Origin of the sequence: Halomonas sp. Mc5H-6, from assembly GCF_024124705.1 — a bacterium.
Taxonomy (GTDB): Bacteria; Pseudomonadota; Gammaproteobacteria; order Pseudomonadales; family Halomonadaceae; genus Vreelandella; species Vreelandella subterranea.
The window spans coordinates 114,597-229,939 of record NZ_JAMXSI010000001.1 but is presented as its reverse complement, the minus strand read 5'-3'; the positions used below and the strand labels follow the sequence as shown (position 1 = coordinate 229,939).

Below are 115,343 nucleotides of genomic sequence, written 5' to 3'. Positions count from 1 at the left end.
GCAAGGCGGCCGTCATGTCTTTCACCGTGGTTTTGCCACTGTTGCCGGTCACCGCGACCAGCGGGCCCTGCCAGTCTTCGCGCACGGCGGCAGACATCAACCCCAATCCCAGACGGGTATCAGGACATACCAACTGTGGCAGCGAGCTATTCACAGGCGCCTCCACCAGCGCCGCCACCGCGCCCGCCTGCTGCGCCTCGGCCAATAGATCATGACCGTCAAACCGCGGCCCCTTGAGGGCGACAAACAGGCCTCCCGCCACCATCTTGCGCGTGTCGGTGACGACAGTGCTGATGGGCATGTCCGCCAAGGATGGCGGCGCTTCAACGGCGAGCGCCGCCGCTACGCCACCGAGCGTCCAGTTCATCTAGAGCGCCTCCCGAGCGGCCAGCGCGGACTGCACGGCCTCACCATCATGGTAGGGATAGCGCACCCCCTTGATTTCCTGATAGGGCTCATGACCTTTACCCGCCACCAGAATGACATCGTCAGGGTTGGCGTGACGGACCGCATACGCAATCGCCTCGCCTCGCTCGGCTATTTCCAGCGGCTTAGCCTTCTGACTGAAGCCTGCCAGAATATCAGCGCGTATGCTTTCGGCAGACTCCCCCCGGGGATTATCATCCGTCACGATCACGCCATCCGCATGCGCTTCTGCTACACGCGCCATTTCGGCGCGCTTGCCGGTATCACGTTCACCGCCACAGCCGAACACGCACCATAATTTGCCCGCATGCCCATCAAGGGCGCGCAGTGCGTTATCGAGCGCATCCGGCGTGTGGGCATAATCGATCACTACGCTGGGGGCGCCCGCCTGACGGTAGCATTCCATGCGCCCCGGCACCGGGTGAAGCGATTCTGCCGCTTTGAACAGTGAATCCAATGGTTCGCCCAAGCCATATAGCGTTGCCATGGCCAGCAAGACGTTATCCAGGTTAAAGCGCCCCATCAGCGACAGCGACAGCGTTTTTTCACCATCGGGCGTAGCGATCAGTGCCTGCTGGCCTTCACTATGAGGGTTCCAGCCCACCACGCGTAGCGTGACGGCCTCTTCGGTGCCTGTCGCCAGGACGCGCACATGGCTATCGCAGCCCGCCAACATCAGACGCACGAGCGGGTCATCACCGTTCATCACGGCAAGGGCAAGCTCAGTACGCCGGAATAACTTGGCCTTGGCAGCCGCATAGGCAGCCATGCTGCCATGATAATCCAGATGATCACGGCTCAAATTGGTAAACACAGCGGTCGTGATATCAACGCTATCCAGCCGGGATTGATCAAGGGCATGGGATGACACTTCCAGCGCCACACGCTTGACACCCTGACGAGCCAGCCCGCCCAGCGCCGCATGCATGGCAAGGGCGCCCGGCGTCGTAAGCCCGTTATCGCTCAGCGCGCCCAAGCGGCCTACGCCCAGGGTACCGATGACACCAGCCGGTGTCCCGAGTGCATCGCTCAACGCGGCAATGTAGTGCGTCACGGAGCTTTTGCCATTGGTTCCCGTGACACCGATGACCTCAGGCCCTTCAGGCAGTTGAAACAGCGCGCGCCCAAGCTCCCCGAGCCGCCGTGTCAAATAAGGTAACTGCAGGACACGGCCATCGAGGGTAATATCACCATGGCTGGCATGGGCAAGCACCAGGCCCGCACCTGCCTCAAGGGCGCTATCAATAAAATCGCGACCGTCTAGCTGGCCGCCTGGAACGGCCACAAAAATATCGCCAGGGGCGATCTGGCGAGAATCGTTGGTGATGTTGATATTGTCGGACAACGATGGCAGCGATGCGGGCAACCCACCGGCTGGCCACACCTTGGCGAGCGCTTGTATCACCTCATTCGGGCTAAGCGTCATGCAATCTCCTTCCCACTATTCCGCCTCTCGATCAGGAGGCACGTCCAATAACCTTAGCGCATTACCTGTCACACTTGAGAATACCGGCGCCGCCACGGCGCCTCCGTAGAATTCGCCTGCCTTGGGATGGTCGATCATGACCACCGTCACGATGCGCGGGTCCGAGATCGGGGCAATCCCGGCAAAGACGCTGCGGTAGGCGTCTTTTGCATATCCCCCCTGGCTGGATTTACGGACCGTCCCGGTCTTGCCGCCTACACGATAACCTTCAACCCGCGCTCGCCGACCTCCCGTATAAGCGGCTACCGAGCTTTCCAGAATATCCAGCAAGTCGTTCGCAACCCCGGGCTCTATTGCGGGAATGCCTTGGGGCGACTCGGAAAGACGCAGCAACGAGGGCGGCAAACGCTTGCCGTCATTGGCAAGCGCCGTATAAGCACTCGCCAGCTGAACGGCTGAAACCGAGAGGCCGTAGCCATAAGAGAGCGCCGCCCTTTCACTGCGCGACCAGTTAACATGGGTCGGCAGACTGCCAGTCGCCTCACCAGGGAAACCGGTACCGGGCGCTTGCCCCAGGCCCAGTTGGTTATATTTCTCCCAGATGGCCGTATCACTCAACTGCAGCGCCAACCGCGACATACCAATGTTGGAGGATTTCTCAAGGATACCGGCCAGGTCCAGCTCACCGTAATTGCGAAAGTCACGTATCGTGTATTCGTCTACCCGCATCCAGCCAGGCGAGGTATCCACAACGGTGTCACGATTAAAATCTTCATTCTCCAGCACCGCCGACATCGCCAGCGGTTTCATCACCGAGCCAGGCTCGAAAACATCGACCAGCGCCTGGTTACGCAGCCCGCGAGGGTCTAGCCCTGCCCGGTTGTTCGGGTTATAGGAAGGCAGATTGGCCATGGCCAGCACTTCGCCGCTGCGGGCATCCATCATGACCAGGACACCGCCATCCGCCTTGTTTTCAACGACCGCTGAGCGGAGCTCACGGTAGGCCATGTACTGCAAACGCTGATCAATTGAGAGGGTCAAGTCGCCGCCCGGCTGAGCTTCACGGATAACATCCAGCTCCCTGACCAATCGACCACGTCGATCCTTGATAATGCGCCGCTGCCCCGGACGACCGGCCAGATGAGACTGGTAGGCAAGCTCGAGCCCTTCCTGCCCGACATCATCAACGTTGGTCACGCCAAGCAGTTGTGCCGCGACTTCCCCCGCAGGGTAATAGCGCTTGTATTCACGCTGGGGGTAGACCCCAGGCGTGCGCAAATCGAGGATACGCTGGGCGGCTTCAGGCGTCATTTGGCGCCGCAGATACATGAACTCATGGTCGCTGTAGCGCGCCACTCGGGCTTCAAACGACTCCAGCGACATACCCAATGCCTGCGCCAGGACGATACGCTGAATCGCATCCTCGGGGAGTTCCTGGGGGTTCGCCCAAAGCGTTACTACTGGCGTAGAGATCGCCAGCGGCTCGCCATTTCGGTCAGTAATCATTCCCCGGTGGGCGGGGATGACCTCATTGCGCAACGTACGCGCATCCCCCTGGCTTTGCAGAAAAGGACGGTCGATCACCTGCAGCAAGGTGATCCGCCCTATCAGGATCGCGGACGCCAGGACAATAAGCAGCATGACAAAGAAAAACCGCCCCCCCGGTAGCGGAGGGGCGACAGGCGCTTGGCGTGAACTGACGCCCCGGCGCTGAGTGCTCATGGGCGAATTACCTCAACGTCGTCAACATCGGGAATGCGCATCCCCAGACGCTGTGTGGCAATCTGCTCTATACGCGCAGGCGTTGACCACGCGCCTTCTTCCAACAGCAGTTGCCCCCATTCGGTGTTCAGCTGGCTCTGCTGTTGCTCTAGTTGCTGTAGCTCGGCGTACTGCCCCCGCGTCGCATGGGTTGTCGCGACGACGCCAAAAGCCGTTGCCAGGCAGGCTAAAAAAAGCAGGCTCAGTGCCACCGGCCAGGGCCGCAGGCGCAAAGGAAACGGCCATCCAGCCTGTAAAGAAGACCACCACCGATCAAGTTGCTCCAAGCTCATGCTGACATCCGTGATCACTGTCGTTTACGTGCGGCACGCATGACCGCACTACGGGCTCGCGGGTTATCGGCCACCTCGTCATCGCTTGGCCGTTTTCCTTTCCCCAGCGCCTCGAGACGACGATTCAACTGGTCATCACGAATCGGTACGCCCTTGGGTAGATGCGTATCGCCCCGCACATGGTGACGAATAAACCGCTTGACCCGGCGGTCCTCGAGCGAATGGAAGCTGATGACCACCAGATGGCCACCCGGCGCCAAGGCCTCGAGGGCAGCCTCAAGCGCCGCATCCAGCTGTTCCAACTCGCCGTTTAAGTAAATCCGCAACCCCTGAAAAGCTTTCGTGGCGGGATGACGGCCTTTTTCCCAGGCAGGATGGGCGGCTTTCAGCACGTCGGCCAAGTCCACCGTATGCGTAAAGGGCGCCTCGACACGCCGATTGACGACCGCTCGCGCGAGTCGTTTTCCAAAGCGTTCCTCACCATAGGTTTTGAATACGTGCGCGATGGTTGCTTCACTGGCGTGGGCAAGAAATGTCGCGGCACTTTCACCCTGGCTGGGATCCATGCGCATATCCAGCGGGCCATTGCGCATAAAGCTGAACCCCCGCTCAGGGTCATCAAGCTGTGGTGATGATACGCCAACATCAAGCAGAATCCCTGCAAGCTTGCCATGCACGCCCTGCTCGCGGGCAACGTCGGCAAGCCGGGCAAAGTCGCGCTGCACCATGGTAAATCGTGCGTCGGCAATATCCGACGCCGCCGTCACGGCCTGAGGATCCCGGTCGAGGGCAATCAAGCGCCCTGCCTCATTCAAGCGCGACAGGATGACCCGGGAATGGCCGCCACGGCCAAAGGTGCCGTCAAGGTATACGCCATCAGGTTGATGCACGAGGATATCGACGGCGCCGTCCAGTAGCACACTGGTGTGTTCGAATTGAGCGCTAGCCTGGTCAGATGACGGCATGGTAAAGCTCGCAGATAGTACAGCTCACAGACAGTACACTCACAGGGTAATGGGGGGCATGCCTTGGCATGCCCCGATGAATGGGGAGTCGGCCGATAAGCCGGGTTCTGTCGTGGACAGTCATTCCTCTAGGCGCTGTGTTACCACAGCGCTCAAGCAACCTACCCGGACCCAGCGCGGGCCACGCCATCGGGTCCCTATTTGGTCTTGCTCCGAGTGGGGTTTACCTTGCCACGCACTGTTGCCAGGCGCGCGGTGCGCTCTTACCGCACCCTTTCACCCTTACCGGCCCCGAAGGGCTTAGGCGGTCTACTCTCTGCTGCACTTTCCATCGGCTCACGCCGCCCAGGCGTTACCTGGCACTCTGCCCTATGGAGCCCGGACTTTCCTCCCCCAACACCTTTTTAGGGGTATCAGCGGCGACTGTCTGGCCAACTCCGGCGGCAAGCATACCAGCGCCCAACGTTCGCCTCAATGCTCGCCTTTCATGCCTTGCAAGCGGGCATACCAGGTTTGCTTACGACCGCCGAACAGCCGGGCGGCAACGCTTGCCGCCTGCTTGACACCAACCCCTTCTCCAAGCAACGCCTCAAGCAGGGTGTCGGCGTCAATCGCCTGCTGCTCACTTTGCGCTACCGGCGGCGCACCCGCGACGATCACCACAAACTCACCACGCGCCTGATTGGGGTCGTTGGACAACTGCGCCAGTAACGCCGCCGGCGTACCGTGAAGAAATGTCTCGAAGGTTTTGGTCAACTCGCGAGCCAAGACAACCTCGCGGCCTTTCAACTGTTCATGCAAGGCTTCCAGGGTATGCACGATACGGTGCGGGGATTCGTAAAATACCAGCGTCTCCTCGCGCACCTTCCAGGCCTCCAGTGCTTGCCGTCTCGCGCCGGGCTTGGCCGGTAGAAACCCACCAAACACAAATCGATCGGTAGGCAAGCCAGCCGCAGACAACGCGGTAATCAGTGCGCAGGGGCCAGGTATCGGCACGACATGGCGGTTGCGAGCGCGAAGCTCGCGCACCAACACGAACCCCGGGTCGCTGATCAGTGGCGTCCCGGCGTCGCTGATCAAGGCAATATCCTCCCCCGCTTCAAGATAGCGATCCAGGCTCTCGACCCGCCGCTCCTCGTTGTGTTCGTGCAACGATATCATCGGCTTATTCAAGCCCAGATGCGACAACAAGCGGGCGCTGTGACGGGTATCCTCAGCGGCAACGCGTGTCACTTCACCCAGCAGTCGCACAGCGCGGGCAGAAAGATCATCCAAATTCCCAATCGGCGTGGCGACCACGTACAATGTACCCGGTGGTGTGTGTGTCATCATGACTCCCAATTCGTCAATGGCTTGCCCCTCGGTACGCTATGCTTGTGCAATAGTCGCCAAATCGTTGACAAGCAGCGACGGCGCAAATGGAAACTAAGGAAGGATACATGAAACAGTCATTACGTGGCTTTCTTGCCGCTACGCTCATGGCGCTTTTCGTTGCGGGTTGTGCGATGCAACCCCCAAGCGTCGTTGACCGAGTACCCGACGAGGATCCCGGCCGCCTGCTTAGCCAAGCGCAAGAACAGGCCCCGGGAGAAGCCGCCAGAACTCGCCTCGAGGCGGCCAATATTTTTGCCCGCCAGGGCCAACGCGAAGACGCCTTTGAGGCGGCTGGCGCCATTGACGAGCAAGCGCTCTCCGAAGCCAACCGGGTTCGCTGGGCTCTACTCTTTTCCGAGCTGGCCCGCGCACTTAATGAACCTGACAGTGTTTTGCGCGCCACCCAAGTGCTTGATGACGAGCTGCCGATGCAGGCCGAGCAGCAGCGTACGCTTGAAGACCGTCAGCGCTGGGCACGCGAAGCGCTCGACAAACCCGACCCCGAACGCTTTGCACTACCAGAACTGGAAGGTGAAACGATCAATCGCATCCTCGTGGCACTTCCCGAATCCGGCGCGCTCAGCAGTGTCGCCGAGACCATTGCCTCCGCTATGCGTCGCCATCACGACATCCAGGGCGACGACGTACAGCTGAGCTTTCTGGATGCTTCTCAGTACTCGCTCAACGAGCTTTATGACCGCGCCCAACAGATGAACACCCAGGTGATGATTGGACCGCTGGACAAGGAGCAGGTCACTCAGCTTGAACAGCGCGACAGCGTTCCCGTGCCGACATTGGCGCTCAACTACGGTAGCGGCGAGCGAAATCAAGCCAAGCGGCTTTTCCAATACGGTCTCTCGGCTGAAGACGAAGCGCGTCAAGCCGCACGCCGCGCCTGGCAGGATGGCCACCGCCAAATGGCACTTATGGTACCCGATAACAACTGGGGGCAGCGTGTCGGTGAAGCTTTCTGGAACGAGTGGCATCGTCAGGGAGGCGAGATCAGCAACGCCGTGCGCTATAACCCAGACAACCCGGTATCTGATGCGGTAAAGACGGCTTTGAACGTTCGCGGTGAGCGCGCCCAGTTGAATGAGATTGATGCCCTTTTCCTGCTCGCGCTACCTGACTATGCTCGCCAGGTGCCGCCCACCATGGATTACTATTACGCGCCCGACCTTCCCATCTATGCGACGTCCCACCTTCACGAAGGACGGGGTCAGACGCGCCTTGATCAGGACCTCAATGACGTCATGTTCATGGACATCCCCTGGCAAATTCCCGATGCCGCCGTGGGTGGTGAAGAAGTGCTGCCCTTCTACGACAGCTACCAGCGGCTAAGAGAAGAGCCCGACGCCTCGATGTTCCGCTTAATGGCCATGGGTGTCGATGCCTATGAGATTGCCACTCGCCTTTCTGATTTTTCTGCACTGGAAGGCTTCGATGGCAGCACCGGCAAGCTGTTTCTCACCGCCGACGGCAGGATTTATCGCGAGCTACCCTGGGCCAAGTTCCAGAACGGCACACCTGCACCGATTTTAATCCCCGGCTTGATGAGCAGTGAAGAAGACAACGACGAACGCGATGACGACTAGCTCAAAGACGGCGCGAGCGCGCGGGCAGGCCATTGAGCAGCTGGCAGCTCAATGGCTGGAGCAGCAAGGGTTACGTTTAATTGCCAGTAATCACCATGTTAAAGGCGGTGAGCTTGACCTGATCATGCAAGATGCGGATATTCTGGTCTTCGTAGAGGTCAAACATCGCAAATCGAGCCGCTACGGGCATCCTCTCGAGTCCGTAACCGCTCAAAAACGGCAGCGGCTTATCCGGGCCGCACGCCTTTATCTGGCCTCGAAACGATACCCGTCAGCGTGTCGTTTTGACGTTATCGCCATGACCGGCACACCCCCTCAGATGGAAGTCGAGTGGGTAAAAGCCGCTTTTGACGCCTTTTGAATTGACAACCAGGAAGCCCTAATGGACTTTCAACCACGCATACTGGACCACTTCAACGCCAGCATTGATACCAAAACCTACGCCAGCGAGGTGCTGCCGCCTTTTATCGAGGTCGCCAGTCAGATGATGGTGCAATGCCTGGTAAGCGAAGGCAAAATTCTCGCCTGTGGAAACGGCGGCAGCGCGGGGGATAGCCAACATTTTTCGTCGGAGCTGCTTAACCGCTTTGAGCGCGAGCGGCCGAGCTTACCAGCGCTGGCGTTAACCACGGATACCTCCACGCTAACCTCGATCGCCAATGACTACACGTACAACGAAGTGTTCTCTAAACAAATCAGGGCGCTAGGTCAGCCAGGCGACATACTTCTGGCCATTTCAACCAGCGGCAACTCGGCTAATATTGTGCAGGCCATACAAGCCGCTCACGACCGGGACATGACGGTCGTGGCGTTAACCGGTCGAGATGGCGGTGACATGGCATCGCTACTGGGTCAGGATGACTGCGAAATTCGTGTGCCCGCCACCTCCACGGCACGCATCCAGGAAGTGCACTTGTTGGTCATCCACTGCCTTTGTGACTTGATCGATGAGCAACTCTTCGGCGGCTAAGCAGCCCTGCCGATAATGAAAAGGAACCTATCAATGACTTCAAAACTCTCAGCCTCGCGTTTTTCCCGTTTGCTAATGGCGGCCACCCTGGGGGCCAGTATTCTGCTCGCAGGTTGCGCGACCAATACCGCTGTCGATGCTTCAAACTACGGTCAACGCGGCGAAGACGTGGCTGCCATTGATCAAACGATTGAACGAGAAGTCGGGCGTGCGCTGGATCGAGCTGACGGGCGGCTGGGTGACGCTCGCATTCGCCCCCACAGCTTTAATGGCGTCGTTCTGTTGGTGGGCCAAGTGCCCAGCGAAGAACTGCGCGAGATGGCTGAAAACGTCACCGCTGACATACGTGGCGTCAATGACGTACACAACGAGCTGACGGTATCGGCCCGCTTACCCAGCACTCAGCGCTTGACCGATACCTGGTTAACCAGCAACGTCATCGCTCAGTTGGCGACCAATGACCGAATTGACTCTTCAAAACTCAAGGTCACGACCGAAAATGCCAGCGTTTACATCATGGGCATGGTGTCGCGTGAAGAAGCGGATCGCATTGTCAACACGGCTTCCAACGTGGCAGGCATCCAGCGGATTGTAAAAGTCTTCGAGTACATCGACTAAATCGACCCCCAAGGCAACCAAAAAAAAAGCCTCGCTGTTCAAAACAGCGAGGCTTTTTTGTTTAGGAACGCTTCAGAAGGAAACTGTCGTGTTACTTCACCACCCGCAGCGATGGTTTTTTCTTGCTGGGCTTATCCTTTGATTCACTGCCTGATTCCGACGTTTTCGTTGACGTTTCCTCAGATGCGGAATCCGCTTCAACGGTTGATTCCGTCGCAGCCAGCGTTGGCTTACTTGGCGAAGACGCTTCATCAGCCGCTTCTTCTTCGCCCTCGAGCGGGGTTAATTCCGGCTCGTGGCCGAACACCATACCAGCGCCGTTTTCCCGGGCATAAATCGCGATGAGTGCTGGCGTTGGAATCATCACCTGCATGGGCTGCCCGCCAAAGCGCGCGTTAAAACCGATGGCCTGGTTTTCCATAAACAGGTCGCGAACCGCTGTAGGCGCAACATTGAGTACGATTTGGCCGTTTTGCACGAATTGACGCGGCACTTCAACACCGGGCTGCGTGGCATCCACGACCAGGTGCGGCGTGAGCTCGTTGTCCAGCAACCACTCGTAAAGCGCTCGGGCAATATAAGGACGGCTCGATTTCATCTCCTATCGCTCCTACCAGAGAGAAGGCCCCGCCAGGCGAGGCCTGAGTGGGTTCAGGCACGCATCTCTTTTTCGCGCTCGTTCAACGCGGCTTTAAATGCGTCTCGCTCAAACACCCGCGACATATAGCTCATCAGCGGCTTTACCTGTTTTTCCGGCAGCTCGATGTTCAGTGCCGGCAAACGCCATAGGATCGGCGCCAGGCAACAGTCCACCAAGGTGAACTCGTCGCTCATGAAGTACGGCATGTCTTCAAAAATAGGCGAAATACCGACAAGACTTTCGCGCAGCTCTTTACGTGCTTTCTCTGCTTCTTTTTTCCCACCGCTGGTGATTTGCTCGACCAACGGGCACCACTCGCGTTCGATACGATGCATCCAGAGACGGCTCTGCGCACGCGCCACAGGATAGACAGGCAATAGTGGCGGATGCGGAAAACGCTCATCCAGATATTCCATCATGACCTTCGACTCGTAAAGCACCAGATCACGATCCAGCAGCGTAGGCACACTGTTGTACGGATTCAAGTCGGCGAGCTCGTCAGGGACATTCTCGTCGGAGACATCGACGACGTCGACAGCCACCCCCTTCTCAGCCAGTACAATGCGGACACGATGACTGAAATGATCATCATTACCTGAATAAAAAATCATCGACGACCGTTTGGCCACAACTCCCATGAAACCATCCTCGCAACGAATCAATCTTGAATAATAACACGTCCACCCCACCCTTGGGGAAGGCAACGCCATGCTTTACGTTAAAGGCTAACACGCAAAGGGCGCGCGACTCAGCCGCACGCCCTGAAATGCCCTGCATCAGCGCCTTCAGTGAATATCGCGCCAATACTCACGCTTGAGAAGATAGGCAATCACGCCAAAGACAAACAAAAAGATGAGCACCTTCGGCGCTAACGCCTGGGCCTGAAGCTTTGAAGGCTCGCCCACATAGGCAAGAAAGTTTGTGAGGTCATAAACCGCCTCTTCAAACTCCTCTGGCGAGAGTTCACCCTGGCGAGTAACTTCCAATGTATCACAGTCAGCCTCGCCGTCGGAGGCACTCTCTGATGCATCTGCCTCAGGACATACCTTTTCCTGTACCCCCTGAAGCGGTTCCAGCACATTGGGCATGGCGACCAGCTCGAACACTGCATTATTGACCCCGGTGGGACGGCTCGGGTCTTGATAAAAACTGAGCAGGTAGGAATACAGCCAATCAGTGCCATGCAGCCTGGCTGACAGCGTCAGGTCAGGAGGCGGCGCACCAAACCAGGTCTCACCGTCGTCTTCGTTCATTGACGTTTGCATTTGATCGTTGAACGCCATTTCGGAGGAAAAGATGACATTGTCCTCAATAATGTCCCGCGGAATATCCAAATCCTCGGCAGCGCGGGAAAAACGCTGATACTCAAGCGAGTGGCAGCCCATACAATAGTTAACGTAGAGCTTCATGCCATTTTGCAACGACGCCTGATCCCGGAGATCCGGCTCCATGGAATGCGCAACACCTGCGCCACCGGCAGCCATTGTGGTCATTGGCACCAGCATAGCGATGAGCGCGATCAGTTGTTTTTTCATTAGCCAGTCACCCTTTCCGGAACGGGTTTTGTTCTTTCCAACCGTGTATAGATCGGCATCAACAGGAAATAAGCGAAATAGATCGCCGTGCAGACTTGGGCCAACAGTGTCCGCCCTCCTGTTGAAGGCATCACACCCAGTACCCCAAGCGTTACAAAGCTTGCCGCAAACAGCGCTAACATCAGCTTGGATATCCAGCCTTTATAGCGGATCGAGCGCACAGGGCTACGATCCAGCCATGGCAGGACGAACATGACGGCAATCGCGCCCCCCATGCACATCACTCCCAGGAACTTCGCCTCCAAACCGAAAATCGAGAAGGTAATGGCACGCAAAATCGCGTAAAACGGCGTGAAATACCATACGGGCGCAATATGGTCGGGGGTCTGTAACGGATTGGCCGGTTCAAAGTTGGGCGTTTCGATAAAATACCCGCCCCCTTCCGGGAAATAGAACACCACAATGCAGAACACAAACAGGAAAACAGCAACCCCCACCAGATCCTTAACCGTGTAATAAGGATGAAAAGGGATGCCATCCCGCGGATTACCGGCTTCATCTTTTTTCTGCTTGATATCGATACCGTCGGGATTGTTGGAGCCCACCTCGTGGAGCGCCACAATATGCAGCACTACCAACGCGAGAATCACAATCGGCAAGGCCACCACATGCAAGGCAAAAAAGCGATTCAGCGTGATGCCTGAAATCAGATAATCGCCGCGCACCCACTGCGCCAGATCCGGCCCAATAAAGGGAATGGCAGAGAACAGTGAAATAATCACCTGCGCACCCCAGTAAGACATTTGCCCCCAAGGCAGCAGATACCCCATGAACGCCTCGGCCATCAGGGTTAAATAAATGGCCATGCCGAAAATCCACACCAGTTCTCGGGGTGCTTTGTAAGAGCCATACAGCAATCCCCGAAACATATGCAGATAGATGACCACAAAGAAAGCTGACGCTCCTGTGGTGTGCATATAGCGGATCAGCCAGCCCCATTCCACATCGCGCATGATGTATTCGATGGAGTCAAAGGCGCCTTCAGCACTGGGATTGAAGCTCATGGTGAGCCAGATGCCGGTCAGAATCTGGTTGACGAGAACCAACAGCGCGAGGGAGCCGAAAAAATACCAGAAATTAAAATTCTTCGGCGCGTAGTAGTGCGACAGATGATCCTGAAAGAGCTGCGTTGCCGGAAAGCGGGCATCAATCCAGCGCATCAGGCCCCGGGGAGCCCTGGTTTTATTTGAATTACCCATCAGGCCGTCTCCTCATCTTCACCGACAACAATGATGTTATCGCCCTCGAAACGATAGGGGGGCACTTCCAGATTGGTAGGCGCCGGTACATTGCTGAACACACGTCCTGCCAAATCAAACCGTGAGCCATGACAGGGACAGAAGAAGCCGCCGGGCCAGTCGTCGACACCAACGCCCGTTGCATCCGGTTCGGGACGGTAAACTGGCGAACACCCAAGGTGTGTGCAGATACCGATCAGGACACCGATTTCCGGCCGTATGGAGCGCATTTGACCGGCGCTATAGGAAGGCTGAAGAGACGCCTGGGAATCCGGGTCGGCGAGACGGCCAGCGGCCAAGGATTCCGTGCGCTCGATCATCTCGGGCGTTCGGTTGATAATCCAGACGGGGCGCCCTCTCCACTCGACCGTCATACGCTGTCCAGGCGCCAGCTTCGAAACATCGGCCTTAACAGGCGCCCCCGCTGCCCGGGCTCTGGCACTCGGCTGCCAAGCCGACACGAACGGGACTGCAACCCCAACCACTCCGACTGCGCCGACAACCGTCGTCGCGCCTACAAGGAAACGCCGCCGCCCCTTGTTAACGCCGTTATTTGCCATATCCGGCCCCCACTCTTCCCTCACGCAGCGCGTTCACCTGGCAAGGATGACTGTTGTTATTTAATGTCTATGTATAAAGTAGTTTAACCAGCGCACAGTTCGCCAGGCTCGCGTAATCAACGCGGGTATTTGTTACAGCAAAAAAAAAGCCCAGACCAATGGCCTGGGCTTTTTCCACAGTGTTTGAGCGTCGATTAACGCTTGGAGAACTGCGGACGACGACGTGCTTTACGCAGGCCGACTTTCTTACGCTCTACCTGACGTGCATCGCGCGTTACATAACCCGCGGCGCGCAGCGCAGGGCGCAGGTCTTCGTTATAGTTCATCAGCGCACGGGTAATACCGTGGCGAATGGCACCGGCTTGCGCTGAACCACCGCCGCCTTCAACCGTGACGTAGACGTCGAACTGGTTGAGGGTTTCGGTCAGCTCCAGCGGCTGGCGAACAACCATACGACCGGTTACACGACCGAAGTAGTTGTCGAGCTCACGGTTGTTGACGGTAATTTTGCCGGAACCCGGCTTCATAAAGACGCGGGCGGTGGAAGTCTTGCGGCGCCCGGTACCGTAATACTGCTGTGTCATGGCGGAGATTTCCTCAGATGTTCAGTTCAAGCGGCTGTTGGGCAGCATGCGGATGCTCGGCACCAGCGTACACTTTAAGCTTGGTGTACATGGCACGGCCAAGCGGGCCTTTGGGCAGCATGCCCTTCACGGCAGACTCAATAACACGCTCGGGCGCATGGTCGATCATTTTATCGAACGTCATAGAGCGTAGACCGCCCGGGTAACCGGTATGGCGGTAATAGGTCTTGGCCTTTGCCTTGTTGCCGGTCACTTGGACTTTTTCAGCGTTGATCACCACGATGTAATCGCCGGTATCAACGTGAGGGGTAAATTCGGGCTTATGCTTACCGCGCAAGCGGCGAGCAATTTCGGTAGCCAGACGGCCTAGCGTCTTGTCCGTTGCGTCGACAACGTACCAATCGCGCTGGACGGACTGCGGCTTAGCACTGAACGTCTTCATGGATGAAATCACCAGTTAAAATGTGTTGGGTACGACACACCGCTATGCGGCGTTGCACCATCCCTATTTTTTTTGGTTGCAGGTTTTAAACCCACAACATGTAGCGAGGCGGCATTCTACAGCAAGCCATCCGCCAAGTTAAGCCTTTCTGAGTAATCACCGGCACTTTTCCGGATTTCTCTTTTTTATGCGGTCGGGGTTTATACACCAGGCGGTATACGACCAAGTTTTATGCGGCTAGGGCTTGTGCGGCAGTGCCAAATAATCATGGGACTGCATTTCCTGTAGCCGAGAGAGCGTTCGCTGGTATTCAAACGTCAGCTTGCCATCGCGATAGAGCGATTCCACCGGCACTTCTGCCGACATCAACACCTTGACGCCCCGGTCATAGAACTCATCCACCATGTTGATGAAGCGCCTTGCCTGATCGTCGTCAGCACCCCGCATGGCCGGGACATTAGAAACGATAATCGTGTGAAATTCCCGCGCCAGTTCAATATAGTCGTTTTGACTGCGCGGGCCATCGCAAAGCTCAGCAAATTCAAACCAGGCGATGTCGTCGTGAAGTCGGCGTGTCGTCAACACACGCTGATTAATCTCAAGCGGGGCACCTTCCTCTCCAGCATGCCCGGCGATTTCCCGGAAACTGCGCGCCAGCTCTCTTTCAGCGGCATCGTCCAGCGGCGAGTGAAAGATTTCTGCCCGCTCCAGGGCGCGCAGACGATAATCGACACCCGAGTCGACATTCACCACCTGGCAGTGGCGATTGAGCAAATCGATAGCGGGCAGGAACCGCGCGCGCTGAAGACCATCTTTATACAGATCGTCAGGCAAGATATTCGACGTTGCCACGAGGACGACACCTCTCTCGAAGAGGGCCTCGAGCAGATTCGCCAGTATCATGGCGTCGGTAATGTCCTTGACGAAGAACTCATCAAAGCAAATCACCCGCGCTTCACTGGCAAACTTGCTCGCCACCAATGTCAGCGGGTTCTTTTCCCCTTTGTAATGAGTAAGTTCGTTATGCACACGCTGCATGAAGCGATGGAAGTGGGTGCGCATTTTATCGGCAAACGGCAGCGATTCGTAGAAAGTATCTACCAGATACGTCTTGCCGCGACCCACACCCCCCCAGAAATAAAGCCCCTGGACGCTCGGCGTTACAGGTTCTTGTTGTGTAGACGATTTTTTGCCTATCAACCCCGCCATCCTGGCTTTCAGGCCTTTATTGGCCAGGACCGCTTTCGGCACCGTCGTCGGGGTTGACAGCAATGCATCGTACAAACGCTGCAGATGTGCCACTGCCGCTTCCTGGGCCGGGTCGTACTCAAAACCCTCTCGCTTAAGATCTGCACGATAACGCCCCATCGGCGTCGCCGCATTCGGCGTTGGCCCACCACCGTCCGACGTTGCCCTCATCGTTTAACTCTCCCGTTATTTCCGCCAAGCGTTACTGGAAACCACCACACAACATGAATAAAGGCAATAAGTATACGTGGTTAGGCTTACCAACGCATGAGCATTGACCCAACCATCATCAAGGCGCCTATAATAGCAACCGACTGTTTCATGCGCTGTATCCCCAGCAGCGACAGGTATCAAGGGAGATAAATGTGGAAAGCGAGCCATTAACCTATGCAGCCATAGGCCTTGTGATCGGCTTGATAATCGGCGCAGGATGCTACCGGTTACTGAGCAAAAGCCAGCGTCAGCTTGCTTCACTTCGCCAAACACTATTGGAGCGCGAACATCAGGTTGCGTCACTCAAGAATGGCGTCAGCCATCAACTGTCCAGTGTACATGAGTCGCTAGCAACGATCCGGCAGGAAGCCGACGAACTGGAAAAGAAGCTGCAAGACGACGCTGGCCATTGGCAGCTAGACCAGCTAACACATCGCCCTGCCGAGCTGACTGACCTTCGCCCGGTGACCGAGCCAACGGATACTCTGAGCGCACCCGCAACGCCTCGGGACTACGCCGATGGCCAGAACGGCACGCTCTCCGAACATTTCGGCCTCAAAGAGAAAGACGCTCGCGACGACGCAGCAACACCGCCACGTTACTGAGCCTTCTTATCCGTCAGGGAATCGACCCTCGGCAGTATTGCCGAGGGTGAAAGAGATCAAGCGGGATTATCAATATCGACGAAACGGTGCGCCACACCGTATTCATCAGCCAACCACTCCCCTAATGCCTGAACGCCGTACCGTTCGGTAGCATGATGACCTGCCGCCAGATAATGAATCCCCATTTCTCTGGCAAGATGCGTCGTTCGCTCTGAAATTTCCCCGGAAACAAACGCCTGCGCCCCGCCTTCACAAGCAGCGCTAATCATGTCCTGCGCGCCCCCCGTGCACCAGGCGATACGCTCTATATCCCCCACACCCGGCGCTTCAATCAGCAGCGGCTCTCGCCGCAGGGTCTGGCTTATTTGCTCGGCAAGCGCGGTCGCGCTCAATGGCCTGGCAACGCGTCCTGACCAAAGCAGCCCCTCACCCAGCTCGCCATCCAGACAACCTTCGACTTTCCAGCCCAGTTGCCTGGCCAGCTCAGCGTTGTTGCCCATCTCGCTGTGCGCATCCAGAGGCAAGTGATAGGCCAGCAGGTTTATCCCGTGATCCAACAAGGTTTTGATTCGTCTCTGTTTCATGCCCGTAATGGCGACCGGTTCGTTCTTCCAGAAATAGCCATGGTGAACAATCAGCATATCGGCCTGCCAGTTTACTGCTTCGTCAAGCAGGGACTGGCAGGCGGTTACCCCAGTCATAACACGCGCCACTCGATCACGACCTGCCACCTGAAGGCCGTTAATCGTAAAGTCCTTAAACTGTGAAGCGCGAAGCTGATGGTCGCAGGCTGCTACTAATATATCGCGTTGAATCACCGTTGCTCCTAAGTATCTGCTGGCATCCATGAGATACAAGCCAATAAAATGTTACCCTATGCTCGATAGTGCCCAGTGTAAGACTGACGACGCGTCAGCGCTAATATCCACTCCTCGACGATCGCCAAAGGACCCCTCAATGAAACGCTTTGTGCTGCCTTACATATGGCCCATCATCACAGGCTTCTTGCTGGCAGCTGTCATCATGTTTGCGTTTCCTGAGCGCTTCCCGCTGCCCTTTCAGGCGTCGCCTTCCCAGGCCGAGGACCCACCTTCTCTGGTCACCACGGCAGATCAGGAGGCCGACCCGGACCGACCGGCACCTGAAGTCCGACAAGCGACGCCACTGAACCGCAACCAGGGCCCTGCCAGCTACGCCGATGCAGTCAATCAGGCGGCGCCTGCTGTGGTCAACATCTACTCGTCACGCATTGTCGAACGCGACGAGCACCCGCTGATGTCAGATCCCTTCTTTCAGCAATTTTTTAACGGCGATGACGCCACTACCCATCAACGCATGCTGTCGAGCCTGGGCTCGGGCGTCATCGTCAGTGACGAAGGCTATGTGCTTACCAATCATCATGTCATCAACGGTGCCGACGAAATTCAGGTAGCGCTGCGCGATGGACGCGAAGTGCTCGCCGAAGTGATTGGGACTGACCCGGAAAGCGACCTTGCGGTGCTTAAGATTGATCTGGAAAACCTGCCCGTTATTGAGCTGAGTAATTCAACAGATGTTGCGGTAGGCGATGTCGCCCTGGCTATCGGCAACCCCTTTGGCGTCGGCCAGACGGTGACGATGGGGATTATCAGCGCCACAGGGCGAAGCCATCTGGGCCTGAACGCCTACGAAGATTTCATTCAGACCGATGCAGCCATTAACCCGGGGAATTCGGGAGGGGCGCTGGTCAACCCCGAAGGCGCACTGGTGGGCATTAATACGGCCATCTTTTCACGCTCGGGGGGCTCTCAGGGTATCGGGTTTGCCATTCCTGCCAACCTTGCCCATAGCATTCTGGACGAGCTGGTGACCCAGGGCCGGGTCATCCGTGGCTGGCTGGGCATTGAGGCGCAGGCGCTATCCCGAGAGCTTGCCGCCTCTTTCGGCCTGCGTACGCCTCAGGGAGTGATCGTCGCAGGGGTCGTGGACGGTGGGCCTGCGGAGAAGGCCGGCCTGTTGCCAGGCGATGTCCTGCTATCCGTCGATGGTCAGCCTATCCTGGATGCGCGCGCCACTATGAGCGATATCGCCTCGATCAAGCCGGGTACTGAGCTGCCACTGACGATTGTCCGCAACGGCGAACGCATGGAAATGACGCTGAATGTGGGTGAGCGACCCATTCCCTCGACACTTCCAAGACCCGATGGAACCCGCCGAAGTGGCAATAATGAAGGCGACTCAAGCCAGCCCTGACGGGCTGAGTGGTCGCCTTCGTCGTCCCATCAAGACGGTTTAATACGATACTCAGCAGAACGAGCGTGGGCGGTCAACGATTCGCCCCGCGCCAGCACAGAGGCAACCTGACCCAGCGCTGACGCGCCCTCGGCTGAGCAGTGAATCAGCGACGAACGTTTTTGGAAATCGTAGACACCCAGCGGTGATGAGAAGCGTGCAGTGCCGGAGGTGGGAAGCACGTGGTTAGGCCCTGCACAATAATCACCCAGCGCCTCTGCGGTATAACGCCCCATGAAGATGGCGCCCGCATGACGAACGCCCGCCAGCCAGGTATCGGGCGTTGCCACTGAAAGTTCAAGGTGCTCGGGGGCTACCCGGTTGATCAGCGTGACGGCTTCCTCGGCATCGCGGCAGTGAATCAGCGCGCCGCGTCGACGCAATGACTCACGGACGATCTCGGCCCGCTCCAGGGTCGGAAGCAGGCGCTCTATCGCGGCTTCCACATCCGCCAGATGCTGAGCATCCCAGCTCACCAGGATAGCTTGAGCATCTTCATCGTGCTCCGCCTGGGAAAACAGATCCATCGCCAGCCAATCAGGATCGGTCAATCCATCCGACACCACCATGATTTCAGAGGGGCCGGCAATCATGTCGATACCGACCTGACCAAACACGGCCCGCTTGGCCGTGGCCACATAGATGTTGCCCGGTCCAACGATCTTATCCACCCTGGGGACGCTTTCCGTTCCATAGGCCAGGGCACCAATGGCCTGGGCACCGCCGATGGTAAACACCTGGTTCACACCGGCCACGTGCGCTGCCGCCAGCACCAGATCGTTGAGCACGCCATCGGGAGTGGGGACCACCATGATGATCTCTTGCACCCCCGCCACATGGGCAGGAATCGCATTCATCAGGACCGATGAGGGATAGGCGGCCTTGCCACCAGGCACGTAAATGCCCGCGCGGTCGATGGCCGTCACCTGCTGGCCAAGCACCGTGCCATCGGGTTCTTCATATTGCCAGGAGGTCGGTTTCTGATGCTCGTGATAACGCCGGATTCGCTCGGCAGCACTCGCCAGGGCATCGCGCTGCTCAGCAGGTAACGACTCAAAGGCCTGGCGTAATTGCTCGGCCGTCAGGCGAAGCTCATCCATATGGGTGACCGAGACACGATCAAAGCGATTGGTGGCTTCGATGACCGCTGCATCACCATGACGCTTGACGTTGGTGAGAATCTCACTGACGCGCGCCTGAACGGCATCATCAGACACGCCCTCCCAGTCCAGCAACGTATCCAGTTGTCCGGCAAACGCCTGATCGGCAGTATTGAGTCGTGCTATCGTCGCTGTAGCGTTCTCGTTCATAGCAACCTCACTTAGTCGGCAGTCGATATCGTCTTGCGGTCGGCAATGGCACGTTCCAGGCGCGCCAGCAATGGCTTGATACGTGCGTGCTTCATTGTCATGGCCGCCTTGTTGGCCACCAGGCGGGTGCTGATCGGCGCAATCAGCTCCCGCGGCTCCATGCCATTGGCGCGCAGGGTATTGCCGGTGTCGACGATGTCGACAATTTCGTCGGCCAGGTTCATCAACGGCGCCAGTTCCATGGCGCCATAAAGCTTGATCACCTCGGCCTGGATACCTTGCTCGGCGTAGTAGCGCCGGGCGATATTGACGAATTTCGTTGCCACCCGGCGACGCGCCAGCTTCGGCGACTCACCGGTAACGCCAGCGGTCATCAGCTTGCAACGTGCAATATCGAGATCAAGCGGCTCATAGAGCCCTTCGGCACCGTGCTCTAAAAGAACATCCTTACCGGCGACCCCCAGGTCGGCGGCCCCAAGCTGAACGTAAGTCGGCACGTCCGTTGCTCTGATCACAACGAATTTGACGTCGGGCAGATTGGTATCGAACAGCAGCTTGCGGCTTTTATTCAAATCCTCAGTAGGCGTAATGCCCGCATCGGCTAGCAGCGGCAGCGTCTCTTCCAGAATACGGCCCTTCGAGAGGGCTAAAATCAGTTGCTTACTCATTTTGGATGCCAATGGTTGGAGGCCAGGCTCAGCCTGGGATACGGCGGATACGCGCACCCAGCAGCTGCAGTTTTTCCTCGATGCATTCATAGCCACGGTCGATATGATAAATGCGATCGACCAGGGTTTCGCCTTCCGCCATCATGGCGGCAATCACCAAAGAAGCAGACGCGCGCAGATCCGTCGCCATCACTGGCGCCCCCGAGAGTTTGTCAACACCGTTAATCAAGGCGGCATTGCCCTCCAGAACGATATCAGCGCCCATGCGGTTCAGTTCCTGAACGTGCATGAAACGGTTTTCAAAAATCGTTTCAACCACTCTCGACGACCCTTCAGCCACGGCATTCATGGCCACGAACTGGGCTTGCATATCGGTGGGGAAGGCCGGGTACGGCGCGGTGCGGATATTGACCGCACGCGGGCGTTTACCATGCATGTCCAGGGCAATCCAGTTGTCGCCGGTAGAAATCTCGGCGCCCGCTTCTTCGAGCTTGGCAAGCACTGCTTCAAGGATGTCTGCCCGGGTGCGTTTGACTTTCACGCGACCGCCGGTCATGGCGGCCGCCACCAGAAAGGTACCGGTCTCGATGCGGTCGGGCATGACATCGTGATGGCAGCCGCTGAGTGTCTCCACTCCTTCGATCGTAATGGTATCAGTGCCGTGACCGCTGATCCGTGCGCCCATCTTGATCAGGCATTCAGCCAGGTCGACGACTTCAGGCTCACGGGCGGCGTTTTCAAGCACGGTGACGCCTTCCGCAAGCGTAGCGGCCATCAACAGGTTCTCGGTACCGGTAACCGTCACGGTGTCAAAGTAAATCGTCGCCCCTTTCAGGCGACCATCCACGCGGGCACGAATATAACCCGCTTCGACGCGAATCTCGGCGCCCATGGCTTCGAGCCCGCGAATGTGCAGGTCCACCGGGCGCGAACCGATTGCGCAGCCGCCGGGCAAGGACACATCAGCCTGGCCGAAATGTGCCAGCAAAGGCCCCAGCACCAGAATGGAGGCGCGCATCTTCTTTACCAGCTCATAGGGCGCATGGCAGTGAGTGACCTGAGAGCCGTCCAGCTGGATGGTGAGGTTATCCCCCATTACCGGCTCGACGCCCATACGGCCAAGCAGCTCCAAAGTGGTGGTGATGTCCTGCAGGTGTGGCAAATTACCGATCACCACGGGCCCTTTGGATAACAGGCTTGCGCAGAGGATGGGCAATGCCGCGTTTTTGGCACCGCTGACCCAAACTTCTCCGTCGACCGACCCGTTACCGGTAATAATGAGTTTATCCATGAAATAACCGTTACTGCGCGTTTTCAGCGGCGGTTTGCCACTGTGCCGGGGTATAGGTTTTGATGCTGATCGCGTGCAGGGCCCCCGAAGCAATCTCGTCGCTCAAGGCGGAGTACACCAGTTGCTGACGCTTCACGGGCGACAATCCTTCAAAGGCATCGCCCACTGCAATCACCTGAAAATTGCAGCCTTCTCCCTGGATATGGAACTCACATCCATCGACACGCGATTCGAGCAGGGCTTTCACCTCTTGGGGTTGCATAGGTCAGAGACTCCTTAAAGGACATTGGTAAAGGGCTGGATGGACATCAAGAGGATGACATCATAAAGAAAAGCCGACGCTTTGGCGACGCCCAAGGATCAGTCGACAGGCTGTTCGTCAGGCGCCTGGATCAGCGCGTCCAACTCGGCAAGTTCGGCAAGCCGCTGGAGCGGCGCTGACAGGACAATGGACGTCACCCTGATACGATACTGATGGCAGGTGCGCAGCCACTGGAGCAAGACGCTCAAGGCAACGTTGCGCGGTGTTAACACCTTGCTGAAATCAAACGCGACCGTCTCGGGCTGCTGACTGGACAGCCAGCGCGAGCCCTCTGCGGCAAGCGCTGCCGCAGAGGCAATATCCACGTCCCCCTGTACGCTCAAACCATCAGGCTGCTGGCGCAGCGATACATCGCGATCGGTAAATATCACCGTCACGCATCGCCCCCTTCTTCGAGCTCTTCGACGCCTACCTCCGGTGCCCAGCTATCGATCACCGCATCGTAATCCCGGTTATTGTCACGCATTGCCTGGTCAAACTGGTTACGGAAGGTAAGCCCCAGATTGATACCGTTCACAATGACGTTGACAACGCGCCACTCGCCGTCAGATAGCCGCAGACTATAGTTGACGGGATATACATCGCCATTAGTGGCGACGACTTCCATCGCCACACTCGCCCGGTCTTCTTCACGCCGGGGACGCTGATCATCCAGAACGCGAATCTCTTCGTAGTCGAAGGTCACCAGTCCGCGTGTATACGTATCGATAAGCGTTTGACGGAACACGTCAACAAAACGGCTGCGCTGCTCCGGCGACGCATTGCGGAAATAACTTCCCATCACGCTGGCCCCGATGTAGCGAAAATCAGCCACTTGTTCCAGGCTGTCATCGACTTCCTGCTTCAGCTCATCGATATTTTCTTCGTAGTACGCTTCCCGGCCTTCAAGCTGGGCCATGAATTCGTTGATGTTGTTGCGGATCATCTCTTCGGGCGGCTCGGGTTGCGCGCTTGCCGAGAGCGGCACCATCGCGGCAAGCAGTGCAACGGCGAAGGTGGACACCAACATTAGCGACCATTTCTTTACAGACATCCTTTTATCCTCCTATTGACGGCGAACACGTCTCCGTCACCTGTTTCAACGCAAGCGCTCAACGCCAGCGGGTCAAATAAAAACGGCAAACCGTACCGCATCACAATAATCAGTTGGTTGCCATATTGGATATAAATTGCTGAATAAGTTCTTCGAGCACCAGCGCCGACTGGGTATCGCGTATCGTATCGCCTTCCTCGAGCATCTCAGGATCTCCCCCCATACTCAGGCCAACGTACTGTTCGCCTAGCAGCCCCGAGGTCAAGATCGCGGCCGTGGCATCCCGGGAAATCTGGCCCTTCAACTCATTGGTCAGGCTCAGCGTTACCCGGGCGTCATACCATTCGGTATCCAGCTCGATGGACTCGACGTGCCCCACCGTGACACCCGCCATGGACACCCGCGCGCGGGGCTTCAGGCCGCCAATATTGGAAAAGTTAGCCTCCAGTTGGTACGTATTCGACGCGCCCGAGAAGGTCAAACCACTTACCCGCAGCCCCAGAAACACCAACCCCAGAATGCCCACCAGGATAAACAGGCCGACGCCAAACTCCATGGTCCTACTTCGCTTCATGAAACTGCTCCAGCTAATCAGAGGCCGCCAAACATAACGGCGGTTAATATGAAATCAAGCCCCAGTACCGCAAGCGACGAATAGACAACGGTACGCGTTGTCGCACGGGAAATACCTTCGGAGGTTGGCAACAGATCATAGCCCTGGAAAACCGCAATCCAGGTGACCACCACGGCGAACACGATGCTTTTGATCATGCCGTTGCCGATGTCGTTGATGAACGCCACGCTGGCCTGCATGTTGCTCCAGTAGGAACCTTCGAAAACACCCAGCCACTCGACGCCAACCAGATAGCCGCCCCAAATACCGACAACACTGAACCCCACGGTGAGAATTGGCAGCGCCACGACACCTGCCCAGAAACGCGGTGCAACCACCCTTCTCAGCGGATCCACGCCAATCATTTCCATGCTGGTAAGCTGCTCGGTGGCTTTCATCAAACCGATCTCGGCGGTCAGCGCCGAACCGGCACGGCCGGCAAATAACAGTGCAGCAACCACCGGGGCCAATTCACGTAACAGCGAAAGCGCCACCATCTGACCCAGGGCGTCCTCGGCGCCAAAATCAATCAGGATCGTATAGCCCTGAAGCGCCAGCACCATGCCGATAAATAGGCCGGATACCAGCACGATGGCCAGCGACAAGACGCCGACAAAATGCAGCTGGCGAACCCACAGGCGAAAGCCTTCGGCTGATGGGACCCCCACTGCCGACTGGGCAAGAAACACCCCGGCACGGCCCAGCGCTTCCACTACATCGCAGCTGCGCCGCCCTAACCGGGTAATCCGCGTGGCAACCTGCCCTCCCTTCATCGACATCAGGCTCCTCCTCGGGTCGCCGTATCGCCCAGCATATCCGGGTAAAACTGAGCGGCTGGATAATGGAAAGGTACCGGGCCATCAGGCTCACCATGGATAAACTGCTTCACCCGCGCGTCCTGGTTGACGTCGAGATCCGCTGGCGTTCCATGGGCGACCACATGCCCCTCGGAAATAAAGTAAAGATAATCGGCAATCGTCAGGGTCTCCTTGATATCGTGGGAAACCACCACGGAGGTCAGGTTCAGCGCCTGATTCAGCCGTTTGATCAGTTGCACGAGCACGCCCATGGAAATCGGATCCTGCCCCACAAACGGCTCGTCGTAGAGGATCAGTTCCGGATCCAGCGCCACGGCCCGCGCCAGCGCAACGCGCCGGGCCATCCCCCCGGAGAGCTCGGCTGGCGTAAGGTGCCGCGCGCCGCGCAGCCCCACTGCCTGAAGCTTGAGCAACACAAGATCACGTATCATGGCATCGGGCAGGTCCGTATGAACCCGCAACGGAAATGCCACGTTTTCATATACATCCAGATCAGAAAACAGCGCCCCACTTTGAAACAGCATGCCCATGCGCTTGCGTAGCGCAAATAGCGCCTTGCGCGACAGCCGATGCACGTCGTCCCCGTCGATCAGCACGCGGCCCTTATCGGGGGTCAGCTGCCCGCCGATAAGCTTTAACAGGGTCGTTTTGCCTGTCCCGCTGGGCCCCATGATTGCCGTCACTTTACCGCGCGGGATGGTCATGTTCACCCCGCGGAAAATCTCGGTATCGCCCCGCGAAAAATACAGGTTATCGACTTCAATAAAAGGCACATCGCTCATGGAACCATCAACTCTCGCGTTTACTTGCAGATTCGCTCGTTTCACGCAGCAAGCAATAAGTAAACAGTGATTAAAAACCCGTATTTTAAAAACTGTATTTAAAAAACCACGTTTAAAAAACCATTATCGAACAACGTATTCTAACCCTACCTGACGACGACAAGCGAGCACCGCTTGTTCTCACGACAAAACGATGGGGCAAAGTCCACTCGGTCAATGTTACTCTTACGCCAGATTGTCATTTTTAACGAGCCACCGATTGCCCATGCCAGCAACAACTGAAACCACTCCCTTTCGCCAAAGCGCATTGCGCACGCTAGACATTGAGCAAGCTGCCATCGCAGGCTTGGCCAGCAAACTGGATGCGCACTTCGATCATGCCTGCGAGCTGATTCTGGCCTGCCAGGGACGCGTGGTGGTTACCGGCATGGGCAAGTCAGGCCATATTGCCGGTAAAATCGCGGCGACACTGGCCAGCACCGGCTCGCCGGCGTTTTTTGTCCACCCTGGCGAAGCCAGCCATGGTGATCTGGGCATGATTACCCGCAACGATGTCGTGGTCGCGCTCTCGAACTCCGGGGAAACCGCTGAAGTGACGGCCTTGCTGCCGCTGCTGAAGCGCCTGGGCACACCGCTGATCAGCATGACCGGACGCCCGGCCTCTACGCTTGCCCAGCATGCGGATGCGCACCTGAACAGCAGTGTCGACCGAGAGGCCTGCCCGCTGGATCTTGCGCCGACAAGCTCCACGACAGCGGCATTAGCCCTGGGCGATGCTCTCGCGGTTGCCCTGCTTGAAGCACGCGGCTTTACCGCCGAGGATTTTGCCCTGTCGCATCCCGGCGGCAGCCTGGGCCGACGCCTGCTGCTGCGCGTTCGCGATCTGATGCACCAGGGCGAACGCCTTCCCCAGGTTGCCCTGGGCAGCCCCCTGCGCGATGCGTTACTGGAGATCACCCAGCAGGGACTGGGGTTCACCTGCGTGGTGGACCCCGACGGCCTGCTGGTCGGCGTATACACGGATGGCGACCTGCGCCGCACCCTGGATAATTTCCACGACCTGCGTGACGTACGGGTAGATGACGTCATGACCCGACCCGGCAAACGCATATCTCCCGACCTTCTCGCGGCGGAAGCCGTTCGCATCATGGAAGACAATCGCATTACCGCGCTGGCAGTGGTGGACGAATACCAGCGCCCGATAGGCGCGTTGCATATGCATGACCTGCTTGCCAGCGGCGTTATTTAACTTCAATCGACCGGAGACCCAATGTCCCTTTCTGCTGACCTACTCGACCGACTACGTCGCATTCGCTTATTTGCCCTTGATGTCGATGGTGTTCTCACCGACGGTCGGCTTTACTTTCAAGCCGACGGTGTCGAAATCAAAGCGTTTCATACCCAGGACGGCCATGGGCTCAAGCTGTTGAAACGCGCAGGCATCTCGGTCGCCCTGATCACCGGCCGCGACTCCCCCATGGTGAGCCAGCGCGCCGCCGCACTGGGCATTCCCCACGTTTATCAGGGCTGCGAGGACAAACTGGCCGCCCTTCGTGGCCTTTGCCAGCGCCTGGATCTTGATTTGTCTCAGGTTGCCTATTGTGGTGACGACCTGCCTGACCTGGCCAGCATCAAGCGCTCAGGCGTTGGCATCACGGTACCCAACGCCCCTGACTACATGCACACCCACGCTGACTGGGTCACCGAACGCCTGGGGGGACACGGCGCTGTCCGCGAAATATGTGATACGTTGCTTGATGCTCAGGGTCACTGGGGCGCGGTTGTCGATACTTACCTACACGGCTGAGGCACTATCTATCTATGCTAAAGACATGGCCTACGCGTCTGGGACTGGCACTCATCGTGCTGGCTCTGGGCGGCTTGCTGGTATGGCTGGACCCGGGCGGCCTTCAAACCGTTCCGACAGACCCGGACGCCCGTGCCGAGGAGCCAGGCCACGTCCTCCACAACGCCGAGCTGACGCTGTTTGATGAGCAGGGGAATATTCAGCAGGGATTAACCACGCCTCGCCTGGTGCATACTCCCCAATCCGCCTCGACACTCGCCGAGACGCCGCATGCCACGCTTTATGACAGCGAGCGGCGCGTCTGGAACGCCACGTCAGAGATAGGTACGCTTAATACCCGTTCTCAGGAGCTGACGCTTTCGGGCGACGCAAGATTGATCGCCCCTGAAGAAGGCTGGCAGCTTGACACGGACGTTCTGCACTATGAGGGGAAAACCGCCCATGCGTGGAGTGACACTCATGTGCTGCTCCAGCAACCACCCCAGCGCATGACAGCACGGCGTATGGATGCATGGCTCAACGAGGAGGAAGTGCGGCTTGAAGGTGACGTTCAAGGCCACCACCCTCCGGAGACGCAACCCGGACAGGAATGAAACATGAAAGCGTTTATCTACACGGCGATGGCGGCTGCCTGCCTAGTGCCCTTTTACGCGACGGCGGATAACCACCAGCAGCCAGTTGAAGTCGTCGCCGACCAGCTTGACCTGGATCAGCGCGCAGGTACAGCGGTCTACACCGGCGACGTCGAAATTCGCCAAGGCAACATGCTGATACGAGGCGACGAAGTGGAAATCCAGCGTAACGAAGAAGGCGAGCTCTCCCGGGCCACAGCGCTGGGCGAACGAGCGTATTTGCGGCGCCAGCCCGAGGACCAGGATGGCCCGATGGAAGGCTGGGGTCGGCGGGTGATCTACCATGTCGCCGAGCGCCGGGTCGAGTTGATTGATCGGGCGGAAATCATCCAGCAAGGCGACCGCTTCACCGGGGGACGCCTGGAATATTTCATCGACCAAGAGGTCGTCAAGGCGCGTTCCGATGTCGACAATCAAGAGTCGCAGCGCATTCGCATGACGCTGCAACCCGAAGGTTAAGGAGAGCCAGATGGCCGTTGCCGACAACAGCGCAACACGAACGCTATACGCCCGTCATTTGGCAAAAAGCTACAAACGCCGGCGCGTGGTGAAAGACATCAACCTGGATATCTCACAGGGCAGCATCGTCGGCCTGCTCGGCCCCAATGGCGCTGGCAAGACCACGTCATTCTACATGATTGTCGGCCTGGTCAAGGCAGATGCGGGCAGCGTTGGTATTGATCAACTCGACCTTTCCCGAGCGCCCATGCACGAGCGCGCCAAGGCAGGCATTGGCTATTTGCCCCAGGAGGCGTCGATCTTCCGCAAGCTTTCCGTCGCCGACAACATCATGGCCATTTTGCAAACCCGAAACGACCTGGACCGCGCCGGACGCGAAGCGCGCCTGGAAACACTCCTGGAAGAGTTTCATATCACCCATATCCGCGACAATATGGGCATGAGCCTTTCCGGGGGCGAACGGCGCCGCGTCGAGATCGCAAGGTCCCTCGCCACCGAACCTGCGTTCATTCTGCTGGATGAACCTTTCGCGGGTGTAGACCCCATCTCCGTAGGCGACATCAAGTCGATCATCCGCGCCTTGAAGGACCGTGGCATTGGCGTCTTGATTACCGACCACAATGTGCGCGAAACACTGGATATCTGCGACGTGGCCTACATCGTCGGCGACGGGCATATCATCGCCAGCGGTTCCCCGGACGCTATTCTTGACAACCAGGAGGTACGTGACGTTTACCTAGGTGCTGATTTTCGTCTCTAAAGCCCTTAATGGCATATTTATTGCCAATGGCATACTTATTGCACTTGCACCCGATCACAACTCGCACTAGGGTGGATGCTTTCCGATAAACGAGTGGTTCTCAGATGGTCATGAAAGCTTCTCTTCAACTGCGGATCGGCACCCAGCTCACCATGACACCTCAGCTGCAGCAGGCGATTGCCCTGCTACAGCTATCAACGCTCGATTTACGCCAGGAAATTCAGCAAGCGCTCGATGCCAACCCCATGCTCGAGCAGGAAGACGAGTTCAGCGAAAGCGAACAAGCCGCCAGCGAGCCGGAAGAAGGCGAGTGGGCAGATAGCATTCCCAAGGAGCTGTCCGTCGACAGCGACTGGTCAGATACCTATCAGGATTCGGCTGGCAGCGGCAGCACAAGCAGCGACGGGCCTGACTTCGAGCGCCAGGCAGCCGGGCAAAGCCTTCATGGTCACCTCCTCTGGCAACTCGCCATGACCGATTTGAGCCAACGCGAACAGTTAGTGGCCGAGAGCCTGATTGATGCGCTGGATGCTAACGGCTATCTCACCCAACCCCTTAACGACATCCGCGAAGGACTGCGAGATCAGGGCGTGGAAGGCCTCAGCCAGCGCGAGGTCGAAACCATTCTGCTGCGACTGCAACAGTTCGAGCCCACCGGCATCTTCGCCCGCGATCTTCGCGAATGCCTGATGCTTCAGCTCGCCGCCCTGCCCGACGACACCCCGCTGCTGATGCCTGCCCGGCGGCTGGTCCGCCAGTTCCTGGAAGCCCTGGGCAAGAACGATCAGCGTCTCCTCAAGCGGCGACTCGGTCTGGACGACGCGCAACTCGATGACGTCATCCAACTGATCAGAAGCCTGGACCCGCGCCCCGGCAGCGTTTACAGCGCCACTGACGATAGCTACGTGATTCCCGACCTGGTGGTTCACCACGATAACGAAGGCTGGCACCTCGAACTCAACCCCGAGGCCTTGCCCAAACTCAGGATCCAACCCGATTACGCCAGCCTGATCAAGCGCGCCGACAAAAGCCAGGATAACCAATTTCTCAAGGACCACTTGCAGGAAGCCCGCTGGCTGATCAAAAGCCTCTCCAGCCGCAACGACACCCTGCTACGCGTTGGGCGGGAAATCATTACCCGCCAGATCGGCTTTCTCGAACACGGCGAAGAAGCCATGAAGCCGCTTATCCTGGCCGATATTGCCGATGCGGTGGAGATGCACGAATCGACCATCTCTCGTGTCACCACCCAGAAGTTCATCCATACACCGCGGGGCATTTTCGAGCTTAAATACTTCTTTTCCAGCCAGATCAGTAGCCAGGACGGCGACAGCCACTCCAGTACGGCCATTCGTGCGCGCCTCAAAAAACTGATCCAGGAAGAACCCCCCGGCAAACCCTTGTCGGATAGCCGTCTGGTCACCCTGCTGGAGGAAGCCGGCATCCACGTGGCCCGACGCACGGTCGCCAAATATCGCGAAGGCATGGGGATCCCGTCTTCAAGCGAACGACGCCGTTTGCGGTAGAAAAACGGAAACTCACTACAAGGGCTTTGCTTAACGCCAAAAAGGGTTACAATCGAAGAACAGTCCGACGGATAAGGAGTACGTCAATGCAAGTCAATATCACCGGTCATCATGTAGAACTGACTGACGCCTTGCGTGACTATGTCAACGAAAAGTTGGAACGCGTTGAGCGCCATTACGACAACATCACCACCGTACAGGTAACGCTCTCGGTCGAAAAAGAGCGTCAACAGGCCGCCTGTACGCTGCACGCTGCAGGCGCTGACTTGCATGCCGAGGCCCTCGATAATGACATGTACGCCGCCATCGACGCCCTGGCGGACAAGATCGATCGACAACTCGTTAAGCATAAGGAAAAAGCACAAGCCCGCGCCCAGGGCGCAGGTGTGCGTTAATTCAATGACGTTGGCCACAATCCTCCCCCCGGAACGCGTTCTCTACGATGTGCCCGGGGGCAGCAAAAAACGGGTGCTGGAATTTTTCAGCACCTTTATCGCACAAAACATTCCCAGCCTCGACAGCCAGGAAGTGTTCAGCCGTCTGATCGGCCGTGAACGCCTCGGCAGTACGGGGATTGGTAACGGCGTGGCGATTCCCCATGCGCGAAGTCCGCATTGTGATTCGCCCATCGCCGGCTTTCTCAAACTCAATGAAGCGGTCGACTTCGACGCCATTGACGGCGACCCGGTTGACCTGGTGTTTGTTCTGCTCGTGCCTGAAGAAGCCGACGATACGCACCTGGCACTGCTGGGCCAAGTTGCCTCCATCATGAATGATGCCGACACGCGCCAGCAGCTACGCAAGTCGGGTAGTCAGCGTGAATTGCTGGACCTCATCTCCGCCAAGATACGCGAACAGGCTGCCAGCCTTTAAAAAGGCGAGGCGCTTATGGACCGTCCTAATCCCGGGTCGCTTGTCCAAGTCGCTTGACCGCAAGCAAGAGAGCCTTCATGCAACTCGTCATTATTAGTGGCCGATCAGGGTCAGGCAAATCGATAGCCTTGCAGGCGCTGGAAGATCTGGGTTATTACGCTATTGATAACCTGCCCGCCATGCTGCTGGATTCACTGGTTGAGGAGTTGCGCGATCAGGGCGGTCGCACCCACCTGGCCGTCAGTATTGACGCACGCAACCTGCCAGGCGCACTTGCCAAGCTTCCCGAACTGCTCAAAGAGCTTCGGCAGCGGACCATCAAGTGTCAGATCGTGTATCTCACCACCGACGCACGCATTTTGCTGGAACGCTATTCAGCCACTCGCAGACGGCACCCGTTAACCCGCAACAGCAGCCTCACGCTAGAAGAAGCCATCGACAAAGAAGAGCAAACGCTGCACGAGATTCGCGATCTGGCCGATTTGACCATCGACACGACCCGGCTTTCGGTGCATGACCTTCGTCGCCGCATCACTGATCAGGTCGCCCATCAGCGGCGCGACCAGCTAACGCTGACTTTCGAGTCCTTCGGCTATAAGCGCGGCGTTCCGCTGGATGCGGATATTGTCTTTGATGTCCGCTGCCTGCCCAACCCCTACTGGGATCCGGCGTTACGGGGCTCCACTGGCCGCGACGCTGATATCATTGCGTTTTTGTCCAGTTACCCACTGGTCGATGACATGACCCGCGATATCGAGGCCTGGCTTGAACGCTGGCTGCCAGCCTATCAGCACAGCCAGCGCAGCTACATGACGGTGGCGATTGGCTGTACCGGCGGTCAGCATCGCTCGGTTTATATCGCTGAACAACTGGCGCAACGCATCGCCAATCTGCTGGGTGAAGTACATTTACGCCACCGCGAGCTGGGCTTGCAATACACCGTCAACGCGCCGCTTTAGTTCGAGCCACGTTGACAACCATCATCTATCGCGAAGACCCTCATAGCCAAAAGGAACCAGGGTGCCAGAACGTAGACTTACCCTCACTAACCAACGCGGCCTTCACGCGCGGGCCGCCACAAAGCTTGTGCAATGCAGTCAGCAATTTGACGCCAATGTCCGCGTTTATAAACAGCAGCAGGAAGCCGATGCCGCCAATATCATGGCGCTGCTGATGCTCGCGGCCCCCTGTGGCACGGAGCTATGCATCAAAGCAGAAGGCAATGACGCCGAACAGGCCCTGGATGCCATTCAATCGCTGTTCGACGCCCGCTTTGACGAAGACAAGTAAAACCCCGTCTGCAACGATCGGCTAGTTGCCGGCGATGGTCATGCCATCAATCAGCCAGCTACCGGAATGGATACTGCCGCGGCGGTCAATGTCATCACCCACGCCCACCAGCGCACCGAACATACGCTCCAGGTTACCCGCGATGGTGAACTCTTCGATAGGGTATTGCACCACCCCGTTTTCGACCCAGAAACCGGCTGCACCGCGGGAATAGTCGCCCGTGACACCGTTAATGCCCTGCCCCATCAGCTCGGTCACCCAGACACCGGTGCCCATTTGCTCGAACAGGGCGGCCGGGCTGGATAACGGCGCGGTAATGCGCAGATTGCGTGCGCCCCCGGCGTTTCCGGTCGTCTTCATGCCCAAACGCCGTGCGCTGTAGGACGACAGCATATAGCTCGCTATCTGGCCGTTTTCGATAAAGCGGTTGTTGCGCGTTTGAACCCCTTCCCCATCAAAGGGAGAGCTTGCCGTCGCACCAATCTCCATCGGTCGTTCTTCAAGGCTAAACCAATCGGGAAACAGCGGCGTATTGAGTCGGTCACACAGAAACGAAGCCTGACGGTATAGCGCGCCGCCTGCCAGCGCGCCCATCAGATGGCCCACCAGGCCACTTGCCAGACTTGGATCGAACAGCACCGGATAAGTGCCCGTTGGCGGACGCCTGGCCCCCAAGCGGCGCAGGGTACGCCTGGCCGCCTCGCGCCCCACGGCGGCCGGGTCGGATAAATCGTCAGGGTTGCGCGCCGAGGTGTAGTCCATATCACGCTGCATGCCTTGTTCGTCTTCAGCAATCAACACGCAGGAAAGTGAATGTCGACTCCCTTTTTGGGTGCCGACGAAGCCATGGCTGTTGGCGTAAACGCGCACGCCTTCACCGCTCGATAGCGAAGCACCATCCGACTGAGTGATGCCTGTCACTTCGCGGCCCGCTTGCTCACAGCTCAGCGCCAGCTCGATGGCCCGGTCGGTGGTTAACGCCCAGGGGTGATGGACTTTCAAATCAGGGATATCGGTCGCCATAAGCGCCGCATCGGCAAGACCTGCCGACGGGTCCTCACCCGTATAGCGAGCAATCGACAGGGCCTTTTCCACGGTTGCCAGCAGCGATGCCTCGCTGGCATCCGTGGACGACGCGCTACCCTTACGCTGTCCCACATACACGGTGATGGCAATGCCCTGATCACGGGAAAGCTCGACGGTTTCCACTTCGCCCTGGCGGACACTGACGCCAATTCCCTGATCGACACTTGCCCCCACCTCAGCGGCATCTGCCCCCATCCGTTTAGCCATCGCCAGGGCACTTTCAGCACGCTGGATGAGCAGTGCCTGTTGGGCTGATGCGTCGAACGCTTGAGCCATACAATCTCCTTAACCACCGACATTGTCGGTAGATCCATATTGAGCATCGCGGCCTGATATAATAAGGCCACGAATTCTGTTGATGAGAACCTACGATGCCAAAACAACGCCCCGAGCCCCTAGACGACGACATGGCAGAGCGCCCCAGCAAGTCCCAGTTGAAGCGCGAAATGCATGCACTTCAGGCATTGGGGGAAACACTGATTGCCATGCAGCCCGCCGAGCGGGCGCGTTTCCCGCTATCCGATGACATGCTGCGTGCCATCGACGAGACCGCTCGCATTCGTTCCCATGAAGGGCGTCGGCGGCATATGCAGTACGTCGGCAAATTAATTCGCAAGGAAGACCTTGCCGCCATTCAGGCCGTGTTCGACAACATCGAACAAGAAAAGCAGCATCGCGACCATGCGTTTCATCGACTTGAAAAATGGCGTGACCGGCTAATCGATGAAGGCGACCCGGCCGTTGAGCAGTGGCTCAACGAGCACCCGGACACCGACCTTCAAACCCTTCGCCAGTTGATTCGCAACGCCAGGCGCGAGCGTGATCAAAACAAGCCGCCCACCAGCGCTCGCAAGCTTTTCAAGTTTTTACGCAACACCGCTGAGCTTTAGTTTTTTCAAGACTGCGTGCCGCCGACGGTCAGCTCGTCGACCTTCAGCGTCGGCTGACCGACACCCACCGGCACGCCCTGGCCTTCTTTACCGCAGACGCCAATGCCGGTATCCAGCGCCATGTCATGGCCGATCATCGAGACACGGCTCATGGCGTCAGGGCCATTACCGATCAGCGTCGCGCCCTTCACCGGCGCCGTCACGCGGCCATCTTCAATCAGATAGGCTTCGCTGGCGGAGAACACGAACTTGCCGGAGGTGATGTCGACCTGGCCACCGCCAAAACTCACGGCGTAAATACCCCGCTTGACGCTCTTGATGATGTCGTCTGGCTCATCCTGCCCGGCGAGCATGACGGTGTTGGTCATACGCGGCATCGGCAAATGGGCAAACGACTCACGCCGGGCGTTGCCGGTGGGCGCCATGCCCATCAGGCGAGCATTGAGCTTGTCTTGCATATAGCCGGTCAGCACGCCGTCTTCAATCAACGAAGTGTACTGCCCTGGCGTGCCCTCATCATCGACGCTGAGCGAACCACGCCCATCGCGCAAGGTGGCATCATCCACCACGGTAACGCCTTTTGAGGCCACACGCTGGCCCATCCGCCCGGCAAAGGCTGAACTTCCCTTGCGGTTGAAATCTCCCTCCAGGCCATGACCAACGGCTTCGTGAAGTAGAATACCCGGCCACCCAGCCCCCAGGACCACTGGCATTTGCCCGGCAGGGGCATCGACCGCCTCAAGATTGACCAGCGCCTGGCGCACCGCCTCTTTGGCGTACCGCTCCGAGACCTGTTCATCGCGCAGCCGTGACATCGAATAACGCCCGCCACCACCGGCACTGCCACGCTCGCGACGGCCGTTCTTGACGGCAATCACGCTGACATTGAAGCGCACCAAGGGGCGAATATCCGTCGCCAGCGTGCCGTCACTGGCCCGTACAAGCACCACTTCGTAGGTGCCGGAGAGCGACGCGCTCACTTGAGTGACGCTGGGGTCGGCCGCACGGGCAATCCGGTCAGCATCTTTCAGCATGGCGACTTTTTCGTCAGCGCTCAGCCCGGCCAGCGGGTCGATGCCCGCATAGTAGGACGCAGCCGTCACCGGCTTGACCGCCTGTCCGGTCAATTGCTTGCCACTGCGCACGATACCGGCTGCCGTTTTTCCGGTATCCATCAGTGCGTCGGCGGTGATCTGGTTGGAGTAGGCAAAGCCGGTTTTCTCGCCGGCCAGAGCGCGCACGCCGACGCCGCCATCAATGTTGTAACTTGCCTCTTTAACCTCACCATCTTCCAGTATCCAGCCTTCTTCCCATGAGCGCTGAAAGTAAAGATCAGCATAGTCGATACCGGCTCCCATGGCGTAACCCAGGCCGCTGTCCAGGGCGTCAAGGGTCAGCCCGCCCGGGGTGAGCAAAATCGAAACGGCGGTTTGTAAATCGTTAGTGTGTGCGGTCATCGAGAGCCTTCTAAAGTCACTTGCGGCGAGGCCCATGGCCCCTCCACACGGTAATAAATCGTGGTCACCTGATCCAAGGCGTCGCCGAATAGTTGGTCGGCTAAAAACAGTGCGCCGCCCACCACGGGCGCTCCGATGGCGAGCGCTGCCATTGGCAGGCTTTGGCTTAACGGTAATGTGACGCCAAGGCGTTGATCAAGTTCGCGGTTCACCAAATCAACGTCGCCACTAAGTGATAAGGTGGCGGCGGGCGTCTGTATTTGCAATGGGCCTCGCAGCATGAGTTGGCCATTGGCGATATCGGCAGCCCCGTGGACACGATCGAATGCCGTGCCTTGACCTGTTACGTCGGAAAAGTCCAGCCGCAAACGCCGCAGGATATTGTCAAAGTTTAGCAGCCCCACCAGGCGTGCCGGTGCCGATTCCAGGGTAAGAAAACGACCATCGCGGATGTCGGTGGTCATCTCTCCCCCGGCCTTGGCGAGATCCAGTTGCCATGGGGCGCCGGGCCAGGCAAGCGTCGCATCCACCCGGGTACTGCGACTGCGCATGGCCACCGGCTGGTCAAGGCGTTCAAGCGCGGTGGCGACATTGCCACCCTTGATCGACACGTCCGTACGCGTCCGACTGGTGGCGCTCCCTCCTTTCCAATGCAGCGAACCGGCGGCGGTGAGCTGCCCCAGCGTCAAGCCGACGGGCTCCAGCGAAAAGCCGTTACCATCGGCATGCCAGAACGCCGTTAAAGGGCCCATTCGCTTGCCGTCGAGCAACATCTCGGACAGCCGCAAACGGCCATCGGGAATATCGACCAGCCACTCGGGCAAGGCCATCGGAAGCGATGCGTCAGGCGTTGTTGTTTCGACTGATTCCATCCAGGAAGACGGCATAGGCGCCGTTGACTGCTCCCGACCATCCCTCTTCACCGCCTCCACAATGGAGTCCAGGGACAGCTGAGTGAGCGCAATATCCAATGGCGTCGGCCCAGTGGGGCGGTACTCAACACGCCCCCTCACCACATCGCTATCAAGCATCAGCGACAGCTTGCTGTCGCGCAGGCTACCCTCGGCAGTCCCCCCAGCCAGGCAAGCCTGCTTATAAACCACGCAGGGCGTGGCGATATTCAGCGAAAGCGGCGGGAGCGTTGCCATTGACGTATCGTCAGCGTCTGTCGCGCCGCTGCCCTGAATGAGGGGGGATAATGCCCGCTGCCAAGCGGCGATATCCAGCCGTTCGAGCTCGGCAATCAGTTGCCAGCCTGGCGTCTGCCGCCAGTTCGACGTGCGGCGAGACGCCCGATCCAGGCGTACGCTGCCAGCAAGCTGACCGCCGGTAGACTGGATATGTAAATCGGCAATATCCGCCAAGCGGCTCTGGATACGTAACGGCTCAAGGTCAGCCGTCAGTGTCCAGGGCCATGCCTGCTGGGCACTCTTGGCAAAGGGAGCAGGCAGCTTGATGGCCATGCCTTGCCAGTTACTTTCCAACGCCAACTGGGGGGTGGGCGACAGGGTTAGCTGCCCCTGCCAGGATGACCGCCCTTCGGCAAGCGAGCTCGCCACTTCAGGGCTCAGCCCTGCCAGCCCCCCCAGCAACCCCCGGGCCGACGCGTCGCCCTGAAGGGCGACGCTGTCTTTCCGGGTATCAATCGCCGCTTGAATCGCGCCATTCAATAGCCGCCCGTTCAATTGGCCAACCAGTACGCCTTGCTCGCCCTGTTGCTGCCAGGTAATCCGGCCCTGAAGCGACTCAATGCGCTCTGCAAGCTCACCATAGCCTATCTGCATGCCTCTGGGTTCGGCGTTGACTTCAAGAGTGAAGTCGTCTTCCTTATCCAGCGACATGGCAAGCGCCACGTCTCCATCAATATCGCCCTCGAGCGCCAATGCGTTAATCTCAGGTGTATCGATATCGGGCATCGCCGACAAGAACGCCAGCGCGTCTTGCCCGCTTGCCTGCCACTTACCCGACAGGTTCAGCGCCTCATCCTGTAACCGCACTTCGCCATTGCTAAGCATGACGCCTTGCGTTTGCCCACGCTCAACCTCAGCCAGAAGACGCCCGTTTTGCCACTTCAGGCGACCGGCCAAGTCCTCGATCTGCGGCCAGTCAGGCGCAATGGGCAGGTACCCATCACGCAATGTCAGTTCAAGGGTGGAGGTTAACGCATCGTCGCTGACGTCATCGCCCAAAGGCTGGCTGAGCTTTAACGCGCCCTGGGTGGCATAGCCACCCACTCCGCTACCCAACCAGTCGCGCAATTCCGGCTCTAGTGCCTTCATTGGCACCCACTGCGCCAGCGGGTTCTCCAGGGCATCGACATTCTGAAAATCAATGTCCAGGCCGAAGTGCCCACGATCAGCATCGGTGACTAATCCAAAGCCACCGGTGACGCTCGCCCCCTCCCAATCAAGCGCGATATCGCGGCCGCTGACCAAGGCACGCGGGCCATCGTAAACCCATTCCACCTGGCCTGAGGCATGCCGTAACTGCATGGGGGCATCAAAGAGTTCTGGAAAATAAAGCGTACTTTCGCGACGGTTAGCAAATTGAACGCGCCCCCTGAAATCACGCGCCTGCACCCAGGCATCCAAGGGGCCTCCGCCGGGTGCCTGTTCCCAGGGCAGTACTTCGAGACTGCTGATGGCCGCATCAACGCCCCATTCACCTTCCTTCTGACCGATCCGAAAGCCTTCTACCTGGCCACGCGGCGCAAGCGTTTGCAACACGCGGGTCACCGATTCCGGCATCGGCACATAGTCTCGCCATGCGGCGAGTGACGCCAGCTCAAAGGCACTGGTGCGCAGCTCCCAATCACTGGGCTGGTGGGTCAGGTACCAATGCCTTGGCAGCGCGGGGCCTTCACTGACCCCCGAAGGCTTTGCCCACTCGACATTCTCTGCATCACCACTTACCCAGGCTTCACCACCCTTGCCGTCGCGCTGCCACTGGCCCAAGGCTTCTACATTTCGTAATATTGCCCGCTGCACGTTGTGGCGCAGCGTCAACTGGGGTATATCGACCCCCATTCTCGCCCGGTCCAGCCGACCTTTGTACCACTGCCCCCAGAGACGTGCATCGCCCCCGGCCTGACTGATTTGCGGTACATACTCAGGGCGTATGACGTCTCCCAGCAGCGCTAAATGATCGAGTTGTACCTCGACGCTCAACGCCGCCGAAAAGTCTCGATAACCGTCTTCTCCCGGCGACACCTCCGCCTGCAGGAAGGCCATCGGCAACGGCCTTGAAGGCTCACCGTCCGTCTGGTCAATAATATTGATACTGCCTTCGAGCTGGGTGTGCTGTTCGTCGCCTCCCAACAACAGGGTCGGCGCATGCAAATCAACCGTATTATCCTCACCGTGCAGCACCAGACGGGTATCTTCCACGCTTAACCGTTGGCGGAGCAAGATCCCCACCCAACGATCGAGCGCAGTTAGATTGATATCAGGCTGCTCTTCCACCACTGGCAATTTGGCAGGCGCAGGCCACTCCCATCTATCACTGAAGAGTCGATACAGGTGGAATTCGGTGCCACGAATATCAGCGGCATTGAAAATAGGCGCGCGCGCTCTGAGCGACGCCCACACGTCCAGCCGCAGGGTGGCGTGGGCGAGCTTGAAAAGGGGGTAGCCGTTAGGCGTTTGTGCGCTGACATCGCCCACCATGAGTTCGATATCATTGCGCTGAAGGGCAAGCGTTAGCCGCTCAATGTGAACCGGCACACCCACCTGAGATTCCAGAAATGCCTCTATACGAGGCGTCAGGGCGTCCGCCTGGCTCATCGCCAGGCGCACTAACAGCAGAATGATCGCCAGCGCGCCGAGCCACCACGCGGCGATTCTCAATGCAATGCGCACCACCGGGCGAATCGTCATGGATCACATCAACACAATATCGTACTGCTCTTGAGAATAGTGCTGTTCTACCTGAAAGCGTATCGTCTTGTTGATGAAGGCTTCCAGGTCTGCAACCGCAGCGGACTCTTCGTCCAATAATCGATCAACGACCGGCTGGGAAGCCAACACCATATATGTCTCGGCACTATAGGCCCGCTCTTCACGAAGAATCTCGCGAAAAATCTCGTAGCAGACGGTCTCGGGCGTTTTGAGGGTGCCTCTGCCGCTGCAGGTGGGACAGGCTTCGCACAGGGTTTGCTCCAGGCTTTCCCTGGTCCGCTTGCGGGTCAACTGTACCAGGCCAAGCTCGGTGACACCGGTGCATTTTGTCTTCGCATGGTCACGTTCCAGGGCCTTTTCCAGCACGCGCAGTACCTGGCGCTGGTGTTCAGCATCCTCCATATCGATAAAGTCGATAATGATGATGCCGCCCAGGTTACGCAGGCGCAGTTGCCGGGCGATCGACGTTGCCGCCTCCAGGTTGGTCTTGAAGATGGTTTCTTCCAGATTGCGATGCCCCACATAGCCGCCGGTGTTGACGTCAATGGTGGTCATTGCCTCGGTGGGGTCAATCACCAGATAGCCACCCGACTTCAATTGTACCTTGCGGCCCAGCGCTTTCTGGATCTCGTCTTCCACGCTGTACAGGTCAAAAATGGGTCGCTCACCGGGATAATACTCGATACGGTCCACGGCGTCGGGCATGAACTCCTCGGCAAACTCAATCAGCCTGAGAAAGTTTTCCCGGGAGTCGATGCGGATCTTTTCGATATCGTCGCGCATGACATCACGCAAGGTGCGCATGAACAGGGGCAGGTCATCGTATATGACCGTTGCGGGCGCCGCTGAAATTTTACGCTCACTGACCTTGCGCCATAGGCGAAGCAGAAAATGCATATCGCCAATGAGCTCTTCATCGCCCACTCCTTCAGCCGCGGTGCGCACGATAAAGCCGCCGCTTACCTCCAGCGTTTGCTGGCTGATACTGTTATCCAGCAACGCCTTCAGCCGCTCACGTTCACGCTCGTCTTCAATACGCTGGGAAACGCCATGGTGAGGCGAATCGGGCATGTAGACCAGGTAGCGGGAGGGAACCGAAAGATGCGTGGTCAACCGCGCACCTTTGCTACCAATCGGGTCCTTGGTGACCTGCACGACCAGCGCCTGGCCTTCATGCAGCAATTGACCAATGGTCTGCTGCTCGTCAACGGAGGTGCCAGGGGGCATCACTTCCTGGGCATGGATAAAGGCGGCACGTTCGAGGCCAATATCAACAAAGGCAGCCTGCATTCCAGGCAGTACACGTACGATCTTGCCTTTGTAGATATTGCCGACAATACCGCGCCGACGGGAACGCTCGATGAGCGCCTCTTGCAGCACGCCGTTTTCGACCAGCGCCACGCGGGTCTCCATCGGCGTCAGATTAATCAGAACCTCACCGCTCATGCAAAAATCCTTGTGGGTTTACGCGGGTAAATGTCCATTCCATAACGGTACCCCCTGACGACGCAGCAAGCACGCTGTTTCAAAAAGTGGCAGCCCCACCACTGCCGAGTGGCTGCCCTCAATGCCTGCCACGAATACCGACGCCATGCCCTGGATGGCATAACCGCCCGCCTTGTCGCATGGCTCAGCCGTTTTCCAGTAGGCCGCGATCTCTGCGTCGCTGATATCGCGCAGCGTCACGCGGGTTGTCACGCAGCAGGTCAAGACCCCCTTGGGGCCCGTCACCGCGACACCTGTCAATACGTCATGCTGCCGCCCCGAGAGACGCCGCAGCATGCTCGCAGCGTGGGACTCATCGTCGGGTTTGCCTAAAATCTGTCCATCCACCACGACCGCCGTATCCGAGCCCAGTGTCGGCAGCGCGGTCAAGGGCATCGCCGCTTGGGCCTTGGCCTGAGCCAAACGGACGACGTAACGCTCGGCGGGCTCGCCAGGCAAGGGGGTTTCGTCAATGTCGCAGGACTCAACCTGGACTGAAACGCCGATCGATGCGAGCAGCGCCTGGCGGCGTGGCGAGGCAGACGCCAGATACAAGACCGGTTCTGGTTCCAACATATCGGCTCCAAATCGGTGACTCAGGACGGCGCCTTGCGATCAGCTACCGGCAGAACGACGCTGTAGTGCGGCAAACATCGTCGCAAGCCAAGGCCATAGCACGGCGCTGACCAGCGACGAGGTCAAGAACTCCAGATGAATGGAAAAATTCCCCACCAAGCTACGCAGCCATTGGTCGACCAGCTGTACAAGCCCAAGCAGCACCAGCACCAGCAACGCTTGCTGGAGCAGTGAGTAGGCACGAAAACGGGCGTAGACAAGCGCGCACAAGAATGCCAACAGGGAGAACATGATGGCGTGATGACCCAGAGGCGTTCCCTCGATCAAGTCCAGCAGAATACCCAGCACAAAGCCGTGGAAAACCCCCACTTGATCGGGCTCGCGCATACACCAATAGATCATCATCAACCCCAGCCACTCGGGCCGGAATACCTGCCACTCATCACCTAGAGGCATTACCTGCAGACACAGCGCCATCAGCAAGGTCAACCACACCACCACCAAAGGCGTGACCGGAACGCGGGACATCAGGGCACCTCCTGGGTAGATGATTCACCGTCAGGGTTGGCCACCTGACGCGCACTGCGCAGCGCATCGACCGAGACCCGCAGGGAGTCGTCCCAGTGTTGCTCATCATCTGGTTTTTGCGGCGGCGGGGAAAGCAGCAGAAAATGGCGTGAGCGTTTCAACTGAGCCATCGGCTCCGCGGTGACCTGAGCAAACGGCTGCCCCGGGTCATGCTCGACCTTGGTGACACGCGCAACGGGGTAACCTGGTGGAAATCGCCCTGCCAAGCCAGACGTTGTCAACAGATCACCTTCGCGAATATCCGCCGTGTTCGGCACATGCAACACTTTCACATGATCATAGCGCCCCGTCCCCTGGACAATGAAGCGCAAACCATTGCGATTGACCTGCACCGGCAGGGCATGGCTGGCATCGGCTACCAGCAGCACACGGCTGGAGTAGGTCGAAACCGCTGTTACCTGACCGACTAGCCCGGTGGCATCGATTACCGGCTGGCCCACATAGGCACCGTGGCGATGCCCGCGATCCACCACCATCTGATGACTGAAGGGATCATTGTCGAGGGACAGCAGTTCCGCGGTCATAAAGGGGATATCGCGCTGCTGAGCAGCGCCAAGCAAACGCCGTAGTTCAGCGTTTTCTCTGGTGAGGTTCGCCATTCGCTGCCCGCGGTGTGACAGCGTCAGAATTTGCTCGCGCAGGCGCTGATTTTCATCAACCAGCGCTTGCTGGTCTGAAAGTGCCAGCGACCCCCAATCCAGAACCCGGCTGGGAACACCAACCACCCACTGGATGGGGGCTACCGCCACTGACATCTGGGCACGCACGCTTTCCATACGTGTGAAACGCTGGTCGACGAACATCAGCGCACTGGCAACCAGCACGCAGAAAAACAGCCGATATCCCGGTAAAGGACCATGCGAAAACAGCGGTTTAATAGGCAAATCCCCCGCAATTAACCGCTGCGATTAGTCGCTCGACAGCAACTCAAAGGTGTGCTGATCGATCATTTCCAGCGCTTTGCCGCCACCACGGGCCACACAGGTCAACGGGTCTTCTGCCACGATCACGGGCAGCCCGGTTTCTTCAGCGATCAGCTTGTCGATATCACGCAGCAATGCGCCACCACCGGTCAGTACCAGTCCCCGCTCGGCAATATCAGACGCCAGTTCGGGAGGTGATTGCTCAAGCGCATTTTTTACCGCGGCGACAATCGAGCCCAGTGTTTCTTGAAGTGCTTCGAGAATTTCGTGGGAATTGAGCGTAAAGCTGCGCGGAATCCCTTCAGCCAGGTTTCGCCCGCGCACATCGATCTCGCGCAGCTCGCCGCCAGGATAAGCACAACCAATTTCCTCCTTGATACGCTCAGCCGTTGCTTCACCAATCAGGCTGCCGTAATGACGACGCACGTAGGCGATAATCGCTTCGTCGAAGCGGTCGCCACCCACGCGAATGGATTCGGAATAGACAATACCGTTGAGCGAAATGATCGCAATTTCAGTGGTACCGCCGCCGATATCCACGACCATTGAGCCCTGGGCTTCTTCCACGGGCAGCCCGGCACCAATCGCCGCCGCCATGGGCTCCTCGATCAGGTCCACACGGCGAGCGCCAGCGCCTTCCGCGGACTCGCGAATCGCGCGGCGCTCCACCTGCGTCGCCATGTAGGGGATGCAGACCAGCACGCGCGGGCTAGGGGTAATGAAGGTGCTTTGATGCACTTTGCGGATAAAGTGCTGAAGCATTTGTTCGGTGACGGTAAAGTCAGCGATGACGCCGTCTTTCATTGGGCGAATAGCCGTGATATTGCCCGGCGTACGCCCCAGCATACGCTTGGCATCGGCACCGACTGCCGCGACACTGCGCATATTACCGGATTGACGGATAGCAACGACGGATGGCTCGTCAAGGACAATGCCACGACCGCGTACGTAAATCAGTGTGTTGGCCGTACCCAGGTCGATCGATAGATCGCTGGAAAACAGCCCCCTCAGACGTTTGAACATGGATGTTGATACCTAGTGCAGACTGGGAACCCTGTGCGGATGCAAACGGTATCACCGCAACCCCCTGGCAGCAAGCACGAGTCGCGTCAGACACTGCCCGTTTGCGCCAAGATGTGGTACATTTTGCGGCTATTTTACACATCTGCGATACAAGACGTTATGACAATAACTGACTGTATACCGCGTAATGCGGGATATGTTCCATCACCTTCGCGAGGAATTTCCGATCATGGCGCTTGAAGACTCTCATGTGCGCCGGGCCGCTCATCTAGCCCGGATCGCCGTCAGCGATGACCAAGCCAGCGGTTTCGTAGAGGACCTGAGCCGGATTCTGGACATGGTCGACCAGCTACAAGGCGTCAATACCGACGGCATTGCGCCCCTGGCCCATCCGCTCGATGCCACCCAGCGCCTGCGCGCCGACGAAGTCACCGAAACCAACCAGCGCGATACTTTCCAGCGCTGCGCCCCAGCGGTTGAAAACGGCCTGTACCTGGTGCCCCGTGTGGTCGAATAACGCATCACCAAGGCATTAGCCGTCTTTTCATCCTTATCTTTTGCTTCGAACGGAGCTCTCAGGTCATGCACGACAAGACACTGACACAACTCGCCAAGGCGCTGGGCAGCGGTGAACTATCCAGCCGCGAGTTAACTGAACACTACCTGAAACGCATTCAGCAGAGCGGTGCCATCCTGAACAGTTTTATTACCGTCACCGCTGATCAGGCACTTGAACAGGCCGACACCGCCGACCAGGCGCGCGCCAAAGGCACGGCGAGTCTGTTGACGGGCGTGCCATTGGCACTGAAGGACATTTTTTGCACCCAGGGCATCAAAACCAGCTGCGGCTCCAGAATGCTGGATAATTTCGACGCGCCTTACGATGCCACCGTGGTGGAAAAGCTCAAGACAGCGGGCACGGTTACCCTAGGCAAGACCAACATGGATGAGTTTGCCATGGGCTCGTCCAACGAAAACAGCTACTACGGACCGGTCAAAAACCCCTGGGACCTCACTGCCGTGCCTGGTGGCAGCTCCGGCGGCAGCGCGGCAGCGGTGGCCGCGGGGCTCACGCCGGCAGCGCTGGGCACCGATACCGGCGGCTCGATTCGTCAGCCAGCGGCGTTCTGCGGGATTACCGGCCTCAAACCGACCTACGGACGCGTTTCCCGCTATGGCATGATCGCCTACGCCTCAAGCCTCGACCAGGCGGGCCCCATGGCACGTAGCGCAGAAGACTGCGCGCACCTGTTGAACGTCATGGCGGGTCATGATGTGCGCGACTCCACCAGTATCGCCCGCGGGGTGCCCGACTACGCGGAGACGCTCAATGCGCCGCTTTCAGGGCTGAAAATCGGCCTCCCTACAGAGTACTTCGGCGAAGGCCTCGACCCTGAGGTCGAAAAAGCCGTGCGTGAGGCCGTTAGCGTCTATGAGTCGCTGGGCGCTACCGTGCGGGATGTCAGCCTGCCTCACACGCATTACGCCATCCCGGCGTATTACGTCATTGCACCTGCCGAAGCCTCCTCCAACCTGTCACGCTTTGACGGCGTGCGTTTCGGCCACCGCTGCGATGAACCAAGCGATCTGATCGACCTCTACAAGCGCTCGCGGGCCGAGGGCTTCGGCGACGAGGTACAGCGCCGTATCCTGATCGGTACTCACACGCTGTCGGAAGGCTTCTTTGACGCCTACTATACCAAGGCGCAGAAGGTTCGCCGTCTGATTCGCCAGGACTTCCTGGATGCCTTTGAAGATGTGGACGTACTGATGGGGCCTGCCTCACCGACACCGGCTTTTGATCTGGGCGCCAAGAAGGATCCGGTATCCATGTACCTGCAGGACATTTATACGATTGCCGTCAACCTGGCGGGCATCCCCGGCATCAGCGTACCGGCCGGCTTCGCCGGTGGCCGTCCGATCGGCCTACAGATACTAGGCACCCACTTTGCCGAAGCCCAGCTGTTGAACGTCGCCCACCAGTTCCAGCAAGCGACCGATTGGCACTTGCAACGCCCTGATTTTGCCGAGGAGAGCGCCTAATGCAATGGGAAACCGTGATTGGGCTAGAAGTCCACGTTCAGCTCGCCACCCACTCAAAGATTTTCTCTGGCGCCTCGACAGCATTTGGCGCCGAGCCTAACAGCCAGGCTTGCGCGGTCGACCTCGGCCTGCCGGGTGTGCTGCCGGTACTCAACGAGCAGGCGGTGGCCATGGCGGTGCAGTTTGGTCTGGCCGTGCATGCCGATATCGCTGAAGTATCGGTGTTCGATCGCAAGAACTACTTCTACCCGGATCTGCCCAAGGGTTATCAGACCAGTCAGATGTACCACCCCATCGTCGGCCCCGGCGAAGTGGAGATTACCCTGGACGACGACTCCACCAAGCAGATCCGCATCCACCATGCCCACCTGGAAGAGGACGCGGGCAAATCGCTGCATGAAGACTTCCATGGCATGACCGGCATTGACCTGAATCGTGCAGGCACGCCGCTGCTGGAGATCGTCTCCGAGCCGGATATGCGCAGCGCCAAAGAGGCGGCCGCCTACCTCAAGGCAATTCACTCGATCGTCACCTATCTGGGCATTTCCGACGGCAACATGGCGGAAGGTTCGATGCGCTGCGACGTCAACGTCTCGGTGCGCCCCAAGGGGCAGGAAGCCTTCGGCACCCGGGCCGAGATCAAGAACGTCAACTCTTTCCGCTTTGTGGAAAAGGCCATTGCCTTTGAAGTCGAGCGGCAGATCGAACTGATCGAGGACGGCGGCAAGGTCGTCCAGGAGACCCGCCTGTTCGACCCTGAGCGCGACGAGACACGCAGCATGCGCACCAAGGAAGAAGCCAACGACTACCGCTACTTCCCCTGCCCCGACCTTCTGCCGGTGGTACTCGACCAGGCCTACCTGGACCACCTGCGCAGCCAGCTACCGGAGCTGCCTGCTGAAAAACGCGAGCGCTTTCAGCAGGCGCTGGGCCTGTCGGCCTACGATGCATCCGTGCTTTCCGCCAGCCGCGACATGGCCGAATATTTCGAGGCCGTCCATCGCGTCTGTGGCGACGCCAAACAGGCCGCTAACTGGGTTCAGGGTGAACTGTCCGGCGCGCTCAACCGCGAAAACCTCAGCATTGCCAACAGCCCGGTCACCGCCGGCCAACTGGGTGAACTGGTCCAGCGGGTACTTGACGACACCATTAACGGCAAAGCCGCCAAACAGGTCTTCCAGGCGCTGTGGCACGGCGAAGGTGCAAGCGCCGATGCCATCATCGAGGCGAAAGGGTTAAAGCAGGTCACCGACACCGGCGCCATCGAAGCGATGATTGACCAGGTGATTGCCGATAGCCCCGCTCAGGTGGCGCAGTACTGCGACGCCGAACCCGAGAAACGCGGCAAGATGATTGGCTACTTTGTCGGCCAGGTCATGAAGGCCTCGCGAGGGACCGCCAATCCGCAGCAGGTCAATGGCCTGTTGAAAGAGAAGCTGGATGCGCTGCTCTAGGGCCACCCTTGCCAACTTAAAACGGCCGCGCTTGCGGCCGTTTTTTTCGCTACGTTAACTGTCCGGGATGCACAAAGCGTTGCAGCTGCGCGCAGCCTTTTGCCCATACCGGCGCGGTGAACTCGGCAAGGCCTGCGGTGGGAAAGCCAATGCCGCGGGCTGAACGACCGTCGACCAGCGTCTCGGCCAGCTCACCCACCAGCGGCATATGGCTGACAAGAATCAGTCGTTCATCGGTTTGCTCGACCAGCCAGTCGATGACCGCTTCGGGGGCGTCGTCCGGGGTGATCAGCGGCAAGGTTTCCACCGGCACCGACAGCGCCGCACTCAATCGGGAGGCCGTCTGCTGGGCGCGACGATAAGGACTTGCCAGCAGCCTCGGCGGCGACCCTGGCTGGGCGGCTATCTGCGCGGCCAGCCACGCCCCGACCTTGGCGACTTCCTGCTCGCCGTGCGGTGTCAGCGTGCGCTGGTCATCGGGCCGACCGGGTCCCGCTTCGCCGTGGCGCATCAGCCAGAGTCGCTGCGCTTGATCAGTCATGCCATCCCCCTGTTTCCCGGTGAGCTTGCTGAACGTCTTCGCGGGGAAGGATGAACTCGACGTCACTGCTTTGCTCACCCATCATCAGCGTTTTTGCCATGTCCTGTGGCGGCACGCCGTCGAACAGCACATGATAAAGCCCTTCGGCCAGCGGCATGTACACGCCAATCTCGGCCGCCTTGGTGCAGACCAGCCTGACGGTATTGACGCCTTCGGCCACCTGGCCAAGGGCATCCACGGCTTCGTCCAGGGTGCGCCCCTCGCCGATGGCGTGCCCTACCCGGTAATTACGCGACAAGCTCGACGAGCAGGTGACGATTAAATCCCCCACCCCGGCAAGGCCCAAAAACGTCATGGGGTTGGCCCCCTGGGCAACGGCGAAACGGCTCATTTCGGCCAATGCCCGGGTCATCAACATGCTGCGGGTATTCTCCCCCATGCCGAGTGCCGCGGCCATGCCCGCAGCAATGGCGTAGATATTTTTCAGCGCCCCGCCCAGTTCGACACCATGGCGGTCATTGCTGGCATAGACACGGAAGTAGCGGCAACCCAGCGCCTGCTGAACCCGGGTGCGGGTCAGGGCATCGGCGCTGGCGATCACCGTGGCGGTGAGCTGTTTATCGGCAATTTCCGAGGCGAGGTTGGGGCCCGCAATCACCCCGATATGGGTAAAGCCGGTTTCCTGCTCCAGCACCTGGCTCATCAATAAAAAGCCGGATTGCTCAATCCCCTTGGTGGTACTGACCAGGATCTGCTCGGGCCTTAACCACGGCTTGGCCGCCTGAACGACGCTGCGAAAGGCCTGGGACGGAATCGCAATCAGCACCAGTTCAGCGTCGCGTAGCACCGTTTCAAGGTCGGTGGACGCCTGTACCGCGGGGTTAATGGCATAATTCGGCAAATAGCGACCGTTGCGTCGCTCCCGATTGATCTGCTCCACCAGCGCTTCATCGCGCATCCATTGACGCACCTGCGCGCCGTTGTCAGCGGCAATGCTTGCCAGGGCAGTGCCAAAACTACCGCCGCCCAGTACGGCGACCTGAATCTGCTGCTCAGCCATGGGAATCCCGGATCGTTGGTAAGCGAAAGACGATAAGCCTTGCTGAAGGGTACGACAAAAACAAACGGCCCGCTTGGGGTAACTCCCCAAGGGGCCGTTATACGCCGTCAAGTAAGCGTTATGCCGCCAGCACCCCATTGAGGCGCTTCACGTAAGCGGCCGGATCATCCAGGTGGCCGCCTTCGGCGATAATCGCCTGGTCCAGCAGAATGTGGGCCAGGTCGGCAAACAGCCCGTCATCGGCGTTTTCCAGGCGTGCCACCAGTGAGTGGCTGGGATTCAGTTCCAGAATCGGCTTGACCTCGGGCAGCGGCTGCCCGGCGGCTTCCATGATGCGGCGCATCTGATAGCCCATTTCGTGCTCCGGCAGCACCACGCAGGCCGGTGAGTCGGTCAGGCGGTGGGTGACCTTAACGTCCTGCACACCTTCGCCCAGGGCTTCCTTGACGCGCTTGACCAATGATTCCTTGGCTTTGGCGGTTTCTTCCTGCTCTTTTTTCTCGGCTTCATCTTCCACGTCGCCAAGATCGAGCTCGCCTTTACCCACGTCAGCAAAGGATTTGCCGTCAAACTCGGTAAGGTGGCTCATCAGCCACTCGTCAATGCGGTCGGAAAGCAGCAGCACCTCGATGCCTTTCTTACGGAAGATTTCCAGGTGTGGGCTGTGCTTGGCGGCATTGAAGCTGTCGGCCACCACGTAATAGATCTTCTGCTGACCTTCTTTCATGCGCCCGACGTAGTCGGCAAGCGAATGCTCCTGGGCGGCCGTATCAGTGTGCGTCGAGGCAAAGCGCAGCAGGCCGGCGATTTTCTCACGGTTGGCGGCGTCTTCGCCCGGGCCTTCCTTGAGGACGTTGCCGAAGGTATTCCAGAAGGTTTGGTACTGCTCGCTATCCTTGGTGAGCTTCTTGAGCATATCCAGCGCGCGCTTGGTCAGGGCACCCTTGATCTTGTCGACCTTGGGATCCTGCTGCAGAAGCTCGCGGGAGACGTTGAGCGACAGGTCGCGGGTATCCAGCACGCCTTTGATGAAACGCAGGTAAAGCGGCAGGAACTGCTCGGCATCGTCCATGATGAAGACGCGCTGCACGTAGAGCTTCACACCCCGGGCACCGTCGCGGTCGAACATATCAAACGGCGCGCGACCGGGTACAAACAACAGGCTGGTATATTCCAGCTTGCCTTCCACCTTGTTGTGGCTCCAGGTCAGCGGGTCACTGAAGTCGTGGGCCACGTGCTTGTAGAACGCCTTGTACTCGTCATCCGAAATATCGCTCTTGGGGCGCACCCAAAGCGCCGTGGCTTCGTTGACGGTTTCCCAGGTGGTGACTTCGCTGCCTTCGACCGGATTGCCATCATCGTCCTTGGCGGTTTCGGTCTTGGGCATGCGTACCGGCACTTCGATATGGTCCGAGTACTTGCGCACCAGGTTCTGCAGGCGGAAATCGTCGGCAAATTCCTTGGCGTCGTCTTTCAGGTGCAGGGTAATTTCGGTGCCGTGCTGTTCGAGATCGATGTCAGCGACGGTGAACTCGCCCTCGCCTTTCGAACGCCATTCCACGCCGGTGCTTGCGTCTTCGCCAGCCTTGCGTGTGCGAACCGTCACATCGTCGGCGACAATAAAGCTGGAATAGAAACCCACGCCGAACTGACCGATCAACTTGGCATCTTTCTGCTGTTCACCTGACAGCTGCTTGAGGAACTCGGACGTACCGCTGCGCGCAATGGTGCCCAGGTTGGCAATCACATCATCACGGGTCATGCCGATACCGTTGTCGCGCAGAGTGACCGTTCCGGCGTCGGCATCGTGTTCGATTTCGACACGTAGCTCGCTGTCGCCTTCGTAGAGCCCGTCGTTGTCCAGGGCCGCATAGCGTAGCTTGTCGCAGGCGTCGGCAGCGTTGGATATCAGCTCGCGCAGGAAAATTTCCCGATTTGAGTACAGCGAGTGAATCATCAGATTCAACAGCTGCTTAACTTCCGTTTGAAAGCCAAGAGTTTCTTCGTGGGTAGTGTTGGACATTCGCTCAGCCCTCATTGATCTCGGTACGTAAAGCGCCTCGCCAAGATGGCAAAGGCATAAAAATCGGTGTGAACGAAATATGGGGCTGAGGGAAAATTTTTCAAGCGGCCGTGTGCGGCGAATCAGTGGATTCGCTGTCGGGGTATTTCCAGGCGCGATAGCCGGCCAACTGCTGGTCCATGCGGTTGAGCAGCCAACTAACAATGACGGCATCGTCGACCACGCCTATCAACATCAGAAAATCGGGGATCAAATCAAACGGTAACACCAGATAAATCAGCGCCACCGCCATCAAGGCGAAAGCTGACCAGGGCACAGGCCGAAAACGGCCTCTGACGACGTCACGGGTCATGGGAAAAAACAATGTCAGCGCTCGCCACATACGCTTGAATACCCAAGCACGAGATTTAAGTCGACGCAGCCACCACCAGCTGGATAATAGAGCCATCAGTATTGAATCCTCCCAGACGTTCAGTTGTCGGAGTCTTTTACGTTAGGATAGTTCAGTCCACCAAGGCCACCCAATGCCGTATCGAGGAAGCATCATGCCCCGCACTGCCCGCGTATTATCCATTGCGTTCGTTGCCTGTTTACCAAGCATGTCGTGGGGCGTCAGCGACAGTGCAATGCGCGATGCCCTCGATGCCGCTCGCAACCAGCAATGGGACCGTATTGATATGGCGGCCATTGAAGATCATCCGTTAAGTGGCTATGTCACTTATCATCGGTTGCGCAACCAGCTACCTGACCTGCCGCCGGAAACGGTCAACCGCTATATCGATACCCACAGCGACTCGCCGTTGAGCGACTGGATGCGCGGCCAGGCCATCGACCAATACGGGGAGGCAGGCCAGTATGGCCGTGTGCGGGCGGTCAGCAATGGTGAGCCCAACGGCGCCGCCCGGCAATGCCACTACCACACGGCCCATTTTGACATTGCCCCACAACAAGCGGTTGAGGCCGGCCAACGCCTCTGGCTTGTGGGCCAATCCCAACCGAACGCCTGCGATCCGTTGTTTGACCGGTTGAGAGCTAACGGCACCATCGATGGCGAATTGATTTGGGAACGCCTGATGTTAGCCTGGCAGGCAGATAACCGTCGGCTGGCCGACTACCTGAGCAATCAATTAAATGAGCGCTGGCAAACCGCCATTGATACCTACGAAACGGTGGACAGTAACCCGCAGCGCATACTCGGTGCTCCCACCTGCCTGGGCCCCGAATGCAAGGCCACGGCCACTTTTTACCAGGCGGCAATGCAGCGCCTTACGCTAGATGACACCCCGCAGTCCCTCTCCGTGTGGCGCTCCCTGGCCGAGCGTTTGAGCCTGTTGCCCAGCGATCAGCGGCTTATCGAAGAAGAGCTGGCGTATTACGTACTGGTGCGTGAAGTGCCCAATTCGATGGCGTGGGTGGATAGCGTCTTGCCACGCCTGGACAGCGAACGCGTCTTCGAGTTGCGGGTTCGCCGCGCTCTTCAAGCTCATCAATGGGAAGCGGTGCGCCACTGGATTACCCAAATGCCCGCCGAGCAGAAAGCGGATGCACGGTGGCAATACTGGCTCGCCCGGGCCAGCGAGCAGCTAGGCGATCAAACGGCGGCCACAACGCATTTCCAGCAAGCCGCTTCACAGCGTAGCTTTTACGGCTTTGCCGCTGCTGAGCGTTTGGGGCAGCCGTTAGCGTTGAACAATGAGCGCTTCTATTTTGACGACGCGTCACGTGAGCGTATCGCGCAACTGCCCATGGTGCAGCGTACCCAGGCATTGATGCGCATCGGCGAAGACGGCCTGGCCAATAGTGAGTGGCTGCATGCCGTTCAGCAGGCATCCACCGAAGAAGCCCGAGCGCTGGCGGACTTTGCCGCCGAGCAGGATTGGCATGCCCGGCTGGTACAGACCACCATCGCGGCGGGCATGTGGGACGCCCTAGAATGGCGCTTCCCCCAGGCCTACCACGACGACTTCATCCACTGGGGGCGCATTAGCGGCGTGGACCCTTACCTGCTAATGGCGATTACCCGCCGTGAAAGCGCCTACAACCCCAACGCCCTGTCACCTGCCGGTGCCCGGGGACTGATGCAACTGATGCCCGGCACCGCCGCCCAGGTAAGCCGCCAACTGGGTCTCGATGACCCTGGCCCCTACGGCGTACTCGACCCGGAGCTGAACATTCGCCTGGGCAGCACTTACCTGCGCGACAAGCTGCAGCGCTACCAGGGCAACCGTTTAGCCGCTGCGGCGGCGTACAACGCGGGCCCTGGACGAGTGGATCGCTGGCTGGGAGATTACAGCATCGAGGCCTTTGACCTCTTTGTGGAGCGCATTCCCTACCGTGAAACACGCAACTACGTACAGGCCGTGCTGAGTTATCGCGCCATTTTTGAAAGCCTCGCCAACGGCTCAAGCGACGGGGTGTCGCTGTTGAGCAACGGCGAAAGGCAAGTACGTTACAGCCGGGCGCTGGTGATTCGCGATTGATATACGCCCAGAGACGGACCGCGGCCGCGTTACACCGGCCGCTGAGAAAATGCCAGGCGAATACCCAGCATCACCAGTACAGCGCCGGTCATCGCGTTGAGCGTTTGCGCAAAACGCGCGCTGGCCAGCCATTTCCCGGCGCTGCCGACCATCAGTACCACACTGATTTGCCAGAGATTGGCAATCACGAAGTGGACGCCTGCCAACCATAGCGACTTGACCAGCGCTGGATCGCTCGGGGCAATGAACTGCGGCAGAAAAGCCATGTAAAATACTACCGTCTTGGGGTTAAGCACATTGGATAAAAACCCTTCTTTCAGCGGTTGCCAGAGTGGAACGGCCGTATCCATGGTCATCACACCCTTCACCGGCAATGGCTGTCCACGCCGTGCCGCCAGCAGACTGCTAATACCCAGCCAGATCAAATAGCCAGCTCCCACCAGCTTCAAGGCATGAAACGCCCAGGCTGACTGCAGCAGGATCAGCGAAATCCCCATTGCCGAGATGGTGGCGTGCACGAACAGGCCGCTGCAGATCGCCATGCTGGTGGCGACCCCGTCACGCAGCCCTCCCCTGGCCGTATTACGGATCACCAGCAACGTATCGACCCCAGGGGTGATCGACAGCAACGTAATGGCAATGACAAATGGCACAAACTGCGCATCAATCAGGCTAAATGGCGTCATAACAAGGCACTCGTACGATGGAAACGATTCAATCACATTGTGACTGGACGACAGGTTTTTTTGCATCTAGAGTAATTCAGGCGGGTTCGCAATAGCGCCCCGCTTGAACATCAAGCTCGTGAAGGAAATGCATAATGGCAACTGGCACTGTCAAGTGGTTCAACGATACCAAAGGTTACGGCTTCATCTCCCCGGATGACGGTGGTGACGATCTATTTGCTCACTTCTCCGAAATTCAAGCTGAAGGTTTCAAAAGCCTGCAGGATGGTCAGAAAGTCAGCTTTGAGGTAACCCAGGGTAAAAAAGGCCTCCAGGCTTCCAATATACGCGTTGCGTAATTCGCTATCGTGCACAAGGCCCGCATGACGATGCGGGCCTTTTTATTTGCCTAGCGCACAAGCCTCACCAGGGAAGTTATTCTTCCTGCTCTATGGTTTCGGGACGCTCTTCCTCGATTGATTCAAACTGTTCATTCAATCGCTGCTCAGCCTCTTCAAACCGTCGCTCGGTGTCTTCTATCAGCTCATCTATATCTTTACCGCGCGTACGCTCTCCGTCGCGAGCCGACTCAGGCAGACTGCTTTCAAACTCCCAGCGCTCCTCCATCTCTTCATCGCTGATAGGCTCGACAACGGGTGACTGCTGCTCGACCTCCTGGAACTGTTCTTCCAACCGCTGCTGCGCCTCCTCGAAGCGGCGTTCGGTTTCGGCAATCATGTCGTCAACATCCGACCGTGTTGCTTCACCGGGCATTGCACCGCCTTCCTCCAGCACTTCTTCAGGGTCAGCGGCCAGGGTGTCCTCGTCGGCTTCGACGTTTTCTGTCTGTGGGGCCGCGTCTTCCTCAGCCTGCTCACCCACAAGGGAGGCCTCGGTTCTCTCTAATTCTTCTTCTGCTTGGCGCGATTCAGTGGCATCTGCCTCGCTGTCGCTGCTAACAGGCGCGTCGGAGGCCGCCTCTGTCTCTTCTTCAGTAGCTGCGTCAGTCGCTACTTCAGCATCAGCAGACCCTGCGTCTGCATCATTCGATGGTGAAGCGGACTCTTCCTGCTGGTTGGCGTTCGACGTTTCGTCATTATCGCCACAGCCACTGACCACCAACATGACAGCTGCTAGCACGGGCAGCCAAACGCTTTTAGTCATTTATGTTGTCTCCTCAATGTGTACGCCTCATCGCCTCTGTAAAAATGGGTCAATGACAGGTTATCAGTTTCAGGTCTCTACGACCGATGACAGTAGTGGACATTCATCGGGAAGCACCACATGGATGGCCAACGGCACAACGTCAGCGCGAAAGCGTCGATAATGGCGCGCTTCACCATCCAGGGTTAACGGCCAGGGAGGGTCTTCAGATAGTGTCGACACGCTGAGCGCATCCGCCGACACATAGCGCACGAAGCGACCCTGGCTGGGAAAATTCTGTAATTCGCTCACCAAGTCTGGCAGCGCTTTCGCGGTGAGAAAATCCTTGACCACGAGAATATCGAGATGACCGTCGTCCAATTTCGCCCTGGGAGCCAGCACCTGCCGACCGCCAGACTGGCGACCATTGCCAATCGCCAACAGTAGAAGCGATGTCGACTCCTGCTGATCCTCCCAATAAAGCGTGCCACGGTAGCTATGATGTCGCCATGCCTTGACGGCTCCCATGAGGGAATAAGCCCCACCCCCCAACATGCGCTTGAGCATTTTGGGGGTCGACGAGGTGATTTCAGCACCAAAGCCCGCCGTCATCATATTAACGTAATAGCTGGTGACCGACTCAGTGTCGCTCTCGGCGCATAGTTTAACGACGTCAATCGGGTAATCAGACAGCGTCAACGCCGCCGAGAGCGCCTCTGACGGCTCCAGCGGCAAGCCTACCGAGGTGGCAAAGTCATTAGCGCTACCCAGCGGCACAATCCCCATGATCGGCCGCCGGTCTTTATCCAGACGCATCAGGCCGTTCATCACCTCGTTGACGGTACCATCCCCGCCACAGGCAATCACATGGGTCATTCCCATATCGACGGCGGACTCGGCAAAATGCTCGGCATCACCTGCTTCCCAGGTTACCCGAACACTAATCGGCATCCCTGCCTTTCTCTGCTCAGCTACCGCTTCACGTAACGCCGCATTACCGGCTGATTTACCATTAACAATGAGTAAAAAACGCTTCTTTGGTGTCGTCACTGAGATTTCCTTTCGTCGTCGCTCCTTCGTGATCATTACGCAAGTGCTTTTTCAACCACCTCGTATACATTACTCGAGAGCGGCTCGCGTTGAATGCGTTCAAGTTCTGACCGCATCAAGTCCTGCCGCGTTTCATCGAACCGCTGCCAACGGGTCAGCGGCGTTATCAGACGTGCCGCTATTTCCGGGTTCAACCGATTCAGCTCAATCACCACATCCGCCAGCAGGGCGTAGCCCTGCCCATCCAGTCGATGAAAGTTGACACGGTTCTGGGCAAAAGCACCAATCAGCGCGCGCACGCGATTGGGATTTTTCAACGAGAAGGCCGGATGGTCCATCAGGTACTTCACTCGATCGAGCACGTCCGGCTGGGGACGCGACACCTGAATCGTGAACCACTGATCCATGACCAGCGGGTCATGGGCCCACTTTTCACCGAAGGTCTTAAGCGCCGGAGAGGCCAGGTCGTCGCGGTCACTGTGAACCAGCAGCGTCAAGGCATGGCGAACATCGGTCATGTTGTGGTTCGCCGCAAACTGACCTTCGCAAAGCGCCACGCCCTGCTCGTCTTCGATCGACATCAGGTAGCTGAGCGCCACGTTCTTCAAGCTGCGCTGGGCAATCTGCTCAGGGGTCGGCGCATAGGGTTCACCGGAACGATTGGCCTCAAAGGTCGCCATGAACTCATCACGCAGCGCCATCGCCAGTGACTGTCGGACAAACTCTCGGGCTGCATGAATGGCATCGACGTCGACAATCGGCTGTTGCTCGGCGATGTACGCTTCCGAAGGTAGCGTAAGCATTTCGGCCAACACCGCCTTGTCCGACGGTGTGTTGCTCAATAGCGTTCGGAATGCCTCGACGACACGACTGTCCATTACCTTTTCAACACCATTGCGGTGAGCGGCAATCAAGTCATCAAGCGCCAGCATTGCCAGCCGCTGCCCGGCATCCCAGCGATTGAAGCCGTCGCTATCCTGGGTCAGCAGGAAGGCAAGATCTTCACGTGAATACGGGAAATGCAGCTTCACTGGGGCGGAGAAGTTACGTAGCAGCGAAGGCACCGGGGCCTCGGCCACGTCGGTAAATACGAAGGTCTGCTCGTCTTCGCGCAGATGGATCACGGTCTCTTTGCCGAGCTTTTCGCCTTCCAGAGTAAGCGCCAGGTCCTGGCCCGACTTGGTACCCACCAGGCCCATGGCGATGGGGATATGCAACGGCTCTTTATCCACCTGACCCGGCGTGGCGGGGGTCCGCTGACGCAGCGTCAAATGGTACTCGCCGTGGGCATAGTCATACTCGCCATGGGCATCGATTTCCGGGGTTCCCGCCTGGGAGTACCAGCGCATGAACTGACTGAGGTCGAGTCCCGAGGCCTCTGCCATGCAATCCACGAAGTCTTCGATGGTGACCGCCTGGCCGTCGAAGCGCGCAAAGTAACGATCCGCCCCCTGCCGAAAGGCGTCCCAGCCGACCAGATTGCACAACATGCGGACGATTTCAGCTCCCTTTTCATAAATGGTCAGCGTGTAGAAATTGGTGATCTCAATGTAGTGATCAGGCCGCACCGGGTGGGCCGTTGGTCCCGCATCTTCGGCAAACTGTGCCGTGCGGAAAAACGACACGTCCTGAATGCGCTTCACCGGCGCGGAGTTGGTCTCGGCCGAGAAGCACTGGTCGCGGAAGACCGTGAAGCCCTCTTTCAGGGACAGCTGAAACCAGTCGCGGCAGGTCACCCGGTTCCCCGACCAGTTGTGAAAGTATTCGTGGGCAACGATGCCCTCAACTGTCTGAAAGGCGCCATCGGTGGCCGTATCAGGATGGGCTAATACCGCCGCCGAATTAAAGATATTGAGGCCTTTGTTTTCCATGGCCCCCATGTTGAAGTCGTTGACCGCCACGATCATGAACAGATCAAGATCGTATTCACGCCCGTAAGCTTCCTCATCCCACGCCATGGCGCGCTTGAGTGACCCCATGGCATGATCGGTTTTCTGCAGGTTCTCCTCTTCCACCCAAAGCTGCAGCGTTACGTCTCGCCCGGACTGGGTGGTGAAGCGGTCTTCTACCTTATGCAGATCCCCAGCGACCAGAGCAAACAGGTAGCAGGGCTTGGGGTGCGGATCTTCCCAGACGGCAAAGTGACGACCGTTTTCAAGATCGCCTTGCTCAATCGGGTTACCGTTGGCGAGCAGGACGGGTTCGCGCTCGCGATCGCCTATGATGGTCACTTTAAAGGTCGACATCACATCCGGACGATCAGGGTAAAAGGTGATACGGCGGAACCCCTCCGCCTCACACTGGGTGCAAAACATGCCGTTGGATTGGTAAAGGCCTTCCAGGGCGGTGTTATCCTTGGGCGAGAGTTGCACCTCACTTTCCAGGGTAAAGCGCGCAGGCACCCGCTCGATACGGAGCCCCTCATCGCTTACCTGATAATCGTTATCCGCCAGTGGGCTACCATCAATCAGCAAGGCGTCAAGGGTCAGTTGCTCACCGTCAAGCTTGAGTGGTTCATCAGCATTGGCCGATGCTTGTCGCTCGATTTGCAGGCGCGCTTTTACTCGGGTCGCGGCGGGGTCAAGATCAAACGTCAGCTCGGTATGGGTCACCCGATAGGCGGGAGGCTGGTAATCGCTTAAATAGACCGGCTGCGGATCAGACATGATGAGAAACTCCTTATGGTCAGTGCTGTTATTGGCGGCTTACAGAGACTATCAGGGCGCGGGGTCAATCCCGGAAGTTATCGAACTGAAGCGGTAGTTCCGGTCCTCCCTCACCGCGCAATAGCGACATGACGCTTTGCAGGTCGTCACGCTTTTTACCTGTGACACGCACCTTTTCACCCTGAATTTGTGCCTGGACTTTAAGCTTGCTGGCCTTGATACGCTTGACCACGTCTTTTGCCTCGCTTTGATCCAGCCCCTGCTTGAGCGTTACCTCCTGACGAGCTTTGACACCCGATAGCACAGGGTCTTTAATGTCCATGCAACGTGCATCGATACCCCGCGCAATCAAGCGGTTACGCAACACATCCAGCATCTGCTTGAGCTGAAAATCGACCTCGGCTTCAAGCTGCACCGACTCCTTTTCAAGCGTAAAGGACGCATCTACCCCTTTGAAATCAAAGCGGGACTGAACTTCGCGGTTGGCCTGGTCGACGGCATTGGCCGCTTCGTGCTGATCAAACTCAGAGACAATATCAAATGAGGGCATAGACGGATTCCTGACAGGACATGACCCACTATTCTAGAGCAGCCAGCCCCCTACCGGCCAATTCTGTCGGTAGAAATCGCCAAAATACTGAATCCAGCCAACTTATCGTGGAATAAAAGGGGATACGCCTTGATGTTCAAGGCACGATGAATCGCTTAACCTAGGACACCGCATCCCCTATTCTCGACCCTGAGGAAAATCCATGTCTGACCGCAATACACGCCATAAAGCATCAATGGAAAAACTCAAGGCACGCGTCGATGAGAAGGTCGCGGATGCCACCGAGCAGCGTGGTCTGGTGCTCATCAACACCGGCAACGGCAAGGGCAAGACGACAGCGGCCTGGGGCACGGTGACCCGCGCTCTTGGCTACGGCTATAAAGTTGGCGTCGTTCAGTTTATCAAGGGGCTTTGGGAGTGCGGCGAGCGCAATCGACTGGAAGAAGACCCCAACCTGAGTGTTGCCATCATGGCCACCGGCTTTACCTGGGAAACGCAAAACCGTGAAGCGGATACCCAGGCATGCCAGGAGGTATGGCAAGACGCTGAGAAAATGCTGGCCGACTCCGACACCTACCTGGTGGTGCTGGACGAGATCACCTACATGCTCAAGTTTGGCTATCTGGATATTGCCACGGTCAAGGGCGCCATAGAAAAGCGGCCACGCGAACAGACCGTGATTATTACCGGTCGTAACGCCCACCGCGAACTCGTCGCCATGGCCGATACGGTGACCGAAATGCAGGAGGTCCGCCATGCCTTCAATAATGGCATCCAGGCGCGCCGGGGCATCGATTTTTAAGCGTTTGCATGAGACAGACCGAAAAAAGGGGCGAACACGTCGCCCCTTCCTACACGCCTCATACTAAAGGCTTTGCCCGCTATTCGGGCGGTTATTCATCGAACGGATTGCGCAGCACGATCGTTTCGATACGGTCCGGGCCAGTGGAAATAATATCGATACTGGTGCCGACTTTTTCTTCCAGGAAGCTGATGTAGGCCCGTGCATTGGCCGGCAGGTCTTCGACCTTTTTCACGCCCAGAGTCGACTCCTTCCAGCCAGGCAGGTCCTCATAGACCGGCTCGAGAGCTTCGTAGCCTTCCGAATCTACCGGCGTATCGAGCACGTCACCGTCTTTGCTGCGGTAACCAACGCAGACGCGGATATTTTCCAGCCCGTCGAGCACGTCCAGCTTGGTCAGACAGATACCCGACACCGAATTGATTTGCACCGCATGGCGAAGCGCGACGGCATCGAACCAGCCACAGCGCCGCGGACGACCGGTGGTAGCGCCGAACTCATGGCCCTTCTCGGCCAGATGGCGGCCGTGAGCGTCAAACAGCTCGGTGGGAAACGGACCCGACCCGACGCGGGTGGTGTAGGCTTTGGTGATACCCAGCACATAGTCCAGATACAGCGGACCAACGCCGGACCCCGTCGCCGTACCACCCGCGGTGGTATTGGAGCTGGTCACGAAGGGGTAGGTCCCGTGGTCGATATCCAGCAGCGACCCCTGGGCACCTTCGAAGAGAATATTCTCTCCGGCTTTGCGCAGATCGTGAACCATGCTTACCGTATCGCTCACCATGGGGCGCAGCTCTTCGGCCATCTGCATGGCGTTATCGAGCACCTTCTGGAAGTCCACAGCTGGCTCGCCGTGGTAATTGACCAGGACAAAGTTGTGGTAATCGAGCACTTCGCCCAGCTTGGAAGCAAACCGTTCACGGTGAAGCATATCACCCAGGCGCAACCCCCGGCGGGCAACCTTATCTTCATACGCGGGACCAATCCCCCGGCCTGTCGTGCCAATCTTGGCGATACCGCGGGCCTTTTCCCGCGCCTGATCCAGGCATACGTGGTATGGCAGGATCAACGGGCAGGCAGGCGATAAGCGCAGCCGTTCACGAACCGGAACGCCTTTGGCTTCAAGCTCGCGAATTTCCTTGATCAGCGCTTCCGGCGAGAGCACCACGCCATTGCCGATGATGCAGGTCTTGCCAGGCCGCAGCACGCCGGAAGGAATCAGGTGAAGCACGGTTTTTTCACCGTCGATCACCAGCGTATGACCCGCGTTATGACCACCCTGAAACCGCACCACCGCCGACGCTGACTCGGTCAGCAAATCAACGATCTTGCCCTTGCCTTCATCGCCCCACTGGGTTCCCAGGACTACGACATTCTTACCCATTATGCACTCGTCTCTTGTGTCAGTGTCGTTGGCTGCCAACGACCATCGATAAACTCAAGACGGCGGTCACAACCGTGTTCCGCCGGTCCCGTACGCTGCCCTGGTAGCGCCTGAATCACCCGCTCGCCCTGCTCACGCAGCACGGCAATGGCAGCATCAAGCGATGCGGCCTGCTCGGCGGGCGCCCATATTGCGCCTTGCGCCGGCGAGGCCACGTCCAGTGAGGCCAGTTGCTTCAAGTCCATCGAAAAGCCGGTTGCCGGGCGCGCACGACCAAAGGCACGCCCCGTATCATCGTAGCGACCGCCTTTCGCCAGGGCATGGCCGTAGCCTGGCACGTAGGCCGCAAACATCATGCCGGTGTGGTATTGATAGCCGCGCAACTCGGCCAGATCAAAATACAACGACACATCAAACTGTGCCAGCACGCCTTGATAGAGGGCATCCAGCTGGTCCAGCGCCGCGATCACCGATGCGGGTGCACCCGCCAAGCGTTCGCGCGCTTGAAGCAAAATATCGGCATCTCCATGCAGTTCGCCCAGGGCTAATAGCATCTCGGCCAAGGCAGGGTCTGTCACGCTGGCGCTGACGTTTTCTGCCAGCAGGCCCGGTGACTTCAGCGCCAGGGCGTCAAACAGCTGAGATTCCTGCTCGGCGTTCAATTCCGCCGCCTCTACCAGGCTCCGATAGATGCCGATGTGCCCCAGCGCCAGGTGGATCTCGTCGGCACCTGCCGCCTGCAGGCTGGACAACGCCAGGTGAATAATTTCCTTGTCGGCATCAAGCCCGGCGTGGCCAAACAGCTCGACTCCCACCTGGACGGGACTACGTCCCCCCTGGTGCTGATCTGCCTTGGCACGCAATACGTTGGTGCAATAGCACAGGCGCACCGGCCCCTGGCGTTTGAGCGAATGTGCGTCCATTCGCGCCACCTGCGGCGTGACATCCGCCGACGCGCCCATCATCCGCCCTGTCAACTGGTCGGTCAACTTGAAGGTCTGGAGGTCCAGGTCGGTTCCCGTGCCGGTAAGCAGAGAGTCCAGAAACTCCACCGGCGGTGGCATGACTTGGTCATAGCCCCAGACATGGTATAGATCCAGCAACGTCCGGCGTAGCTCTTCCATACGGCTTGCCTGAGGCGGCAGCACTTCGTCCATGCCGTCGGGCAATAGCCAGCGGTCAGCAATGGTCATGTGAACAATCCTGCGAGACGACAATAATGAAGGCCCAATGACATAGGGCCACAAAAAAACCGGGCGACGCCCGGTTGATAAAGTCTACCACGTTTTGTGACGCGTTGAACCCCGCCGGCGTCCGACGGGGCCTACGTCAAATGCTTAACTGTCTTCGTCGGGCATGGCGCTGCGCAGGTAGCGGAAGAAGTCGCTATCCGGCTCCAGTACCAGCAGGTTGTCATCACCCGAGAAGCTCTCACGATAGGCATTCAGACTGCGCCAGAAAGTGAAGAACTCCTGATCCTGACTGTAAGCTTCGGAGAAGATGGCGGCCGCTTGGGCATCACCTTCACCGCGCAAGGTTTCAGCACGCTCGTTAGCCTGGGCCAGCAGGACCTGACGGCGACGATCCGCGTTCGCACGGATACGCTCGGCCTCTTCTTGACCCTGGGCACGCCATTCCCGGGCTTCACGCTCGCGCTCTGAACGCATCCGCTCATAGACCGCGGCTGATACGTCGTCCGGCAGGTCGATCCGCTTGATACGGATATCGCGAATCGCCACGCCAAGCTCTTCGCGCATCAGTGCGTCGAGCTCCTCGGTCGGGCCATCCATCAGGTCGTCGCGCTCCTCGGCGATGATCTGCTGAAGGTTCAAGCGACCAAACTGGTTGCGCAGGCTTTCGTCAACGCGGGGCTGAATCAGGCGCGTCGCCATCATTTCATCCCCTGCGGTGGCCTCGTAGTAGCGAGTGGGATTGACCACCTGCCACTTCACGTAGGAATCGACAATGACCGCTTTCTGCTCTTGGGTCAGATAGCGGCTGGTATCGGTATCCAGCGTCAGCAGGCGGGTATCAAAAGTACGCACTGTCTGCGCAATTGGCATTTTGACGTGCAGGCCCGGCTGAATGTTCTCTTCGATGACCTCACCGAAGCGCAGTTTGACCGCACGTTCGGTTTCATCGACAACATACAGGCTGTTACTGGCAAGCCACGCAACGGCGGCAATGCCGCCAACGATTAGCAGGGATCGATTATTGATCATTTACCGGCCCTCCCTGCGGATAGAGCTGCTATTGGATGAGGAGTTGCTGCTCTGACTGCTGCTGTTACCGCTGCGCAGGCTTTCAAGCACCTGCGGATCAACACCGTCGCTGTTACTCTGCTGCGAAGCGGCGGCACCCTGGCGACGATTCAACTGCTCGAGCGGCAGGTACATCATCGGTGCGTTCTCACTCACATCAAGCAGCACCTTGGGCGTTTCGCCAAAGACATCTTCGATGGCTTCAATGTACATCCGCTCACGCATGATATCAGGCGAATTCTCGTACTCGGCGAGCAGCGAATTGAAGCGGTTGGCTTGACCCTGCGCTTCGGCCACGACCGATTCACGATAACCTTGGCCCTGTTCGACCAGCCGCTGCGCCTGACCCTGAGCCTCAGGGATGATCGAGTTGGCGTAGGCGATGCCCTGGTTGATCGTGCGCTGACGATCTTCACGGGCGCGGATCACGTCATCAAAGGCATCAATGACTGGCTGCGGGGCAGAGGTGGACTCGATGTTGATGGTCTGGAGCTGGATACCAGCGCCGTAGTTGTCCAGGTAGGACTGAAGACGGCTCGATACCGAACTGCCTAGAATTTCACGACCCGAGGTCAGGATATCGATCATGTCGGTTCCACCGACCACATGACGCAGCGATGAGTCGAGGGCGTTGTCCAGTGACAGCTCCGGGTCTCGTACATTGAGGACGAAATTTCGCGGATCGGCCACCTGATACTGAGCGGAAATTTCCACTTCAACGATGTTCTCATCCCGGGTCAGCATCGACTGGGTCTGGGTCAGCGAGCGCACACGCGTCACATTGACCATTCGCACTTCGTCGATCAAGGGTGGATTCCACTGAAGTCCAGGGGTAACGGTGTTCTGGTATTCGCCAAAACGAAGCACCACGCCACGCTCGGATTGATCCACTACATAAAAGCCCATTGCGGCCCAGATCGCCAATGCGACAATAATCAACAAACCCGGTAGCGCAAAGACATTACGAGGCTTGCCGCCGCCGCTACCCTTGTTACCACCGCCGCCAGACTTCTTGCCGCCACCGAGCATACCGCTCAGCTTATCCTGAAACTTTTTCAGCGCTTCATCGAGATCGGGTGGTCCTTGGTTGTTGCCTCCTTTGTTGCCGTTGTTGCCATCGTTATTTCCACCGCGGTTTCCACCGCCGTCGCTACCGCCTCGTCGGCCACCACCACTCCAAGGGTCATGCTGGTTGCCACCACCGGGCTCATTCCAGGCCATACTTCGTCTCCACTGAGGTATTCACTCACGCTCAGGCTCCGACGTTAACACGGGGCCAAAGCGCAATTTAGTATTATGCAATCTGGAGCTTGTTCGGTCACTGACCGGGCGCTCGTGCCCGCCCGCTGCCACGAGAGCTCACCATTCGCTCGTTTCGCGCAGATCGGCGGGCAAGTAGGTATTGGCGCGTTCGCCAAGCTGCGCCATCAACTGGTTAAAGTCGCGTCGCGGTAAACGCACGTTCAACACCGAACGTCCCTGTTCATCGAATGCTTCCTCCTGCACGGCATTCAATTCGTGAAGACCCGCACGCAGCTTGCCCTGCTCGGGGGCTAGCGTTAGCGAAAAGCCAATGACATCGCACGCCAGACGCTCCGTGAGCGCTTCGTGGAGTAACTCAAGCCCCTTGCCTTCCTGAGCTGAAAGCCACACGACATCGGGCCTTCCCTGTCCATCACGCTCAATGCGGGGCGCGCTGTCCAACTTGTCAATTTTATTCATGACCTTCAGGACCGGAACATCATCGGCACCAATTTCTTCCAGAACACGCTCGACCTGCTCAACGTTAAGGTCACGGTCAGGGTCAGCAGCATCGATGACATGCACCAGCAGGGTTGCTTCAGCCGCTTCCTGGAGCGTGGCCTGAAACGCTTCCACGAGCTTGTGGGGCAGGTGACGGATAAAACCGACGGTATCGGCCATCACGACGGGCCCTACATCTTCAATTTCCAGACGTCTCAATGTCGGGTCAAGCGTTGCGAACAACTGATCGGCAGCATACACGTGCGACTGCGTTAATGCATTGAAGAGGGTTGATTTTCCTGCGTTGGTATAGCCAACCAGCGAGACGCTGTGAATCTCAGCCCGCGCACGGGCTCGGCGGTTCTGCTCACGCTGGCTGCGCACTTTATCAAGTCGCTTGTTTATCGATTTGATACGGCCACGGAGGAGCCGCCGATCGGTTTCCAACTGTGTTTCACCCGGGCCGCGCAGACCAATACCGCCCTTCTGACGCTCCAGGTGAGTCCACCCGCGAATCAAGCGCGTGGATACGTATTCAAGCTGAGCAAGCTCAACCTGTAGCTTACCTTCATGGGTACGTGCACGCTGTGCAAAAATATCCAGAATCAGGCCCGTCCGGTCCAGCACGCGACATTTGAGCTCACGCTCGAGATTACGCTGCTGCGATGGGCCTAGGCCATGGTTAAAGATGACCAGCTCAGCCTGGTGAGCTGCGAGCATTGCCCGCAGCTCTTCCAACTTGCCCGACCCGATAAAAGTGCGCGAATCAGGGCGGTGTCGGCTGGCCGTGAGCAATGTCGCAGCTTCTGCACCGGCAGAACGTACGAGCTCTAAAAACTCACCCGGGTCTTCGCGCGCTTGCTCATCCTGAAAATCAACGTGAACAAGCACTGCCGTTTCACCGGCTTCAGGGCGTTCAAAAAACAATCAATACCTCATGGACTGTTTTGCTGATCCCACCGTGTTACTCATCTTCGTCCGGAGCGGCCGGATCTTGTGCAGGCAACCGCACATTTCGTGATGGTACGACGGTTGAAATCGCATGTTTATAAACCATCTGGCTGACGGTATTGCGCAGCAAGATGACAAACTGGTCAAACGATTCGATCTGGCCCTGCAGCTTGATGCCATTGACCAGAAAAATAGAGACCGGAATGCGCTCCTTGCGCAAAATATTCAGGTACGGGTCTTGAAGGGACTGCCCTTTGGACATGTTGCTCTCCCTAAAACTGTCGTTGGGGGTTAATTATGGATGGCGTGCCCAACTGGTGCTACGCCGACATCTTATTGGCCAAAGGCCTGCTCGCTCGGCCACTCGAAATCATGACTTACGAACCTTCTATCTTACGCTAAGCACCGCTTCCGCGCACGATTTTCAGTACCTTGTCCAAGGCGTCGGGCTGCAGAGTATCGATCCAATGCAGTGACGGCCAACGCCTCAGCCAAGTAATTTGCCGCTTGGCGAGCTGTCGGGTAGCGATGATGCCGCGCTCGCGTAGCATTGCGTCATCATAACGACCTTCCAGGTAATCCCAAACCTGTCGGTAACCAACGCTTTTAATGGCGGGCAAATTACCATGCAAGTCATCACGTTGTTTGAGGGCGGCGACTTCATCTATCAAGCCCTCTGCCAACATCATTTCAAACCGCTGTGCGATGCGCTGGTGCAATATCGCACGATCCGCGGGCAATAACCCTATCGACAATACCCGCCAGGGAAAGGTTTCCGGCTGCTGTTCAGCCCACAATGCGCTCATCGGACGACCGCTGGCGTAATACACTTCCAGAGCACGCATAAGGCGCTGAGGATCGTTGGGATGGATACGCTGCGCGGAAGGCGGATCCACTTCCGCCAATGTTCGATGCAGGGCTGAAAGCCCTTCTGCCTGCCACCTCGCTTCCAGCTCTTTGCGGATGGAAGCGTCCGCCGACGGCAGATTGGCGACACCTTCGATCAGGTGCTTGTAGTAAAGCATGGTACCGCCAACCAGCAACGGCACCTGGCCCGCCGCGCTGATTTGTCGCATCTCATCGAGCGCATCACAGCGAAAATCGGCCGCTGAATACGGCTCGGCCGGGTCGCGGACATCGATCAATCGGTGAGGCGCGCGGGCGAGCTCATCGGCACTGGGCTTGGCACTACCGATATCCATGCCACGATACACCATCGCCGAATCGACACTGATCAACGGGTAACCCAACCGCTCATGCAGCGCTATGGCCGTATCGGTTTTCCCCGAGGCGGTCGGCCCCATTAAAAAAATTGCCCAAGGGCGTGTATCAGCCATTCGCTGGTAAAACTCCGCTCACCATACCTAATCCCAACATAGCCGTTACTGACCGCGCATGAATAGCCTATCCAGGGCTTTCATGTCCATTTGCGTCCAGGTCGGACGACCATGATTGCACTGATCGCTACGTTCGGTACGTTCCATGTCGCGTAGCAGCGCATTCATTTCATCCAGCGTCAGTCGCCGATTGGCGCGTACGCTCCCATGGCATGCCATGGTCGATAACAGTTCGTGGATGCGCGCTTCGACCTGGTGTGTACGCCCGAAACGGGCCAGCTCTTCAAGCATTTCACGTACCAGCGCCTCGGGATCCGCCTGCGCAAGCATGGCCGGAAGCTGCCGCACCAGTAGGGTTTCGGGCCCCGCCACATCCAGCTCGACCCCCAGTTTGGCGATCGCATCGCGTTCACTTTCCACGGTGGCCACTTCGCTGCGGCTGGCGGCCAATGACACGGGCACCAGTAACGGCTGGGTGTCGATCCCCTGTGACGCCGCCAACTGGTTTTTCATGCGCTCGTAGACAATGCGCTCGTGGGCGGCATGCATGTCCACCAACACCAGGCCATGGACGTTCTGCGCCAATATATAGACCCCATGAAGCTGACCGAGGGCAAACCCCAGCGGCGGCGCACTGGTAGGATCAGCCTCCGGCATGGCCAGCGGCACTTCGCGCACGTCACCCTGTGCCTTGCCTGGCGCGCCCTCATGGGCAGTCGGCTGGGGCGTCAGCAATGTCTCTTCATGGTCAGGGTGCAACGCCTGATACCCTTGCATGAAACGGCGCACCCGTTCGCCACCCGGGTGCCGGTCGGCTGATGGAGACGCTGAGGGTGACAGCGCCATGCCCTGCTGTTGCCAGCGGGCAGACTCGCCCGGCGTCTCTTCGGGGGTCGTTGCCTGAGATGACGAAGCCGCGCTTGTGTCTTCGGCGTTGGGCCGGGCGTCTGCCAGGCTGTGATGCAGGCTTGAATAAAGAAAGTCGTGCACCATCCGCCCGTCGCGGAAACGCACCTCGTGCTTGGTAGGATGAACATTGACATCCACCACATCGGGGTCAAGCGTCAAGTAAAGAACAAAGACCGGGTGGCGCCCGTTGTAGAGAACATCGCGGTACGCCTGTCGAACGGCATGCGCAACCAGCCGATCGCGCACCACCCGGCCGTTAACAAAAAAGTATTGTTGATCCGCCTGGGCGCGGGAGTGAGTGGGCAGGCCTACCCAGCCGCTCAGGCGAAGTGCCCCGGCTTCGCGCTCGATATAGCGTGCGTGCTCAATAAAGTTATTGCCGAGCAGCGAGGCAATGCGTCGCTCACGGGCCGCTTCCGTATCGCCAGGTGGCAGTTGATGGACCACTTTCTGATTATGTCGCAGGGTCCAGGCGATGTCGTAGCGCGATAGAGCCTGGCGGCGGAAAGCTTCCTCGACGTGGGCAAATTCGGTTTTTTCGGTACGTAGAAATTTACGTCGCGCGGGGGTATTAAAAAACAGGTCGCGAACCGACACGCTGGTGCCTCGAGGATGAGGCGCCGGCGTTACCCGCGTCTCCATACCACGCCCTTCAGCCACCACTCGCCAACCCTGGCGCGGGTCGTCCAGCGCATTGGACACCAGCTCCAGGCGCGATACCGAGCTGATTGACGCCAGTGCTTCGCCGCGAAAACCCAGTGAGCTGACGCCTTCCAGGTCTTCCAGACTATCGATTTTGCTGGTGGCATGGCGGGCAAGCGCCAACGGCAGATCCTGCTCACCGATGCCGATACCATCGTCGCGAATCTTGATGAGCCGCGCCCCGCCCGCTTCAATATCGACTTCGATGCGCTGGCTGCCTGCGTCAATGGCGTTTTCGATCAATTCCTTGGTCACCGAGGCCGGTCGCTCGACCACTTCCCCAGCGGCAATCTGGTTCGCCAACCGGGGATCCAAGACGTGTATGCGCGGCATAGTGGACGTTGTTTCAGGCAAGACAGAACCTCATGAGCTGGGAATACGCAATACTTGACCCACCCGGATAACATCCCCGTTGAGGTCGTTCGCCTGCTTTAACTGGTTCACCGGCACGCCGTGGCGCACGGCAATCGCCGACAGCGTATCGCCGGACTGGATGCGGTACTCGTCGCCGCTTGGGCGGCGCTGATTATCCCGCTGCCAGGCTAGCAGGCTTGCCGGCGGCGGATAGCGTTCGAAATGGCTCTTCAGACCGCTGAAAACCGCTTCGGCTACCTGCTGCTGATGGACGGGGTCCCGCAAGCGTCGCTCTTCGTCAGGGTTGGAGATAAAGCCAGTCTCGATCAGCAGTGAAGGGATATCGGGCGACTTCAGCACCATAAAGCCCGCTTGTTCAACCCGCGACTTATGCAGCCGGTTAACCCGGCTCAGTTGATCAAGCACCTGACCGCCGATCGACAGCGAGTCGTTGAGTGTCGCCGTCATGGTTAAATCCAGCAGCACCCCCCGCAACACCTGGTCTTTATCGCGCAGAGACAGGTTGCCATCCACCCCACCAATCAGGTCGGAGCGGTTTTCGCTGTCGGCCAGCCACTGCGCCGTTTCTGAGGTTGCGCCGCGCTGGGACAGCGCATACACCGAGCTTCCCTGAGGGCGCGGACTGTTAAACGCATCGGCGTGAATCGAGACAAAAAAGTCGGCTTTCTGTTCACGGGCAAGCTGGGTTCGTTGACGCAGTCCAAGGTAATAGTCGCCATCGCGAATCAGCACCGCTTTGAAACCCTCGGCCGCATTGATGGTATCGGCCAGGCGTTGGCTAATATCGAGTACGACGTCTTTTTCACGGGTGCCTGACGGGCCGATTGCCCCTGGGTCTTCACCACCATGGCCTGCATCCACGGCGATAATGATATCGCGTCTGGGATGCGGCTTGGCTTCTTCGGATGTCGACAGCTCGCTCGGTGTCGATGAAGTCGCTTGTTCACTGTCGCCCACTTCCGCCTGGGCACTGGCGCGTCGCGCTTGAATTTCCTGCTCGCGAATCATCGCCTCGATAGGGTCGATAGGGTTTTCCACCGCACTTTCACCAGGGTACTCCAGATCGACCACAAGCCGGTGCCCGTATTGGTCGTTGGGTGCCAGTGTAAAATGACGCGGCTCAACCTCACGATTGAGCTCGAGGACCACGCGCAGCCCGTTACCTTCACGGGTACCGGTGCGCAGCGCGCTGATGGCGCTGTCTTCAAGCGACAGGCTATCAGGGTCAGCTTCAAGCTGGCTGTTTTCCAGGTCGATGACCAGCCGAGCGGGATTTTCCAGGGAAAATACGTCAGCCGATGTCGCACCCGACAGGTCGAAAACCAGGCGCGCATGGTCAGGCGCCGCCCAGAGCCGCATGCCCTCGACGGTAGCCGCCTGAAGCGACGTCCAAAGACCCGCCGATATGATCGCCACAAGACTCAGCGCCATCTGGCGCAATGACAACACTTTCATCACCTTTGCACTGATCCCCATCGCGCTTATGACCATTGAAACACACCGTCCTGCCGGGGACAGCCAGACAAGCGGTCAGCTAACGTGGCCAGCACCTTTTCGCCGAAGTCGCTACCGGCACTTAGCCGGGCTCTGCGTCCGGGCTCGTCCACCGCCAATTGCAGGCAGACATCCGCCGCGGGCAGCCAGCCCTCGCCCCGGCTTGCCCATTCAATCAAGCACAGCGCATCATCTGCCAATACCTCACGCCCGCCGATAAACTCTAGCTCCTCAGGGTCAGACAAGCGGTACAGGTCCAGATGATAAAGCCGCTGGCCTGCCAGTTCATAAGGCTCTACCAGCGTATAAGTGGGGCTCTTGACCGCCCCCTGATAGCCATAGGCCCGCAATACACCGCGGGTCAGCGTCGTTTTTCCTGCGCCCAAGTCGCCTTCCAGATAAATACGCCCGCGTCCCTGCAATACGTTACCCAGGGCTTCACCGAAAGCGACCTGAGCTTGTTCATTATCCAGTTGCACCTGCATTTGGGCTGCCTTCACGGGTTAATTAATTCTCGCGCATAGAATGCCAGATCGCTCGCCAGCAAGCCACGCTCACCGAACGCTGCCGCCGCTCGATCTGCCGCCAACGCATGCACCAGGGTGCCTAGCCAGGCACTGGTTTCGACATCACCCCGCTGGGCAATCAGCGCGCCCAGCATCCCGCTCAGCGCATCCCCCATGCCGCCACTGGCCATGCCAGGATTGCCATAGGGACATACCATCAAGCCGCCGGGGCCTGCCACCAGGCTGCCCGCCCCCTTGAGTATCACCACGCCACCCCGGGCACGCTGGAGCGCCTGAGCCGCGGCCGGTCGATCCGTCTGGATATCCTCCACCGAACAGCCCAGTAAATGGGCTGCCTCGCCTGGATGAGGCGTAAGCACCCAGTCATCACGGCGTAAATCAGGCCAGTGCCGTGCCAACAGCGTCAACCCATCGGCATCGATGACCAGCGGCACGCTCGCCTGCAGCGCACTCTGCAGCACCGCCTGCCCCCAGGCAGCCTGCCCAAGTCCGGGCCCGACTACCACCACATCGGCCTGGTGCGGCAGTTCACTGGCGTCCGCTCCGCCGCGAATCGCATGAGCCATGACTTCCGGGCAACGCACCAGACTGGCGGTAATGTGCTCGGCAGCCGTTGCCAGACTGACTTTACCCGCCCCCAAGCGCGCCGCGGCCTGAGATGCCAGCAACGCCGCACCGCCGAAGCCTGGCGCGCCCCCCATGACCAATACGTGCCCCATACGGCCTTTGTGACTGGTCCGCGAGCGGGGTCTGAACGCCTCGCTGAGCATGTCTTCATCAAGGCGCCAGGCGGTGGGCGGAATGTCAAAAAACGCCTGGGCCTTGACACTCAGCGGACGGAAGTCGATTTCGCCCGTGTAAGCGGGCGCTTCTCCGGTATGCAGACCAATCTTGTCGCCGATAAACGTCACCGTGCAGGCGGCTTCCACCGCCACGCCAAGTACCGCCCCCGTATCGGCCGCCAGCCCTGACGGAATATCAATCGATAACACCGGCTGGGAAGCTGCATTGATCAGCTCAATAGCCCGCTGATAGCGCCCCGACACCTCGCCATTCAGGCCGGTGCCCAGCAGTGCATCGACGATCACTTCACCCGACAACACCGTCGCGGGATGCCACTCCTCGCAGCTCACGCCAGCTTGGCTGGCCAGTTGCGCGGCACGAAAAGCATCGCCCTTCAGTTCGTCCAGCGGCTTTAACGAAATACGCTGGACCTTGAGCCCCGACTGCATCGCCAGTGCCGCCAGCACATGGCCATCACCGCCATTATTGCCGCTGCCGCACAGCACCGTGACGCTACGCGCCTGGGGCCAGCGGGAGCGGAAACTGTGCCACGCACTCGAAGCCGCGCGCTGCATCAAGGCAAAACCATCAATGCCCCCGGCAATCGTGCGCCGATCAAGCTCGCGCACTTGAGCCGCTTTATAAAGAGGGCGTAACGTAGACGTTGTTAAGCGAGACACGATCTCTCCTTTCGCATGTTGTAAGGCCCGGCAATGCGATAGCATAGCTTGGCTGACGCCTAACCGTTGAGTATCGACACCCAATTCCTCTGGCTTTTCTTTTTTTGCGACAAGCGACGCACTCTCCATGCTTTCAGACGACACCCTTGCAGGCCTTGCCGATCTCATTAAAACCTGGGGGCGTGAGCTTGGCTTTCAGCAGGTGGGCATTACCGACACCCAACTGGAGGCCCATGAAGCGCACCTCAACGCCTGGCTGGACAAAGGGTACCACGGTGAAATGGGCTTTATGGCCAAACACGGTACCAAGCGTACCCGCCCGGCCGAACTGGAACCCGGTACGCAGCGGGTGATCAGCGTGCGCATGGATTACCTCCCCGCCGAGGTGGAAAGCACCAAGGTGCTCGGCCAACCCCACCGCGCCTATGTGTCGCGCTATGCCCTTGGCCGGGACTATCACAAATTGATGCGCAAGCGCCTGGCACAGTTGGCGAAACAGATCGAGCACGAGGTCGGTGCGTTTGGCTACCGTGCCTTTGTCGATTCTGCACCGGTCATGGAACGGGCGCTGGCTCAGAAAGCCGGCCTTGGCTGGTTTGGCAAGAACGCCATGCTGCTCAATCCCAAGGCCGGCTCGCTGTTTTTCCTGGGCGAGCTGTACACTGACCTGCCACTGCCCGTCGATGCCCCCTTTGAAGAAGAACACTGCGGCAGTTGCAGCGCCTGCCGCACCGCCTGCCCCACCGGCGCCATCGTCGATGACAAGGTCATTGATTCACGCAAGTGCATTTCGTACCTGACGATCGAGCTGCACGGTAGCATTCCCGTTGAGTATCGGCGTGCCATGGGTAACCGCATTTATGGCTGCGACGACTGCCAACTGGTATGCCCCTTCACCCGCTTTACACGCGCGACCCAGGAAGACGATTTCGCGCCGCGCCATGATCTTGACCGCGCCTCGCTGGTTCGCCTGTTTGCCTGGGGAGAAGAGGAGTTCCTGGCCAAAACCGCAGGCAGCCCCATCCGCCGCATCGGCTACGAGCGCTGGCTGCGTAATATTGCTGTTAGCCTTGGCAATGCGCCCTGGAGCGAAGCCGTTGAGACGGCACTCTGGGCACGGCGCGCCTACCCCAGCGCCCTGGTACGCGAACACGTTGCCTGGGCGCTGGAAGAACAGCGCTTCAAGCGCGCAACACGCATTGCCACCGCCGCCTCCTAGCCGTCAGTAAATACCTATTCCTCTTCGTCGCTCGGGGTCTCGAGGCGCAAAAACGTGCTGCGATAATGGGAAAGCTCGGCAATCGACTCTTTAATATCGTCCATTGCCAGGTGGACGTTTTGCTTCTTGAACCCTGCCAGTGCGCCAGGGTTCCAGCGCTTGGCCAGTTCTTTCACGGTGGAGACATCCAGGTTGCGGTAGTGAAAGAACGCCCACAACGCAGGCATTTCACGCTCCAGAAAACGCCGGTCCTGATGGATGCTGTTGCCGCACATGGGCGAGGAACCCGGCGTAACGTACTGGCGTAGAAAGTCGAGCGTCTGCTGTTCTGCTTCAGCCGTTTCCACCGCGCTGGCCTTCACTCGAGCCACCAACCCCGATTCACCGTGGGTCTTTTGATTCCAGTCATCCATCTGCGCCAGCAGGCTATCGGGCTGCTTGACCGCAATCACCGGCCCTTCCGCCACGACGTTCAAGTTCGCGTCGGTCACCAGGGTGGCTACTTCAATGATGCGCTCCTTGTCGGGGTCCAGCCCGGTCATCTCCAGGTCAATCCAGACCAGCCGGTCATCACGCGGTGCAACATGTTCGCTCATAGTGCTCTCCAACGGTAGTGGGTATATCAAGTTACCCAGCGGCAGTTAACAGGTACAATGATGCCATTGTACCGAGCATCGGGTGGTCATGAGCAAACGTAAATTAAGCCGTCAGCAACGCTGGCGGGTCGAGAAGGTCCAGGCAGAACGCGCCCAGCGCGCTGAAAAGCGCGATACACAGGATGCCGAGAAGCTTGCCGCCGGTGAATACGGTGCCGAGCAGCCGGGTCGCGTAATGGCGCATTTTGGCCGTACGCTGGAGGTACGCAATGCCGATGGCATGCCTGTGCGCTGCCACCTGCGTGCCAACCTTGAGGGACTGGTAACCGGTGACCGGGTCATCTGGCGGGCAGGTCAGGAAGGCTCCGGGGTGGTGGTGGCCCGCGATGAACGTGCCAGCGTTCTCAAGCGCCCTGATGCCCGCGGCCTGCTCAAGCCAGTGGCCGCTAATATTGACCAGATACTCATCGTTTTTGCCGTCGAACCCGCGCCTCACCCCAATTTGATCGACCGTTACTTGGTGGCTGCCGAGGCCACTGGCATTGCACCGGTGCTGGTGCTCAATAAAACCGATCTGCTACCGGACGATGGTGGCGAGTTGGGGCAGCTGTTGGAGCGCTACCGCGATTTGGGTTATACCGTGGTGCGCACGACCACCGCGACAGATTCAGGGCTTGATGCGTTGCGCCGCCAGCTAGAAGGACGCACGTCGGTATTTGTCGGCCAGAGCGGCGTGGGCAAGTCATCGCTCATTGATCTGCTTCTGCCCGATGAAAGCCTGCGCATCGGGGCGCTGTCCGAGGATTCACGCAAAGGCACCCATACGACGACAACGGCAAGGCTTTATGCCATGCGCACGGATGAGGTCATCGACGGCGAATTGATCGATTCGCCCGGGATTCGTGAATTTGGCCTGATCCATCTTGATGAACAGGCGGTCACCGACGGTTTCATTGAGTTCCGGCCGTTTATCGGCCACTGTCGGTTCCGCGACTGCCGCCATCGCGCTGAGCCGGGTTGTGCTTTACTTGAAGCGGTCGAGGCAGGCAACATCCATCCAGAACGATTTGCCAGCTACAGGCGTATTGTTGATAGCCTGAACGCTGAACCCATAAGGAGTCGCCCATGAGCACCGAGCGCCATTCGTCTGAAACCAACGTGCTACCGCTGATTGTTGAGCCCGAGCAGCTTCAGGCGTGCCTGGGCGACCCTCAGCTACTCATCATCGATGTGCCGGTAAACGCCGACAGCTATCGCCAGGGCCATGTGCCCGGCGCGGTTTTCCTCGATTTTCGCCATTTGATGCGGGGCGAAGGGCCTGTTCCCAGCGACGTTCCCAGCGTTGAGGCGCTTTCGCGGCTGTTCAGCGCGCTGGGCCTTACCCGTGATACCCATGTCGTCGCCTACGACGACGAAGGCGGCGGCTGGGCGGCGCGGCTACTGTGGACGCTGGAACTTGTCGGCCATACCCGCTATTCCTACCTGAACGGCGGCATACACGCCTGGCGCGATGAAGGGCTTGAAGAAAGCACCGAACCCAAGGCGCCGACACCCAGCGATTATCACGCCGAAATCCTGAACCCCCAGGCGCTGATTACCTGCGACGAGATCAAACAGAAGCTCGACGATAAACAGTTTGCCATCTGGGATGCACGCTCAACCGCCGAATACGAGGGCGAGAAGGGTAACAACAAGCACCTGGGGCATATTCCGGGGGCGGTCAACATGGACTGGCTGAACGTCATGGATCGCCACCGTGCGCTGCGCATACGCGATTATGCCGAACTGGTTACCGAGCTGGATGCGCTCGGCCTGACCCCTGAAATGGAAATCGCCACCCACTGCCAGAGCCACCACCGCAGCAGCTTTACCTGGCTGGTCGGTAAGGCACTGGGCTTCAATATGCGCGGCTATGCGGGCTCCTGGGGTGAATGGGGCAACCGCGACGACACACCGATTGAGAAGTGAAAACACCACTGTGACTGTTTCCCAACACACTTTTTCCCTGCTTCAGTACCCATTACCGCAACATGCCCTGTCGCGGCTGACAGGGAAATTTGCCCAGTGCGACAACCCCTGGGTAAAAAACACCCTGATCAATGCCTTTATCAAGCGCTTCAACGTGGACATGAGCCAGGCCCTGGAGCCTGACCCGACGGCCTATGCCACCTTTAACGACTTTTTCACTCGCGCGCTAAAGGCCGATGCCCGTCCGATTCACGAAGGCATCATCAGCCCCGCCGACGGCACCCTTTCCCAGTATGGCCGCCTCCAGGCCGGCCAACTGGTGCAGGCCAAGGGGCATACCTACTCTGCGCAAACCCTGCTCGGCGGTGATACGGCACTGGCCGAGGAATTCCTCGGCGGCAGCTTTGCGACCGTGTATCTCTCGCCGAAGGACTACCACCGGGTACATATGCCGGTCACCGGCACCTTGCGGGAAATGGTCTATGTGCCCGGGCGGCTTTTCTCGGTCAACCAGGCCACGGCCAACTATGTGCCGGGGCTATTCGCCCGTAACGAGCGCCTGGTGTGCATCTTTGATACCGAGCAGGGGCCATTGGCCATGGTGCTGGTGGGCGCCATGATCGTCGCGGCGATCGAAACCGTCTGGTCGGGCCAGGTGACGCCTCTTTCCGGCCATCCTCAGCGCATGCAGTTTGGCCAACCGATCACCCTGGAAAAAGGCGCTGAAATGGGCCGTTTCAAGCTCGGCTCCACGGTGGTGATGTGCTTCGCCAAAGCGGTCAATTTCACAGAGCGGCCCCTCGCCTCGATGGTCAGCATGGGCGAGTCGCTCGGTAGTTATTGAGGGCTCATCCGGTGATGGCTAGCAATTAGGCGTCGAGAACGCCAGCACGTCTTCCAGGCGTGCTTTGCCAAGCGCCAGTTGCACCAGACGGTCAATGCCCAGCGCCACCCCGGCCCCATCCGGCATGCCGTGCTCTAAGGCGGCCAGTAGATGTTCGTCCATATCCACCTCGGGCAAGCCCAGGCGGCGGCGCTCGGCGTTATCTTCCTTAAAGCGGGCACGCTGCTCAGCCGCATCGGTCAGCTCATCGTAACCGTTGGCCAATTCAATGCCGTTTAGATAAAGCTCAAAGCGTGAAGCGACCCACTCACCGTCAGCATCTTGGTGGCGGCGTGCCAGCGCCGCCTGGCTTGCCGGGTAATCCACCACCACACTCAGTTCATTACGCCCTAACTGCGGTTCGATCACCAGCCCCATCAGCAAATCAAGGCAGGTATCGCGGCCCTCCTGTGCCATGGCACGGGCCGGCATCTGACCGTACTCGACCGCAAGCCTCCGCAGTGTCTCCAGCGAACTGGTGAAGGGGTCGACCGCTAAATGGGTGTGGAACAGCTGTCGGTAGCGGTAGTGCGTTACCGGGCCGTGAAAGCGGGGCAGAATATTAGCGACCAGCGCCGTGGTTTCGTCGATCAGATCGGCCAAGGTAAATCCTGGGCGGTACCATTCCAGCATGGTGAATTCGAGATTGTGCCGGGCGCCCACCTCGCCATCACGAAAGCTTCTTGCCAGCTGAAAAATGGGTCCGCTACCCGCTGCCAACAGCCGCTTCATATGAAATTCCGGCGAGGTTTGCAGCCACAGCCGACGATGGCCTCTATCCGTACGTGCCATCGTTGACAGCGACACCAGGTGGACATCGGTACTCCCCCCCTGCCCCAGCACCGGCGTTTCCACCTCCAGGACATCGCGCGCAGCAAAAAAACGTCGCACGCTCGCCAGTAAACGGGCTCGCTCACGCAGCGTCTCGATGGTGGCCGTTGGTCGCCAACTTTCTGTCATTGGCCTTTCTCCAAAAAACAAAGCCACGCCCCAGGGCGTGGCTGTCACTATATCGCGTTCCTGGCGCCTTTTTAGCAGCCTGTCGGGCTTGACCGATCGTCGCGAGAATCACGGATTTTGAGCCAAATTTATCGATCGATTGAGGCGAATAGCTCGCTATTTAACGAAATCGATCGAATAAAGTTGGCCAAAATACCGGGATTCGCAGTAGATCAGTGTTAAGTCCGACAGGCTGCTAGGCCCGCGATACGTATTCTCCGCTGCGCGTATCAATCTTCAGGACTTCCCCTTCATTGATGAACAGCGGCACACGCACCACGGCACCGGAAGACAAGGTGGCAGGCTTGGAACCGCCCTGGGCGGTATCGCCTTTCAAACCGGGGTCGGTTTCGACCACTTCCAGCTCAATGAAATTCGGCGGTGCTACGTGAATGGCGTTATCGTTCCACAAGGTAACGGTATAAGGCACCTGCTCCTTCAACCACTTTTCGGTCTCGCCGAGCGCCTTCTTTTCCACCGCATACTGCTCAAAGGAGCCGTCGGTTTTCATGAAGTACCACATTTCGCTATCGTTATAGAGATACTCCATCTCAAGCTCCATGACGTCAGCACCCTCTAACGAATCACCCGACTTGAAGGTCCGCTCTCCCACGCGGCCGGTCATCAGGTTACGTAGCTTGACGCGATTAAAGGCTTGACCCTTGCCCGGCTTGACCAGCTCGTTCTCGATGATCGAGCAAGGATCGCCGTCGAGCATTACTTTCAAACCGCCCTTGAATTCGTTGGTAGAATAGTTCGCCATATTGCCTCTCAATGATGCATTTCAGTAACTGAAGCGAGGTGTCGCTTCGCCTCTGAGGATCGTTGTTGAATAAGTGCGCGCATGATAACCCGAAGGAGGTCTTTTTTGCAGGAGAACATCATTATCGCCGACGAGCGACTTATTACCCAAGCCCCTTCTTGGCAGCGGCAGCTATCGCAAGCGATTCGCGACCCGGCGGCCCTGTGCCAGCAGCTTGCGTTGAGCGATGAATGGCTACCGGGTGCTCGCACGGGCCATCAACTGTTTGATATCTGCGTTCCCGACGCCTACTTATCGCGCATTACCCCCGGCGACCCCCATGACCCACTGCTGCGTCAGGTGCTGCCGCTCGACGACGAGGCCATGACACCGCCAAACTATGTCACCGACCCCCTCGAAGAGGCGGATCATCAGCCTGCCAAAGGGTTGATTCACAAGTATGCGGGCCGCGTGCTGCTGATCGCCAGCCCTAACTGTGCCATCAACTGCCGCTACTGCTTTCGCCGCCATTTCCCCTACAGCGAGAATTCGCCCTCCAGGGCTCAGTGGCAGGAAGCCCTCGACTACCTGCGCGACGACACCTCCATTCACGAAGCAATTCTCTCCGGGGGTGACCCGCTAGCCGCCAATGACCGCCAACTGGCCTGGCTGGTCGAGCAGCTTGAAAGCATCCCGCATCTCAAACGGTTGCGCGTTCACACGCGTCTACCGGTGGTGATTCCCGACCGGGTTGATGACGCCCTGATCGGATGGCTATCTGCCACTCGCCTGCAAAAAGTCGTGGTGTTGCATATCAACCACGCCAATGAAATCGACCAGGCAGTGGTCGATGCCTGCGCGCGGCTCAAGCAGGCCGGAGTGACGCTACTCAACCAGAGTGTCCTGCTACGTGGTGTTAACGATGGCGTAACAGCCCTCGCCACACTGTCGGAACGGCTATTTGAAGCAGGCATTCTGCCCTACTACCTGCACGTACTGGATCCGGTGCAGGGCGCTGCACATTTTGATGTCTCGGATGAAGAGGCCCGTGACTTGGTGGCTGCGCTGCGCGACCTGTTGCCGGGATTCTTGATGCCGCGGCTAGTGCGGGAAATTCCCGGCGAGGGCAGCAAGACACCGCTTTAACGCCCAAGCGGCTCAAATCAGTGCAGCAGCCAGGGCTTATGCACCATTAACGCACACACATCGAGGCAATGCTTATGGCGCTCTAGCGGCGCCTGCACTGTAATCACCTGAAAAGTAAAGATTTAGATTGGATCGGCCACGATTTTGCTGTGTATCTAGGCGTAACAAACGGGGTATTGGCGGCTAACGCTGCCCAACAATTGAGTTTCCAATAGATCGCTAGGGTTCCGACACCATCAACGTATGACCCCTGATGGCTGTGGCTGGTCCGAGAGCAATCGACCTAATGCTTGGGCAGTAGGTTACACGGCGGGACAAAAGCCCGGGAGGATAAGGTGCAGTGATGCGCCGATGCCCCCGAGTTTTCCCTTAGCCGCTGGAGGCTGCCATGACCCTTGCCAATCGTAACGCCCTCAAAAGTTTCTCCCTCGCCCCCTTGTCTGCCGCGCTACTCGCATCAACGCTTGCCATCACGCCCTCCCAGGCGCAGGAACGCGATGAATTCAGCGTCTGCTGGTCGATCTATGCCGGCTGGATGCCTTGGGCCTACGCCGACGTTGAAGGCGTGGTCGACAAATGGGCCGACGAGTACGGCATCAGCATCGATGTGGTGCAGGTGAACGACTACGTCGAGTCCATCAACCAGTATACATCGGGCAACGTCGATGGTTGCGCCATGACGAACATGGATGCCCTCACGCTTCCGGCTGCCAGCGGCGTCGACTCCACTGCGTTAATCGTCGGTGACTATTCCAATGGCAACGATGGCATTGTGCTGAAAGGCAATGGCGACCTCGCGGATATCGAGGGCCTCGAGGTCAATCTTGTCCAGTTCAGCGTGTCGCATTACTTATTGGCTCGCGCATTGGAAAGCATCGGCTTGACAGAGCGTGACATCGAAACCGTCAACAGCTCGGATGCTGACATTGTCGGCCTATTTTCGAGCGAATCCACCGAAGCCGTCACCACCTGGAACCCTCAGCTCAGTGCAATTGCCGAGATGCCGGATGCCAACGTGGTGTACACCTCTGCCGAAATTCCCGGCGAAATTCTTGACCTCATGGTCGTCAATACGCAAACCCTTGCTGAAAACCCGGAATTAGGCCACGCGCTGGTAGGGGCCTGGTACGAAGTCATGGAGGTAATGGCCAACGAAGATGAAGACGCGCTAACACTAATGGCCGATGCAGCGGGCACTGACCTTGAAGGGTATCAAGAGCAATTAGCCGCGACGTATCTCTATACCGACCCAGCCGAAGCCCTCGAACTGATTGAAAGCCCTGACCTGCTCGAGACCATGGAAAGGGTCGCCGAATTCAGTTTTGAACACGGTCTGCTCGGCGACATGGCACCCAGTGCGGGCGTCGTCGGCATCGAAACCCCCAGCGGTGTGTTTGGCGATGAAAGCAATGTGCGACTGCGCTTCGATCCAAGCTTCACTCAAGCTTATATCGACGCTCAATAATTCGCGCAATGGGAGCGGCGCTCGCCGTTCCCCCTGCTTGCATCTTGTGGACACCGCCATGAAGCGATTAATTAACTCAACGCCCTCCAGGGGCGGCCGTTGGCTCTTGGGTCTGCTGCCTTTTGTACTGCTGGGGATGCTCTACCTAAGCCTTTCTAATGCAAGGCTTGCGGAAAACCCCAACGACCCCCTACTGCCTACACCTGCCAAGATGGCGCAGTCATTTCACCATCTGGCCACCGCCGAGAACGCTCGCACCGGTGAAATTTTACTCTGGAGCGATACCCTCGCCAGCCTTGAGCGTATTGTCATTGGGGTAGGCATTAGCGCACTGATCGGCCTGATTGTGGGCATATTAAACGGCGGGCTTCCCGTCGTGCGCGCCAAGCTTTCCCCACTGGTTACCGTTGCTTCGCTGATTCCGCCAATGGCGCTATTGCCCATCCTGTTTATTGCCTTTGGCACTGGTGAAGCCGCCAAAATCGCGCTGATTGTGATTGGCGTCACGCCCTTTCTCATTCGCGACCTTCAGGGTCATGCATTACGTCTACCCGATGAACAACTGATTAAAGCCCAAACGCTGGGCGCCAGTTCTTGGCAAGTATTGCTGAGAGTGCTGCTGCCCCAGCTTACTCCTCGGCTGTTAAACGCGACCCGCCTGGCAATGGGCACCGCCTGGCTGTTTTTAATCGCCGCCGAAGCGATTGCCGCCCAGGAAGGGCTTGGTTACCGCATTTTTCTAGTACGCCGCTACCTCTCCATGGACGTCATTTTACCCTATGTGGCCTGGATCACTCTGCTGGCGTTTCTGCTTGACCAGCTGCTGGCCTGGGTATCACGCCTGGCCTTCCCCTGGTACCACGCAAGTGAAGGAGACAACGCATGAGCCTGCTGGCCGCCAAACGGTTAGAAAAGCATTACGGCAACCATGTTGTCCTCGAGAATCTCAACTTCAGCGTTGAATCCGGCGAGTTTGTCACCCTGGTGGGCGCCTCGGGCTGCGGCAAAACCACCTTCCTAAAAATGCTGCTGGGGACCGAAGCCACCTCGCGGGGTCGCTTGACGCTGGACGACCACCCCATTCCCAACGAGCCGGGCCCCGACCGTGGCGTGGTGTTTCAGAAATACTCGGTGTTCCCTCACCTGACGGTGCTGGGCAACGTGATGATGGCCGATGAGTTGCGCAGCTCTAAATTACTGGGCAAGAGTTTCGGTGCCGCCAGGCGTCGCGGGATTGAAAAAGCCCGCGAGCGTATTGAAGAAGTCGGCCTCGAACAGGCCCTGGATAAATACCCGCATGAACTTTCCGGCGGCATGCAGCAGCGCCTGGCCATTGCCCAGGCGCTGATGATGCGGCCACGTATTTTGCTGCTCGATGAGCCCTTCGGCGCGCTGGATCCGGGTATCCGCCAGGATATGCACGTGCTGATCAACCGCCTGTGGCAAGAGCAGCAGTTGACCATCTTCATGATCACCCACGATCTCAAAGAGGCGTTTGAGCTGGGCACCCGGCTCTGGGTCTTCGATAAAACCCGCCACGACCCCCAGGCACCGGAAGCCTATGGCGCCACGATCACCTACGACCTGCCCATCTCCCGAGACCGCCCGTCTGAAGCATTGAAGGAAACACTGCAGCAGGGCGGCCTGCAAACCCACACCCAGGAGACGCTGCTATGAAGCGCGAACCAGACTACACCACCCATTTACCCGGCGGTCATCACTGGTCGCTGCGCCTGCGCCGTGGGGCCACCCTGACCCTGACCGCCCAACACGCGGACAGCAACGTCGGGCTTTTGTGCTACAACCCGGAAAACCTGCTCGAGCGTTTAAACCTGCCCGACACGTTGAAGTGCCAGCACACCTTCAAGCTGACCCAGGGCCACTGCCTTTATTCGGACATGGGGCGAATCTTTGCCTCGATCACTCACGACGACCTGGGCTGGCACGACAGCGTGGGCGGTAACCTGATGCCCCAGCATTTACTGACCAAGGGGTGGCAGCCCGTCAGCTATCAGCAGGGCCACAACGACTGGACGCGCACCGGCTTCGACGCCTTTCTGGTCGAGCTTGCCAAATATGGCCTGGGCCGCCGGGATATGGCCGCCAACCTCAACCTGTTCGCCCGGGTCGAGAGCGACGACGAGGGCAAATTGCGCTACGTGCCGGGCCACTGCCAGCCCGGCCAAAGCGTCACGCTGCGTTTCGAGATGGACACCCTGGTACTGCTGCACACCTGCCCCCACCCCCTCGATCCCAGCGCAGACTACCCTCGCCGCGGCGTCGATATTGCCCTTGGCACCGCCGAGCCGCCCACGGAAGACGACCCCTGCTACCGCTCGCGTCCCGAAAACGCCCGCGGCTTCGCCAATAACCGCCTTTACCACCTCGGCCTGTAAGGGGAAACGAATACCATGATCATTGAAAGCACCCTACGCCCCGAAAATGCCCTGAGCCGCACCACCGTTAACGCGGGCGATCACTACATCGGCACCGTAAAGCGCGGCCAAACCCTGCGTATTCTCGACTTAGAGGGTAATCAGGCCGCCGACACCCTGTTCTTCAGCGCCGACGATACCAGCGAGCGCTACAGTGCCATGGACACGGTGCGCGAACAGGGCGCTGTCTACCTCACCGCAGGCACCACACTGATGTCCAGCGAAGGGCGCGCCATGCTGACCATCAGCGCCGACACCTGCGGCCGTCATGACACCCTGGGCGGCGCCTGCGCCAGCGAAAGCAACACCGTGCGCTACGACCTGGAAAAGCGCCACATGCACTCCTGCCGCGACAACTGGATGCAGGCCATCGCCAATCATCCAGAGTTCGGCCTGACCAAGCGGGATATCACTCACAACATCAACTTCTTCATGAACGTGCCGGTCACCGCCGACGGTGGGCTGACCTTTGAAGACGGCATTTCCGCACCCGGCAAATACGTGGAAATGGTCGCCGAGATGGATGTGATCGTGCTGGTCTCCAACTGCCCTCAGCTCAACAACCCCTGCAACGGCTACAACCCCACGCCCATCGAGCTGTTGGTTTGGGACAGTTGACATAGAGACTTAAGGCCTGGGGACGACCTCAAGCGACTGACTATCCAGCGGGACGACCCGCCCTTGTTTGCAGGCAGTGCCATGTCCATCAATAAAACGTTTAGCAAAGTTTTGATTGCCAATCGCGGCGCCATTGCCGCGCGCATTTTACGTACGCTCAAAATAATGGAGGTGGGCAGCGTGGTGGTTTACGCCGACGCCGACCGCGACGCCCCCTACGTCCACCAGGCCGATGAGGCTTATTCGCTCGGCGAGGGCAGCGCCAGCGAGACCTACCTTGATATCGACAAGCTCATCGCCATTGCCAAGCAAAGCGGTGCGCAAGCAGTACACCCCGGCTACGGTTTCCTGTCGGAAAACACCCGCTTTATCGACGCCTGCGACGCCGCCGGGCTGGTATTCTTGGGCCCCACCACCGAGCAGATAAAACGCTTTGGTTTAAAACACGAAGCCCGCAGCCTGGCCGAGCAAGCGGGTGTGCCGCTGGTACCGGGCTCAGCGCTCCTTGAAAACGTTGACGAAGCACTCAAAAGCGCCGAGCAGGTCGGCTACCCGGTGATGCTCAAGTCCACCGCCGGTGGCGGCGGTATCGGCATGCAGGTATGCCAAACCGCTGCAGAGTTAGAGCGCGCCTTTGACTCGGTCAAGGGCCTGGGTGAGCGTAATTTTGGCGATGGCGGCGTCTTTCTGGAAGCCTACATTGCCCGCGCCCGCCATATCGAGGTGCAGCTGTTTGGCGACGGCAATGGCAGTGTGGTGGCGCTCGGCGAACGGGACTGCTCCACCCAGCGCCGCCACCAAAAAGTGCTCGAGGAGTGCCCGGCGCCAAACCTGGCGGAACACGTTCGCCAGGCACTCCACGAAACCGCCGTTCAACTGGGCAGAGCGGTCAACTACCGCAGCGCCGGTACCGTCGAGTTTATTTACGATACCCAGCGCGAGGCGTTCTATTTCCTTGAAGTGAACACCCGGCTTCAGGTGGAGCATGGCGTCACCGAGATGGTGTACGGCATTGATATCGTCGAGTGGATGGTGAAACTGGGCGCAGGCAAACTGCCTGATCTTGAGGCACTCACCAAATCTATCGTCCCCAGCGGCCATGCGGTTCAGGCGCGCCTTTACGCCGAAGACCCTGCGCACGATTTTCGCCCCAGCGCAGGCCTGCTGACGGAGGTCGATTTCCCTCATGGCGATGGCCTGCGTATCGACCATGCCATAGAAGCGGGGCTTGAAATCTCTGCCCTTTTCGACCCCATGCTGGCCAAGGTGATTGTCCACGCCGACGACCGTGGTACTGCTATCGAGCAGTTGGCGGACTCGCTGGATAACGCCAGCGTTTACGGCATTACCACCAACCGCACCTGGCTTGCCCATGTGCTGCGCGCCGAGCGTTTTCAAGCTGCCGATCTGGATACCCACTGGCTGACAGCCCTGGATTGGGCGCCGCCCGCCATGGAAGTGCTGGCCCCCGGCACCATGACAACGACTCAGGATTACCCCGGCCGCCAGGGCCACTGGGACGTTGGCGTGCCGCCCTCAGGGCCGTTTGACGACTGGTCGTTTCGCCTGGGCAACCGCCTGCTCGACAACCCCAGCGATGCCGCCGGGCTGGAAATCACCCTCACAGGCCCGACGCTGCGCTTTCATCGCGCCACGCAAATCGTGCTGGCGGGTGCCGAGCTGCCTGCCACGCTGGATGGCGAAGCCGTCGCCTTCTGGCAGGTAGTGGATATACCTGCCGGTGCCACCCTGACCCTGGGCAAGGCCGACGCAGGTGCTCGCGCCTATCTACTGGTACGCGGCGGCATCGATTGCCCGCGCTATTTAGGCTCGCGCAGCACCTTTACCCTGGGCCAGTTTGGCGGGCATGGTGGCCGCGCGCTACGCAGCGGCGACATGCTCGACTTACCCGCGCTCGCGCCGGCCCCGACGACGCAGCTTGATAAGGCGCTGATCCCCACCTTCGGCCATCGCGACGGCGGGAAGACCTGGCAGGTAGCCGTGCTGTACGGCCCCCACGGCGCGCCGGACTTCTTTACCGATGACGATATCGAGCAATTTTTTGCCCACGAGTGGGAGGTCCACTACAACTCCAGCCGCACCGGCGTACGGCTGATTGGCCCCCGCCCGGCGTGGGCACGGGCCGACGGTGGCGAGGCGGGCCTGCACCCTTCCAATATCCACGATAACGCCTACGCCTTCGGCACCATCGACTTTACCGGCGATATGCCGGTCATCCTCGGCCCCGATGGCCCTTCGCTGGGCGGCTTTGTCTGCCCCGCCACCGTGGTGCGCGCCGAGCGCTGGAAGCTGGGTCAACTGGCGGCCGGTGACAGCATACGCTTTGTGCCGGTGAGTCTGGCCACCGCTCGCACCCTGGAAGTGCGCCAGCTCGAGCAGTTGAAAACCCTCACAGCGAATCCTGCTGAAGATATTCAGCAAGAGCGCGGCACGCCCATTGTGCGCGATGTGCCCGCCGAGCAGGCCGGTGAGCGCATTGTCTACCGACGCGCCGGGGATGATTTCCTGCTCATCGAATTTGGTGCCATGGAGCTGGATATCGCCCTGCGCTTTCGAGTACACGCCTGGATGCTATGGCTGCGGGAGCATTCGCTGGCCGGCCTACGCGAGTTAACCCCAGGCATCCGCTCGCTGCAGATTCACTACGAGCCCTTGGAACTGACCCTGGATGAACTGCTCGCCCACCTGCAAAACGCCGAGCAGGCCCTGGTCGACGTGGAGTCGCTGGAAGTCGAGTCGCGGGTGGTACACCTGCCGCTCTCCTGGGACGACCCCGCCTGCCAGGAAGCCATCGACAAATACCAGCGCAGCGTGCGCCCGGATGCGCCCTGGTGCCCCAGCAACCTCGACTTTATTCGCCGTATAAACGCCCTGGAAAGCGAGCAGCAAGTGCGCGATATCGTCTTCGATGCCCGCTACCTGGTCATGGGCCTGGGGGATGTCTACCTGGGCGCCCCCGTTTCGACCCCGCTTGACCCGCGCCAGCGGCTGGTGACCACCAAGTACAACCCGGCCCGCACCTGGACCGCCGAAAACTCCGTGGGCATCGGCGGCGCCTATCTGTGCGTTTATGGCATGGAAGGCCCTGGCGGCTACCAGTTTGTCGGCCGCACGCTGCAGATGTGGAACCGTTACCGCACCACGCAGCACTTTGAAAACCCCTGGCTGCTACGCTTTTTTGACCAGCTACGCTTTTTCGAGGTCAGCCACGACGAGCTAACCCAGATTCGCCGCGACTTTCCCCATGGTCGGTATGACTTACCCATTGAGACAACGCGTTTTCGCCTGGCGGATTACCAGGCCGAGATCGACAGGAACGCCGAGGCAATCGAGACTTTCCGCGCCAAGCGCGAAGCCGCCTTCCAGGCGGAGATGGCCGCCTGGCGGGCCAATGGCCAGTTCACCTTTGAAGATCAGGCCCCGGAAAGCGCCGAAGTCACGGCGCTTGATGACAACGAAATTGGCATTGGGAGCCCCGTCACCGGCAGCCTGTGGAAGTTGCTGGTTGAAGAAGATGACCAGGTCACGGCTGGCCAGCCGGTGGCCGTGGTGGAGTCGATGAAAATGGAAGTCGAGATCACAGCCCACTGCGATGGTCGCGTTGTTCGCCTGCCGCTTGCCGAGGGAGCATCCATTGCCCCAGGGCAGCCGGTTGTGGTGCTCAAGAGTGAGGAAAAGACGTGATACTGACCCACGAACAGCGCTTTAGAGCATTCCGCCACGGTTTATAACGACAGGACTTTCCTTATGACACAGCGCCTAGCACTCGATATCACCAATCTCCTTGCCGCCTACAAGCAAGGTGAGCTCACCCCTGCAACGTTAATCGACGCGCTGCTTGCGCAAGCCGACGTACACGGCAGCGAGCCTGCCTGGATTACTCGCTTGAGCCGTGAGCAGTTGGAGCCCTATTTAAAGCGCCTGGAAGGCGAGTCACCGGAAACATTGCCGCTTTACGGCATTCCCTTTGCGATGAAGGACAACATCGACCTGGCGGGTATTCCCACCACGGCAGGCAGCCCGGCCTATGCCTATACGCCAACAGAAAACGCCTTTGTGGTGCAGCAACTGATCGATGCGGGCGCGATCCCCATGGGTAAAACCAACCTGGACCAGTTCGCCACCGGCCTGGTGGGTGAGCGCGCCCTGAGTGACTACGGTGTACCGGCCAATGCCTTCAACCCCGACTATATTACCGGCGGTTCCAGCAGCGGCTCGGCGGTGGTCACCGCTGCGGGCATGGTGAGCTTTGCGCTGGGCACGGATACAGCGGGTTCCGGACGCGTCCCCGCCTGCTTTCATAATTTATACGGAGTTAAGCCCAGCTTAGGGCTACTCAGCACCCGCGGCGTGGTACCTGCCTGCGCGACGCTCGACACGATCAGCCTGTTTACGCTTACCGCCGACGATGCGGCGAAAGTGCTCGACATCACCGCCGCCTATGACGACCAGTGTGCCTGGTCACGCCGCCACGACTTTGCGGTGCATGGTAAGCGCTACGGCAAGGCGCCTGCTGGGTTTCGCTTTGGGGTACCGCCGCAATCCCAGTGGCAAACCGATGGAGCCTACACCCAGGGCATGCACCAGGCGGTTGCCGAGCTTGAAGCGCTTGGCGGCGAGAAAGTCGAGCTTGACTGTTCACCCCTTCTGGCCGCAGCGCGCCTTCTCTATGAAGGCCCTTGGGTAGCCGAGCGCTACCATGTAATTCGCGATTTGATGGAGAGCCACCCAGAGGCGGTGCATCCGGTTACTTTCCAGATTACTCAGGGTGGTGCCACGCCGCTGGCCGTGGACGCCTTTGATGCCCGCTATAAACTCGCCGAGTACAAGCGTCAGGCCGACGCATTAATCGGCCAAGTGGATGTAATGCTCTCCACCACCACGGTGACCCACCCCACCAAGGCAGAGGTGGCGGCGGACCCCATCGGCGTGAATTCACGCCTGGGTACCTGGACCAACTTTATGAACCTCCTCGACTACAGCGCCCTGGCCGTACCCATTGGCTTTACCGAACAAGACCTGCCGGTGGGCGTGACGCTGTTCGGGCCGGTATTCGACGATTTGAAACTGCTTTCCCTGGGCCGCGCCCTCGAAGCCCGCTTAATGCTGCCGTTAGGTGCCACTGGCATTGCTCATCCAGCACTCGCGACGCCACTCACCCATGCCCAGGACGGCAGTATGGAGCTGGTCGTGTGCGGGGCACACCTGCAGGGCTTGCCGCTCAACCATCAACTGACCGAACGCGGTGGTGTGCTGGTTAGCAGCACTCATAGCGCGCCGCGCTACAAGCTGTTTGCCCTGGCAGGCGGGCCACCCCAACGCCCGGCGATGGTACGCGACGCCAACGGCCAGGCCATTGAAGTGGAAGTGTGGCGTTTGCCGATTGAAACGCTGGGCAGCTTTTTAGCAGGCATTCCTGCTCCGCTGGGTCTAGGCCAGGTGGAGCTTGCCGACGGGAGTTGGAAGTGCGGCTTTATCTGCACCGCCGGGGCACTCAATGAAGGGGGCGAAGCAGAGGACATCAGCGAATTTGGCGGCTGGCGCGAGTGGTTGAAAATCCAGACCGGCTAGACCAGCAACCTGCCTACCTGTTCTCAAAAGCCTCTAGGTCATAATGTCATTGGCAGTGATTCAAGGCCCACTAACGACGCACTTGCCGAAGTGATTGCGCCGAAAGTGGGTCTTTTAGCATCTTCAAAGTGGCCTACTAAGGTCGTAAAAGCATCGTTTTCTGCTAAAGTTATAGGGCTAATGATTTCCGACATTGACTTAGCCTCAATGTTGGCTACCTCAATCACCAGGAGGCCAACACGTTATGTCGTCACCCTTCTCTCCAAAATCGGGCGCTATTCTCCTTCTGATAGCCTCACTCGCCGGTCTTGCCGTCGCTCTGTATGCCTACTTCACCCCGCTGACGGGGGTCACGGGAACACTCGGCGCGCTGGTTGCCATCGTGGCCTGTATCGCGCTTGCAGTATTGGCCCTACTTCTTGCAACTGTAAAAGGGCGTGGCACTTCCATTGCCTTGCGGATACTCATTCTTATAGGCCTCGGCGGAACATTTTTCGCCGCCATGCTGCTCCATCAGTGGTGGATCGGCGTTGCGATGGCGGTGGGCCTGATCGGCCTGCTTCTTGACCTGTTTCGCCCGGCGCACCATTCACGCCTCACCCATTCTTAAGGAGCTGCTCATGACGACGTTTTTATCCGCCACCAGCACTCCGTTTAAATCTGCCAGGTCCAGATTAGCGGCGCTTACCACCCTGACACTTTGCCTTGCGCCTTTGACACTACTGGCCCAGGAGCAGTCAGAAGAGCAGGAGCAATCTACTGCTCAAGAGCAATCAGAAGAGCAAGCATCAGCACAGCAAGAACCTACACCGGAAGAAGCGACTAGCACCGCCCCCATTCCCTTGGTACCTGGAGAGCCGATCTGGGACAGTTTCCACGGTCAGCTCAATGCCCAGAAATACAGCCCGCTTGATCAAATCAACGCCGACAACGTCGGCGAGCTGGAGAAGGTGTGGGAAGTCCATACCGGCGATGTCGCCGATGGTTCGGGCGATTTACCCGCGACGGTCTGGTCTGCCACGCCGGTGTTTGCCAACGACACGCTTTATATTGGCACACCGTTCTACCGGATCCTGGCGCTTGACCCAGCAAGCGGGGAAGAGAAATGGAGCTTCGATACCCAGTCCACCCTGGAAGCACTGACCCAGCCCGCCCTGAAGAACCGCGGCGTGGCTTATTGGGAAGCTGACGACCCGCAAGCAGGCGAACCCTGCCAGAAAATCGTCTATATGGGCACCATGGATGCCCAGCTCTTCGCAGTGGATGCCGATAGCGGCGAACGGTGCGCGAACTTTGCCGACAACGGCGTACTCGACGTCAATCAGTGGAATGACACCAATGACAAATGGCCGTTGTCGCTATTACAGCCTCCGACAGTCGTAGGTGATCGCCTGATACTCGGTTGGGCCGGCATGGATTGGGCTTATGAAGAGACCCCGCCCGGCACCGTATTTGCCATCAATGCCCGCACCGGCGAGCGCGAATGGACCTTCCAGGCGCTGTCTGATGAGATGCGTGAGCAGAGCGGTACCGCCAACGTCTGGACGCACATGTCCGCCGATGAAGAGCTTGGTTTGGTTTATTTACCCGTTTCTTCGCCATCGCCGAACTACTGGGGCGGCAACCGCACCGAAGACGTACCTCTGGGCACATCGACCACCGCGGTGGATGTCGAGACTGGCGAAGTGGCCTGGTCGCGGCAGTGGGTTCACCACGACATCTGGGATTACGATATTAATGCCGCCCCAACGTTGATGGACATTACCGTCGATGGCGAGGAGATCCCGGCGCTGATTCAGGCAACCAAGATGGGCTTTCTATTCGTCGTCAACCGCGAAACCGGCGAAGACGTCTGGCCGATTGAAGAGCGCCCTGTGCCAGGCGGTGACGGCTCGGTCGAGGGCGAAGTGTACGCCCCGACACAGCCTTTCCCGACCAAACCAGCGCCACTGCTAGACCAGTCCGAGAAACCCGAGGTCTGGGCGCTGGCCGATGCGGTCAGCTTTGGAGAGTGCTCGGCGCTGTGGGACGACCTTCATTACGAAGGCATGTACACCCCGCCCACTACCCAAGGTGAAGGCACGCTTGGCTACCCCATCAGTGCAGGTGGTGTCCAGTGGGGCGGCGTCGCCTTTGACCCACAAAGCGAGACCGCCATCGTCAACACCTCGCATATTGTGCAGTACATAAAGCTTTATAATCGCGAAGACTATGAGGCAGCGAATAAAACATCCGGCAACGAGAGCGGCTTTGCCCCCCAGGAAGGCGCGCCCTACGGCATGCGCCTTGAGGTGGCGCTCAACCGGTTCGGCATGCCCTGCTGGGAGCCGCCTTTCGGTGAACTGGTCGCTCTCGACATGACGACCGGCGACGTGAAGTGGCGAACCCCGGTAGGTGCTTCACAGCAATATGGCTTCTTTATGCCCGAGAGCTGGGGCTCGCCCACCATCGGTGGCCCGGCGGTAACTGCTGGCGACGTTATCTTTATCGGCGCTTCCATGGATGCCAAGGTGCGTGCCTACTCCCTGAAAACCGGCGAGGAGCTGTGGTCGGATCAGACCGAAGCCCCCTCGGTCTCGAACCCTGCTGTTTACGAGTACAACGGTCGCCAATACGTCGCCTTTGTCTCCGGTGGCAACAGTATCTTGAAAGACCAGGTAGGCGATCAGGTGGCGGTTTACGCCCTGCCGGAATAACGCTTGCGGTTGTGCTCAATAGAAAACAACGGGGCGGCCTGTAAGGCCGCCCCGTTTGCGTTGCCGGTGATTCAAACGGCGTGATTTTATACGACCTCACCGACTAGGTGCTTGGCGCGCTTGAGCAATGCATCTAACAGCCTTAAAGCACTGCCGCGCCAGCGGCACCAACACCCACAGCAGCGGCGTGAGCAACCAGCGATAGGCAAATCTTGCCACCAGCAGCACCGGTAGTAACACCACCAGCCAAACAAGAAACTGGCCAAGCCATATCGGCCAGCCGATCCATTGGGACAGGTTGGCACCCAGCGCGCTGACCAGGCTTGGGTGGCGAGCTACCACATAGGCGGTACCTGCGACCGCGGTAACCTTGGCCATACGCGGCAGGGTCGCAAAACGCCCGCCTGAGGCAACAATTCCCTGGCGCAAACCCGCGCGAACGCCCTGGGCTTCCACACTGCCCACCCGGGCAGCACGAGCGGCCCTGCCTGCCTCGCTCAATTGAACATCAACGGATTACGCCAGTGTTTCCGCCGTCACGTTCGCTGCCGGTTCCTGATTAGAGTAATGGCGATTGATGGCGCTCAATACGCCTTTCATCGAGGCGCTGGTAATGCTTTCGTCATTACCGACACCGAACACCGCCTTGCCGTCGATGCGGACTTCCACATAGGCAATGGCCTCTGCATCGGCACCCTGACCACGGGAGTGCTCGTGGTAGTCGATGATTTCCACATCGTGCCCGGCAGCAGCCAGCGCTTTTACAAAGGCCGCGAGCGGTCCGTTACCCTCGCCGTTGAGCGTTTGACGCTCGCCATCCTGCTCGACCACGGCGTCCAGCGTTACCTTGGGGCTATCAGGCTCCGACGATAAACGGTGGTTGACCAGCGCAAAGGGCGAGCGTTGCTCCAGATATTCATCGGCAAAGGCCTGGTAAATCATCTGCGAGGTAATCTCTTTACCGGTGCGGTCGGCCACTTCCTGCACCACCTGGCTGAACTCGATGGAAAGCCGACGCGGCAGCTCGATACCGTGTTCCTGCTCCAGCAGGTACGACACCCCACCTTTACCGGACTGACTGTTGACCCGAATCACCGCCTCGTAACTACGGCCTACATCCAGCGGGTCGATAGGCAGATAGGGCACGTCCCAGAAAGCATCGGGGTTGGCGCGACGGTCCAGCATGCCTTTCTTGATCGCATCCTGGTGGGAACCGGAGAAAGCGGTAAACACCAGATCGCCCACGTAAGGATGGCGCGGGTGCACCGGCAACTGGTTGCAGTACTCCACTTCGCGCATCACCGGGGTGATATTGGAGAAATCGAGCTGCGGATGAACCCCCTGGGTGTACATGTTCATGGCAAGAGTGACGATATCGACATTGCCGGTGCGCTCGCCATTGCCAAACAGCGTGCCTTCCACGCGGTCAGCCCCCGCCATCAGCGTCAACTCGGCGGCCGCCACACCGGTACCCCGATCATTATGAGGGTGAACGCTGACAATCAAGTGGTCGCGATTTTTGACGTTGCGGCAGAACCACTCGATCTGGTCGGCATAGTTATTCGGCGTGGCGACTTCTACCGTGGCCGGCAGGTTGACGATCATCCGGTTATCGGCGCTAGGCCCGAAGGTTTCCATGACCGCCTCGACGATCTCGACGGCAAAATCCATCTCTGTGGTCGTGAAAAGCTCAGGCGAGTACTGGAAGGTCCAGTTGGTTTCAGGCGCTGCCTTCATTTGGTCGCGAATTTGCGCCGTGGCCTCGGTGGCAATATTCACGCATTCGGCTTTATCCACGTTGAACACCACGCGCCGGAACATCGGGTCGGTGGCATTGTAAACGTGCACGATCGCGTTCTTGGCACCTTTCAAGGCTTCGAAGGTGCGCTCAATCAAGTGCGGACGCGCTTGGGTCAGCACTTGAATGGTCACATCTTCCGGGATCTTGTCTTGTTCGATCAGCGTGCGGACAAAATCAAAATCGGTTTGCGAAGCAGAGGGAAAGCCGACTTCAATCTGTTTGAAGCCGACCTTCAGCAGCATGTCGAACAAACGCTGCTTGCGCTCATGATCCATTGGGTCAATCAATGACTGATTGCCATCCCGCAGGTCAACACTGCACCAGATCGGCGGCGTTTCAATCCGCTGGCTGGGCCATTGGCGGTCAGGCAGGTCCACCGCAACAAATTGGCGGTATTTTTTGGCGGGATCAGACAACATCATGACGGCTCTCCAGGGCAAGTTGGGTGAAAATGTTCGATTGGATGGACGGCGGGCGTGCCAACGAAAAACGCCCCATCGCCAGTAAAGGCCATGGGGCGTAGATCATAAGAGTTTGTCGGGCGCACGGTGTTAACAGAGCTGCACCCTACAAATTGAATTGATTCAATAGTTCCAGTGTTTGTAACCATGTCTACCTCGCCACTAAGAAAACCAACGACAATGCCAACAGCACTGCCCGACCCTGATATTCAGAGACGGGCGCTTAGTAGTCGTAGGTCTAGTGCAAAGGTGTTCATGGATGTATTCATGCCCCTAGAAAATCAGTCTTGGCAGGGTTTGTCAATATCCGTGCGCCCATTGTCAGCCCTCTGCACTGATAGGGCTGCCTCCATTCGGTCTAGCTGGCTGCGCATTTCACTGACTTCGTTGCGCAACGTGTGCGTCTCATCGACATCTTCTCCATTGCTCAAAACATCGAGCGCGGCGCTCTCTTTCTGCATCACGTCCAGTACGATGCCAATCATCATGTTGAGGAAAATAAACGCGGTCAGAAAGATAAACGTCAGGTAGTAAATCCAGCTCCAGGCGTAGACTTCCTGGGTGGCATAAAGAATATCCGTCCAGTCTTCAAAGGTGGCGATACGAAACAACGTCAGCATCGAAATGGAGATATTGCCCCACAAGAAGCTGTCGACGTCGGCAAACAGGAAGCTGCCAATGGCCGCGTAGATGTAGAAAATAATGAACATTAACAACACCACGTAGCCCATACGCGGAATGGATTTCACCAGGGCTGAAAGCAGCATTTGCAGCTCGGGAATCATCGAGACAAGGCGCAGCACGCGGAAAATACGCAGTAGCCGCGCGAGCAGGACCATCTCCGAATCGTCCATGGGGATCAGGCTGGCGGTCACGATAACAAAATCAAAGATGTTCCACCCTCGCCTGAAAAAGCGCACCAGGCTCCCTTCAGCCGCTATTCTGATGAGGATCTCTACCAGGAAGAAAACCGTGATGGCCAGGTCGAGATAGAGAAGCCATTGCTCAAAGCGCGAGGTCTCCTCTTCGTAGGTTTTGGCGCCGATCACCAGCGCCGAGATGACGATAATCGCGATCACAAAGGCTTCAAAAAACTTGTTCGAACGCAGGGTTTCGAAACGCTGCTGCCATGTGTCGAAAGGTTGATTCATAGGGTTAATTGGCTCGCTTGGGTTGACGGCGTCACTTTATACTAAAACTTCACAATGCCACTACAAGTGATATCCTCTTGTTTAATTTGCGGTCTCCGATGCCTCAGCCGACGCGGTTACACTGACGGCTGATGGGGCTTTTTTTGATTTTTGCGCTGGATGACTCCCATGACACTGCTGTGGATAGCCTTACTACCTTTACTGGGCGTCTTGGTGCCGGTCCTCAACGCTCAACGCAGCCGCATGGCCTGCTCGTTGGCAACCGCCCTGCTGCCGGCTATTGCCCTGCTGCTTACCTTGATGCAGATACCCGCACTTCTCGACGGCGAAACACTGCGCTTCGCCGTTGGCTGGCTGCCAGAACTCAACCTGGAACTGGCCCTGCGCCTGGACGGCCTGTCGCTGCTGTTCAATATTTTAATCATGGGCATCGGGCTGTTGATACTGCTCTATGCTCACTTTTATCTGGCAAGTGACGAACCCGTAGGCCGTTTTTACGCCTTCATGATGCTGTTCATGGCCTCCATGGTCGGTATTTCAATGTCCGACAACCTCATCCTGCTGTGGCTATTCTGGGAGCTCACCAGCCTTTCATCGTTTTTATTGATCGGCTTCTGGTACCACCAATCGGAAGCGCGTAAAGGGGCAAGAATGGCGCTCACAGTGACGGGCGCTGGCGGCTTGGCGCTGTTGGCAGGGCTTCTGTTGCTGGGAGATATGGCAGGCAGTTTCAGCATGGGAGACGTTCTGGCCAGTAGCGACAGGATCATCGCCGACTCGCGTTATCCGCTGATGCTCGGCCTGGTTTTACTCGGTGCTTTTACCAAATCAGCCCAGTTCCCGTTTCATTTTTGGCTCCCTCATGCCATGGCCGCCCCGACGCCGGTTTCGGCCTACCTGCATTCGGCCACGATGGTGAAGGCCGGAATTTTCCTCATGGCAAGGCTGCATCCGGCAATTGCCGACAGCGAGCTATGGACTGTGGTTGTATCCCTCGTGGGCACCGCCACACTGCTTTACGGGGCCTGGTTCGCGCTATTCAAAACCGATTTGAAGGGCATTCTGGCCTTTTCCACGGTCAGCCACCTGGGGCTGATCACGGTACTGTTGGGTATCGGCAGTCCCATGGCCGTGCTGGCCGCCCTGTTTCACATTCTCAATCATGCCACCTTCAAAGCGGCGCTGTTCATGAGCGCGGGCATTATCGACCACGAAGCAGGAACACGGGAACTCAAGCAGTTGGGTGGCCTGAAAAAAGCCATGCCGGTGACCGCGCTGCTGACCACACTTGCCGCCGCCTCGATGGCGGGGGTGCCGCTGTTCAACGGCTTTCTATCCAAAGAGATGTTCTTCACTGAAACCCTGGAAACCCCGGTGCTGGGTGGCTTGAGCTGGTTGCTGCCTGCGCTGGCCACGTTAGGGGGTATTCTTTCTGTGGCTTACTCGCTGCGCCTGGTGCATGCGGTATTCTTCAAGCCTGCCCGCGAGGCACCGCCCAAATCCCCCCACGAACCACCACACCTGATGCGTTTACCTGTGGAAATTCTGGTTGTGCTGTGCGTCGTGATTGGCCTGTTGCCCGCCCTTACCGCCACACACCTGCTCGACCTTGCCAGCCAAGCGGTACTCCAGCGTCCGCTGGATTTCAAACTGGCGATCTGGCATGGCGTCAACCTGCCGCTGATGATGAGCGTTGCGGCATTATTGATCGGCACCGCCCTGTATTGGCGCCACAGCGACATGCGCCTATTCACCCGGCAGTTTGCCAGCGTCGATGCCCGGCGGGTGTTCGAGCGCTTTGTGGTAACGATGGGCTATCGTGCTGAACAAATCCTGGCTGTTTTTGAGGGTAATTCATTACAGCGCTACATGACCCTGTTGCTATCCGCTGCCTTTGTGATGGGGCTCATCGGGCTGGTCCAGGTCACCGATCTAACAGGGGCGGCCGGCAACCAGCCGATCGACGGCGTGGTGATTCTGGGCGCAGTGATGCTCATCTTTGGCGGCATCGCAACCGCGGCTACCCATCGTTATCGTCTTATTTCATTGCTCATGCTGTCGATTGTGGGGCTGTTTGTGGCACTCACCTTTGCACGTTTTTCAGCGCCGGACTTAGCGCTGACCCAGCTATCCGTGGAAGTGGTGACCATGATTCTGCTGATGCTGGCGTTGTTCTTCCTGCCGCAGAAAACACCTCAGGAGTCGAGCCCGCTGCGCAATGTCCGCGACATTCTGCTGGCAGGGTCGCTGGGGCTGGTGATTGCCAGCCTCAACTATGCGGTATTGACCCGGGAAACGCTGTCGATCTCCAGCTTTTTTGTCGAAAACAGTAAACCCGGCGGTGGCGGCTACAACGTGGTCAACGTCATCCTGGTCGACTTCCGGGGTTTCGATACGCTAGGTGAAATTACCGTGCTTGCCCTTGCAGGCCTTGCGATCTTCAAGCTACTCAACCGTTTACGCCTGTTTATGCCGCACAGTGATGGCGAGGGCCGGGTATGGTCGCCGGACCGCTACCCGGCCATTTTGACGTCTGTTTCAATGACGATACTACCCCTGGCCTTGCTGGTATCAGCGTTTATCTTCCTGCGCGGCCACAACCAGCCCGGCGGTGGCTTCATCGCCGGTCTGATTACCGCTGTGGCATTGATTCTGCTGTATATGGCCCGCGGGGTAGAGTGGGCACAGGAACGCCTCGACTTCCCCTTCCAGCCCGTGGCTATCATGGGTGTCGCGGTCGCGACGCTGACAGGGCTTGGCAGCTGGCTGTTCGGCTACCCGTTCCTGACATCGTCGTTTGGCTACTTCACGCTACCCGTCGTCGGTGAGTTTGAATTGGCAACGGCGCTGCTTTTCGACCTGGGTGTTTATCTGGCCGTCGTCGGTGCCACGCTCATGATCCTCGCCAACCTGGGCAAAGTGACCACTGCCCACCGCCCGGTGCCCGAGCAGACCGAAAAAGACGCTGAGACATCTTCCAACCCCACCAGCAAGGAGCCCCGCTAATGGAACTGCTCTACGCGATCACCACTGGCGTGCTCACCGCCTCCGGACTTTACCTGACGCTGCGTGGGCGAACCTTCCCGGTGGTGGTTGGCCTGACCCTGCTCTCCTATGCCGTCAATTTATTTCTGTTTTCCATGGGTGGGCTGACCACCGATGGCGCGGCGCTGGTCAATGAAGGCGATGGCTTCGCTGACCCGCTTCCCCAGGCCCTGGTGCTGACGGCCATTGTGATCGGGTTTGCGATGACCGCCTTTGTTGTCATTCTGGCGATGCGCGCGCGAAGTGAAGTGGGTAACGACCACGTAGACGGCAAAAAGGAAGACCGCGAATGACCCAGCATTTGATTGTTTTACCTGTCGTTGTGCCGTTAATCGCGGGTATCTTGTTACTCTACCAGCGCCAGGGAATGGTACGTTACAAGCGCATTGTCAGCGTGGTAGCCACGTCAGTGCTGCTCTTGGTTGCCATAGGGTTGTTGAACCAAGCCGCCAGTGGAGAAGTGACCTATTATGCCCTCGGCGACTGGCAGCCTCCGTTTGGCATTGCCCTGGTGCTGGATCGTTTGTCGGCGCTCATGTTGCTGGTGACCGCTCTTCTGGCCGTCGGAGCTGTGGTCTTTGCCTGCGGCGGTGATGATGAAAAAGGCAGCAACTTTCACGGCCTCTTCCAGTGGCAGCTGATGGGCATCAACGGTGCTTTTTTAACCGGAGACCTGTTTAACCTCTTCGTTTTCTTTGAAGTGCTGCTGCTGGCCTCGTATGCCCTGCTGCTTCATGGCGGCGGCAAGGCGCGCATTCAATCCAGCGTTCATTATGTGGTGCTCAACCTGGCGGGTTCTTCGCTGTTTCTGATTGGCGTGGGCATTCTCTATGGAGCAACCGGCACGCTGAACATGGCGGATATGGCCTCGCGCATGGCCGAACTGCCCGCTGAACGCGAAGGGTTGGTGGTGGCTGGTGCCTTGATGTTACTGGTGGTCTTCGGCCTTAAGGCAGCCATTTTACCGCTGTATTTCTGGTTACCCCGTGCCTATGCGTCAGCCCCTGCCCCGGTGGCCGCCCTGTTTGCGGTCATGACCAAGGTTGGCATCTATGCCATCTTGCGGGTCTACAGCCTCATCTTTGGCGACCAGGCAGGTAATCTGGAAGCCCTCGAACAACCCTGGGTCTGGTGGCTTTCATTGGCGACCCTGGCCGCCGCTGGGATAGGGGTGATGGCCGCTCGGGATCTGCGCCTGCTGATTGCCTACCTGGTGCTGATTTCCGTCGGCACGCTACTTGCGGGCGTCGGAATGCGCAGTCCTGATGCCACCTCGGCACTGCTTTACTACTTGATTCATACGACGCTGATCACCGGCGGCCTCTTCTTGTTGGCGGAGATGATCGGCCTGCAACGTGGCAAACCGGGTACGCGGTTAGTCAAGGGTCGCCCCATGGTACAAGGGTCGGCACTGGCGCTGGCGTTCTTCATCGGGGCGATCGCGGTGGCTGGCTTACCCCCTCTCTCGGGCGCTTTCGGCAAAGCGCTGATGCTCAACGCCGCGGAAGGCAGCCAACGACTTTGGCTCTGGACACTCGTCTTGCTGGCAGGCCTGGCATCGCTCATTGCGCTCTCGCGTGCGGGTTCAACTCTGTTCTGGCGCAGTCATCGCGGCCATCTCAGTGGCCGTCCACTGCCCAGTTGCCAGTGGTTTGGCATGGCGTGGCTGTTGAGTAGCTCGCTACTGCTGGTCGTGTTTGCCGGCCCCGTTAGCGACTATACCCAGGCCGCCGCTAAGCAATTGGCTAACCCTAGCCTGGTAATCGATACGTTGATCAATGACGCTGGAGGCACCCAATGATTCGATCCCGCGCCTGGTTGCCGACCCCGGTTTTTTCATTGTTGCTGCTTTTCGTGTGGCTACTCCTGGTGCGCAGTGTGGCGCCCGGGCATATCGTATTGGGTGGCGCACTGGCCATTATCATCCCCTTGCTCACCAACCGCTTTTGGGATGCCCGACCGCGCATCAAAAAGCCGCTGCTGCTGTTGCGTTTTGTGCTGCGCGTGCTTGGCGACATCATCACCGCCAATTTTGAAGTGGCGTACCTGATCGCCAACCCATGGCGTAAATTAAATCCCCATTTTGTCGAATACCCTCTGATGCTTGAGGAGCGTTTCACCATTACACTGCTTGCCAGCACCATCAGCCTGACGCCGGGGACGGTCTCCGCCAACCTGCGTATGGACGGTAAATCGCTGCTTATTCATGCCCTCAACGAAACAGACGAAGAGGCACTGATTGAGCAGATTCGGGAGCGCTACGAACGCCCGCTCAAGGAGATTTACGAATGCTAAGCTTCGCACTTTATATCACCCTGGCGTTGGTGGTGATGGCACTGCTGATGAACCTCTATCGGCTGACCATTGGCCCCGATTTGCCGGATCGAGTACTGGCGCTGGACACCATGTACGTCAACTCCATCGCGCTGATTGTACTCCTCGGCTTATGGTTGAACAGCAAGACCTATTTCGAATCGGCGCTGCTCATCGCCATGCTGGGCTTTATCAGCACGGTAGCGGTGTGCAAGTACATATTACGCGGGGACATTATCGAATGAACCCGGTCACTCTCTTGGTTATTATACAGGTACGCTTATGTCGCTTTGGGTAGAGGCTTTTATTTCATTATTGCTGATCACAGGCGGCGCCTTTGTATTCGTCGGTTCTTTGGGGATGGCGCATCTTCGCGATTTCTACATGCGCTTACACGGCCCCACCAAGGCAACGACACTGGGGATCGGCTGTATGCTGGTGGCCTCCATGGCGTACTTCTGGAGCATTGACGGCAGACCCGATATTCAGGAATTATTGATCACTCTGTTTTTATTTATTACCGCACCGGTCAGCGCCCACCTGCTTGCCAAAACGGGCCTGCACTTACGCTTGAAGCACATCGATATCACCCAGGGTAAACCCGTGGAGCTTCGCTCCGAGGAAGTCGGTAAAAAGCCGGTCCCTCACCCCGATAAAGGCCATGGCTGATCGATTTTGCCATCCAAACCAAGCGCTGGCACGCTTCCCGGGTTGATGATATTGAGTTGAGGTAATCGTATGTGGAGCCTGTTAAGGCTATCGACATTATCGTTTGCAATGATAATGCTTGCGGGTTGTTCAGAACCCAGGATTGATACCAGTTCAATGCCCGCCGCTGTTGTATCCGTCGAAAAAGTGCGCGACTCATTGCCCCCTTACAAGCGCGATGAATTTGACCAAGCACTAACCATCATGGCGATGTCATCGTTCAACGGTATCGACATACTTAATCCAAGACCAATGAACGCCGCGGAAATCGCCGAGTCGGCCAATGCTTACATGCATGGGCTGACGGGTGACGAAGCAATAGAGAAAGCCAATGAGCTGTTACGTAACCGCCGGGCACGGGAGCGAAGTCAGGCGCTGGGTATTCTCTCCCGGCTTGAAGAAAAGCAGGCTAATGCAGAGCATGACCGCAAGCAACGGGCTCAGGTGACCCTCGACAGCGCCGATTTTTACATGAGCACAAGCCCCTACGGAGCGCTGGAGCCGATTATTGAACTGGACGTCACCAACGGCTCTGACCAGCGTATCTCGGAATTGTCACTCAGGGGCATTGTCAGCAGTCCCGGCCTGGACGCGCCCTGGGTCGATGAAACGTTTTACTATGTGATTCCCGGCGGTTTAGCCCCTGGCGAAAGCGCTCAGTGGCGCCTGGCGCCCAACCGTTTTGGCCCCTGGGGTAATCGCGAGATTCCCGATGATGCCCAGTTCGATGTCACCATCGAGGGCTTGCACGACGCCGAAGGCAAGCCACTTTGGGACGCGACACCGCTAAGCGAGCGACAGCGAGAGAGGCTCGATGAGCTGCGTGAAGAGTATGGCGACATGGCCGCTTCTTCCAGCAAGCTGGAAGGGCCCTCGCAAGGGCCCTGACAGCTATCAGTCGGTCAAATCGTCGTCTGGGTAACCGATGAGGTACAGCACCGCATCAATATCGAGGTGTGAAATGGCTTGGCGCGCCTGTGCCCGCACCATGGGTTTGGCGCGATAGGCAATACCCAAACCTGCTTTAGCGAGCATCTTGAGGTCATTGGCGCCATCGCCCACCGCAATCGTCTGTTCGAGTGTCCAGCCTTCACGCCGGGCAATGGTTTTCAGCAGCTCCGCTTTACGGTCCGCGTCGACAATCGGCTCGCGCACCTCGCCGGTGACCTTGCCGTTCTCGATGACCAGCTCGTTGGCATGAACCTCATCGAAGCCGAGCTTATGCTGCAAGTAGTCAGCGAAGTAGGTGAAACCTCCAGAGAGAATCGCGGTGCGATACCCCAGGCGTTTCAGGTTCGCCATCAGCCGCTCGACGCCTTCCATCAAGGGTAGCTCGGCGGCGATATCAGCCAACACAGACTCGTCCAAACCAGCCAGCTTGCTCATCCGCTCGCGAAAGCTTTGCTGAAAATCCAGCTCACCGCGCATCGCCCGCTCGGTAACCTCGGCAACTTCATTGCCCACGCCATGACGATAGGCCAGCTCGTCAATCACTTCGGCCTTGATCAGCGTGGAATCCATATCGAAGCACACCAGCCGAGGCTGCACCTGCTTGCGCAGGTTCTGCTGAACCACAATATCCACGTTCAAGGTTTCGCTCAAAACCCGCGCTGCATGTCGTAGCGCTTCAAGATCCGCATCGGCACCATTCAGGCACAGTTCGAGGCAGTCAATGCGCGCGCCCTGCGCTGTATCCGACAACCGTCGGGCGCTCGTTTCCAGCAAGCCAAATTGCACCCTCAGGGCGTCCACCTGGGACTGAATCTCCGCGGTTAGACACGGAGCCAATACGGTTAAGATCAAATCGCCGCTTGCCATCACTCAATTCCTGCCATTGTTTAGTCCCCTGCCCCTATCCAGTCGACCTTTTGGAAACCGCGGGGCAGCTTGCTGCCCCGCCGACCCCGCTCGCCGCGATAATAGGCCAGGTCATCGGTTTTCAGCGTGAGTTTTCGCTTTCCGGCATGCAGTTCCAGGGAATCGCTGTCTTTAATTACTGCGATGCTGCGCACGAATTCCTCACGGCGTGCGGCGCGTGGACCGGGGATATCCAGCATCTTGTTGCCTTTGCCCTTGGCCATTTCAGGCAATTGATCCAGGGGAAACAGCAATAGTCGGCCTTCGTTGGAGACCGAGGCCACCCAGAGCTTGTCACCCTCGGGCACTTCAACCGGTGCCATCACACTGCAGCCTTTAGGCAGGCTAAGCACCGCCTTGCCTGCCTTGTTTTTACCGGTAAGCGCTTCCAGGCGGGCGATAAAGCCGTACCCGCCGTCGCTCGCCAATACAAAACGCCGCTCGGCAGGTGCCAGCATCAACCCGGCCATCCGCGCACCGGCCGACACATTCGCGCGCCCGGTGACCGGCTCCCCCTGCCCCCGTGCACTGGGCAGGTTATGGGCACTGAGCGTATAGGCGCGGCCGGTATCATCCAGCAGCACCAAAGGCTGGTTGGTTTTGCCTCGTGCAGCCAACTGGAAACGGTCGCCTGCTTTATAGGACAACCCCTCAGGGTCGATATCATGGCCCTTGGCGGAGCGAATCCAGCCCTTCTCAGACAGCACCACGGTGATCGGATCAGCCCCCAGCAGCTCGACTTCGGACAATGCCTTGGCGTCGGCCCTGGCGACCAGTGGCGAGCGGCGTTCATCGCCATGCTCTTTACCCGCCGCACGAATCTCTTTTTCGATCAGCGTGGTCAGCTTGGCTTCGCTGCCCAGCAGCCCCTGTAGATATTTGCGTTCTTTTTCCAGTTCATCCTGCTCGCCGCGGATTTTCATCTCTTCAAGCTTGGCAAGATGACGCAGGCGCAGCTCGAGGATCGCTTCCGCCTGTCGCTCGGAGAGACCAAAGGCCGCTACCAGGGCAGGCTTGGGCTCATCCTCCTCTCGAATAATGCGAATCACCTCATCGATATTCAGGTAGGCGGTGAGCAGGCCTTCCAGAATATGCAGGCGATCTTCCACCTTGCCCAGGCGGTGCTCGAGGCGGCGACGTACCGTGGCACGCCGGAAGCGCAGCCATTCGCCCAGCATCTCGGGCAGCGGCATCACTCTTGGGCGGCCATCCAGGCCGATCACGTTCATGTTGACCCGCACGTTCTTTTCCAGATCCGTGGTGGCAAACAAGTGGTCCATCAAGGACTCAACGTCAATGCGGTTGGAGCGCGGCTCGATCACCAGACGGGTGGGCTCTTCGTGGGTGGATTCATCGCGCAGGTCGGCCACCATGGGCAGCTTTTTAGCCTGCATCTGGGCGGCGATCTGTTCCAGCACCTTGGCACCGCTGACCTGATACGGCAGCGCGGTGATCACGATATTGGCGCCTTCCCGCTCGTAGCGAGCGCGCAGCTTGACCGAACCACGACCGGATTCGTAGAGCTTACGCAGGTCTTCTCGGGGGGTAATAATTTCCGCGTCGGTCGGGAAGTCCGGCGCGGGGATGAAGTCCATCAGGTCGGTCGTCGTGGCCTGCGGATTGCGTAACAGGTGACAGGTGGCGTCCACGACCTCAGACACATTGTGCGGCGGAATATCGGTGGCCATCCCCACGGCAATCCCGGTGCCGCCATTGAGCAGCACATGCGGCAAGCGTGCGGGCAGCACCAGCGGTTCCTGCATGGTGCCGTCAAAGTTGGGCACCCAGTCGACAGTCCCCTGGCCCAGCTCGCTGAGCAGCACTTCGGCAAACCTGGAGAGTTTGGCTTCGGTGTAGCGCATGGCGGCAAACGATTTGGGATCGTCAGGACTCCCCCAGTTGCCCTGACCGTCCACCAGCGGATAGCGATAGCTGAACGGCTGGGCCATCAGTACCATGGCTTCATAGCAGGCACTGTCGCCGTGGGGATGGAATTTACCCAGCACGTCGCCGACGGTGCGCGCCGACTTCTTGTACTTGGCGTTAGCATGCAGCGCCAGCTCGCGCATGGCATAGATAATCCGCCGCTGCACGGGTTTCATGCCATCGCCAATGTTGGGCAGGGCGCGGTCTAGAATCACGTACATCGAGTAGTCGAGGTACGCTTTTTCGGTGTAATCGCGCAAGGACAAGCGTTCGACGTCGCCTTCCGCTACCTGAATATCCATGAGGTATTCATCCTTTCCTGACAAGCAAAGCCGCCCCAACGGGAGCGGCTATTCCTGCTACACATTGATACTCAACGTGTTAGTAGTTGCTTATATCATGTCAATGACATCACTGAGGCCCCGAAAGTGGGATCGCATCCGGGGAGCGTTGATTATCGCGCTGAAAATCATCAAGTAAACTCTTCAGGCGCTGGGCCTGGACAGAAAGTTCATTGGCCGCTCCTGATGCTTGGCTGACAAGCCCTGCATTCTGCTGGGTGACCGTATCCATTTGCGAGACGGCACGGTTGATTTCATCAATGCCGTGGGTCTGTTCGCTGGACGCTTGACTGATCTCCGCGATACGTTGGGCGATTTCCTCAATCGCCGAAACAATTTCCTGCATGGCAGCCTCTGCATCACGTGCATAGCCGCTACCGGTTTCAATTTGTTGAGACGTGGTCTTGATCAAGTCGTTGATGTTGCGAGCCGATGTAGCACTCCGGGAAGCCAGTTCGCGAACTTCACTGGCGACGACGGCAAAACCTCGCCCGTGTTCCCCGGCTCGAGCCGCTTCGACAGATGCATTGAGTGCCAGGATATTCGTTTGAAATGCAATGTTTTCAATGACATCGACAATCGAGGAAACCTCTCCCGAGCTCTCATTGATCGCTTCCATCGACTGAGCCAGACGTGCAACCTGCTCGCCACCCCGCCTGACCTTTTCCGTTGTTTCCGTGACGCGCTGATCGGCTTCGTTGGCATTATCAGCGTTGCGCTTAACGGTTGTCGCCATTTCTTCCATGGTGGAAGAGGTCTCCTGGAGCGATGCGGCCTGTTGTTCGGTCCGACTGGACAACTCGGCGTTTCCAGAGGCAATGTCCGTCGCTTCACTGGCAATCGCATCGGACACCTGACTGACGTCATCAAACAGGTGGCGTAGTTTTTCAGCATAACGATTCACCGCACTGCGTAACTCGCCAATTTCATCATTGCGATAAATCTTCAGTTCTCGACTTGAGCCGCCTTGGCCGAGCTGATCAATCTGCTCGGTGGTGCTGTGGATTTGACGCAACAGTATACGTCCACCCCACCAGCCTAACGCCAGCAACAGCGCCAACAGGGGGAGAATTACCACCATCAGATCGCGCGTCAATGTCCGCGCCAGCCCCGTCACTTCTTCCTGGGGCGTCATGAGCCCCAGTGTCCAGCCCGTATCCTGCATATCGAACAAACGAACCGAGGCAGGCTTATCCAGCACGCCAGCTGTTTCCACCTGGACATTCTGACGGCCTGATTCGACAGCCTCGACCACAGGCGAAAGCCAGGGCATCTCGCGGGTCAGATCGGCTAACCCTTGCATATCAGCCGTCGCCAGATCAGCGCCAGGAAAATGGATGACCTTGCCTGCTCTATCAAGCACGAAGGCATAGCCGCCGGTTGTATCACCATTCTCGGTCAGAAACTCAGCGATTCCTTCCAGCTGCATATCGATGGTCGCGACCCCGGCAAACTCGTCGTCAAGGTAGTAAGGGACGCTACAGGTTACCATCGCCACCCCGGTGGTGGCGTCGCGATACGCCGTTGACCAGATACACTGACCCGGATCGGCATCGCGGGCATTCTGATACCAGGCCTCGTCGTGATAAGGCGCAATATCGTCAGCGTTATAATCATCCAGAAACTCGATCTCGCCTTCAGCATTTCTCGCCCAGAAGAAGCTGAACCGCTCGACCCCCTCCTCAAAGGCATCCGGCTCGGGCCAGATACCGCCCCCTGCTATGGCGGCGTTGCCACTGTCATCGACAAGCCGTGGGAAGGCTTGACGAAACAACGATTCCTCGCGGGGTAATGACTCTGCGAGCGATGCCAGACTCGCCGTATTGCCTTCCACGCGTGCCAGCTGTGCATTCATTGCGTTGACAATGGACTCACCTGCTCGATCGACAAGCGACTGGCTTGCCTCTATGACCTGCGGTTGGCCACGCCAAGCCATAACGGCGTAAATGCTTGCGGCCATGAGTAGCATGAGAGCAAACGCTGCCAGCGTTAACTGCCTCGAAATGGTATTGAGCACGGACATTTTCCCCTTTAGCGATGTAAGTGATACTGACGGGCGCACTTTTTTGGGTACGCTCTTTATTCACTATCGGCTAATTCATGCCCAACCTTAGCCATTCAACACCAATGCAGCATTGACACTGTCGCTACACTTCGACGTCAGCAAGGTTGCCGTAATTTTCCAGCCATTTCTTGCGGTCGCCGGCACGTTTTTTGGCCAGCAGCATGTCCATCATTTCCAGCGTGTCGTCGCCTTCATCGAGGGTGAGCTGCACCAAGCGGCGAGTTTCCACCGCCATGGTGGTTTCGCGCAGTTGCAGCGGGCTCATTTCGCCCAAGCCTTTAAAACGCTGAACGTTAGGGGTGCCACGCTTTTGCGCCAGCTGTTTGAGGATCGCGGCTTTTTCGCTCTCATCCAGGGCGTAGTGAACCTCTTTGCCCAGGTCAATACGGTAAAGGGGCGGCATGGCCACATAGACGTGGCCCGCGTCCACCAGGCTGGGGAAGTGCTTGACGAACAGTGCACACAGCAGCGTGGCGATATGCAGGCCGTCGGAATCGGCGTCGGCAAGAATACATATCTTGTGGTAGCGCAATTTTTCCAGATCAGCGCTGCCCGGGTCAGCGCCAATCGCCACCGCGATATCGTGAACTTCCTGAGAACCGAAGATATCGTGGGTCTCGACTTCCCAGGTATTAAGGATTTTGCCACGCAGCGGCATGATCGCCTGGGTCTCGCGGTGACGCGCCTGCTTGGCGCTGCCCCCGGCGGAGTCACCCTCGACCAGGAACAGTTCGCTCTGGGCGGGGTCCTGCCCCGAGCAGTCTGCCAGTTTGCCAGGCAGAGCCGGGCCTGAGGTCACCTTCTTGCGCGCCACCTTCTTGGCTTTTTTCTGGCGGCGCTGGGCGGCGCTGATCACCAGCTCGGCGAGGGCTTCGCCTTGGTCGACATGGTGGTTGAGCCATAGCGAAAAGGCGTCCTTGAGCACCCCCGACACAAAGCCCGCGATTGTTCGCGACGAAAGCCGCTCTTTGGTTTGCCCGGCAAACTGGGGATCCAGCATCTTCACCGACAATACGAAGGAGGCACGTTCCCACAAGTCATCGGCGGTAAGCTTGATGCCACGGGGCAGTAGACTACGGTACTCACAGAACTCGCGCAGCGCTTCCAGCAACCCGGAGCGAAACCCGTTGACGTGAGTCCCGCCCTGGGGAGTAGGGATCAGGTTGACGTAGCTCTCCAGCAACGCATCGCCGCCTTCGGGCAGCCATTGGATAGCCCAGTCCACACCGTTTTCATCGTCGTTGAAGTGACCGATAAAGGGTTCGGCTGGCACCACTTCATAACCATCGGTGGCTTCTGCTAGGTAGTCGCGCAGCCCATCGGCGTAGGCCCACTCGGTTTTGGTGCCGTCAGGCTCGACGAGGGTGACCGAAAGCCCGGGGCAAAGCACCGCCTTGGCGCGCAACAGGTGCTTCAGTTTACCCAATGCCAGTTTAGGGCTATCAAAGTAGCTTTCATCCGGCCAGAAACGCACCAGGGTACCGCTGGCGCGCTTGGCCGCTTTGCCGATTTCGCGCAGCTCTTCGACCTTCTCGCCGAACTCGAACGCCATGGCATGACGCGCACCGTTGCGGGTCACTTCGACATCCAGGCGACGCGACAGTGCGTTGACGACCGACACGCCCACACCGTGCAGACCACCGGAAAAGCGGTAGCTGTCCGACGAGAACTTGCCGCCCGAGTGCAGTTTGGTAAAGATCAGTTCGACGCCCGACACGCCGTGCTCGGGGTGCAGATCGATGGGCATCCCGCGGCCGTTATCCTGCACTTCAATCGCACCGTCGCTATGCAGCACGACGCTGATCGCCGTGGCGTGGCCCGCCAGCGCTTCATCGACGCTGTTATCGATGACTTCCTGGGCAAGGTGGTTGGGCCGCGAGGTGTCGGTATACATACCGGGACGCTTTCGTACCGGCTCGAGCCCCGAGAGGACTTCGATGGAACTCGCGCCGTACTGGGAGGCATCAAACTGGGTCATGTAACGTCGATTCCTGAAGGGTCATGCACGTATGAATGCTTTCAAAGGGATACAGGATAGCCGAAAAGCAAAATGCTGTATATCCAGCCATGTTTATTGCCTCAGAGGGGCGCCGGGGATAGGTCACTCCTGCTCAGCCGCCCAAAAGGCTTCAATCAAGCCGCGGCTGGAGGCATCCAGTCGCGCCAGGTCACCCTGATGGTCGATAATTTTCTGGGTGTCGGTGGCAATCTGTTTGCCTAGCTCGACGCCCCACTGGTCAAACGGATTGATATCCCAGATGACCGCCTGGACAAACACCTTATGCTCATAGAGCGCAATCAGCGAACCCAGCGTTGCCGGGGTCAGCTTGTCCAGCAGCACCGTGGTAGACGGCTGATTGCCCCGGTAGCGTTTATGCGCCGGGCGCGGGCCATCGTCATCAATGGCATCGTCGCCGAGCATCAACACCCGCGATTGGGCAAAGCAATTGGCCAACGCCAGCCGGTGCTGGGATTTCAGGTGGCGGCGGGTATCCGGATCCTCCACCTCATCGTAACGCTTGAGCGGCGCGATAAAGTCGCAAACGACCGGCTGGGTCCCCTGATGGAGCAGTTGATAGAACGCATGCTGTGCATTGGGTCCCAACTGCCCCCAAAGCACCGGGCAGGTGGAATAATTGACCGCCTGCCCCTGACCGGTCACCGACTTACCGTTGGACTCCATTTCCAACTGCTCAAGGTAGGCAGCAAAATACTCCAGGCGCCCGTCATAAGGCAAAATCGAGTGGGCGCGAATATCCAGAAAATTGACATTCCAGATACCCGCCAGCCCAAGCAGCACCGGCAAATTTTCGGCCAAAGGCGCCTCCTGGAAGTGACGGTCCATGGCATGGGCACCGGCTAACAGCTCGCGGAAGTTCTCCATGCCCACCACCAGCGCAATCGGCAGACCAATGGTGCCCCAGAGCGAATAGCGTCCGCCGACCCATTCCCAGAACATCAATTGGTGATCGGGCGTGATGCCCCATTCGCTCATTTTATCGGGGCTTGCCGATACCCCGATAAAGTGCTGACGAATGATCAGCTCTTCACTGACCGGGTTGGCGCTGGGTAGCTCACCGTGCTTCGACAGCCGACCTATCAGCCAATCGCGAGCGGTATTGGCGTTGGACAATGTATCGATGGTGGTGAACGACTTCGACGACAGCACAAACAGCGTGGTTTCGGGATTAAAGCGCGTCAGATAATCGGCAAGCTGCGAGCCATCCATGGTCGAGGCAAAATGCACCTCCACTGGGTGAATATCGTCAGGACGGTAGTCAGCCAGCGCGTGAGTGACCATCTGTGGCCCAAGGTCCGACCCGCCGACACCCAAATTCACCACATGGCGGATCGGCTTGCCGGTAGCACCGCGCCACTGGCCCGCATGCAGACGCGCTACCAAGCGCTCCATTTGCGTCAGGCTTTCATGTACCGCCGCCGCTATGTCTTCCCCTTCCACGTCCAGGCTCGCCCCCGGCGGCAGTCGCAAGGCCGTGTGCAAGGCCGGACGGTTTTCGCTGACGTTGACCCGCTTGCCACTGAGCAGCGCCTCGATCGCACCTGGCACCCCGGCTTCATCCGCAAGCGCCAGCAGATGCTCAAGGGTGTCGTCGTCCCAGCGCTGCTTGGAGAGATCCAGGGTCAAGCCTGCCACCTGGCGGGTAAAGTGTGTCCAGCGCCCTGGGTCGTTGCCAAACAAGTTTTTCAGGTGGACATGCTTCAGCGCCTGGGCGTGCTGCTTCAGCGTTTGCCATGCGGGTAGCGAATCAGGGGGTGTGCGTGATGATGCAGCCATTTGCCCTCTCCTGTGGCATCGTTCCGTGCAGGGTCTGTTCTGGTTTACCAAGGGCGCGTAAACTACGCAACCTCATTAATAATCCTGGCTTGACCATGAGTGATGCATCTTACCGCGACGCTATCTTTTCGACACCCTTGGATAAGGTGGCAAGGTTCTCCTTTGACGAACAGGTCGTCGCGTGCTTTCCCGACATGATCCGCCGTTCGGTGCCCGGCTACGGGCAGATACTCGGCATGCTGGGCCTGATCGCCCAGCGACACCTACGCCACGGCGCCCACGTCTACGACCTGGGCTGTTCGCTGGGCGCTTCAGGGCTGGCTCTTGCCGGTGCACTGCCCGCGGATGCGTTTCGCTACACGGGAGTCGATCTTTCCCCTGCCATGGTGACTCAAGCACGGCAAACCTTTGCCGACGAGTGTGCCGACTATGCCATGCAGGTGGAGGAAGCTGATATTCGTACGCTTGAGTATGCACCTTCGGGGATGATCATTCTCAACTTTACGCTGCAGTTTTTGCCGCCCGCCGACCGCGATGCCCTCTTGAAGCGCCTGTACGATGCGCTCGAGCCCGGAGGCGTGCTGATTTTATCGGAAAAAACCGTCGACGCCGACGAGCGGGACAACGCCTGGCGTGTCGAGCGCTACCATGACTTCAAGCGCGCCAATGGCTACAGCGATTTGGAAATCAGCCAAAAGCGTACCGCGCTCGAGAATGTGCTGGTGCCGGATACGCTCGAGGCCCTTCACGAACGCCTGAGGCAAGCCGGCTTTCCGCGCTCGATGACCTGGTTCCAATACCTCAACTTCGCCTCGCTGATCGCCTTCAAACCATGACTACCTGGGTGGTCCTGACCGCGGTCGCACTGGTGCTCTACGTCGCCACCCTTTGGTGGCACTCGCGCAAGCCCTTGCCATCCGGCCTTAACACCGAGGGCAAGTGGCGGGCACCTGTCGCGCCGC

The 115,343-nt window shown here is 58.5% G+C and carries 109 protein-coding genes, 1 other RNA gene and 1 riboswitch (2 of these 111 cut by a window edge); of the genes, 46 read left to right on the top strand and 64 right to left on the bottom strand.

Annotated features, from left to right (window positions below; all coding sequences use genetic code 11):
* From murF to rsmI, 7 genes are all read right to left on the bottom strand, one after another.
* Positions 1–367 carry the start of a UDP-N-acetylmuramoyl-tripeptide--D-alanyl-D-alanine ligase gene (murF, locus tag NH395_RS01075; protein WP_253021791.1) on the bottom strand. The gene continues 992 nt to the left of window position 1, outside the view, so 367 of the gene's 1,359 nt are visible here — the first part of the coding sequence; the start codon lies at positions 365–367; its stop codon lies beyond the left edge, outside the window.
* Positions 368–1,852: a UDP-N-acetylmuramoyl-L-alanyl-D-glutamate--2,6-diaminopimelate ligase gene (locus tag NH395_RS01070; RefSeq protein ID WP_253021789.1), complete on the bottom strand. Its 1,485-nt coding sequence runs from the start codon at positions 1,850–1,852 to the stop codon at positions 368–370.
* Between the two features lie 15 nt (positions 1,853–1,867).
* Positions 1,868–3,574: a penicillin-binding transpeptidase domain-containing protein gene (locus NH395_RS01065; protein ID WP_253021787.1), complete on the bottom strand. Its 1,707-nt coding sequence runs from the start codon at positions 3,572–3,574 to the stop codon at positions 1,868–1,870.
* Entirely contained in the window at positions 3,571–3,906 is a 336-nt protein-coding gene (gene ftsL, locus NH395_RS01060; RefSeq protein WP_253021785.1) for a cell division protein FtsL, read from the bottom strand. The genes NH395_RS01065 and ftsL overlap by 4 nt, the downstream gene beginning before the upstream one ends.
* Before the next feature lie 14 nt (positions 3,907–3,920).
* Complete coding sequence (gene rsmH, locus NH395_RS01055; RefSeq protein WP_253021783.1) at positions 3,921–4,871, bottom strand: 16S rRNA (cytosine(1402)-N(4))-methyltransferase RsmH; 951 nt, start codon at positions 4,869–4,871, stop codon at positions 3,921–3,923.
* A gap of 80 nt (positions 4,872–4,951) precedes the next feature.
* Positions 4,952–5,310: RNase P RNA component class A (gene rnpB, locus NH395_RS01050), an RNA gene on the bottom strand.
* A gap of 32 nt (positions 5,311–5,342) precedes the next feature.
* A complete protein-coding gene (gene rsmI / locus NH395_RS01045) occupies positions 5,343–6,200 on the bottom strand; it encodes a 16S rRNA (cytidine(1402)-2'-O)-methyltransferase (RefSeq protein WP_253021781.1) in 858 nt (285 codons plus the stop codon).
* A gap of 110 nt (positions 6,201–6,310) precedes the next feature.
* Here rsmI and NH395_RS01040 point away from each other — a divergent pair, with 110 nt between their 5' ends.
* Genes NH395_RS01040 through NH395_RS01025 form a run of 4 tightly spaced genes read left to right on the top strand, consistent with a single transcriptional unit; the run spans position 6,311 to position 9,428 of the window.
* Positions 6,311–7,840 (top strand): penicillin-binding protein activator, encoded by a 1,530-nt coding sequence (locus tag NH395_RS01040; protein ID WP_253021779.1) that lies wholly within the window; start codon positions 6,311–6,313, stop codon positions 7,838–7,840.
* Positions 7,830–8,201 (top strand): YraN family protein, encoded by a 372-nt coding sequence (locus NH395_RS01035; RefSeq protein WP_253021777.1) that lies wholly within the window; start codon positions 7,830–7,832, stop codon positions 8,199–8,201. Before NH395_RS01040 ends, NH395_RS01035 begins: the two co-directional genes overlap by 11 nt.
* Before the next feature lie 21 nt (positions 8,202–8,222).
* The gene (locus NH395_RS01030; protein ID WP_066321086.1) at positions 8,223–8,810 is read left to right on the top strand and encodes a phosphoheptose isomerase; all 588 of its coding nucleotides are present in this window, start codon (positions 8,223–8,225) and stop codon (positions 8,808–8,810) included.
* Positions 8,811–8,843: 33 nt separating this feature from the next.
* Positions 8,844–9,428 carry a BON domain-containing protein gene (locus NH395_RS01025; protein WP_253021775.1) on the top strand — a complete coding sequence of 195 codons (585 nt, stop codon included), beginning with the start codon at positions 8,844–8,846 and terminating at the stop codon, positions 9,426–9,428.
* A 91-nt stretch (positions 9,429–9,519) separates the two neighbouring features.
* Here NH395_RS01025 and NH395_RS01020 read toward each other — a convergent pair whose 3' ends face one another.
* The 8 genes from NH395_RS01020 to zapE form a co-directional block, all read right to left on the bottom strand.
* On the bottom strand, positions 9,520–10,026 hold the full coding sequence (locus NH395_RS01020; protein ID WP_253021773.1) for a ClpXP protease specificity-enhancing factor: 507 nt from the start codon (positions 10,024–10,026) through the stop codon (positions 9,520–9,522).
* A 53-nt stretch (positions 10,027–10,079) separates the two neighbouring features.
* Positions 10,080–10,706, bottom strand: coding sequence for a stringent starvation protein SspA (gene sspA / locus NH395_RS01015; RefSeq protein WP_066321097.1), 627 nt, complete (start codon positions 10,704–10,706; stop codon positions 10,080–10,082).
* Between the two features lie 147 nt (positions 10,707–10,853).
* Positions 10,854–11,603, bottom strand: a complete 750-nt coding sequence (locus NH395_RS01010) for a cytochrome c1 (RefSeq protein WP_066321099.1) — start codon at positions 11,601–11,603, stop codon at positions 10,854–10,856.
* Entirely contained in the window at positions 11,603–12,862 is a 1,260-nt protein-coding gene (locus NH395_RS01005; RefSeq protein WP_253021771.1) for a cytochrome bc complex cytochrome b subunit, read from the bottom strand. The genes NH395_RS01010 and NH395_RS01005 overlap by 1 nt, the downstream gene beginning before the upstream one ends.
* On the bottom strand, positions 12,862–13,461 hold the full coding sequence (gene petA, locus NH395_RS01000) for a ubiquinol-cytochrome c reductase iron-sulfur subunit (protein WP_066321103.1): 600 nt from the start codon (positions 13,459–13,461) through the stop codon (positions 12,862–12,864). Before petA ends, NH395_RS01005 begins: the two co-directional genes overlap by 1 nt.
* Positions 13,462–13,655: 194 nt before the next feature.
* A complete protein-coding gene (gene rpsI, locus NH395_RS00995) occupies positions 13,656–14,045 on the bottom strand; it encodes a 30S ribosomal protein S9 (RefSeq protein WP_066321105.1) in 390 nt (129 codons plus the stop codon).
* Positions 14,046–14,058: 13 nt separating this feature from the next.
* Positions 14,059–14,487, bottom strand: coding sequence for a 50S ribosomal protein L13 (rplM, locus tag NH395_RS00990; protein WP_066321107.1), 429 nt, complete (start codon positions 14,485–14,487; stop codon positions 14,059–14,061).
* A 237-nt stretch (positions 14,488–14,724) separates the two neighbouring features.
* The gene (gene zapE / locus NH395_RS00985) at positions 14,725–15,906 is read right to left on the bottom strand and encodes a cell division protein ZapE (protein ID WP_253021769.1); all 1,182 of its coding nucleotides are present in this window, start codon (positions 15,904–15,906) and stop codon (positions 14,725–14,727) included.
* A 194-nt stretch (positions 15,907–16,100) separates the two neighbouring features.
* Here zapE and NH395_RS00980 point away from each other — a divergent pair, with 194 nt between their 5' ends.
* Positions 16,101–16,553, top strand: a complete 453-nt coding sequence (locus NH395_RS00980; RefSeq protein ID WP_253021767.1) for a DUF1043 family protein — start codon at positions 16,101–16,103, stop codon at positions 16,551–16,553.
* Positions 16,554–16,609: 56 nt separating this feature from the next.
* Here the strand turns inward: NH395_RS00980 and NH395_RS00975 are convergent, their stop codons facing one another.
* On the bottom strand, positions 16,610–17,371 hold the full coding sequence (locus NH395_RS00975) for a Nif3-like dinuclear metal center hexameric protein (RefSeq protein WP_253021765.1): 762 nt from the start codon (positions 17,369–17,371) through the stop codon (positions 16,610–16,612).
* Positions 17,372–17,510: 139 nt separating this feature from the next.
* Here NH395_RS00975 and NH395_RS00970 point away from each other — a divergent pair, with 139 nt between their 5' ends.
* Positions 17,511–18,785 (top strand): Do family serine endopeptidase, encoded by a 1,275-nt coding sequence (locus NH395_RS00970; protein ID WP_253021763.1) that lies wholly within the window; start codon positions 17,511–17,513, stop codon positions 18,783–18,785.
* 29 nt (positions 18,786–18,814) lie between these two features.
* Here NH395_RS00970 and hisD read toward each other — a convergent pair whose 3' ends face one another.
* The 9 genes from hisD to NH395_RS00925 form a co-directional block, all read right to left on the bottom strand.
* Positions 18,815–20,134: a histidinol dehydrogenase gene (hisD, locus tag NH395_RS00965; RefSeq protein WP_253021762.1), complete on the bottom strand. Its 1,320-nt coding sequence runs from the start codon at positions 20,132–20,134 to the stop codon at positions 18,815–18,817.
* An 11-nt stretch (positions 20,135–20,145) separates the two neighbouring features.
* Complete coding sequence (gene hisG, locus NH395_RS00960; RefSeq protein WP_253021760.1) at positions 20,146–20,802, bottom strand: ATP phosphoribosyltransferase; 657 nt, start codon at positions 20,800–20,802, stop codon at positions 20,146–20,148.
* A 28-nt stretch (positions 20,803–20,830) separates the two neighbouring features.
* Positions 20,831–22,093: a UDP-N-acetylglucosamine 1-carboxyvinyltransferase gene (gene murA / locus NH395_RS00955; RefSeq protein ID WP_066321119.1), complete on the bottom strand. Its 1,263-nt coding sequence runs from the start codon at positions 22,091–22,093 to the stop codon at positions 20,831–20,833.
* Between the two features lie 10 nt (positions 22,094–22,103).
* The gene (locus tag NH395_RS00950; protein ID WP_066321120.1) at positions 22,104–22,355 is read right to left on the bottom strand and encodes a BolA family protein; all 252 of its coding nucleotides are present in this window, start codon (positions 22,353–22,355) and stop codon (positions 22,104–22,106) included.
* A gap of 98 nt (positions 22,356–22,453) precedes the next feature.
* Entirely contained in the window at positions 22,454–22,792 is a 339-nt protein-coding gene (locus NH395_RS00945) for an STAS domain-containing protein (RefSeq protein WP_253021758.1), read from the bottom strand.
* The gene (locus tag NH395_RS00940) at positions 22,789–23,385 is read right to left on the bottom strand and encodes an ABC transporter substrate-binding protein (protein WP_253022407.1); all 597 of its coding nucleotides are present in this window, start codon (positions 23,383–23,385) and stop codon (positions 22,789–22,791) included. The genes NH395_RS00945 and NH395_RS00940 overlap by 4 nt, the downstream gene beginning before the upstream one ends.
* Before the next feature lie 172 nt (positions 23,386–23,557).
* Positions 23,558–24,022 (bottom strand): outer membrane lipid asymmetry maintenance protein MlaD, encoded by a 465-nt coding sequence (gene mlaD / locus NH395_RS00935; RefSeq protein ID WP_253021756.1) that lies wholly within the window; start codon positions 24,020–24,022, stop codon positions 23,558–23,560.
* A gap of 17 nt (positions 24,023–24,039) precedes the next feature.
* Positions 24,040–24,834 carry a lipid asymmetry maintenance ABC transporter permease subunit MlaE gene (gene mlaE, locus NH395_RS00930; RefSeq protein WP_253022406.1) on the bottom strand — a complete coding sequence of 265 codons (795 nt, stop codon included), beginning with the start codon at positions 24,832–24,834 and terminating at the stop codon, positions 24,040–24,042.
* A 5-nt stretch (positions 24,835–24,839) separates the two neighbouring features.
* Complete coding sequence (locus NH395_RS00925) at positions 24,840–25,661, bottom strand: ATP-binding cassette domain-containing protein (protein ID WP_253021754.1); 822 nt, start codon at positions 25,659–25,661, stop codon at positions 24,840–24,842.
* Between the two features lie 265 nt (positions 25,662–25,926).
* Between NH395_RS00925 and NH395_RS00920 the strand changes: the two genes are divergently transcribed.
* From NH395_RS00920 to NH395_RS00875, 10 genes are all read left to right on the top strand, one after another.
* Positions 25,927–26,910: a KpsF/GutQ family sugar-phosphate isomerase gene (locus NH395_RS00920; protein ID WP_253021752.1), complete on the top strand. Its 984-nt coding sequence runs from the start codon at positions 25,927–25,929 to the stop codon at positions 26,908–26,910.
* 21 nt (positions 26,911–26,931) lie between these two features.
* Positions 26,932–27,468 carry an HAD hydrolase family protein gene (locus NH395_RS00915; protein ID WP_253021750.1) on the top strand — a complete coding sequence of 179 codons (537 nt, stop codon included), beginning with the start codon at positions 26,932–26,934 and terminating at the stop codon, positions 27,466–27,468.
* A gap of 14 nt (positions 27,469–27,482) precedes the next feature.
* Positions 27,483–28,061 carry an LPS export ABC transporter periplasmic protein LptC gene (gene lptC / locus NH395_RS00910; RefSeq protein ID WP_253021748.1) on the top strand — a complete coding sequence of 193 codons (579 nt, stop codon included), beginning with the start codon at positions 27,483–27,485 and terminating at the stop codon, positions 28,059–28,061.
* Positions 28,062–28,064: 3 nt separating this feature from the next.
* Positions 28,065–28,559 (top strand): lipopolysaccharide transport periplasmic protein LptA, encoded by a 495-nt coding sequence (lptA, locus tag NH395_RS00905; RefSeq protein ID WP_253021746.1) that lies wholly within the window; start codon positions 28,065–28,067, stop codon positions 28,557–28,559.
* Positions 28,560–28,569: 10 nt separating this feature from the next.
* Entirely contained in the window at positions 28,570–29,319 is a 750-nt protein-coding gene (gene lptB / locus NH395_RS00900; RefSeq protein ID WP_253021744.1) for an LPS export ABC transporter ATP-binding protein, read from the top strand.
* A 104-nt stretch (positions 29,320–29,423) separates the two neighbouring features.
* A complete protein-coding gene (locus tag NH395_RS00895; RefSeq protein WP_253021742.1) occupies positions 29,424–30,845 on the top strand; it encodes an RNA polymerase factor sigma-54 in 1,422 nt (473 codons plus the stop codon).
* An 86-nt stretch (positions 30,846–30,931) separates the two neighbouring features.
* On the top strand, positions 30,932–31,240 hold the full coding sequence (gene raiA, locus NH395_RS00890; protein ID WP_027335376.1) for a ribosome-associated translation inhibitor RaiA: 309 nt from the start codon (positions 30,932–30,934) through the stop codon (positions 31,238–31,240).
* 4 nt (positions 31,241–31,244) lie between these two features.
* A complete protein-coding gene (locus tag NH395_RS00885) occupies positions 31,245–31,718 on the top strand; it encodes a PTS sugar transporter subunit IIA (RefSeq protein ID WP_066321137.1) in 474 nt (157 codons plus the stop codon).
* A gap of 77 nt (positions 31,719–31,795) precedes the next feature.
* A complete protein-coding gene (rapZ, locus tag NH395_RS00880) occupies positions 31,796–32,677 on the top strand; it encodes an RNase adapter RapZ (protein ID WP_253021741.1) in 882 nt (293 codons plus the stop codon).
* A 61-nt stretch (positions 32,678–32,738) separates the two neighbouring features.
* Positions 32,739–33,008, top strand: coding sequence for an HPr family phosphocarrier protein (locus NH395_RS00875; protein WP_253021739.1), 270 nt, complete (start codon positions 32,739–32,741; stop codon positions 33,006–33,008).
* A gap of 21 nt (positions 33,009–33,029) precedes the next feature.
* Here the strand turns inward: NH395_RS00875 and pmbA are convergent, their stop codons facing one another.
* Complete coding sequence (gene pmbA, locus NH395_RS00870) at positions 33,030–34,370, bottom strand: metalloprotease PmbA (protein WP_253021737.1); 1,341 nt, start codon at positions 34,368–34,370, stop codon at positions 33,030–33,032.
* Positions 34,371–34,465: 95 nt separating this feature from the next.
* Here pmbA and yjgA point away from each other — a divergent pair, with 95 nt between their 5' ends.
* A complete protein-coding gene (gene yjgA / locus NH395_RS00865) occupies positions 34,466–34,984 on the top strand; it encodes a ribosome biogenesis factor YjgA (protein ID WP_253021735.1) in 519 nt (172 codons plus the stop codon).
* 5 nt (positions 34,985–34,989) lie between these two features.
* Here the strand turns inward: yjgA and tldD are convergent, their stop codons facing one another.
* From tldD to NH395_RS00830, 7 genes are read right to left on the bottom strand one after another with little or no spacing between them, the layout of a single operon-like run.
* Entirely contained in the window at positions 34,990–36,441 is a 1,452-nt protein-coding gene (gene tldD, locus NH395_RS00860) for a metalloprotease TldD (RefSeq protein WP_253021733.1), read from the bottom strand.
* Positions 36,438–40,316, bottom strand: a complete 3,879-nt coding sequence (locus NH395_RS00855; RefSeq protein WP_253021731.1) for an AsmA-like C-terminal region-containing protein — start codon at positions 40,314–40,316, stop codon at positions 36,438–36,440. The genes tldD and NH395_RS00855 overlap by 4 nt, the downstream gene beginning before the upstream one ends.
* A gap of 3 nt (positions 40,317–40,319) precedes the next feature.
* A complete protein-coding gene (gene rng / locus NH395_RS00850) occupies positions 40,320–41,783 on the bottom strand; it encodes a ribonuclease G (protein WP_253021729.1) in 1,464 nt (487 codons plus the stop codon).
* Between the two features lie 18 nt (positions 41,784–41,801).
* Entirely contained in the window at positions 41,802–42,398 is a 597-nt protein-coding gene (locus tag NH395_RS00845; RefSeq protein ID WP_253021727.1) for a Maf family protein, read from the bottom strand.
* 39 nt (positions 42,399–42,437) lie between these two features.
* Positions 42,438–42,926 (bottom strand): rod shape-determining protein MreD, encoded by a 489-nt coding sequence (gene mreD / locus NH395_RS00840; protein ID WP_253021725.1) that lies wholly within the window; start codon positions 42,924–42,926, stop codon positions 42,438–42,440.
* Positions 42,926–43,870, bottom strand: a complete 945-nt coding sequence (gene mreC / locus NH395_RS00835) for a rod shape-determining protein MreC (RefSeq protein ID WP_253021723.1) — start codon at positions 43,868–43,870, stop codon at positions 42,926–42,928. The genes mreD and mreC overlap by 1 nt, the downstream gene beginning before the upstream one ends.
* A 24-nt stretch (positions 43,871–43,894) precedes the next feature.
* On the bottom strand, positions 43,895–44,932 hold the full coding sequence (locus NH395_RS00830; protein WP_066321157.1) for a rod shape-determining protein: 1,038 nt from the start codon (positions 44,930–44,932) through the stop codon (positions 43,895–43,897).
* A gap of 229 nt (positions 44,933–45,161) precedes the next feature.
* Here NH395_RS00830 and gatC point away from each other — a divergent pair, with 229 nt between their 5' ends.
* From gatC to gatB, 3 genes are all read left to right on the top strand, one after another.
* Positions 45,162–45,449 (top strand): Asp-tRNA(Asn)/Glu-tRNA(Gln) amidotransferase subunit GatC, encoded by a 288-nt coding sequence (gatC, locus tag NH395_RS00825; protein WP_253021722.1) that lies wholly within the window; start codon positions 45,162–45,164, stop codon positions 45,447–45,449.
* Positions 45,450–45,514: 65 nt separating this feature from the next.
* The gene (gatA, locus tag NH395_RS00820; RefSeq protein ID WP_253021721.1) at positions 45,515–46,975 is read left to right on the top strand and encodes an Asp-tRNA(Asn)/Glu-tRNA(Gln) amidotransferase subunit GatA; all 1,461 of its coding nucleotides are present in this window, start codon (positions 45,515–45,517) and stop codon (positions 46,973–46,975) included.
* Complete coding sequence (gene gatB, locus NH395_RS00815; protein WP_253021719.1) at positions 46,975–48,429, top strand: Asp-tRNA(Asn)/Glu-tRNA(Gln) amidotransferase subunit GatB; 1,455 nt, start codon at positions 46,975–46,977, stop codon at positions 48,427–48,429. The genes gatA and gatB overlap by 1 nt, the downstream gene beginning before the upstream one ends.
* Positions 48,430–48,478: 49 nt before the next feature.
* Here the strand turns inward: gatB and sixA are convergent, their stop codons facing one another.
* The 4 genes from sixA to NH395_RS00795 all read right to left on the bottom strand — a co-directional run bounded on the left by sixA (position 48,479) and on the right by NH395_RS00795 (position 52,501).
* A complete protein-coding gene (sixA, locus tag NH395_RS00810; RefSeq protein WP_253021717.1) occupies positions 48,479–48,970 on the bottom strand; it encodes a phosphohistidine phosphatase SixA in 492 nt (163 codons plus the stop codon).
* Positions 48,963–50,030, bottom strand: a complete 1,068-nt coding sequence (locus NH395_RS00805) for an NAD(P)H-dependent glycerol-3-phosphate dehydrogenase (RefSeq protein WP_253021715.1) — start codon at positions 50,028–50,030, stop codon at positions 48,963–48,965. Before NH395_RS00805 ends, sixA begins: the two co-directional genes overlap by 8 nt.
* A gap of 118 nt (positions 50,031–50,148) precedes the next feature.
* Positions 50,149–52,053: a molecular chaperone HtpG gene (gene htpG, locus NH395_RS00800; protein ID WP_253021713.1), complete on the bottom strand. Its 1,905-nt coding sequence runs from the start codon at positions 52,051–52,053 to the stop codon at positions 50,149–50,151.
* Between the two features lie 100 nt (positions 52,054–52,153).
* Positions 52,154–52,501 carry a DUF1232 domain-containing protein gene (locus NH395_RS00795; protein ID WP_253021711.1) on the bottom strand — a complete coding sequence of 116 codons (348 nt, stop codon included), beginning with the start codon at positions 52,499–52,501 and terminating at the stop codon, positions 52,154–52,156.
* A 97-nt stretch (positions 52,502–52,598) separates the two neighbouring features.
* Between NH395_RS00795 and NH395_RS00790 the strand changes: the two genes are divergently transcribed.
* Positions 52,599–54,533, top strand: coding sequence for a transglycosylase SLT domain-containing protein (locus tag NH395_RS00790; protein ID WP_253021709.1), 1,935 nt, complete (start codon positions 52,599–52,601; stop codon positions 54,531–54,533).
* Positions 54,534–54,562: 29 nt separating this feature from the next.
* Here NH395_RS00790 and NH395_RS00785 read toward each other — a convergent pair whose 3' ends face one another.
* Complete coding sequence (locus NH395_RS00785) at positions 54,563–55,219, bottom strand: LysE family translocator (RefSeq protein WP_253021707.1); 657 nt, start codon at positions 55,217–55,219, stop codon at positions 54,563–54,565.
* A gap of 134 nt (positions 55,220–55,353) precedes the next feature.
* Between NH395_RS00785 and NH395_RS00780 the strand changes: the two genes are divergently transcribed.
* Positions 55,354–55,557 (top strand): cold-shock protein, encoded by a 204-nt coding sequence (locus NH395_RS00780; protein WP_066321172.1) that lies wholly within the window; start codon positions 55,354–55,356, stop codon positions 55,555–55,557.
* A gap of 76 nt (positions 55,558–55,633) precedes the next feature.
* Here the strand turns inward: NH395_RS00780 and NH395_RS00775 are convergent, their stop codons facing one another.
* From NH395_RS00775 to NH395_RS00760, 4 genes are all read right to left on the bottom strand, one after another.
* Positions 55,634–56,362, bottom strand: coding sequence for a hypothetical protein (locus tag NH395_RS00775; protein ID WP_253021705.1), 729 nt, complete (start codon positions 56,360–56,362; stop codon positions 55,634–55,636).
* A 69-nt stretch (positions 56,363–56,431) separates the two neighbouring features.
* Entirely contained in the window at positions 56,432–57,391 is a 960-nt protein-coding gene (gene yegS, locus NH395_RS00770) for a lipid kinase YegS (RefSeq protein ID WP_253021703.1), read from the bottom strand.
* A gap of 35 nt (positions 57,392–57,426) precedes the next feature.
* Positions 57,427–60,057 carry an aminopeptidase N gene (gene pepN / locus NH395_RS00765; RefSeq protein WP_253021701.1) on the bottom strand — a complete coding sequence of 877 codons (2,631 nt, stop codon included), beginning with the start codon at positions 60,055–60,057 and terminating at the stop codon, positions 57,427–57,429.
* Positions 60,058–60,121: 64 nt separating this feature from the next.
* The gene (locus NH395_RS00760) at positions 60,122–60,607 is read right to left on the bottom strand and encodes a YajQ family cyclic di-GMP-binding protein (RefSeq protein ID WP_253021699.1); all 486 of its coding nucleotides are present in this window, start codon (positions 60,605–60,607) and stop codon (positions 60,122–60,124) included.
* A gap of 202 nt (positions 60,608–60,809) precedes the next feature.
* On the opposite strand from NH395_RS00760, the gene cobO reads away from it, so the two are divergent.
* Positions 60,810–61,409: a cob(I)yrinic acid a,c-diamide adenosyltransferase gene (gene cobO, locus NH395_RS00755; protein WP_253021697.1), complete on the top strand. Its 600-nt coding sequence runs from the start codon at positions 60,810–60,812 to the stop codon at positions 61,407–61,409.
* A 91-nt stretch (positions 61,410–61,500) separates the two neighbouring features.
* Here the strand turns inward: cobO and NH395_RS00750 are convergent, their stop codons facing one another.
* The 11 genes from NH395_RS00750 to NH395_RS00700 all read right to left on the bottom strand — a co-directional run bounded on the left by NH395_RS00750 (position 61,501) and on the right by NH395_RS00700 (position 74,558).
* Positions 61,501–62,796 carry an adenylosuccinate synthase gene (locus NH395_RS00750; RefSeq protein WP_092825399.1) on the bottom strand — a complete coding sequence of 432 codons (1,296 nt, stop codon included), beginning with the start codon at positions 62,794–62,796 and terminating at the stop codon, positions 61,501–61,503.
* Positions 62,796–63,989, bottom strand: a complete 1,194-nt coding sequence (locus NH395_RS00745; protein WP_253021695.1) for an ATP phosphoribosyltransferase regulatory subunit — start codon at positions 63,987–63,989, stop codon at positions 62,796–62,798. Before NH395_RS00745 ends, NH395_RS00750 begins: the two co-directional genes overlap by 1 nt.
* A gap of 144 nt (positions 63,990–64,133) precedes the next feature.
* Positions 64,134–65,018 (bottom strand): protease modulator HflC, encoded by an 885-nt coding sequence (hflC, locus tag NH395_RS00740; protein WP_253021693.1) that lies wholly within the window; start codon positions 65,016–65,018, stop codon positions 64,134–64,136.
* The gene (hflK, locus tag NH395_RS00735) at positions 65,019–66,278 is read right to left on the bottom strand and encodes an FtsH protease activity modulator HflK (protein ID WP_253021691.1); all 1,260 of its coding nucleotides are present in this window, start codon (positions 66,276–66,278) and stop codon (positions 65,019–65,021) included.
* Positions 66,279–66,416: 138 nt separating this feature from the next.
* Positions 66,417–67,727: a ribosome rescue GTPase HflX gene (gene hflX, locus NH395_RS00730; RefSeq protein WP_253021688.1), complete on the bottom strand. Its 1,311-nt coding sequence runs from the start codon at positions 67,725–67,727 to the stop codon at positions 66,417–66,419.
* Positions 67,728–67,764: 37 nt separating this feature from the next.
* Positions 67,765–68,013 carry an RNA chaperone Hfq gene (gene hfq, locus NH395_RS00725; protein WP_066321194.1) on the bottom strand — a complete coding sequence of 83 codons (249 nt, stop codon included), beginning with the start codon at positions 68,011–68,013 and terminating at the stop codon, positions 67,765–67,767.
* A 136-nt stretch (positions 68,014–68,149) separates the two neighbouring features.
* A complete protein-coding gene (gene miaA, locus NH395_RS00720) occupies positions 68,150–69,088 on the bottom strand; it encodes a tRNA (adenosine(37)-N6)-dimethylallyltransferase MiaA (protein WP_253021686.1) in 939 nt (312 codons plus the stop codon).
* Between the two features lie 45 nt (positions 69,089–69,133).
* Complete coding sequence (gene mutL, locus NH395_RS00715; protein WP_253022405.1) at positions 69,134–71,032, bottom strand: DNA mismatch repair endonuclease MutL; 1,899 nt, start codon at positions 71,030–71,032, stop codon at positions 69,134–69,136.
* Between the two features lie 30 nt (positions 71,033–71,062).
* On the bottom strand, positions 71,063–72,505 hold the full coding sequence (locus NH395_RS00710; protein WP_253022404.1) for an N-acetylmuramoyl-L-alanine amidase: 1,443 nt from the start codon (positions 72,503–72,505) through the stop codon (positions 71,063–71,065).
* A gap of 50 nt (positions 72,506–72,555) precedes the next feature.
* Positions 72,556–73,053 (bottom strand): tRNA (adenosine(37)-N6)-threonylcarbamoyltransferase complex ATPase subunit type 1 TsaE, encoded by a 498-nt coding sequence (tsaE, locus tag NH395_RS00705; protein ID WP_066321198.1) that lies wholly within the window; start codon positions 73,051–73,053, stop codon positions 72,556–72,558.
* Positions 73,054–73,064: 11 nt separating this feature from the next.
* Positions 73,065–74,558: an NAD(P)H-hydrate dehydratase gene (locus tag NH395_RS00700; RefSeq protein WP_253021684.1), complete on the bottom strand. Its 1,494-nt coding sequence runs from the start codon at positions 74,556–74,558 to the stop codon at positions 73,065–73,067.
* Positions 74,559–74,685: 127 nt separating this feature from the next.
* On the opposite strand from NH395_RS00700, the gene queG reads away from it, so the two are divergent.
* Positions 74,686–75,777 carry a tRNA epoxyqueuosine(34) reductase QueG gene (gene queG, locus NH395_RS00695; RefSeq protein ID WP_253021682.1) on the top strand — a complete coding sequence of 364 codons (1,092 nt, stop codon included), beginning with the start codon at positions 74,686–74,688 and terminating at the stop codon, positions 75,775–75,777.
* A gap of 14 nt (positions 75,778–75,791) precedes the next feature.
* On the opposite strand, the gene orn is transcribed toward queG, so the two are convergent.
* The gene (gene orn / locus NH395_RS00690; protein ID WP_253021680.1) at positions 75,792–76,373 is read right to left on the bottom strand and encodes an oligoribonuclease; all 582 of its coding nucleotides are present in this window, start codon (positions 76,371–76,373) and stop codon (positions 75,792–75,794) included.
* Between the two features lie 88 nt (positions 76,374–76,461).
* Here orn and rsgA point away from each other — a divergent pair, with 88 nt between their 5' ends.
* The 3 genes from rsgA to asd are packed head-to-tail and all read left to right on the top strand — an operon-like array spanning position 76,462 to position 79,185.
* Complete coding sequence (gene rsgA / locus NH395_RS00685) at positions 76,462–77,502, top strand: small ribosomal subunit biogenesis GTPase RsgA (RefSeq protein ID WP_253021678.1); 1,041 nt, start codon at positions 76,462–76,464, stop codon at positions 77,500–77,502.
* A complete protein-coding gene (locus NH395_RS00680; protein WP_092825423.1) occupies positions 77,499–78,341 on the top strand; it encodes a sulfurtransferase in 843 nt (280 codons plus the stop codon). Before rsgA ends, NH395_RS00680 begins: the two co-directional genes overlap by 4 nt.
* A gap of 10 nt (positions 78,342–78,351) precedes the next feature.
* Positions 78,352–79,185, top strand: a complete 834-nt coding sequence (asd, locus tag NH395_RS00675; protein WP_253021676.1) for an archaetidylserine decarboxylase — start codon at positions 78,352–78,354, stop codon at positions 79,183–79,185.
* Between the two features lie 18 nt (positions 79,186–79,203).
* Here asd and epmA read toward each other — a convergent pair whose 3' ends face one another.
* Together epmA and efp are read right to left on the bottom strand one after the other, a co-directional pair.
* On the bottom strand, positions 79,204–80,184 hold the full coding sequence (epmA, locus tag NH395_RS00670) for an EF-P lysine aminoacylase EpmA (RefSeq protein ID WP_253021674.1): 981 nt from the start codon (positions 80,182–80,184) through the stop codon (positions 79,204–79,206).
* Between the two features lie 235 nt (positions 80,185–80,419).
* The gene (gene efp / locus NH395_RS00665; protein WP_066321208.1) at positions 80,420–80,986 is read right to left on the bottom strand and encodes an elongation factor P; all 567 of its coding nucleotides are present in this window, start codon (positions 80,984–80,986) and stop codon (positions 80,420–80,422) included.
* 105 nt (positions 80,987–81,091) lie between these two features.
* On the opposite strand from efp, the gene epmB reads away from it, so the two are divergent.
* The 10 genes from epmB (at position 81,092) to NH395_RS00615 (ending at position 94,917) form a co-directional block, all read left to right on the top strand.
* Positions 81,092–82,111 (top strand): EF-P beta-lysylation protein EpmB, encoded by a 1,020-nt coding sequence (epmB, locus tag NH395_RS00660; protein WP_253021672.1) that lies wholly within the window; start codon positions 81,092–81,094, stop codon positions 82,109–82,111.
* Positions 82,112–82,319: 208 nt separating this feature from the next.
* A riboswitch (guanidine-I (ykkC/yxkD leader) is annotated at positions 82,320–82,442 on the top strand.
* Positions 82,443–82,499: 57 nt separating this feature from the next.
* A complete protein-coding gene (locus NH395_RS00655; protein WP_253021670.1) occupies positions 82,500–83,576 on the top strand; it encodes a putative urea ABC transporter substrate-binding protein in 1,077 nt (358 codons plus the stop codon).
* A gap of 58 nt (positions 83,577–83,634) precedes the next feature.
* On the top strand, positions 83,635–84,462 hold the full coding sequence (locus NH395_RS00650; RefSeq protein WP_253021668.1) for an ABC transporter permease subunit: 828 nt from the start codon (positions 83,635–83,637) through the stop codon (positions 84,460–84,462).
* Positions 84,459–85,253, top strand: coding sequence for an ABC transporter ATP-binding protein (locus NH395_RS00645; RefSeq protein ID WP_253021666.1), 795 nt, complete (start codon positions 84,459–84,461; stop codon positions 85,251–85,253). Before NH395_RS00650 ends, NH395_RS00645 begins: the two co-directional genes overlap by 4 nt.
* A complete protein-coding gene (locus tag NH395_RS00640) occupies positions 85,250–85,972 on the top strand; it encodes an urea amidolyase associated protein UAAP1 (RefSeq protein ID WP_253021664.1) in 723 nt (240 codons plus the stop codon). The genes NH395_RS00645 and NH395_RS00640 overlap by 4 nt, the downstream gene beginning before the upstream one ends.
* Before the next feature lie 15 nt (positions 85,973–85,987).
* Positions 85,988–86,629: an urea amidolyase associated protein UAAP2 gene (locus NH395_RS00635; protein ID WP_066320772.1), complete on the top strand. Its 642-nt coding sequence runs from the start codon at positions 85,988–85,990 to the stop codon at positions 86,627–86,629.
* 81 nt (positions 86,630–86,710) lie between these two features.
* Positions 86,711–90,334, top strand: a complete 3,624-nt coding sequence (uca, locus tag NH395_RS00630; protein WP_253021662.1) for an urea carboxylase — start codon at positions 86,711–86,713, stop codon at positions 90,332–90,334.
* 63 nt (positions 90,335–90,397) lie between these two features.
* The gene (gene atzF / locus NH395_RS00625; RefSeq protein ID WP_253021660.1) at positions 90,398–92,221 is read left to right on the top strand and encodes an allophanate hydrolase; all 1,824 of its coding nucleotides are present in this window, start codon (positions 90,398–90,400) and stop codon (positions 92,219–92,221) included.
* A gap of 244 nt (positions 92,222–92,465) precedes the next feature.
* Positions 92,466–92,831: a hypothetical protein gene (locus tag NH395_RS00620; protein WP_092825443.1), complete on the top strand. Its 366-nt coding sequence runs from the start codon at positions 92,466–92,468 to the stop codon at positions 92,829–92,831.
* A 10-nt stretch (positions 92,832–92,841) separates the two neighbouring features.
* A complete protein-coding gene (locus tag NH395_RS00615) occupies positions 92,842–94,917 on the top strand; it encodes a pyrroloquinoline quinone-dependent dehydrogenase (protein WP_253021658.1) in 2,076 nt (691 codons plus the stop codon).
* 96 nt (positions 94,918–95,013) lie between these two features.
* On the opposite strand, the gene NH395_RS00610 is transcribed toward NH395_RS00615, so the two are convergent.
* From NH395_RS00610 to NH395_RS00600, 3 genes are all read right to left on the bottom strand, one after another.
* The gene (locus NH395_RS00610; RefSeq protein WP_253021656.1) at positions 95,014–95,418 is read right to left on the bottom strand and encodes a hypothetical protein; all 405 of its coding nucleotides are present in this window, start codon (positions 95,416–95,418) and stop codon (positions 95,014–95,016) included.
* 15 nt (positions 95,419–95,433) lie between these two features.
* Entirely contained in the window at positions 95,434–97,140 is a 1,707-nt protein-coding gene (leuA, locus tag NH395_RS00605) for a 2-isopropylmalate synthase (protein ID WP_253021654.1), read from the bottom strand.
* Positions 97,141–97,460: 320 nt separating this feature from the next.
* Entirely contained in the window at positions 97,461–98,330 is an 870-nt protein-coding gene (locus NH395_RS00600; protein ID WP_253021652.1) for an ion transporter, read from the bottom strand.
* Positions 98,331–98,498: 168 nt separating this feature from the next.
* Here NH395_RS00600 and NH395_RS00595 point away from each other — a divergent pair, with 168 nt between their 5' ends.
* From NH395_RS00595 to NH395_RS00565, 7 genes are all read left to right on the top strand, one after another.
* On the top strand, positions 98,499–101,336 hold the full coding sequence (locus NH395_RS00595; protein ID WP_253021650.1) for a monovalent cation/H+ antiporter subunit A: 2,838 nt from the start codon (positions 98,499–98,501) through the stop codon (positions 101,334–101,336).
* Entirely contained in the window at positions 101,336–101,668 is a 333-nt protein-coding gene (locus tag NH395_RS00590) for a Na+/H+ antiporter subunit C (RefSeq protein WP_066317667.1), read from the top strand. The genes NH395_RS00595 and NH395_RS00590 overlap by 1 nt, the downstream gene beginning before the upstream one ends.
* On the top strand, positions 101,665–103,176 hold the full coding sequence (locus tag NH395_RS00585; protein WP_253021648.1) for a monovalent cation/H+ antiporter subunit D: 1,512 nt from the start codon (positions 101,665–101,667) through the stop codon (positions 103,174–103,176). Before NH395_RS00590 ends, NH395_RS00585 begins: the two co-directional genes overlap by 4 nt.
* Positions 103,173–103,670: a Na+/H+ antiporter subunit E gene (locus tag NH395_RS00580; RefSeq protein WP_066317673.1), complete on the top strand. Its 498-nt coding sequence runs from the start codon at positions 103,173–103,175 to the stop codon at positions 103,668–103,670. Before NH395_RS00585 ends, NH395_RS00580 begins: the two co-directional genes overlap by 4 nt.
* Positions 103,664–103,933, top strand: coding sequence for a K+/H+ antiporter subunit F (locus NH395_RS00575; RefSeq protein ID WP_253021646.1), 270 nt, complete (start codon positions 103,664–103,666; stop codon positions 103,931–103,933). The genes NH395_RS00580 and NH395_RS00575 overlap by 7 nt, the downstream gene beginning before the upstream one ends.
* A 37-nt stretch (positions 103,934–103,970) precedes the next feature.
* Positions 103,971–104,357 carry a Na+/H+ antiporter subunit G gene (locus NH395_RS00570; RefSeq protein ID WP_066317683.1) on the top strand — a complete coding sequence of 129 codons (387 nt, stop codon included), beginning with the start codon at positions 103,971–103,973 and terminating at the stop codon, positions 104,355–104,357.
* Positions 104,358–104,426: 69 nt separating this feature from the next.
* A complete protein-coding gene (locus NH395_RS00565) occupies positions 104,427–105,284 on the top strand; it encodes a DUF6694 family lipoprotein (RefSeq protein ID WP_366064825.1) in 858 nt (285 codons plus the stop codon).
* A 6-nt stretch (positions 105,285–105,290) separates the two neighbouring features.
* On the opposite strand, the gene serB is transcribed toward NH395_RS00565, so the two are convergent.
* The 5 genes from serB to pgi form a co-directional block, all read right to left on the bottom strand.
* Positions 105,291–106,214, bottom strand: a complete 924-nt coding sequence (gene serB / locus NH395_RS00560; RefSeq protein WP_253021642.1) for a phosphoserine phosphatase SerB — start codon at positions 106,212–106,214, stop codon at positions 105,291–105,293.
* Between the two features lie 20 nt (positions 106,215–106,234).
* On the bottom strand, positions 106,235–108,481 hold the full coding sequence (parC, locus tag NH395_RS00555; RefSeq protein ID WP_253021640.1) for a DNA topoisomerase IV subunit A: 2,247 nt from the start codon (positions 108,479–108,481) through the stop codon (positions 106,235–106,237).
* A gap of 109 nt (positions 108,482–108,590) precedes the next feature.
* Positions 108,591–110,543 (bottom strand): methyl-accepting chemotaxis protein, encoded by a 1,953-nt coding sequence (locus NH395_RS00550; RefSeq protein ID WP_253021638.1) that lies wholly within the window; start codon positions 110,541–110,543, stop codon positions 108,591–108,593.
* Between the two features lie 124 nt (positions 110,544–110,667).
* Entirely contained in the window at positions 110,668–112,563 is a 1,896-nt protein-coding gene (gene parE, locus NH395_RS00545) for a DNA topoisomerase IV subunit B (RefSeq protein ID WP_253021636.1), read from the bottom strand.
* A 123-nt stretch (positions 112,564–112,686) separates the two neighbouring features.
* Positions 112,687–114,381 (bottom strand): glucose-6-phosphate isomerase, encoded by a 1,695-nt coding sequence (pgi, locus tag NH395_RS00540; RefSeq protein WP_253021634.1) that lies wholly within the window; start codon positions 114,379–114,381, stop codon positions 112,687–112,689.
* Positions 114,382–114,476: 95 nt separating this feature from the next.
* On the opposite strand from pgi, the gene cmoA reads away from it, so the two are divergent.
* Both cmoA and NH395_RS00530 read left to right on the top strand, forming a co-directional pair.
* Entirely contained in the window at positions 114,477–115,217 is a 741-nt protein-coding gene (cmoA, locus tag NH395_RS00535; RefSeq protein WP_253021632.1) for a carboxy-S-adenosyl-L-methionine synthase CmoA, read from the top strand.
* A protein-coding gene (locus tag NH395_RS00530) for a phospholipase D-like domain-containing protein (protein ID WP_253021630.1) crosses the window boundary here: on the top strand, positions 115,214–115,343 show its beginning. Its footprint extends 1,301 nt past the window's final position; 130 of the gene's 1,431 nt are visible here — the first part of the coding sequence; its start codon is at positions 115,214–115,216; its stop codon lies beyond the right edge, outside the window. Before cmoA ends, NH395_RS00530 begins: the two co-directional genes overlap by 4 nt.

Excerpts from the sequence above, each read along its gene's own strand:
- NH395_RS01070 (WP_253021789.1), bottom strand. The coding sequence starts at position 1,852 with ATGACGCTTAGCCCGAATGAGGTGATACAAGCGCTCGCCAAGGTGTGG.
- NH395_RS01065 (WP_253021787.1), bottom strand. The coding sequence starts at position 3,574 with ATGAGCACTCAGCGCCGGGGCGTCAGTTCACGCCAAGCGCCTGTCGCC.
- ftsL (WP_253021785.1), bottom strand. The coding sequence starts at position 3,906 with ATGAGCTTGGAGCAACTTGATCGGTGGTGGTCTTCTTTACAGGCTGGA.
- rsmH (WP_253021783.1), bottom strand. The coding sequence starts at position 4,871 with ATGCCGTCATCTGACCAGGCTAGCGCTCAATTCGAACACACCAGTGTG.
- rsmI (WP_253021781.1), bottom strand. The coding sequence starts at position 6,200 with ATGACACACACACCACCGGGTACATTGTACGTGGTCGCCACGCCGATT.
- NH395_RS01040 (WP_253021779.1), top strand. The coding sequence starts at position 6,311 with ATGAAACAGTCATTACGTGGCTTTCTTGCCGCTACGCTCATGGCGCTT.
- NH395_RS01035 (WP_253021777.1), top strand. The coding sequence starts at position 7,830 with ATGACGACTAGCTCAAAGACGGCGCGAGCGCGCGGGCAGGCCATTGAG.
- NH395_RS01030 (WP_066321086.1), top strand. The coding sequence starts at position 8,223 with ATGGACTTTCAACCACGCATACTGGACCACTTCAACGCCAGCATTGAT.
- NH395_RS01025 (WP_253021775.1), top strand. The coding sequence starts at position 8,844 with ATGACTTCAAAACTCTCAGCCTCGCGTTTTTCCCGTTTGCTAATGGCG.
- NH395_RS01020 (WP_253021773.1), bottom strand. The coding sequence starts at position 10,026 with ATGAAATCGAGCCGTCCTTATATTGCCCGAGCGCTTTACGAGTGGTTG.
- sspA (WP_066321097.1), bottom strand. The coding sequence starts at position 10,706 with ATGGGAGTTGTGGCCAAACGGTCGTCGATGATTTTTTATTCAGGTAAT.
- NH395_RS01010 (WP_066321099.1), bottom strand. The coding sequence starts at position 11,603 with ATGAAAAAACAACTGATCGCGCTCATCGCTATGCTGGTGCCAATGACC.
- NH395_RS01005 (WP_253021771.1), bottom strand. The coding sequence starts at position 12,862 with ATGGGTAATTCAAATAAAACCAGGGCTCCCCGGGGCCTGATGCGCTGG.
- petA (WP_066321103.1), bottom strand. The coding sequence starts at position 13,461 with ATGGCAAATAACGGCGTTAACAAGGGGCGGCGGCGTTTCCTTGTAGGC.
- rpsI (WP_066321105.1), bottom strand. The coding sequence starts at position 14,045 with ATGACACAGCAGTATTACGGTACCGGGCGCCGCAAGACTTCCACCGCC.
- rplM (WP_066321107.1), bottom strand. The coding sequence starts at position 14,487 with ATGAAGACGTTCAGTGCTAAGCCGCAGTCCGTCCAGCGCGATTGGTAC.
- zapE (WP_253021769.1), bottom strand. The coding sequence starts at position 15,906 with ATGAGGGCAACGTCGGACGGTGGTGGGCCAACGCCGAATGCGGCGACG.
- NH395_RS00970 (WP_253021763.1), top strand. The coding sequence starts at position 17,511 with ATGAAACGCTTTGTGCTGCCTTACATATGGCCCATCATCACAGGCTTC.
- hisD (WP_253021762.1), bottom strand. The coding sequence starts at position 20,134 with ATGAACGAGAACGCTACAGCGACGATAGCACGACTCAATACTGCCGAT.
- hisG (WP_253021760.1), bottom strand. The coding sequence starts at position 20,802 with ATGAGTAAGCAACTGATTTTAGCCCTCTCGAAGGGCCGTATTCTGGAA.
- murA (WP_066321119.1), bottom strand. The coding sequence starts at position 22,093 with ATGGATAAACTCATTATTACCGGTAACGGGTCGGTCGACGGAGAAGTT.
- NH395_RS00950 (WP_066321120.1), bottom strand. The coding sequence starts at position 22,355 with ATGCAACCCCAAGAGGTGAAAGCCCTGCTCGAATCGCGTGTCGATGGA.
- NH395_RS00940 (WP_253022407.1), bottom strand. The coding sequence starts at position 23,385 with ATGGTGCCGCTCTCGGCAAGCGCGCAACCCGAGCCGCCCGAAGAGATG.
- mlaD (WP_253021756.1), bottom strand. The coding sequence starts at position 24,022 with ATGAAGCGAAGTAGGACCATGGAGTTTGGCGTCGGCCTGTTTATCCTG.
- mlaE (WP_253022406.1), bottom strand. The coding sequence starts at position 24,834 with ATGAAGGGAGGGCAGGTTGCCACGCGGATTACCCGGTTAGGGCGGCGC.
- NH395_RS00925 (WP_253021754.1), bottom strand. The coding sequence starts at position 25,661 with ATGAGCGATGTGCCTTTTATTGAAGTCGATAACCTGTATTTTTCGCGG.
- NH395_RS00920 (WP_253021752.1), top strand. The coding sequence starts at position 25,927 with ATGCCAGCAACAACTGAAACCACTCCCTTTCGCCAAAGCGCATTGCGC.
- NH395_RS00915 (WP_253021750.1), top strand. The coding sequence starts at position 26,932 with ATGTCCCTTTCTGCTGACCTACTCGACCGACTACGTCGCATTCGCTTA.
- lptC (WP_253021748.1), top strand. The coding sequence starts at position 27,483 with ATGCTAAAGACATGGCCTACGCGTCTGGGACTGGCACTCATCGTGCTG.
- lptA (WP_253021746.1), top strand. The coding sequence starts at position 28,065 with ATGAAAGCGTTTATCTACACGGCGATGGCGGCTGCCTGCCTAGTGCCC.
- lptB (WP_253021744.1), top strand. The coding sequence starts at position 28,570 with ATGGCCGTTGCCGACAACAGCGCAACACGAACGCTATACGCCCGTCAT.
- NH395_RS00895 (WP_253021742.1), top strand. The coding sequence starts at position 29,424 with ATGGTCATGAAAGCTTCTCTTCAACTGCGGATCGGCACCCAGCTCACC.
- raiA (WP_027335376.1), top strand. The coding sequence starts at position 30,932 with ATGCAAGTCAATATCACCGGTCATCATGTAGAACTGACTGACGCCTTG.
- NH395_RS00885 (WP_066321137.1), top strand. The coding sequence starts at position 31,245 with ATGACGTTGGCCACAATCCTCCCCCCGGAACGCGTTCTCTACGATGTG.
- rapZ (WP_253021741.1), top strand. The coding sequence starts at position 31,796 with ATGCAACTCGTCATTATTAGTGGCCGATCAGGGTCAGGCAAATCGATA.
- pmbA (WP_253021737.1), bottom strand. The coding sequence starts at position 34,370 with ATGGCTCAAGCGTTCGACGCATCAGCCCAACAGGCACTGCTCATCCAG.
- yjgA (WP_253021735.1), top strand. The coding sequence starts at position 34,466 with ATGCCAAAACAACGCCCCGAGCCCCTAGACGACGACATGGCAGAGCGC.
- tldD (WP_253021733.1), bottom strand. The coding sequence starts at position 36,441 with ATGACCGCACACACTAACGATTTACAAACCGCCGTTTCGATTTTGCTC.
- NH395_RS00855 (WP_253021731.1), bottom strand. The coding sequence starts at position 40,316 with ATGACGATTCGCCCGGTGGTGCGCATTGCATTGAGAATCGCCGCGTGG.
- rng (WP_253021729.1), bottom strand. The coding sequence starts at position 41,783 with ATGAGCGGTGAGGTTCTGATTAATCTGACGCCGATGGAGACCCGCGTG.
- NH395_RS00845 (WP_253021727.1), bottom strand. The coding sequence starts at position 42,398 with ATGTTGGAACCAGAACCGGTCTTGTATCTGGCGTCTGCCTCGCCACGC.
- mreD (WP_253021725.1), bottom strand. The coding sequence starts at position 42,926 with ATGTCCCGCGTTCCGGTCACGCCTTTGGTGGTGGTGTGGTTGACCTTG.
- NH395_RS00830 (WP_066321157.1), bottom strand. The coding sequence starts at position 44,932 with ATGTTCAAACGTCTGAGGGGGCTGTTTTCCAGCGATCTATCGATCGAC.
- gatC (WP_253021722.1), top strand. The coding sequence starts at position 45,162 with ATGGCGCTTGAAGACTCTCATGTGCGCCGGGCCGCTCATCTAGCCCGG.
- gatA (WP_253021721.1), top strand. The coding sequence starts at position 45,515 with ATGCACGACAAGACACTGACACAACTCGCCAAGGCGCTGGGCAGCGGT.
- gatB (WP_253021719.1), top strand. The coding sequence starts at position 46,975 with ATGCAATGGGAAACCGTGATTGGGCTAGAAGTCCACGTTCAGCTCGCC.
- sixA (WP_253021717.1), bottom strand. The coding sequence starts at position 48,970 with ATGACTGATCAAGCGCAGCGACTCTGGCTGATGCGCCACGGCGAAGCG.
- NH395_RS00805 (WP_253021715.1), bottom strand. The coding sequence starts at position 50,030 with ATGGCTGAGCAGCAGATTCAGGTCGCCGTACTGGGCGGCGGTAGTTTT.
- htpG (WP_253021713.1), bottom strand. The coding sequence starts at position 52,053 with ATGTCCAACACTACCCACGAAGAAACTCTTGGCTTTCAAACGGAAGTT.
- NH395_RS00795 (WP_253021711.1), bottom strand. The coding sequence starts at position 52,501 with ATGGCTCTATTATCCAGCTGGTGGTGGCTGCGTCGACTTAAATCTCGT.
- NH395_RS00790 (WP_253021709.1), top strand. The coding sequence starts at position 52,599 with ATGCCCCGCACTGCCCGCGTATTATCCATTGCGTTCGTTGCCTGTTTA.
- NH395_RS00785 (WP_253021707.1), bottom strand. The coding sequence starts at position 55,219 with ATGACGCCATTTAGCCTGATTGATGCGCAGTTTGTGCCATTTGTCATT.
- NH395_RS00780 (WP_066321172.1), top strand. The coding sequence starts at position 55,354 with ATGGCAACTGGCACTGTCAAGTGGTTCAACGATACCAAAGGTTACGGC.
- NH395_RS00775 (WP_253021705.1), bottom strand. The coding sequence starts at position 56,362 with ATGACTAAAAGCGTTTGGCTGCCCGTGCTAGCAGCTGTCATGTTGGTG.
- pepN (WP_253021701.1), bottom strand. The coding sequence starts at position 60,057 with ATGTCTGATCCGCAGCCGGTCTATTTAAGCGATTACCAGCCTCCCGCC.
- NH395_RS00760 (WP_253021699.1), bottom strand. The coding sequence starts at position 60,607 with ATGCCCTCATTTGATATTGTCTCTGAGTTTGATCAGCACGAAGCGGCC.
- cobO (WP_253021697.1), top strand. The coding sequence starts at position 60,810 with ATGTCTGACCGCAATACACGCCATAAAGCATCAATGGAAAAACTCAAG.
- NH395_RS00750 (WP_092825399.1), bottom strand. The coding sequence starts at position 62,796 with ATGGGTAAGAATGTCGTAGTCCTGGGAACCCAGTGGGGCGATGAAGGC.
- NH395_RS00745 (WP_253021695.1), bottom strand. The coding sequence starts at position 63,989 with ATGACCATTGCTGACCGCTGGCTATTGCCCGACGGCATGGACGAAGTG.
- hflC (WP_253021693.1), bottom strand. The coding sequence starts at position 65,018 with ATGATCAATAATCGATCCCTGCTAATCGTTGGCGGCATTGCCGCCGTT.
- hflK (WP_253021691.1), bottom strand. The coding sequence starts at position 66,278 with ATGGCCTGGAATGAGCCCGGTGGTGGCAACCAGCATGACCCTTGGAGT.
- hfq (WP_066321194.1), bottom strand. The coding sequence starts at position 68,013 with ATGTCCAAAGGGCAGTCCCTTCAAGACCCGTACCTGAATATTTTGCGC.
- miaA (WP_253021686.1), bottom strand. The coding sequence starts at position 69,088 with ATGGCTGATACACGCCCTTGGGCAATTTTTTTAATGGGGCCGACCGCC.
- mutL (WP_253022405.1), bottom strand. The coding sequence starts at position 71,032 with ATGCCGCGCATACACGTCTTGGATCCCCGGTTGGCGAACCAGATTGCC.
- NH395_RS00710 (WP_253022404.1), bottom strand. The coding sequence starts at position 72,505 with ATGGCGCTGAGTCTTGTGGCGATCATATCGGCGGGTCTTTGGACGTCG.
- tsaE (WP_066321198.1), bottom strand. The coding sequence starts at position 73,053 with ATGCAGGTGCAACTGGATAATGAACAAGCTCAGGTCGCTTTCGGTGAA.
- queG (WP_253021682.1), top strand. The coding sequence starts at position 74,686 with ATGCTTTCAGACGACACCCTTGCAGGCCTTGCCGATCTCATTAAAACC.
- orn (WP_253021680.1), bottom strand. The coding sequence starts at position 76,373 with ATGAGCGAACATGTTGCACCGCGTGATGACCGGCTGGTCTGGATTGAC.
- rsgA (WP_253021678.1), top strand. The coding sequence starts at position 76,462 with ATGAGCAAACGTAAATTAAGCCGTCAGCAACGCTGGCGGGTCGAGAAG.
- NH395_RS00680 (WP_092825423.1), top strand. The coding sequence starts at position 77,499 with ATGAGCACCGAGCGCCATTCGTCTGAAACCAACGTGCTACCGCTGATT.
- epmA (WP_253021674.1), bottom strand. The coding sequence starts at position 80,184 with ATGACAGAAAGTTGGCGACCAACGGCCACCATCGAGACGCTGCGTGAG.
- efp (WP_066321208.1), bottom strand. The coding sequence starts at position 80,986 with ATGGCGAACTATTCTACCAACGAATTCAAGGGCGGTTTGAAAGTAATG.
- NH395_RS00655 (WP_253021670.1), top strand. The coding sequence starts at position 82,500 with ATGACCCTTGCCAATCGTAACGCCCTCAAAAGTTTCTCCCTCGCCCCC.
- NH395_RS00650 (WP_253021668.1), top strand. The coding sequence starts at position 83,635 with ATGAAGCGATTAATTAACTCAACGCCCTCCAGGGGCGGCCGTTGGCTC.
- NH395_RS00645 (WP_253021666.1), top strand. The coding sequence starts at position 84,459 with ATGAGCCTGCTGGCCGCCAAACGGTTAGAAAAGCATTACGGCAACCAT.
- NH395_RS00640 (WP_253021664.1), top strand. The coding sequence starts at position 85,250 with ATGAAGCGCGAACCAGACTACACCACCCATTTACCCGGCGGTCATCAC.
- NH395_RS00635 (WP_066320772.1), top strand. The coding sequence starts at position 85,988 with ATGATCATTGAAAGCACCCTACGCCCCGAAAATGCCCTGAGCCGCACC.
- uca (WP_253021662.1), top strand. The coding sequence starts at position 86,711 with ATGTCCATCAATAAAACGTTTAGCAAAGTTTTGATTGCCAATCGCGGC.
- atzF (WP_253021660.1), top strand. The coding sequence starts at position 90,398 with ATGACACAGCGCCTAGCACTCGATATCACCAATCTCCTTGCCGCCTAC.
- NH395_RS00620 (WP_092825443.1), top strand. The coding sequence starts at position 92,466 with ATGTCGTCACCCTTCTCTCCAAAATCGGGCGCTATTCTCCTTCTGATA.
- NH395_RS00615 (WP_253021658.1), top strand. The coding sequence starts at position 92,842 with ATGACGACGTTTTTATCCGCCACCAGCACTCCGTTTAAATCTGCCAGG.
- leuA (WP_253021654.1), bottom strand. The coding sequence starts at position 97,140 with ATGATGTTGTCTGATCCCGCCAAAAAATACCGCCAATTTGTTGCGGTG.
- NH395_RS00600 (WP_253021652.1), bottom strand. The coding sequence starts at position 98,330 with ATGAATCAACCTTTCGACACATGGCAGCAGCGTTTCGAAACCCTGCGT.
- NH395_RS00595 (WP_253021650.1), top strand. The coding sequence starts at position 98,499 with ATGACACTGCTGTGGATAGCCTTACTACCTTTACTGGGCGTCTTGGTG.
- NH395_RS00590 (WP_066317667.1), top strand. The coding sequence starts at position 101,336 with ATGGAACTGCTCTACGCGATCACCACTGGCGTGCTCACCGCCTCCGGA.
- NH395_RS00585 (WP_253021648.1), top strand. The coding sequence starts at position 101,665 with ATGACCCAGCATTTGATTGTTTTACCTGTCGTTGTGCCGTTAATCGCG.
- NH395_RS00580 (WP_066317673.1), top strand. The coding sequence starts at position 103,173 with ATGATTCGATCCCGCGCCTGGTTGCCGACCCCGGTTTTTTCATTGTTG.
- NH395_RS00575 (WP_253021646.1), top strand. The coding sequence starts at position 103,664 with ATGCTAAGCTTCGCACTTTATATCACCCTGGCGTTGGTGGTGATGGCA.
- NH395_RS00570 (WP_066317683.1), top strand. The coding sequence starts at position 103,971 with ATGTCGCTTTGGGTAGAGGCTTTTATTTCATTATTGCTGATCACAGGC.
- NH395_RS00565 (WP_366064825.1), top strand. The coding sequence starts at position 104,427 with ATGTGGAGCCTGTTAAGGCTATCGACATTATCGTTTGCAATGATAATG.
- serB (WP_253021642.1), bottom strand. The coding sequence starts at position 106,214 with ATGGCAAGCGGCGATTTGATCTTAACCGTATTGGCTCCGTGTCTAACC.
- parC (WP_253021640.1), bottom strand. The coding sequence starts at position 108,481 with ATGGATATTCAGGTAGCGGAAGGCGACGTCGAACGCTTGTCCTTGCGC.
- NH395_RS00550 (WP_253021638.1), bottom strand. The coding sequence starts at position 110,543 with ATGTCCGTGCTCAATACCATTTCGAGGCAGTTAACGCTGGCAGCGTTT.
- parE (WP_253021636.1), bottom strand. The coding sequence starts at position 112,563 with ATGACCCAGTTTGATGCCTCCCAGTACGGCGCGAGTTCCATCGAAGTC.
- pgi (WP_253021634.1), bottom strand. The coding sequence starts at position 114,381 with ATGGCTGCATCATCACGCACACCCCCTGATTCGCTACCCGCATGGCAA.
- cmoA (WP_253021632.1), top strand. The coding sequence starts at position 114,477 with ATGAGTGATGCATCTTACCGCGACGCTATCTTTTCGACACCCTTGGAT.